97 protein-coding genes and 3 tRNA genes (1 of these 100 running past the window's edge) are annotated in these 115,343 nt (G+C 61.0%); 72 read left to right on the top strand and 28 right to left on the bottom strand.

Going from position 1 to position 115,343, the window contains the following annotated elements; genetic code table 11:
• Nucleotides 1-1,122: the 3' portion of an HlyD family efflux transporter periplasmic adaptor subunit gene (locus DBP26_RS12470; protein WP_108238213.1), read on the top strand. The gene continues 147 nt to the left of window position 1, outside the view; the window shows 1,122 of its 1,269 coding nt (coding positions 148-1,269); its start codon lies off the left edge, out of view; it ends in the stop codon at nt 1,120-1,122.
• 67 nt (nt 1,123-1,189) lie between these two features.
• On the top strand, nt 1,190-2,740 hold the full coding sequence (locus DBP26_RS12465) for a DHA2 family efflux MFS transporter permease subunit (protein WP_108238214.1): 1,551 nt from the start codon (nt 1,190-1,192) through the stop codon (nt 2,738-2,740).
• A gap of 133 nt (nt 2,741-2,873) precedes the next feature.
• On the opposite strand, the gene lpxH is transcribed toward DBP26_RS12465, so the two are convergent.
• Together lpxH and DBP26_RS12455 are read right to left on the bottom strand one after the other, a co-directional pair.
• Nucleotides 2,874-3,638, bottom strand: a complete 765-nt coding sequence (gene lpxH, locus DBP26_RS12460) for a UDP-2,3-diacylglucosamine diphosphatase (protein ID WP_108238215.1) — start codon at nt 3,636-3,638, stop codon at nt 2,874-2,876.
• A complete protein-coding gene (locus DBP26_RS12455) occupies nt 3,635-4,138 on the bottom strand; it encodes a peptidylprolyl isomerase (protein ID WP_108238216.1) in 504 nt (167 codons plus the stop codon). Before DBP26_RS12455 ends, lpxH begins: the two co-directional genes overlap by 4 nt.
• A gap of 282 nt (nt 4,139-4,420) precedes the next feature.
• On the opposite strand from DBP26_RS12455, the gene DBP26_RS12450 reads away from it, so the two are divergent.
• Both DBP26_RS12450 and cysS read left to right on the top strand, forming a co-directional pair.
• Entirely contained in the window at nt 4,421-6,118 is a 1,698-nt protein-coding gene (locus DBP26_RS12450) for a glutamine--tRNA ligase/YqeY domain fusion protein (RefSeq protein ID WP_108238305.1), read from the top strand.
• 9 nt (nt 6,119-6,127) lie between these two features.
• Nucleotides 6,128-7,510, top strand: a complete 1,383-nt coding sequence (gene cysS, locus DBP26_RS12445; RefSeq protein WP_108238217.1) for a cysteine--tRNA ligase — start codon at nt 6,128-6,130, stop codon at nt 7,508-7,510.
• Nucleotides 7,511-8,090: 580 nt separating this feature from the next.
• Here cysS and DBP26_RS12440 read toward each other — a convergent pair.
• A complete protein-coding gene (locus tag DBP26_RS12440) occupies nt 8,091-9,914 on the bottom strand; it encodes a sigma-54-dependent Fis family transcriptional regulator (RefSeq protein WP_108238218.1) in 1,824 nt (607 codons plus the stop codon).
• Nucleotides 9,915-10,250: 336 nt separating this feature from the next.
• On the opposite strand from DBP26_RS12440, the gene DBP26_RS12435 reads away from it, so the two are divergent.
• The 6 genes from DBP26_RS12435 (at nt 10,251) to DBP26_RS12410 (ending at nt 16,290) form a co-directional block, all read left to right on the top strand.
• A complete protein-coding gene (locus DBP26_RS12435; RefSeq protein WP_108238306.1) occupies nt 10,251-11,345 on the top strand; it encodes an ABC transporter ATP-binding protein in 1,095 nt (364 codons plus the stop codon).
• A complete protein-coding gene (locus DBP26_RS12430; RefSeq protein ID WP_108238219.1) occupies nt 11,345-12,475 on the top strand; it encodes an ABC transporter ATP-binding protein in 1,131 nt (376 codons plus the stop codon). Before DBP26_RS12435 ends, DBP26_RS12430 begins: the two co-directional genes overlap by 1 nt.
• A complete protein-coding gene (locus DBP26_RS12425) occupies nt 12,468-13,334 on the top strand; it encodes a sugar ABC transporter permease (protein WP_108238220.1) in 867 nt (288 codons plus the stop codon). Before DBP26_RS12430 ends, DBP26_RS12425 begins: the two co-directional genes overlap by 8 nt.
• A gap of 10 nt (nt 13,335-13,344) precedes the next feature.
• Nucleotides 13,345-14,145, top strand: a complete 801-nt coding sequence (locus DBP26_RS12420) for a carbohydrate ABC transporter permease (RefSeq protein ID WP_108238221.1) — start codon at nt 13,345-13,347, stop codon at nt 14,143-14,145.
• Between the two features lie 13 nt (nt 14,146-14,158).
• On the top strand, nt 14,159-14,431 hold the full coding sequence (locus DBP26_RS12415) for a DUF2160 domain-containing protein (protein ID WP_108238222.1): 273 nt from the start codon (nt 14,159-14,161) through the stop codon (nt 14,429-14,431).
• A gap of 86 nt (nt 14,432-14,517) precedes the next feature.
• Nucleotides 14,518-16,290: an ABC transporter substrate-binding protein gene (locus tag DBP26_RS12410; RefSeq protein WP_108238223.1), complete on the top strand. Its 1,773-nt coding sequence runs from the start codon at nt 14,518-14,520 to the stop codon at nt 16,288-16,290.
• A 92-nt stretch (nt 16,291-16,382) separates the two neighbouring features.
• Here the strand turns inward: DBP26_RS12410 and folD are convergent, their stop codons facing one another.
• Nucleotides 16,383-17,237: a bifunctional methylenetetrahydrofolate dehydrogenase/methenyltetrahydrofolate cyclohydrolase FolD gene (gene folD, locus DBP26_RS12405; RefSeq protein ID WP_108238224.1), complete on the bottom strand. Its 855-nt coding sequence runs from the start codon at nt 17,235-17,237 to the stop codon at nt 16,383-16,385.
• Between the two features lie 307 nt (nt 17,238-17,544).
• Between folD and DBP26_RS12400 the strand changes: the two genes are divergently transcribed.
• The 9 genes from DBP26_RS12400 (at nt 17,545) to DBP26_RS12360 (ending at nt 26,813) form a co-directional block, all read left to right on the top strand.
• A tRNA-Arg gene (locus DBP26_RS12400) sits at nt 17,545-17,621 on the top strand.
• 41 nt (nt 17,622-17,662) lie between these two features.
• A tRNA-His gene (locus DBP26_RS12395) sits at nt 17,663-17,738 on the top strand.
• A 60-nt stretch (nt 17,739-17,798) separates the two neighbouring features.
• Nucleotides 17,799-17,883 (top strand) — tRNA-Leu (locus tag DBP26_RS12390).
• Between the two features lie 374 nt (nt 17,884-18,257).
• Nucleotides 18,258-19,568: a trigger factor gene (tig, locus tag DBP26_RS12385; RefSeq protein ID WP_108238225.1), complete on the top strand. Its 1,311-nt coding sequence runs from the start codon at nt 18,258-18,260 to the stop codon at nt 19,566-19,568.
• Nucleotides 19,569-19,659: 91 nt separating this feature from the next.
• Entirely contained in the window at nt 19,660-20,301 is a 642-nt protein-coding gene (clpP, locus tag DBP26_RS12380; RefSeq protein ID WP_108238226.1) for an ATP-dependent Clp endopeptidase proteolytic subunit ClpP, read from the top strand.
• 115 nt (nt 20,302-20,416) lie between these two features.
• Entirely contained in the window at nt 20,417-21,700 is a 1,284-nt protein-coding gene (gene clpX, locus DBP26_RS12375; protein WP_108238227.1) for an ATP-dependent Clp protease ATP-binding subunit ClpX, read from the top strand.
• Between the two features lie 182 nt (nt 21,701-21,882).
• Nucleotides 21,883-24,279, top strand: a complete 2,397-nt coding sequence (gene lon / locus DBP26_RS12370; RefSeq protein ID WP_108238228.1) for an endopeptidase La — start codon at nt 21,883-21,885, stop codon at nt 24,277-24,279.
• Nucleotides 24,280-24,424: 145 nt separating this feature from the next.
• Entirely contained in the window at nt 24,425-24,697 is a 273-nt protein-coding gene (locus DBP26_RS12365; RefSeq protein WP_003183171.1) for an HU family DNA-binding protein, read from the top strand.
• A 241-nt stretch (nt 24,698-24,938) separates the two neighbouring features.
• A complete protein-coding gene (locus DBP26_RS12360; RefSeq protein WP_108238229.1) occupies nt 24,939-26,813 on the top strand; it encodes a SurA N-terminal domain-containing protein in 1,875 nt (624 codons plus the stop codon).
• A 137-nt stretch (nt 26,814-26,950) separates the two neighbouring features.
• Here the strand turns inward: DBP26_RS12360 and fabI are convergent, their stop codons facing one another.
• From fabI to gloB, 8 genes are all read right to left on the bottom strand, one after another.
• Nucleotides 26,951-27,745 (bottom strand): enoyl-ACP reductase FabI, encoded by a 795-nt coding sequence (gene fabI, locus DBP26_RS12355; protein WP_108238230.1) that lies wholly within the window; start codon nt 27,743-27,745, stop codon nt 26,951-26,953.
• Nucleotides 27,746-27,763: 18 nt separating this feature from the next.
• The gene (locus tag DBP26_RS12350; RefSeq protein WP_108238231.1) at nt 27,764-29,374 is read right to left on the bottom strand and encodes an ABC transporter ATP-binding protein; all 1,611 of its coding nucleotides are present in this window, start codon (nt 29,372-29,374) and stop codon (nt 27,764-27,766) included.
• A 1-nt stretch (nt 29,375) separates the two neighbouring features.
• On the bottom strand, nt 29,376-30,395 hold the full coding sequence (locus DBP26_RS12345; protein ID WP_108238232.1) for an ABC transporter permease: 1,020 nt from the start codon (nt 30,393-30,395) through the stop codon (nt 29,376-29,378).
• Nucleotide 30,396: 1 nt separating this feature from the next.
• Nucleotides 30,397-31,470, bottom strand: a complete 1,074-nt coding sequence (locus tag DBP26_RS12340) for a microcin C ABC transporter permease YejB (RefSeq protein WP_108238233.1) — start codon at nt 31,468-31,470, stop codon at nt 30,397-30,399.
• Between the two features lies 1 nt (nt 31,471).
• Nucleotides 31,472-33,340, bottom strand: coding sequence for an extracellular solute-binding protein (locus tag DBP26_RS12335; RefSeq protein WP_108238234.1), 1,869 nt, complete (start codon nt 33,338-33,340; stop codon nt 31,472-31,474).
• A complete protein-coding gene (locus DBP26_RS12330) occupies nt 33,337-35,166 on the bottom strand; it encodes an extracellular solute-binding protein (RefSeq protein ID WP_108238235.1) in 1,830 nt (609 codons plus the stop codon). The genes DBP26_RS12335 and DBP26_RS12330 overlap by 4 nt, the downstream gene beginning before the upstream one ends.
• Nucleotides 35,167-35,399: 233 nt before the next feature.
• A complete protein-coding gene (locus DBP26_RS12325; protein ID WP_108238236.1) occupies nt 35,400-37,007 on the bottom strand; it encodes a lytic transglycosylase domain-containing protein in 1,608 nt (535 codons plus the stop codon).
• A 98-nt stretch (nt 37,008-37,105) separates the two neighbouring features.
• Nucleotides 37,106-37,885, bottom strand: coding sequence for a hydroxyacylglutathione hydrolase (gene gloB / locus DBP26_RS12320; protein ID WP_108238237.1), 780 nt, complete (start codon nt 37,883-37,885; stop codon nt 37,106-37,108).
• A 95-nt stretch (nt 37,886-37,980) separates the two neighbouring features.
• Here gloB and DBP26_RS12315 point away from each other — a divergent pair, with 95 nt between their 5' ends.
• The 4 genes from DBP26_RS12315 (at nt 37,981) to DBP26_RS12300 (ending at nt 40,745) form a co-directional block, all read left to right on the top strand.
• A complete protein-coding gene (locus tag DBP26_RS12315; RefSeq protein WP_108238238.1) occupies nt 37,981-38,739 on the top strand; it encodes a methyltransferase domain-containing protein in 759 nt (252 codons plus the stop codon).
• A 33-nt stretch (nt 38,740-38,772) separates the two neighbouring features.
• The gene (gene rnhA / locus DBP26_RS12310) at nt 38,773-39,225 is read left to right on the top strand and encodes a ribonuclease HI (RefSeq protein ID WP_108238239.1); all 453 of its coding nucleotides are present in this window, start codon (nt 38,773-38,775) and stop codon (nt 39,223-39,225) included.
• Between the two features lie 161 nt (nt 39,226-39,386).
• Nucleotides 39,387-40,130, top strand: coding sequence for a DNA polymerase III subunit epsilon (gene dnaQ / locus DBP26_RS12305; RefSeq protein WP_108238307.1), 744 nt, complete (start codon nt 39,387-39,389; stop codon nt 40,128-40,130).
• A gap of 57 nt (nt 40,131-40,187) precedes the next feature.
• Nucleotides 40,188-40,745 carry a GNAT family N-acetyltransferase gene (locus DBP26_RS12300; protein ID WP_108238240.1) on the top strand — a complete coding sequence of 186 codons (558 nt, stop codon included), beginning with the start codon at nt 40,188-40,190 and terminating at the stop codon, nt 40,743-40,745.
• Between the two features lie 61 nt (nt 40,746-40,806).
• On the opposite strand, the gene DBP26_RS12295 is transcribed toward DBP26_RS12300, so the two are convergent.
• On the bottom strand, nt 40,807-41,022 hold the full coding sequence (locus DBP26_RS12295) for a hypothetical protein (protein ID WP_108238241.1): 216 nt from the start codon (nt 41,020-41,022) through the stop codon (nt 40,807-40,809).
• 301 nt (nt 41,023-41,323) lie between these two features.
• On the opposite strand from DBP26_RS12295, the gene DBP26_RS12290 reads away from it, so the two are divergent.
• Together DBP26_RS12290 and DBP26_RS12285 are read left to right on the top strand one after the other, a co-directional pair.
• Entirely contained in the window at nt 41,324-41,887 is a 564-nt protein-coding gene (locus tag DBP26_RS12290; protein ID WP_108238242.1) for an NAD(P)H-dependent oxidoreductase, read from the top strand.
• Nucleotides 41,888-42,121: 234 nt separating this feature from the next.
• Complete coding sequence (locus DBP26_RS12285) at nt 42,122-47,410, top strand: DUF6543 domain-containing protein (protein ID WP_108238243.1); 5,289 nt, start codon at nt 42,122-42,124, stop codon at nt 47,408-47,410.
• On the opposite strand, the gene DBP26_RS12280 is transcribed toward DBP26_RS12285, so the two are convergent.
• From DBP26_RS12280 to DBP26_RS12270, 3 genes are all read right to left on the bottom strand, one after another.
• Nucleotides 47,390-48,541 carry an acyl-CoA dehydrogenase family protein gene (locus DBP26_RS12280; protein WP_108238244.1) on the bottom strand — a complete coding sequence of 384 codons (1,152 nt, stop codon included), beginning with the start codon at nt 48,539-48,541 and terminating at the stop codon, nt 47,390-47,392. The two genes, DBP26_RS12285 and DBP26_RS12280, sit on opposite strands and share 21 nt — an antisense overlap.
• Nucleotides 48,542-48,544: 3 nt before the next feature.
• Nucleotides 48,545-49,642 carry an enoyl-CoA hydratase/isomerase family protein gene (locus tag DBP26_RS12275; RefSeq protein WP_108238245.1) on the bottom strand — a complete coding sequence of 366 codons (1,098 nt, stop codon included), beginning with the start codon at nt 49,640-49,642 and terminating at the stop codon, nt 48,545-48,547.
• Nucleotides 49,643-49,832: 190 nt separating this feature from the next.
• Nucleotides 49,833-50,759 (bottom strand): MurR/RpiR family transcriptional regulator, encoded by a 927-nt coding sequence (locus DBP26_RS12270; RefSeq protein WP_108238246.1) that lies wholly within the window; start codon nt 50,757-50,759, stop codon nt 49,833-49,835.
• 307 nt (nt 50,760-51,066) lie between these two features.
• Here DBP26_RS12270 and iolC point away from each other — a divergent pair, with 307 nt between their 5' ends.
• The 12 genes from iolC to DBP26_RS12215 all read left to right on the top strand — a co-directional run bounded on the left by iolC (nt 51,067) and on the right by DBP26_RS12215 (nt 66,468).
• A complete protein-coding gene (gene iolC / locus DBP26_RS12265) occupies nt 51,067-53,004 on the top strand; it encodes a 5-dehydro-2-deoxygluconokinase (protein ID WP_108238247.1) in 1,938 nt (645 codons plus the stop codon).
• A gap of 51 nt (nt 53,005-53,055) precedes the next feature.
• Nucleotides 53,056-53,991, top strand: coding sequence for a myo-inosose-2 dehydratase (gene iolE / locus DBP26_RS12260; protein ID WP_108238248.1), 936 nt, complete (start codon nt 53,056-53,058; stop codon nt 53,989-53,991).
• Nucleotides 53,992-53,993: 2 nt separating this feature from the next.
• The gene (iolB, locus tag DBP26_RS12255; RefSeq protein ID WP_108238249.1) at nt 53,994-54,803 is read left to right on the top strand and encodes a 5-deoxy-glucuronate isomerase; all 810 of its coding nucleotides are present in this window, start codon (nt 53,994-53,996) and stop codon (nt 54,801-54,803) included.
• A gap of 75 nt (nt 54,804-54,878) precedes the next feature.
• Nucleotides 54,879-56,810: a 3D-(3,5/4)-trihydroxycyclohexane-1,2-dione acylhydrolase (decyclizing) gene (gene iolD / locus DBP26_RS12250; protein WP_108238250.1), complete on the top strand. Its 1,932-nt coding sequence runs from the start codon at nt 54,879-54,881 to the stop codon at nt 56,808-56,810.
• Nucleotides 56,811-56,877: 67 nt separating this feature from the next.
• A complete protein-coding gene (locus tag DBP26_RS12245; RefSeq protein ID WP_108238251.1) occupies nt 56,878-57,897 on the top strand; it encodes a Gfo/Idh/MocA family oxidoreductase in 1,020 nt (339 codons plus the stop codon).
• 230 nt (nt 57,898-58,127) lie between these two features.
• Complete coding sequence (locus tag DBP26_RS26855; RefSeq protein ID WP_146749631.1) at nt 58,128-58,367, top strand: hypothetical protein; 240 nt, start codon at nt 58,128-58,130, stop codon at nt 58,365-58,367.
• A 58-nt stretch (nt 58,368-58,425) separates the two neighbouring features.
• Nucleotides 58,426-59,355 carry a sugar ABC transporter substrate-binding protein gene (locus DBP26_RS12240; RefSeq protein ID WP_108238252.1) on the top strand — a complete coding sequence of 310 codons (930 nt, stop codon included), beginning with the start codon at nt 58,426-58,428 and terminating at the stop codon, nt 59,353-59,355.
• A gap of 77 nt (nt 59,356-59,432) precedes the next feature.
• Nucleotides 59,433-61,001 carry a sugar ABC transporter ATP-binding protein gene (locus DBP26_RS12235; RefSeq protein WP_108238253.1) on the top strand — a complete coding sequence of 523 codons (1,569 nt, stop codon included), beginning with the start codon at nt 59,433-59,435 and terminating at the stop codon, nt 60,999-61,001.
• A 47-nt stretch (nt 61,002-61,048) separates the two neighbouring features.
• Nucleotides 61,049-62,071, top strand: coding sequence for an ABC transporter permease (locus DBP26_RS12230; protein ID WP_108238308.1), 1,023 nt, complete (start codon nt 61,049-61,051; stop codon nt 62,069-62,071).
• Between the two features lie 378 nt (nt 62,072-62,449).
• The gene (locus tag DBP26_RS12225) at nt 62,450-62,854 is read left to right on the top strand and encodes a TraR/DksA C4-type zinc finger protein (RefSeq protein ID WP_108238254.1); all 405 of its coding nucleotides are present in this window, start codon (nt 62,450-62,452) and stop codon (nt 62,852-62,854) included.
• Nucleotides 62,855-63,070: 216 nt separating this feature from the next.
• Complete coding sequence (locus tag DBP26_RS12220; RefSeq protein WP_256600561.1) at nt 63,071-64,681, top strand: methyl-accepting chemotaxis protein; 1,611 nt, start codon at nt 63,071-63,073, stop codon at nt 64,679-64,681.
• Between the two features lie 320 nt (nt 64,682-65,001).
• On the top strand, nt 65,002-66,468 hold the full coding sequence (locus tag DBP26_RS12215; RefSeq protein ID WP_108238256.1) for a DUF2235 domain-containing protein: 1,467 nt from the start codon (nt 65,002-65,004) through the stop codon (nt 66,466-66,468).
• 39 nt (nt 66,469-66,507) lie between these two features.
• Here the strand turns inward: DBP26_RS12215 and DBP26_RS12210 are convergent, their stop codons facing one another.
• Nucleotides 66,508-66,747 carry a DUF2789 domain-containing protein gene (locus tag DBP26_RS12210; RefSeq protein WP_108238257.1) on the bottom strand — a complete coding sequence of 80 codons (240 nt, stop codon included), beginning with the start codon at nt 66,745-66,747 and terminating at the stop codon, nt 66,508-66,510.
• A 324-nt stretch (nt 66,748-67,071) separates the two neighbouring features.
• On the opposite strand from DBP26_RS12210, the gene DBP26_RS12205 reads away from it, so the two are divergent.
• The 3 genes from DBP26_RS12205 (at nt 67,072) to DBP26_RS12195 (ending at nt 69,474) form a co-directional block, all read left to right on the top strand.
• Nucleotides 67,072-67,539 (top strand): hypothetical protein, encoded by a 468-nt coding sequence (locus DBP26_RS12205; protein WP_108238258.1) that lies wholly within the window; start codon nt 67,072-67,074, stop codon nt 67,537-67,539.
• A gap of 264 nt (nt 67,540-67,803) precedes the next feature.
• Entirely contained in the window at nt 67,804-68,598 is a 795-nt protein-coding gene (locus DBP26_RS12200) for a transporter substrate-binding domain-containing protein (protein ID WP_108238259.1), read from the top strand.
• A 60-nt stretch (nt 68,599-68,658) separates the two neighbouring features.
• Nucleotides 68,659-69,474, top strand: a complete 816-nt coding sequence (locus DBP26_RS12195; RefSeq protein WP_108238260.1) for a transporter substrate-binding domain-containing protein — start codon at nt 68,659-68,661, stop codon at nt 69,472-69,474.
• Between the two features lie 76 nt (nt 69,475-69,550).
• Here DBP26_RS12195 and DBP26_RS12190 read toward each other — a convergent pair whose 3' ends face one another.
• Nucleotides 69,551-70,579, bottom strand: a complete 1,029-nt coding sequence (locus tag DBP26_RS12190; RefSeq protein WP_108238261.1) for an AraC family transcriptional regulator — start codon at nt 70,577-70,579, stop codon at nt 69,551-69,553.
• 145 nt (nt 70,580-70,724) lie between these two features.
• Between DBP26_RS12190 and DBP26_RS12185 the strand changes: the two genes are divergently transcribed.
• The 4 genes from DBP26_RS12185 (at nt 70,725) to DBP26_RS27280 (ending at nt 74,173) form a co-directional block, all read left to right on the top strand.
• A complete protein-coding gene (locus tag DBP26_RS12185) occupies nt 70,725-71,663 on the top strand; it encodes a 3-keto-5-aminohexanoate cleavage protein (RefSeq protein ID WP_108238262.1) in 939 nt (312 codons plus the stop codon).
• Between the two features lie 37 nt (nt 71,664-71,700).
• Complete coding sequence (locus tag DBP26_RS12180) at nt 71,701-73,041, top strand: MFS transporter (RefSeq protein WP_108238263.1); 1,341 nt, start codon at nt 71,701-71,703, stop codon at nt 73,039-73,041.
• Nucleotides 73,038-73,829, top strand: coding sequence for an SDR family oxidoreductase (locus DBP26_RS12175; RefSeq protein WP_108238264.1), 792 nt, complete (start codon nt 73,038-73,040; stop codon nt 73,827-73,829). Before DBP26_RS12180 ends, DBP26_RS12175 begins: the two co-directional genes overlap by 4 nt.
• Before the next feature lie 221 nt (nt 73,830-74,050).
• Nucleotides 74,051-74,173: a hypothetical protein gene (locus DBP26_RS27280; protein WP_108238309.1), complete on the top strand. Its 123-nt coding sequence runs from the start codon at nt 74,051-74,053 to the stop codon at nt 74,171-74,173.
• 56 nt (nt 74,174-74,229) lie between these two features.
• Here the strand turns inward: DBP26_RS27280 and DBP26_RS12165 are convergent, their stop codons facing one another.
• Complete coding sequence (locus DBP26_RS12165) at nt 74,230-74,940, bottom strand: SDR family oxidoreductase (protein WP_108238265.1); 711 nt, start codon at nt 74,938-74,940, stop codon at nt 74,230-74,232.
• 79 nt (nt 74,941-75,019) lie between these two features.
• On the opposite strand from DBP26_RS12165, the gene DBP26_RS12160 reads away from it, so the two are divergent.
• Both DBP26_RS12160 and DBP26_RS12155 read left to right on the top strand, forming a co-directional pair.
• Nucleotides 75,020-75,904 (top strand): LysR family transcriptional regulator, encoded by an 885-nt coding sequence (locus tag DBP26_RS12160; protein ID WP_108238266.1) that lies wholly within the window; start codon nt 75,020-75,022, stop codon nt 75,902-75,904.
• 151 nt (nt 75,905-76,055) lie between these two features.
• The gene (locus tag DBP26_RS12155) at nt 76,056-77,402 is read left to right on the top strand and encodes an MFS transporter (protein ID WP_108238267.1); all 1,347 of its coding nucleotides are present in this window, start codon (nt 76,056-76,058) and stop codon (nt 77,400-77,402) included.
• Nucleotides 77,403-77,483: 81 nt separating this feature from the next.
• Here DBP26_RS12155 and DBP26_RS12150 read toward each other — a convergent pair whose 3' ends face one another.
• Nucleotides 77,484-78,389: a LysR family transcriptional regulator gene (locus DBP26_RS12150; RefSeq protein WP_256604723.1), complete on the bottom strand. Its 906-nt coding sequence runs from the start codon at nt 78,387-78,389 to the stop codon at nt 77,484-77,486.
• Between the two features lie 92 nt (nt 78,390-78,481).
• Between DBP26_RS12150 and DBP26_RS12145 the strand changes: the two genes are divergently transcribed.
• Both DBP26_RS12145 and DBP26_RS12140 read left to right on the top strand, forming a co-directional pair.
• The gene (locus DBP26_RS12145; RefSeq protein WP_108238269.1) at nt 78,482-79,108 is read left to right on the top strand and encodes an RraA family protein; all 627 of its coding nucleotides are present in this window, start codon (nt 78,482-78,484) and stop codon (nt 79,106-79,108) included.
• Nucleotides 79,109-79,124: 16 nt separating this feature from the next.
• Nucleotides 79,125-79,994, top strand: a complete 870-nt coding sequence (locus DBP26_RS12140; RefSeq protein ID WP_108238270.1) for an NAD(P)-dependent oxidoreductase — start codon at nt 79,125-79,127, stop codon at nt 79,992-79,994.
• A 394-nt stretch (nt 79,995-80,388) separates the two neighbouring features.
• Here DBP26_RS12140 and DBP26_RS12135 read toward each other — a convergent pair whose 3' ends face one another.
• Nucleotides 80,389-81,660 (bottom strand): alpha-hydroxy acid oxidase, encoded by a 1,272-nt coding sequence (locus DBP26_RS12135; RefSeq protein ID WP_108238271.1) that lies wholly within the window; start codon nt 81,658-81,660, stop codon nt 80,389-80,391.
• Nucleotides 81,661-81,761: 101 nt separating this feature from the next.
• Here DBP26_RS12135 and DBP26_RS12130 point away from each other — a divergent pair, with 101 nt between their 5' ends.
• The 3 genes from DBP26_RS12130 (at nt 81,762) to DBP26_RS27455 (ending at nt 85,087) form a co-directional block, all read left to right on the top strand.
• On the top strand, nt 81,762-82,628 hold the full coding sequence (locus DBP26_RS12130; RefSeq protein ID WP_108238272.1) for a LysR family transcriptional regulator: 867 nt from the start codon (nt 81,762-81,764) through the stop codon (nt 82,626-82,628).
• A gap of 101 nt (nt 82,629-82,729) precedes the next feature.
• The gene (locus tag DBP26_RS12125) at nt 82,730-83,542 is read left to right on the top strand and encodes a DUF1206 domain-containing protein (protein ID WP_108238273.1); all 813 of its coding nucleotides are present in this window, start codon (nt 82,730-82,732) and stop codon (nt 83,540-83,542) included.
• 231 nt (nt 83,543-83,773) lie between these two features.
• Nucleotides 83,774-85,087 carry a PAS domain-containing methyl-accepting chemotaxis protein gene (locus DBP26_RS27455; protein ID WP_108238274.1) on the top strand — a complete coding sequence of 438 codons (1,314 nt, stop codon included), beginning with the start codon at nt 83,774-83,776 and terminating at the stop codon, nt 85,085-85,087.
• A gap of 116 nt (nt 85,088-85,203) precedes the next feature.
• Here the strand turns inward: DBP26_RS27455 and DBP26_RS12115 are convergent, their stop codons facing one another.
• Nucleotides 85,204-87,114, bottom strand: coding sequence for an ATP-binding protein (locus DBP26_RS12115; protein WP_108238275.1), 1,911 nt, complete (start codon nt 87,112-87,114; stop codon nt 85,204-85,206).
• 261 nt (nt 87,115-87,375) lie between these two features.
• Between DBP26_RS12115 and DBP26_RS12110 the strand changes: the two genes are divergently transcribed.
• From DBP26_RS12110 to DBP26_RS12100, 3 genes are all read left to right on the top strand, one after another.
• Nucleotides 87,376-89,202, top strand: coding sequence for a GGDEF and EAL domain-containing protein (locus tag DBP26_RS12110; RefSeq protein ID WP_108238276.1), 1,827 nt, complete (start codon nt 87,376-87,378; stop codon nt 89,200-89,202).
• A 120-nt stretch (nt 89,203-89,322) separates the two neighbouring features.
• A complete protein-coding gene (gene hchA / locus DBP26_RS12105; protein WP_108238277.1) occupies nt 89,323-90,201 on the top strand; it encodes a glyoxalase III HchA in 879 nt (292 codons plus the stop codon).
• A gap of 23 nt (nt 90,202-90,224) precedes the next feature.
• Nucleotides 90,225-90,923: a PA1136 family autoinducer-binding transcriptional regulator gene (locus tag DBP26_RS12100; protein ID WP_256600510.1), complete on the top strand. Its 699-nt coding sequence runs from the start codon at nt 90,225-90,227 to the stop codon at nt 90,921-90,923.
• A gap of 107 nt (nt 90,924-91,030) precedes the next feature.
• Here the strand turns inward: DBP26_RS12100 and DBP26_RS12095 are convergent, their stop codons facing one another.
• Entirely contained in the window at nt 91,031-91,963 is a 933-nt protein-coding gene (locus DBP26_RS12095) for a helix-turn-helix domain-containing protein (RefSeq protein WP_108238279.1), read from the bottom strand.
• Between the two features lie 168 nt (nt 91,964-92,131).
• On the opposite strand from DBP26_RS12095, the gene DBP26_RS12090 reads away from it, so the two are divergent.
• On the top strand, nt 92,132-92,890 hold the full coding sequence (locus DBP26_RS12090) for an SDR family oxidoreductase (RefSeq protein ID WP_108238280.1): 759 nt from the start codon (nt 92,132-92,134) through the stop codon (nt 92,888-92,890).
• Nucleotides 92,891-93,116: 226 nt separating this feature from the next.
• Here DBP26_RS12090 and DBP26_RS12085 read toward each other — a convergent pair whose 3' ends face one another.
• Nucleotides 93,117-94,028, bottom strand: a complete 912-nt coding sequence (locus DBP26_RS12085) for a LysR substrate-binding domain-containing protein (RefSeq protein ID WP_108238281.1) — start codon at nt 94,026-94,028, stop codon at nt 93,117-93,119.
• A 219-nt stretch (nt 94,029-94,247) separates the two neighbouring features.
• Between DBP26_RS12085 and DBP26_RS12080 the strand changes: the two genes are divergently transcribed.
• From DBP26_RS12080 to DBP26_RS12040, 9 genes are all read left to right on the top strand, one after another.
• On the top strand, nt 94,248-95,321 hold the full coding sequence (locus DBP26_RS12080) for an extracellular solute-binding protein (RefSeq protein WP_256600511.1): 1,074 nt from the start codon (nt 94,248-94,250) through the stop codon (nt 95,319-95,321).
• A 74-nt stretch (nt 95,322-95,395) separates the two neighbouring features.
• The gene (locus tag DBP26_RS12075; protein WP_108238282.1) at nt 95,396-96,469 is read left to right on the top strand and encodes an ABC transporter ATP-binding protein; all 1,074 of its coding nucleotides are present in this window, start codon (nt 95,396-95,398) and stop codon (nt 96,467-96,469) included.
• Nucleotides 96,456-97,328 (top strand): ABC transporter permease, encoded by an 873-nt coding sequence (locus tag DBP26_RS12070; protein WP_108238283.1) that lies wholly within the window; start codon nt 96,456-96,458, stop codon nt 97,326-97,328. Before DBP26_RS12075 ends, DBP26_RS12070 begins: the two co-directional genes overlap by 14 nt.
• 5 nt (nt 97,329-97,333) lie before the next feature.
• Nucleotides 97,334-98,131, top strand: coding sequence for an ABC transporter permease (locus tag DBP26_RS12065; RefSeq protein WP_108238284.1), 798 nt, complete (start codon nt 97,334-97,336; stop codon nt 98,129-98,131).
• Nucleotides 98,128-99,270 (top strand): FAD-dependent oxidoreductase, encoded by a 1,143-nt coding sequence (locus DBP26_RS12060; RefSeq protein ID WP_108238285.1) that lies wholly within the window; start codon nt 98,128-98,130, stop codon nt 99,268-99,270. Before DBP26_RS12065 ends, DBP26_RS12060 begins: the two co-directional genes overlap by 4 nt.
• Entirely contained in the window at nt 99,260-99,613 is a 354-nt protein-coding gene (locus tag DBP26_RS12055; RefSeq protein ID WP_108238286.1) for a (2Fe-2S)-binding protein, read from the top strand. Before DBP26_RS12060 ends, DBP26_RS12055 begins: the two co-directional genes overlap by 11 nt.
• On the top strand, nt 99,610-100,986 hold the full coding sequence (locus DBP26_RS12050) for an FAD/NAD(P)-binding oxidoreductase (protein WP_108238287.1): 1,377 nt from the start codon (nt 99,610-99,612) through the stop codon (nt 100,984-100,986). Before DBP26_RS12055 ends, DBP26_RS12050 begins: the two co-directional genes overlap by 4 nt.
• Entirely contained in the window at nt 100,979-102,157 is a 1,179-nt protein-coding gene (locus tag DBP26_RS12045; RefSeq protein WP_108238288.1) for an FAD-binding oxidoreductase, read from the top strand. Before DBP26_RS12050 ends, DBP26_RS12045 begins: the two co-directional genes overlap by 8 nt.
• A gap of 9 nt (nt 102,158-102,166) precedes the next feature.
• Nucleotides 102,167-102,520 (top strand): RidA family protein, encoded by a 354-nt coding sequence (locus DBP26_RS12040; protein WP_108238289.1) that lies wholly within the window; start codon nt 102,167-102,169, stop codon nt 102,518-102,520.
• 100 nt (nt 102,521-102,620) lie between these two features.
• On the opposite strand, the gene DBP26_RS12035 is transcribed toward DBP26_RS12040, so the two are convergent.
• Complete coding sequence (locus tag DBP26_RS12035) at nt 102,621-102,875, bottom strand: hypothetical protein (protein ID WP_108238290.1); 255 nt, start codon at nt 102,873-102,875, stop codon at nt 102,621-102,623.
• Nucleotides 102,876-103,000: 125 nt separating this feature from the next.
• On the opposite strand from DBP26_RS12035, the gene DBP26_RS12030 reads away from it, so the two are divergent.
• The 5 genes from DBP26_RS12030 (at nt 103,001) to DBP26_RS12010 (ending at nt 110,067) form a co-directional block, all read left to right on the top strand.
• On the top strand, nt 103,001-103,441 hold the full coding sequence (locus DBP26_RS12030) for a DUF1810 domain-containing protein (RefSeq protein ID WP_108238291.1): 441 nt from the start codon (nt 103,001-103,003) through the stop codon (nt 103,439-103,441).
• Nucleotides 103,442-103,589: 148 nt separating this feature from the next.
• Complete coding sequence (locus tag DBP26_RS12025; protein ID WP_108238292.1) at nt 103,590-104,114, top strand: (2Fe-2S)-binding protein; 525 nt, start codon at nt 103,590-103,592, stop codon at nt 104,112-104,114.
• Nucleotides 104,111-105,100 carry a xanthine dehydrogenase family protein subunit M gene (locus DBP26_RS12020; RefSeq protein ID WP_108238293.1) on the top strand — a complete coding sequence of 330 codons (990 nt, stop codon included), beginning with the start codon at nt 104,111-104,113 and terminating at the stop codon, nt 105,098-105,100. The genes DBP26_RS12025 and DBP26_RS12020 overlap by 4 nt, the downstream gene beginning before the upstream one ends.
• The gene (locus DBP26_RS12015) at nt 105,097-107,298 is read left to right on the top strand and encodes a xanthine dehydrogenase family protein molybdopterin-binding subunit (RefSeq protein ID WP_108238294.1); all 2,202 of its coding nucleotides are present in this window, start codon (nt 105,097-105,099) and stop codon (nt 107,296-107,298) included. The genes DBP26_RS12020 and DBP26_RS12015 overlap by 4 nt, the downstream gene beginning before the upstream one ends.
• A 186-nt stretch (nt 107,299-107,484) precedes the next feature.
• Nucleotides 107,485-110,067, top strand: a complete 2,583-nt coding sequence (locus DBP26_RS12010; protein ID WP_108238295.1) for an EAL domain-containing protein — start codon at nt 107,485-107,487, stop codon at nt 110,065-110,067.
• Between the two features lie 80 nt (nt 110,068-110,147).
• On the opposite strand, the gene DBP26_RS12005 is transcribed toward DBP26_RS12010, so the two are convergent.
• Nucleotides 110,148-110,741: a TetR/AcrR family transcriptional regulator gene (locus DBP26_RS12005; protein WP_218565082.1), complete on the bottom strand. Its 594-nt coding sequence runs from the start codon at nt 110,739-110,741 to the stop codon at nt 110,148-110,150.
• Nucleotides 110,742-110,811: 70 nt separating this feature from the next.
• Between DBP26_RS12005 and bdcA the strand changes: the two genes are divergently transcribed.
• From bdcA to DBP26_RS27265, 3 genes are all read left to right on the top strand, one after another.
• On the top strand, nt 110,812-111,525 hold the full coding sequence (gene bdcA, locus DBP26_RS12000; RefSeq protein WP_108238297.1) for an SDR family oxidoreductase: 714 nt from the start codon (nt 110,812-110,814) through the stop codon (nt 111,523-111,525).
• A 330-nt stretch (nt 111,526-111,855) separates the two neighbouring features.
• Nucleotides 111,856-112,842, top strand: coding sequence for a ribonuclease Z (locus DBP26_RS11995; RefSeq protein WP_108238298.1), 987 nt, complete (start codon nt 111,856-111,858; stop codon nt 112,840-112,842).
• 72 nt (nt 112,843-112,914) lie between these two features.
• Entirely contained in the window at nt 112,915-113,043 is a 129-nt protein-coding gene (locus DBP26_RS27265) for a hypothetical protein (protein ID WP_256600512.1), read from the top strand.
• 80 nt (nt 113,044-113,123) lie between these two features.
• Here the strand turns inward: DBP26_RS27265 and DBP26_RS11990 are convergent, their stop codons facing one another.
• Both DBP26_RS11990 and DBP26_RS11985 read right to left on the bottom strand, forming a co-directional pair.
• Complete coding sequence (locus DBP26_RS11990) at nt 113,124-114,410, bottom strand: citrate:proton symporter (protein WP_108238299.1); 1,287 nt, start codon at nt 114,408-114,410, stop codon at nt 113,124-113,126.
• Nucleotides 114,411-114,513: 103 nt separating this feature from the next.
• Nucleotides 114,514-115,343, bottom strand: an 830-nt coding sequence (locus DBP26_RS11985) for an SMP-30/gluconolactonase/LRE family protein (protein ID WP_108238300.1), incomplete at its 5' end; no start/stop codon positions are given.

Raw genomic sequence — 115,343 nt, 5'->3', positions numbered from 1 at the left:
CTGGCGATTCTCGTCATCGTCGCTGGCCTCGGTGTGTGGGGCTGGTACGAGGTCTACGGCCAGTGGTACGAGAGCACCGATGACGCCTACGTCAACGGCAACGTGGTGGAGATCACGCCACAGGTGACCGGCACGGTGGTGAGCATTGGCGCCGATGATGGCGATCTGGTCCGTGAAGGCCAGACGCTGGTGCAATTCGATCCGAACGACGCCGAAGTCGCGCTGCAAAGCGCCGAAGCCAATCTGGGCAAGGTAGTGCGCCAGGTCCGCGGTCTGTACAGCAGCGTGGACGGCATCAAAGCGCAACTGGCCGCTCAGCGCGCCGAAGTGCAAAAGGCCCAGGACAACTACAACCGTCGGCGCAATCTGGCGGCGGGCGGGGCGATTTCCCAGGAAGAGCTGTCCCACGCCAAGGATGACCTGACCAGCGCTCAGAATGCCCTGGCCAACATCCAGCAGCAGTTGGCGACCAGCACGGCGCTGATCGACGACACGCAGGTCTCGTCGCACCCTGACGTGAAGGCCGCAGCGGCGCAATTGCGTCAGGCTTACCTGAACAGTGCGCGCAGCACGCTGATCGCGCCGGTCACCGGTTACGTCGCCAAACGCACGGTGCAGTTGGGGCAGCGCGTCCAGCCGGGCACCGCGTTGATGGCCGTGATCCCGCTGGATCAACTGTGGATCGATGCCAACTTCAAGGAAACCCAGTTAGGCAAGATGCGCATCGGCCAGCCAGTAGACATCGAAGCTGACCTGTACGGCAGCGACGTGAAATACAGCGGCACCGTAGACAGCGTCGGGGCCGGTACTGGCAGCGCATTCGCCTTGTTGCCCGCACAGAACGCGACCGGCAACTGGATCAAGATCGTGCAGCGGGTGCCCGTGCGGATTCACATCAACCCGGACGAACTGGCGAACCATCCGCTGCGCATCGGCCTGTCGACCGTGGTCGACGTGAACCTGCATGACCAGAGCGGCCCTGTGCTGGCGCAGCAGCCACCCAAGCAGGCGTCGTTCACTACCGACGTTTACGTCAAGCAATTGGCTGACGCGGACACGTTGATCGCCCGCCTTATCCACGAAAACAGCGCTTCCGCTCCGGGCAAGACAGCCCAGCGCTGATTCGTCAGTTTCCACGATAAGCCCCGACCGCTGGCCGGGGCGTTCTCCGAGTGTCAAAGGATTCGCGATGAGTAGCAGCAACAGCAGTGGAAACAATGCTCCCGCTTCTTTTACGCCGCCCAGCCTGTTGTTGACCACCATCGGCCTGTCGCTGGCGACCTTCATGCAGGTGCTCGACACCACGATCGCCAACGTCGCGTTGCCCACCATTTCGGGCAACCTTGGGGTCAGCTCCGAACAGGGTACGTGGGTCATCACTTCATTTGCGGTCAGTAACGCCATTGCGTTGCCGCTGACCGGCTGGCTGAGCCGCCGGTTCGGCGAAGTGAAACTGTTCATCTGGGCCACGTTGCTGTTCGTGATGGCCTCGTTTCTCTGCGGTATCTCTACCTCGATGCCGGAACTCGTCGGCTTTCGGGTGGTGCAGGGCGTGGTCGCAGGCCCGTTGTATCCGATGACCCAGACACTGCTGATTGCCGTCTACCCGCCGGCGAAACGCGGGATGGCGCTGGCGCTGCTGGCCATGGTCACGGTGGTGGCGCCGATTGCCGGACCGATCCTCGGCGGTTGGATCACCGACAGTTACACGTGGCCGTGGATTTTCTTCATCAACGTGCCGATCGGCCTGTTCGCCGCGTTCGTGGTGCGCACCCAGATGGCAGCGCGCCCGGTGACCACCAGCCGCCAGCCTATGGATTATGTGGGGTTGATCACCCTGATCATCGGCGTTGGGGCGTTGCAGATCGTGCTCGACAAGGGGAATGACCTGGACTGGTTCTCGTCGAATTTCATCATCATTGGCACGGTGATTTCGGTCATTGGACTGGCCGCGTTCGTGATCTGGGAGATGACCGACGAGCATCCTGTGGTCAATCTGCGGCTGTTCAGCTTTCGCAATTTCCGAGTTGGCACGATTTGCCTGGTGATGGGGTATGCCGGGTTCTTCGGTATCAACCTGATCCTGCCGCAATGGCTGCAGACACAGATGGGCTATACGCCGACCTATGCGGGCCTGGCGGTGGCGCCGATCGGCATCCTGCCGGTGATTCTTTCGCCTTTCGTCGGCAAATACGCGCCCAAATTCGACCTGCGCATGCTGGCCGGCCTCGCATTCCTGGGCATCGGCATGAGCTGTTTCATGCGCTCGAATTTCACCAGCGAGGTGGATTTCCAACACATTGCGCTGGTGCAGCTGTTCATGGGGGCAGGGATCGCGCTGTTTTTCATGCCCACACTGAGCATCCTGTTGTCCGACCTGCCGCCGTCGCAGATCGCCGACGGTTCGGGGTTGGCGACGTTTCTGCGTAATCTGGGCGGCAGCTTCGCGGCGTCACTCACGACCTGGATCTGGATTCGTCGCGCCGAAATGCACCATGCGTACCTCAGCGAGCACGTCAACAACTACGAACCGACCACGCGGCAGGCCTTGGAAACCCTCGGCGGGGCGAGCAATCAGGCGTATGCCCAACTCGACGGCATGGTCACCAGCCAGGCGTACATGATGTCGACGGTCGATTATTTTTACATGATGGGCTGGTTGTTCATGGCACTGATTCTGGTGATCTGGCTGGCCAAGCCGCCATTCGTGGCCAAGGCCGGGCCTGGGGCGGGGCATTGATCGCCGTTGGCTTAAGATTGTTGATGATTGTTCCCACGCTCCGCGTGGGAACACCGCCCAGGACGCTCCGCGTCCGCCTTCGATGTGACGCGGAGCGTCACGAGGTGCATTCCCACGCGGAGCGTGGGAACGATCAAGGCGTCTGAGGGCTGTGCGGCAACGCCAATGGCTGCTCCGGCACAAACCCGAAAGAGGTCAGTTGAAAGCCCTGCTCATCGACCTGCAAGGCCCAGCCTTCGCGGTCCCAATCTCCCAGCACGATGCGCTGCGCCGTGTCATTGCCGATCTGCAGTTTGTGGATGGCGGGACGGTGGGTGTGACCATGGATCAAGGTCTTTACCCCATGTGTCGCCATGACCCGCGGCACTTCGTCCGGGGTGACATCGACAATATCATTGGCTTTCATGCGCGTCTGAGCGCGGCTTTCGCTGCGCAGTTTGCGCGCCAGCTTGTGCCGGGTGCTTAGCGGAAGGTGACGCAATATCCACAATGTCAGCGGATTGCGCAGGTAGCGGCGCAGGCGCATGTAGCCTTCATCACGGGTGCACAGGCTATCGCCGTGCATCAATAACACCGGTTCGCCGTTGAAGTGCACCACGCTCGGGTCGCGCAGCAGTGTGCAACCTGCCGCTTTGCAAAACGCCTTGCCAATCAGGAAATCGCGGTTGCCGTGCATCAGGAAGACCTGCGTGCCGCTGTCGCTCAGGGCACGCAGCGCTTCGCAGATCGAGCGCTGGAAGGGCGACATGGCGTCGTCGCCAATCCAGACTTCGAAGAAGTCGCCGAGAATGTACAGCGACTCGGCACCGTGGGCGCGGTCGCTGAGCAGATCCAGAAACGCCCGGGTGATGTCCGGGCGTCCTTCTTCCAGATGCAGATCGGAGATCAGCAGTATCACTCAATGATCTCGGCTTTCTCGATGATCACGTCTTCTTGTGGTACGTCCTGATGGCCCGCTTTGGAGGTGGTGGCCACGCCCTTGATCTTGTCGACGGTGTCCGAACCTTCGATCACTTCACCGAATACGGCATAGCCCCAGCCCTGGACGGTCTTGGCGCTGTGGTTCAGGAAGCTGTTGTCTGCGACGTTGATGAAGAATTGCGCCGAGGCCGAATGCGGTTCCATGGTACGGGCCATGGCGATCGAGTACTTCTTATTCGGCAGGCCGTTGTCGGCTTCGTTCTGGATGCTTGGACGCTTGTCTTTCTTTTCCTTCATGCCGGGTTCGAAACCGCCGCCCTGGATCATGAAGTTGCCGATGACGCGGTGGAATACGGTGTTGCTGTAGTGACCAGCGTTTACGTATTCGATGAAGTTGGCGACAGTGATCGGCGCTTTTTCAGCGTTCAGTTGCAGGACGATGTCACCGTGGTTGGTGGTCAGCTTTACTTTGGACATGTGCTCAGTCGCTCTTTTGGAATGCGTGGTTGGACGTGTCGATCGCGGATTGCAACGCTGCTTCGAGGCTGCAAGTGTCGCGGATTTCACCCAGACGCGCAGTTTACAGAGGCCAGCCGTACAAACGAAAGTCACGATTGAAACGCTGGAGCACAGCATTGCGGCCCGGGTGCGGCAGTTTTGTCACGCCGCGCTGTCAGGGGCTTGACAGGTTCGGCTATGATAGGCGCTTTGATTTATTCGGCCTACCCTGGCCGCGACTGTCAGGTTTTCAAGGATCCTATGAGCAAGCCCACTCAAGACGCTGCTGCCAATACCAAGGCAGGCCCTGCCATTCCCACCAACTTCCTGCGCCCGATCGTGCAGGCAGACCTGGATTCGGGCAAGCACACCAAGATCGTGACCCGCTTTCCGCCGGAGCCCAACGGCTACCTGCACATTGGTCATGCCAAATCGATCTGCGTCAATTTTGGTCTGGCTCAGGAATTCGGCGGCGTCACGCACCTGCGCTTCGACGACACCAACCCGGCCAAGGAAGATCAGGAATACATCGACGCCATCGAGCGCGACGTCAAATGGCTGGGCTTCGAATGGGCCGGTGAAGTGCGCTATGCCTCGCAGTATTTCGACCAGCTTTACCTGTGGGCCATCGACCTGATCAAGGCCGGCAAGGCCTACGTCGACGACCTGACGCCCGAGCAGGCTCGGGAATACCGTGGCACCCTGACCGAACCCGGCAAGAACAGCCCGTTCCGCGATCGCAGCGTCGAGGAAAACCTGGACCTGTTCACCCGCATGAAAGACGGCGAATTCGAAGACGGCGCCCGCGTGCTGCGTGCGAAGATCGACATGGCGTCGCCTAACATGAACCTGCGTGACCCGATCCTGTACCGCATCCGCCACGCCCATCACCACCAGACCGGCGACAAGTGGTGCATCTATCCGATCTACGACTTCACCCACGGGCAGTCGGATGCCATCGAGGGCATCACTCACTCGATCTGCACCCTTGAATTCGAAAGCCACCGTCCGCTGTACGACTGGTTCCTCGACAACCTGCCGGTGCCCTGCAAACCGCGCCAGTACGAGTTCTCGCGCCTTAACCTGAACTACACCATCACCAGCAAGCGCAAGCTCAAGCAATTGGTGGACGAACAGCACGTCAGCGGCTGGGACGACCCGCGCATGTCGACCCTGTCGGGCTTCCGTCGCCGCGGCTACACCCCGGCGTCGATCCGCAACTTCTGCGAGATGATCGGCACCAACCGTTCCGACGGTGTCGTCGATTTCGGCATGCTCGAATTCAGCATCCGCCAGGATCTGGACCACAATGCGCCGCGCGCCATGTGCGTGCTGCGCCCCTTGAAGGTCGTCATCACCAACTACCCCGAGGGCAAGGTCGATCATTTGGAGCTGCCGCGGCATCCGCAGCAGGAAGCGCTGGGCGTTCGCAAGTTGCCGTTCTCTCGTGAGATCTACATCGATCGCGATGACTTCATGGAAGAACCGCCAAAAGGCTACAAGCGCCTGGAGCCGAACGGCGAAGTGCGCCTGCGGGGCAGCTACGTGATCCGTGCCGATGAGGCGATCAAGGACGCCGAGGGCAACATCGTCGAATTGCGTTGCTCCTATGACCCGGACACCTTGGGCAAGAACCCGGAGGGGCGGAAGGTCAAGGGCGTCATCCACTGGGTGCCTGCCGCTGAAAGCGTCGAGTGCGAAGTGCGTCTCTATGACCGCCTGTTCCTGTCCGCGAACCCTGAAAAGGCGGAGGAGGGCAAGACCTTCCTGGACAACATCAACCCGGGCTCACTGCAAGTGCTCACTGGTTGTCGGGCCGAGCCGTCGTTGGGCGAAGCTCAGCCGGAAGACCGTTTCCAGTTCGAACGCGAAGGGTATTTCTGCGCGGATCTGAAGGACTCGAAACCGGGCAAGCCGGTATTCAACCGCACAGTGACACTGCGCGATTCCTGGAGTTGAGGTAGGACAGTGCTTTCGATCTACAACACGCTCACCAAGAGCAAAGAAGTCTTCAAACCGCTAGATGGCAACAAGGTGCGCATGTACGTCTGCGGCATGACCGTCTACGACTACTGCCACCTGGGCCATGGCCGCAGCATGGTCGCGTTCGACCTGGTCACCCGCTGGCTGCGTTTCAGCGGCTACGACCTGACCTACGTGCGCAATATCACGGACATCGACGACAAGATCATCAACCGCGCCCGCGAGAACGGCGAACCGTTCGACGCGCTGACGGCACGCATGATCGACGCGATGCACGAAGACGAAGCGCGCCTGAACATTCTCAAGCCGGACCTGGAACCCCGCGCCACGGATTACATCGGTGGCATGCACGACATGATCCAGCGCTTGATCGACAAGGGTTATGCCTATGCGCCGGGCAATGGCGACGTGTATTACCGCGTCGGGAAATTCCTGGGCTACGGCAAGCTGTCGCGCAAGAAGATCGAAGACCTGCGCATCGGTGCGCGGATCGAGGTCGACGAAGCGAAAGACGATCCTCTGGATTTCGTGCTGTGGAAAGGCGTCAAGCCGGGCGAGCCGAGCTGGGAGTCGCCATGGGGGCCAGGGCGTCCGGGGTGGCACATTGAATGCTCGGTGATGTCGACCTGCTGCTTGGGTGAGACGTTCGACATTCATGGTGGCGGCTCCGATCTGGAATTCCCGCACCACGAGAACGAAATCGCCCAGAGCGAGGCCGCGACCGGCAAGACCTACGCCAATGCCTGGATGCATTGCGGCATGATCCGCATCAATGGCGAGAAGATGTCCAAATCCTTGAACAACTTCTTCACCATCCGCGATGTGCTGGATAAATACCATCCGGAAGTGGTGCGCTACCTGCTGGTGTCCAGCCATTACCGCAGTGCGATCAACTATTCCGAAGACAGCCTGAAAGAATCCAAAGGCGCGTTGGAGCGTTTCTATCACGCGCTTAAAGGGTTGCCCGTGGCGGAAGCTGCTGGCGGCGAGGCTTTCGTCGAGCGCTTTTCGGCGGCAATGGACGACGACTTCGGTACGCCGGAAGCCTGTGCAGTGCTGTTCGAGATGGTCCGGGAAATCAACCGTTTGCGCGATTCCGACGTGGCCGCCGCGGCCGGTCTGGCCGCCCGGCTCAAGCAATTGGCCAGTGTGTTGGGTGTGCTGCAACTGGAAGCGGACGATTTTCTGCGCGCCGGTGCAGAAGGGCGGGTGGATGCGGCCCAGGTCGAGGCGTTGATCGCTGCACGCCTCCAGGCGCGTGCGGATAAGAACTGGGGTGAATCCGACCGCATCCGTGACGAACTCACCGCCATGGGGGTGGTCGTGGAAGACAGCAAGGGCACAACGACCTGGCGTTTGGCGGATTGATCGCTAGCGCCTGATAAAACGTTATCGCGGTAGGTTCGCGCTTACCCGCCATGGCGGGGTGTCAGACGGATCTTCATCGCAGGCCCGACGCCGTCGCGGGCAAGCGCGCTCCTACGGGATTTGCGGCCGTCGCGGAACCGTCGTGCGCTACTGATCCGCTGTGGGATCGCGCTTGGCTGTCATGGGGTGTGTCAGGCGGATCTTCATCCCAGGCCCGACACTGTCGCGGGCAAGCGCGCTCCTACGGGATTCGTGGCCGCCGGGAACCGTCGTGCGCTACTGATCCCGCTGTGGGATTGCGGTTGCGCGAGATCGAGGGGTGTCAGACGGATCTTCATCGCAGGCCCGACACTGTCGCGGGCAAGCGCGCTCCTACGGGATTTGCGGCCGTCGCGGAACCGTCGTGCGCTGCTGATCCCGCTGTGGGATTGCGGTTGCCCGAGATCGAGGGGTGTCAGATGGATCTTCATCGCAGGCCCGACGCTGTCGCGGGCAAGCGCGCTCCTACAAGTGATCGCGTTCCACCTGTAGGAGCGCGCTTGCCCGCGACGGCGTCGGCTCTGGCGGCACTAATCCACAGTCAGAAACCCTGTTCGCGCAACCGCTTGTACAAGGTGTTGCGGCTCACTCCCAGCCGTTTGGCCAACTGCGAAATGTTGCCCCCGGCAGCTTGCAGCAACTCGTTCAGTTCCTTCGGCGTGTCCAGCGCCATTTTGCGCTTGAAAGCCGTTTCCGGCTGTGGACTAGCGATGCTCAATTCGAACAGCTCCAAATCCGCGAAGAAATCTTCCGGCAAATGCTCGGTTGAAATGGGCTGATCGTCCGCCAGCGCCAGCGCCACCTGGATCACGTTGCTCAGTTGGCGCAGATTGCCGGGCCATGGATGCCGCTCGAACAGCGCCAGGACCGACGGCTCGAAGCCTGCCCTCTGCTGCGGCTCACGGTGCTGCTCCCAGATGGCATGGACCAGAGCGGCCTTGTCGGTGCGGTCCCGCAGTGGCGGCAGTTCAAGGTTCAGCCCGCTGATGCGGTAATACAGGTCCTGCCGGAAGCGCCCGCTTTGCACCTGCTCGCGCAACGAACAGTGGGTCGCCGAAATGACGCGTATATCCACCGGGAACAGCTCGCTGCTGCCCAACGGCTGGACGCAACGCTCTTGCAGCACGCGCAGCAAACGGGCCTGGACGGGCAGCGGCATGTCGCCGATCTCGTCGAGAAACAGCGTGCCTTTGTCCGCCTTGCGAATCAGGCCGATGCTACCTTTAGGGTGAGCTCCGGTGAACGCGCCTTTTTCGTAGCCGAACAACTCGGCCTCCACCAGTTCCGAGGGAATGGCCGCGCAGTTCACCGCGATGAAGGGCTGGCTGGCCCGCGAACTGGCCTGATGCAGGTTTTTGACGAACACCTCCTTTCCCGCTCCGGTCTCGCCGAGGATCAGCAGCGGGACGTTCTTTTCCAACAGCCGCTGGGCCTGGCGAGCCGCCTTGGCGACCTTCTCGTCGCTGATGATTGCAGGCCGAGGCTGGGGCGCGCACGTGATGCTGCGCAACGTGGGCACCGGCGCGGTGGGGCGCCTGATCGAGCCATGGAAACGGTTGTGCCCTGCGGCCTGAAGCGCGAAGGGCTGGCCTTCCTGTTGGTCCAGCAGGTGCGCGACCGGCGTTTTGAACAGGTTCTCGATATTGGCGTGCAGCAGGCTGACACCCAGCAGGTTGTCGGCACGACGATTCGCGCACAGGATTCGGCCGCTTTCGTCGAACACCAGCAACCCAGCCCACTGACTGTCCAGGTTGTTCAGGCCGGTGTTGAAGGTCAATTGGAAATAGCCGTGCTGGAATTGGTCGAGGATCAGCCGATTCTCGATGGTCTGGCTCATCATCTTCACCATCCCCAGCGTGTGCGAGGGAGGCAGGAAGCTGTCGCTGGACACATCCAGCACCGCGATCATCCGTCTCGACGCGTCGAAGATGGGCGCCGCAGAACCGGTCATGAACCGGTTGGCCTTGAGAAAATGCTCGTCGTGTTCGATGTGCACGGCCTGTTCACAGGCCAGCGCGGTGCCGATTGCGTTTGTCCCGACGCCACGCTCCAGCCAGTTGGCGCCTGCGACGAACCCCTGCTGCTGGTCGGGTTCGACGAAGCGTTTGGTGCCCCACGAATTGAGCACTTGACCTTGCTGATCGGCCAGGAGAATCAGGCAATTCGAATTGCTGAGGATGTTCTCGTAGAAGGGCAGGACCTGCTGATGGGTCGTCTGCACCAAAGAATGGTGGCGTTCCAGCAGTTGAGCGATCTGCCGCTCAGGCAAGCGGTTGAAGGCGGGGCGGGATTGATGGTCCAGGCCGAACTCTCGGCAGCGGGCCCAAGAATCCAGAATGATCGTGTCGTGAGCTGTAGCGGCCATAGGCTGGCTCCGTCCTGATACTTTTATTGTTTTTTGGGGTACCGATTTGGCGGAGCATCCGTGCTCGAAACGTTCACCCATTGTTGTTCAGATGTGTTCAAAGTCAATGTTCATTTTGTTCAGCTGTTCAGTCTTTCCTGTTCATTTGTGTTCACCTACGAATGTTCATTCGCAGAGCAGGTGACGTTGAAGGCTCTGGAACGATGCTTCTGGCGTCGTGTTCACTTGCGAAGATGGTTTGGCACGATTGTCGCTATCCAACAAGCGGTCGACGAATGTCACCCGCAAGATTCAAAAACGCTTCACCCGAACAAGACAAATAACAAAGGGCACGTCATGTCTCTCACGCTTGAGCACGTCAGCCGCACGGTCGACGGTCAGATCTGGATCGACGACGCCTCGCTGAGCTTCGAACCTGGGTCATTCAACGTATTGCTGGGGCGCACCTTATCAGGCAAAACCAGCCTGATGCGCTTGATGGCCGGCCTGGACAAGCCGGACAGCGGCCGGGTACTGATGAATGGCAAAGATGTCACCCAGGTTGCGGTGCGGCACCGCAACGTTTCGATGGTCTATCAGCAGTTCATCAACTACCCCAGCATGACGGTGTTCGACAACATCGCCTCGCCGCTGCGTCAGGCAAAGATGCCTAAAGACGAAATCGAGCGCCGCGTCCGTGAAACCGCCGGGATGCTGCGGATCGAGAAGTTTCTCGGCCGTTACCCCCTTGAACTCTCCGGTGGCCAACAGCAGCGCACGGCCATGGCCCGCGCCCTGGTCAAGGACGCCGAGCTGATTCTGTTCGATGAACCGTTGGTCAACCTCGATTACAAGCTGCGTGAAGAGCTGCGTCAGGAAATGCGCCAGTTGTTCGAGACTCGCAACACCATTGCGGTCTATGCCACTACCGAGCCCAACGAAGCATTGGCCTTGGGCGGGACCACCACGATCCTTCACGAAGGTCGGGTGATTCAGAGCGGCAAGACGTCTGAGGTGTATCACCAGCCGAAAACCGTGCTGGCGGCCGAGCTGTTCTCCGAGCCTCCGATCAACCTGATGCCGGGGCGCATCGAGGGCAATGAAGTCAGCTTTGCCAATTTCGTGCACTTCCCGCTCAACGTTGACCTGCGCAAGATCGGCGATGGCGACTACCGTTTCGGCGTGCGCCCCAGTCACTTGAGCCTGGTGCCGTCCAACGATGACGATCTGGAACTGGCGGTTACCGTCGAGCTTGCAGAAATCAGCGGTTCAGAAACCTTCCTGCACGTGCGCAACGAGCACTTCTCATTGGTGCTGCACTTGCCAGGTGTTCATGAATACGACGTCGATACGCCGATTCGCGTGTACATCCCCACTCACAAACTGTTCGTTTTCGATCAGCAGGGCGGTCTGATTCAAGCGCCGGGCCTGCGCATGGCGAGGGTTGCCTGATGGCCGAGATCCGATTGCAACAACTCGCACACAGCTACAGCGCAAATCCCACAGGCCCTGAAGACTACGCGATCCGCGAGATGACTCATATCTGGGAGCAGGGCGGGGCGTACGCTTTGCTCGGGCCATCGGGGTGCGGGAAGTCCACGTTGCTCAACATCATTTCCGGTTTGCTCAGCCCGTCGGAAGGCAAGGTGCTGTTCGATTCGACCCTGGTCAACGAAATGTCCCCCGAGCAGCGCAACATCGCTCAGGTTTTCCAGTTTCCCGTGGTCTACGACACCATGACGGTGTACGACAACCTGGCATTTCCGCTGCGCAATCAGGGCATGCCAGAGCCGAGGATTCAGACCAAGGTGCAGGAAATCGCCGAGGTGCTGGACTTGCAACCGCTGCTGAAGAAAAAGGCCAGAAACCTCACCGCCGACGAGAAACAGAAGGTCTCCATGGGGCGCGGGCTGGTACGAGACGACGTGTCGGCGATTCTGTTCGACGAGCCGCTAACGGTCATCGACCCGCACCTGAAGTGGAAACTGCGACGTAAGCTCAAGCAGATTCACGAGCAATTCAACATCACCATGGTCTACGTCACCCACGATCAATTGGAGGCCTCGACCTTCGCCGACAAGATCGCGGTGATGTATGGCGGGCAAATCGTACAGTTCGGCACCCCGCGTGAGCTGTTCGAAAAGCCTCACCACACTTTCGTCGGTTACTTCATCGGCAGCCCGGGCATGAACCTGATCGAGGTCACTCCCGAGCCAGGCGGTGTGGGGTTCGGCGGCATTCACCTTCCGCTTCCGGAGGCCTTGCAGCAGCGGTTGGCTTCGACGCCCTGGAAAACCCTCAAGGTCGGTATCCGGCCCGAGTTCGTCCATGTTTGGGACGGCCCGTTCGACGATGCGATGTGCGCACAGGTGACTTACGTCGAAGATTTGGGGACCTACAAGATTCTCACGCTGAACCTGGCAGGCCAGGCATTGAAAGTCCGCTTGCAGGAAGACAAGCCGGTGCCTCAGGGCCAGGCCTGGATCAGCTTCCCAGCGCAGTGGTTGATGCTGTACGCCGATGAATTTCTGCTGGAGGCCGAGTCGAATCGCACGCCGGCCGGCGAGGTGCCGCATGAGTAAGGTGCAGAACAACAAGGCCTGGTGGCTGGTGCTGCCGGTGTTTCTCTTGGTGGCATTCAGCGCCATCATCCCGATGATGACCGTGGTCAACTACTCCGTGCAGGACATCTTTGACCAATCCAGCCGGTATTTCGTCGGGGCCGACTGGTTCAAACAGGTGCTGCAGGACCCGCGATTGCACGATTCTTTACTGCGCCAGTTCATTTATTCGGGCTGCGTGTTACTGATCGAAATTCCGTTGGGCATCGGCATTGCCCTGACCATGCCGACCAAGGGTCGCTGGTCCTCGGTGTGTCTGATCCTGATGACGATCCCGCTGCTGATCCCGTGGAACGTGGTGGGCACCATCTGGCAAATCTTCGGTCGGGGAGACATCGGTCTTTTGGGCTGGTTTCTGAACAACGTGCTGCACATCAACTACAACTATGCAGGCAACGCCTCGGATGCGTGGGTCACGGTGCTGGTGATCGATGTCTGGCACTGGACGTCCCTGGTGGCACTGCTCTGCTACTCGGGGCTGCGGGCGATTCCTGACGTGTATTACCAAGCGGCCCGGATCGATCGCGCATCCAAATGGGCCATCTTCCGACATATCCAGTTGCCGAAGATGAAGAGCGTGCTGCTCATCGCCGTGATGTTGCGATTCATGGACAGCTTCATGATCTACACCGAGCCCTTCGTCTTGACCGGGGGGGGGCCAGGCAACTCCACCACCTTCCTCAGTCAGACACTGACGACCATGGCGCTCGGCCAGTTCGACCTGGGGCCGGCGGCGGCATTCTCGCTGGTGTATTTCCTGATCATTCTGTTGGTGTCGTGGGTGTTCTACACCGCCATGACCCACGGCGAAAAGAACTGAGGAGCGACCCATGAGTCTGCGCAAGACACTGCCCTTGTGGATCTACCTGCTGTTTCTGCTGGTGCCGATCTATTGGCTCGTCAACATGTCCTTCAAGACCAACACCGAAATCCTCGGCGGCCTGACCCTGTGGCCGCAGGATTTCACGCTGGCCAACTACCGGGTGATCTTCACCGACGAGAGCTGGTACAGCGGCTATATCAACTCGCTGTATTACGTTTGCTTGAATACCGTGATCTCGCTGAGCGTGGCCTTGCCCGCCGCCTATGCGTTTTCCCGCTATCGTTTTCTGGGCGACAAGCATTTGTTCTTCTGGTTGCTGACCAACCGCATGGCGCCACCGGCTGTGTTCCTGTTGCCGTTCTTCCAGCTGTATTCGTCGATCGGCCTGTTCGACACCCACATCGCTGTCGCGCTCGCTCACTGCCTGTTCAACGTACCGTTGGCGGTGTGGATCCTGGAAGGCTTCATGTCCGGCGTGCCCAAGGAGATCGATGAAACCGCCTACATCGACGGATATAGCTTTCCCAAGTTCTTCGGCAAGATTTTCATCCCGCTGATCGGCTCGGGGATCGGTGTCACGGCGTTCTTCTGCTTCATGTTTTCCTGGGTCGAATTGTTGCTCGCGCGGACCTTGACGTCGGTCAATGCCAAGCCGATCGCGGCGGTCATGACCCGTACCGTATCGGCGTCAGGTATCGACTGGGGCGTGCTGGCGGCCGCCGGGGTGTTGACTATCCTGCCTGGCATGCTGGTGATCTGGTTCGTACGCAACCATGTGGTCAAGGGCTTCGCCCTTGGTCGGGTCTGAGGGAGGCAAAGAAATGGAGTGGATGTCCTGGACACTGCCGACTGCCCTGTTTTTCGGATCGATCGCTGCCTTGCTGGTGGCAATGACGGTCTGGGAATTGCGCTCGGCAAGCATCGAACGTCGTGGTTTTCTGCCAATGGCTACCACCCGTGGGGACCGGTTGTTCATCGGCCTTCTCGGCAGCGCCTACCTGCATTTGCTGGTGATCGGCGCCACCGACTGGAGCATCTGGGTGGCCTCGGGAGTGTCCCTGATCTGGCTGCTGGTGGTGATGCGTTGGGGGTAAACGGTTGAAAGGCGTTCTCGTTGTAGGCGGGTAATGCAAGCAGGTTGAAACGCGGGACTACATAAGAATCAACACTGGAGGTGTCTATGTTCAATAAGAAAAACAAGCTGCGACATAGTGTGACGGTAGCGACCATGGTAATGCTCAGCGGCTTGAGCGTGTCGGCATGGGCGGATCAGTACGAAGACGCCGCGAAGAAGTGGGCGGCCAGCGAATTCAAGCCGACCACCTTGTCCGACGCCGATCAGCTCAAGGAATTGGAGTGGTTCATCAAGGCGGCCGAGCCGTTCCGCGGCATGGACATCAAGGTGGTGTCCGAAACCCTGACCACCCACGAGTACGAATCGAAAACCCTGGCCAAGGCCTTCACCGAAATCACCGGTATCAAAGTGACCCACGACCTGCTTCAGGAAGGTGACGTCATCGAGAAGCTGCAGACCGCCATGCAGTCGGACAAGAGCATCTATGATGGCTGGGTCAATGACTCGGACCTGATCGGCACTCATTTCCGCTATGGTAAGGCGCTGTCTCTGACAGACCTGATGGCCAGCCCCGAAGGGGCGAAGGTCACGTCGCCGACGCTGGACATCAAGGACTTCATCGGCACCTCGTTCACCACAGCGCCGGACGGAAAGCTGTATCAGCTGCCTGACCAGCAGTTCGCCAACCTGTACTGGTTCCGAGCCGACTGGTTCGAGCGCGCGGACCTGAAGGAAAAGTTCAAAGCCAAATACGGTTATGAACTGGGGGTTCCGGTCAACTGGTCAGCCTATGAGGACATCGCCAAGTTCTTCAGTGAAGACGTGAAGGAAATCGACGGCAAGAAAGTCTATGGCCACATGGACTACGGCAAGAAAGACCCGTCCCTGGGCTGGCGCTTCACCGATGCCTGGTTCTCCATGGCGGGCAGCGGTGACAAAGGCTTGCCGAACGGGTTGCCTGTGGATGAGTGGGGCATTCGCGTCGAGGACTGCCATCCTGTCGGCTCCAGCATCACCCGAGGTGGCGACACCAACGGCCCTGCCGCGGTCTACGCGACCCAGAAATACATCGATTGGCTGAAAGCCTACGCGCCACCGGAAGCTGCGGGGATGACCTTCTCCGAATCGGGCCCGGTGCCTTCCCAGGGTAACGTCGCGCAGCAAATTTTCTGGTACACCGCGTTTACGGCCGATATGACCAAACCGGGGCTGCCGGTGATGAATGCCGATGGCACGCCAAAATGGCGAATGGCGCCTTCTCCGAAAGGTCCCTACTGGAAAGAGGGCATGAAACTAGGCTATCAGGACGTAGGGTCGTGGACGTTCCTGAAGTCGTCTGACGAGAAGAAACGCCTGGCAGCTTGGTTGTATGCGCAGTTCGTGACATCCAAGTCGGTCTCGCTGAAGAAAACCATCGTGGGTCTGACGCCGATTCGCGAATCGGACATCAACTCCAAGGAAATGACTGCCCTGGCACCGAAACTCGGTGGCCTGGTCGAGTTTTACCGCAGCCCGGCCCGTGTGCAATGGTCGCCAACCGGTACCAACGTCCCGGATTATCCGAAGCTGGCGCAGTTGTGGTGGAGTCACGTGGCAGAAGCAGTCACCGGCGAGAAAACCGCGCAAGCGGCGCTGGACGGGCTGGCCAAGGATCAGGATGCGATCATGACCCGGATCGAGCGCTCCAAGGTTCAGGAGGCGAGTGGCTGTGCGCCGAAAATGAACCCCGAAACTTCGGCGGAAGAGTGGTACAGCAAAGCCGAGAAGAGCGGTGGCAAGTTCCTGGCACCACAGCGCAAACTGGCGAACGAGAAGCCGAAGGGTGAAACCATCGCCTATTCGGACCTGCTCAAAAGCTGGGAAGCGGCCAAGAAGTGAGGAATGGCCAGCGGGTCTGACACTGACCCGAGGCTTCTAGGCAAAAAAAAAACGGCGCCCGCGAGGTGCCGTTTTCATTCACGCCGTGCTGCTCAACCGTGCAACGTTTCGGCTGCGTAGAGGGTATTCTCCAGCAGGCACGCGCGCGTCATCGGGCCGACGCCGCCGGGAACGGGGGTGATCCAGCCCGCGCGGGGCAGGGCGGTGTCGTAAACCACGTCGCCGACCAGCTTGCCGTCTTGCTGACGGTTGATGCCGACGTCGATCACGATCGCGCCTTCCTTGATCCACTCACCCTTGACCAGGCCGGGCTTGCCCGCTGCCACAACCACCAGGTCGGCGCGGCTCACGTGGCCCGCCAGGTCTTCGGTGAACCGATGAGTGACCGTGACGGTGCAACCGGCCAGGAGCAGTTCCATGGCCATTGGACGGCCCACGATATTGGAAGCGCCCACCACGACCGCGTCCTTGCCATAGAGATCGACCCCCGTGCTTTCCAGCAGGGTCATGATGCCTTTCGGCGTGCATGGCCGCAGCAGAGGGATGCGCTGCGCCAAACGGCCAACGTTATAAGGGTGGAAACCATCGACATCCTTGTCCGGGCGGATCCGCTCCAGCAGGGGTGAGGAATCCAGGTGCTCAGGTAGCGGGAGTTGCAGCAGGATGCCGTCGATGGCCGGATCTTCGTTGAGGCTGTCGATCAGATCGGTCAATTCGCTCTGAGTGGTCGCGGCCGGCAGGTCATAGGCCCGGGAAATGAAGCCGACCTCTTCACAGTCTTTGCGTTTGTGCGAGACGTAAACCTGAGAGGCGGGGTCGCTGCCGACCAGAATCACCGCGAGGCCCGGTGTGCGCAGCCCTTGCTCGCGACGTTCGGTGACTCGTTGGGCGATCTGCTGGCGCAGGTTGGCTGCGATCGCTTTGCCGTCTATTAGTTTTGCAGTCATTACGCGTGATTAACCATCGGAAGGGTGGGAAAAAGAGCGCGCATTCTCGCATGACAACGGCCAAGGGCAAAGGCGGTTGGTCCGCTTAATAAGCTAAGCCCTTTAATTAACTGAATTTTTTAGAAAAAAGTGTTGACGCCCCCGGAGGTCGTCTATAAGATTCGTCGCACTTGTCGGGCACAACCCCACACATGATAAGCCGGAAGCGGCAAATCAAGTCGAAGGGTTGGTAAAGTCAGGTGGAGTTTAAATCGACTCAGTGTGATTGAAAGCTCTAGTTTGCCTTCGAAAGAAAGCGAATTGACCAGCGCCCGTAGCTCAGCTGGATAGAGCATCCGCCTTCTAAGCGGATGGTCGCAGGTTCGAGTCCTGCCGGGTGCGCCACTTCAGGCAGCTTTGGCACAAGTAGGTTGTAACGCGATATGGTGGGCGTAGCTCAGTTGGTAGAGCACAGGATTGTGACTCCTGTTGTCGTGGGTTCGATCCCCATCGTCCACCCCATATTCGAAAAGGCGCCAGATTGATAGTCTGGCGCCTTTGCTTTAAGAAGCGCTTCAAAACGCGGACGTGGTGGAATTGGTAGACACACTGGATTTAGGTTCCAGCGCCGCGAGGCGTAAGAGTTCGAGTCTCTTCGTCCGCACCAGTTAAAAGCCCTGAACATCGCCAATGGCGATTCGAGGTTTGGAAAAAGCCGCCCCGTGCGGCTTTTTTTGTTTCGGCGTATCGGTTTCACGCTGGAGCGAGCCCGTCACGCTCTCGCACACGGGCTTTTCCGGAGTGTTTCCAGGGAATGGATCGACATTCGGTCGCGCTTCGCTTCCTTATATATAGAGGGCGCAAGCTGCGTTCCAGACCGCTCGCGAAGATTCGCATCTTCCTCCTTTTCCTTCTGGTTGCATTCCATCGTATTTACCCTTCTTCAGTAGGGTGACTTCTTGAGATTGACCCACTAGAATGCTTGCCCTTGATTCTGGGGTCGGAAACGGCCGGCTAACGTCTGTGCAACGAGGAATATCCATGCAAGTTTCTGTTGAAAACACTTCCGCTCTCGAGCGCCGCATGACCATTGGCGTGCCAGCTGAGCGCATCGAGACCGAAGTCAACAAGCGTCTGCAGCAGACCGCACGTAAAGCCAAGATCCCGGGCTTCCGCCCTGGCAAAGTGCCTATGAGCGTGATCCGCCAGCGTTATGAGGATGGCGCCCGTCAGGAAGCGCTGGGCGATCTGATCCAGGCGACCTTCTACGAAGCCGTCGTCGAGCAAAAACTGAACCCGGCCGGCGCGCCTTCTGTCGAGCCCAAAGCCTTCGAAAAAGGCAAGGATCTCGAGTACGTCGCCACCTTCGAAGTGTTCCCTGAGTTTTCCGTTGCGGGCTTCGAGTCGGTTTCGGTAGAGCGTCTGTCAGCTGATGTCGCGGATTCCGATCTGGACAACATGCTCGAAATCCTGCGCAAGCAGAACGTTCGTTACGAAGCTGTCGACCGCGCCGCTGCGAACGAAGATCAACTGACCATCGACTTCGTCGGCAAAATCGACGGCGAAGCCTTTTCCGGTGGCTCGGCAACCGGTACTCAACTGGTGCTTGGTTCGGGCCGCATGATTCCTGGCTTCGAAGACGGGCTGGTGGGTGCGAAGGCGGGCGAAGAGCGCGTTCTGAACCTCACGTTCCCCGAGGACTACCAGAACCTGGAGCTGGCTGGCAAAGCCGCCGAGTTCACCGTGACCGTGACTTCGGTTTCGGCACCTGTCCTGCCAGAGCTGAACGAAGCGTTCTTCACCCAGTTCGGTATCAAGGAGTCGAGCCTGGAAGGTTTCCGCGCCGAAGTTCGCAAGAACATGGAGCGCGAGCTGCGTCAGGCCATCAAGTCCAAGGTCAAGAACCAGGTCATGGACGGTCTGCTGGCGGCCAACCCGATCGAAGTCCCCAAAGCCTTGCTGGAAAACGAAGTGAACCGTCTGCGCGTGCAGGCCGTTCAACAGTTCGGCGGCAACATCAAGCCTGATCAACTGCCCGCCGAGCTGTTCGAAGAGCAGGCCAAGCGTCGTGTCGAGCTGGGTCTGATCGTCGCCGAAGTGGTCAAGCAGTTCGACCTCAAGCCTGATGAAGCCCGCGTTCGCGACCTGATCCAGGAAATGGCGTCCGCTTATCAGGAACCGGAGCAGGTGGTGGCCTGGTATTACAAGAACGAACAGCAGATGAACGAAGTGCGTTCGGTTGTGCTGGAAGAGCAAGTTGTGGATACTGTTTTGCAGAAAGCGAGCGTGACCGATAAAGCGGTCTCGTACGAAGAAGCCGTCAAGCCGGTGGAAGCTCCAAAAGCCGACTGATTTCTTTCTCTCGTTCGAAAACACCATAAGCCAGCCTTCGTGCTGGCTTATGCGTATTCAAGACATGACTATTTGGGAGTGAATGCGAGACATGTCCCGCAATTCTTATATTCAGCAGCACTCTGACATCCAGGCCGCTGGCGGCCTGGTCCCGATGGTTATCGAGCAGTCCGCCCGTGGCGAACGCGCCTATGACATCTACTCCCGTCTGCTCAAGGAACGTGTGATTTTCCTGGTCGGCCCGGTCGAAGACTACATGGCCAACCTGATCTCGGCGCAACTGCTCTTCCTTGAAGCGGAAAACCCGGACAAGGACATCCATCTGTACATCAACTCGCCAGGCGGTTCGGTGACGGCGGGCATGGCGATCTACGACACCATGCAGTTCATCAAGCCGGATGTGTCGACCACTGTGATGGGGCAAGCTTGCAGCATGGGCGCGTTCCTTTTGGCTGGCGGGGCCAAAGGCAAGCGTTTCGCATTGCCGAATTCCCGCGTGATGATTCACCAGCCGTTGGGCGGGTTCCAGGGGCAGGCGTCGGACATCGACATCCATGCCAAGGAAATCCTGTACATTCGCCAGCGCCTGAACGAGTTGCTGGCCCATCACACAGGCCAGTCGCTGGAAACCATCGAGCGCGACACCAACCGCGACAACTTCATGAGCGCCGAGCGTGCCGCCGAATATGGTCTGGTGGATTCGGTTCTCGATAAACGTCAGATGATCAAATGATCGGCTGACAGGCAGTAATCCCGGGTGGTCGGGGCTCCCGTACCACCTGCGGACTTGAAAAAGCCCGCAATTGCCTTCATCTTGTGTTGCAAGCCTACCGGATTGGATCGATCGAATGACTGACACCCGCAACGGCGAGGACAACGGCAAACTGCTTTATTGCTCCTTCTGCGGCAAAAGCCAACATGAAGTGCGCAAGTTGATTGCCGGCCCCTCGGTATTTATCTGTGACGAGTGCGTCGACCTGTGCAATGACATCATCCGCGAGGAGGTGCAGGAAGCACAGGCAGAAAGCAGCGCGCATAAATTGCCCTCGCCGAAAGAAATCAGCGGCATCCTTGACCAGTACGTCATTGGTCAGGAGCGTGCCAAGAAGGTTCTCGCAGTAGCGGTGTACAACCACTACAAGCGCTTGAACCAGCGCGACAAGAAAAACGACGACGTTGAATTGGGCAAGAGCAACATCCTGCTGATCGGCCCTACGGGCTCCGGCAAGACCTTGCTGGCGGAAACGCTGGCGCGTTTGCTCAACGTACCGTTCACCATCGCCGACGCCACCACCCTGACCGAAGCCGGTTATGTGGGTGAGGACGTGGAAAACATCATCCAGAAGCTGTTGCAGAAGTGCGATTACGATGTCGAAAAGGCCCAGATGGGCATCGTCTACATCGACGAAATCGACAAGATTTCCCGCAAGTCCGACAACCCTTCGATCACCCGCGACGTATCGGGTGAGGGTGTGCAGCAGGCCCTGCTCAAGCTGATCGAGGGCACCGTGGCTTCCGTTCCGCCACAAGGCGGTCGCAAGCACCCACAGCAGGAATTCCTGCAAGTGGACACGCGCAACATTCTGTTCATCTGCGGCGGTGCTTTCTCTGGCCTCGAGAAAGTCATCCAGAATCGCTCCACCAAAGGCGGCATCGGCTTCAATGCCGAGGTGCGCAGCAAGGAAGAGGGCAAGAAAGTCGGCGAGTCGCTGCGTGAAGTCGAGCCTGACGATCTGGTCAAGTTCGGTCTGATCCCCGAGTTCGTGGGTCGCCTGCCCGTCCTCGCGACGCTGGATGAGCTGGACGAAGCGGCGCTGATGCAGATCCTGACTGAGCCGAAGAACGCCTTGACCAAGCAGTACGGCAAGTTGTTCGAAATGGAAGGTGTGGACCTCGAATTCCGCACCGACGCACTCAAATCGGTGGCCCGTCGTGCGCTGGAGCGCAAGACAGGCGCCCGTGGGCTGCGCTCCATTCTTGAAGGCGTTTTGCTCGACACCATGTACGAAATCCCGTCGCAGCCTGACGTGAGCAAAGTGGTGATCGACGAGAGCGTCATCGAGGGTTCGTCCAAGCCGCTGTTGATCTACGAGAACAGCGAGCCACCCGCCAAGGCGGCTCCGGACGCATAACCCTTGCCACTGATGCACGGGCGACTGTAAGACAAAAGGGGCCCTCGGGCCCCTTTTGCATTTGAGCGGCGCCTTCGCATTAACTCGACGCGGCGCTTGTATTTTTGCAAGCCTACCCCCATCTTGGTTTTCAGCTCATTTTTATCTGTCCATGGCCTTAAGGCCGCCGTAGAGGCGAAATCATGAAGACGACCATTGAACTGCCTCTTTTGCCATTGCGCGATGTCGTGGTGTATCCGCATATGGTGATCCCACTGTTCGTGGGTCGCGAAAAATCCATCGAGGCCCTCGAGTCTGCGATGACGGGCGACAAGCAGATCCTGTTGCTTGCCCAACGCAACCCTGCAGACGATGACCCTGGCGAAGACGCCCTTTATAGCGTGGGTACCGTTGCAACCGTATTGCAGTTGCTGAAATTGCCCGACGGTACCGTCAAGGTCCTGGTGGAGGGCGAACAGCGAGGATCCGTCGAGCGTTTCATCGAAGTGGATGGCCACTGCCGCGCCGAAGTGGCGCTGATCGATGAGGTCGACGCACCGGATCGCGAGTCCGAAGTGTTCGTGCGCAGCCTGTTGTCGCAGTTCGAACAATATGTGCAGTTGGGCAAGAAAGTCCCGGCTGAAGTCCTGTCATCCCTCAACAGCATCGATGAGCCCGGGCGTCTGGTCGACACTATGGCTGCCCATATGGCGCTGAAGATCGAGCAGAAGCAGGAAATCCTCGAGATCATCGAGCTCGGCGCCCGTGTCGAGCACGTGCTGGCGCTGCTGGATGCCGAAATCGATCTGCTTCAGGTCGAGAAGCGCATTCGCGGCCGTGTGAAGAAGCAAATGGAGCGCAGCCAGCGCGAGTACTACCTGAATGAGCAGATGAAGGCCATTCAGAAGGAATTGGGCGACAGCGAAGAAGGCCACAACGAAATCGAAGAGCTGAAAAAGCGCATCGATGCCGCAGGCCTGCCGAAAGACGCCATGACCAAGGCCACGGCCGAGCTGAACAAACTCAAGCAGATGTCGCCGATGTCCGCTGAAGCCACCGTCGTGCGTTCCTACATCGATTGGCTGGTGCAGGTGCCGTGGAAGGCTCAGAGCAAGGTGCGGCTGGACCTGGCGCGCGCTGAGGACATCCTCGATGCCGACCACTACGGCCTTGAAGAAGTCAAAGAGCGGATCCTCGAATACCTCGCCGTGCAAAAGCGCGTGAAGAAAATTCGCGGGCCGGTCCTGTGCCTCGTCGGTCCGCCCGGCGTCGGCAAGACGTCGCTGGCCGAGTCGATCGCCAGTGCCACCAACCGCAAGTTCGTGCGCATGGCGTTGGGCGGTGTGCGTGACGAGGCCGAAATCCGCGGCCATCGCCGTACTTACATTGGCTCGATGCCTGGCCGTCTGATTCAGAAGATGACCAAGGTTGGGGTGCGCAACCCGCTGTTCCTGCTCGATGAAATCGACAAAATGGGCAGTGACATGCGCGGCGATCCCGCGTCGGCGCTGCTCGAAGTGCTCGATCCCGAGCAGAACCACAATTTCAACGATCACTATCTGGAAGTCGACTACGACCTGTCGGATGTGATGTTCCTGTGCACCGCCAACTCGATGAACATTCCGCCGGCCCTTCTGGACCGCATGGAAGTGATCCGTCTGCCGGGCTACACCGAAGACGAGAAGATCAACATCGCCACCAAGTACCTTTCGCCCAAGCAGATCGCTGCAAACGGCCTGAAGAAGGGCGAGATCGAGTTCGAAGAAGAGGCCATTCGCGACATTATCCGGTACTACACGCGTGAGGCCGGTGTCCGCAGCCTGGAGCGTCAAATCGCCAAGGTCTGCCGCAAGGCGGTCAAGGAACACTCGGGCGAGAAGCATTTCAAGGTGGTCGTGACGGCTGCAATGCTGGAAGGCTTCCTTGGCGTACGCAAGTTCCGCTACGGCTTGGCGGAGCAACAGGACCAGATCGGCCAGGTCACCGGGCTGGCATGGACTCAGGTGGGCGGCGAGTTGCTGACTATCGAAGCGGCCGTGGTGCCGGGCAAGGGGCAGTTGATCAAGACCGGCTCACTGGGGGACGTGATGGTCGAGTCCATCACCGCCGCGCAGACCGTGGTCCGCAGCCGAGCCAAGAGCCTGGGGATTCCCCTCGATTTCCATGAAAAACGCGACACGCACATCCACATGCCGGAAGGGGCGACGCCGAAGGACGGTCCGAGTGCGGGTGTGGGCATGTGCACCGCGCTGGTGTCGGCGCTGACGCAGATCCCGGTGCGGGCCGATGTGGCCATGACGGGCGAAATCACCTTGCGCGGGCAAGTGCTGGCGATTGGCGGTTTGAAGGAAAAATTGCTGGCCGCTCACCGCGGTGGAATTAAAACGGTGATCATTCCAGAAGAAAACGTGCGTGATTTGAAGGAAATTCCGGACAATATCAAGGCGGACCTGCAAATCAAACCCGTCAAATGGATTGACGAAGTCCTGCAAATTGCGCTGCAATACGCGCCGGAGCCCTTGCCGGATGTGGCTCCGGAGATGGTCGCAAAGGATGAAAAACGCGAGTCTGACTCTAAGGAAAGAATTAGCACGCATTAGTCTGGGGGGCCTTCCTTGACAGCTTTTTAGAGCCCTTGTTATAAAGCGGCTCTTTCCAGCGTCAGCAGGCCACTCAGCGTTTGTTTGGCTTCACAGAAAAACTTAGAAAATATACTCAATATAGATAGATATAAGGGGACTTAGAGTGAACAAGTCGGAACTGATTGATGCTATCGCCGCATCCGCTGACATCCCGAAAGCTGCTGCTGGCCGTGCGCTGGACGCAGTAATCGAATCCGTCACTGGCGCTCTGAAGGCTGGCGACTCCGTTGTACTGGTTGGCTTCGGCACGTTCTCCGTCACTGACCGTCCTGCCCGTACCGGCCGTAACCCACAGACCGGTAAGACTCTGGAAATCCCTGCGGCCAAGAAGCCAGGCTTCAAAGCCGGTAAAGCGCTGAAAGAAGCCGTCAACTGAGTTTCCTTTCACCTTTGCCTAGCGCCAGAACAGCGTCATCTCTGCTCTGGTCGTAAAGCGGCAGGTGCGGTTGGTCAAGCGCTGGCCTGTCACCTTGGGGAACGGACGTTCGAACCCTATCCGCTTTGCACGTTACGAGAAGGCGCATCCTCGGATGCGCCTTTCTTCTATCCGGAATACACCCACGCTCCGCTCCATGTGTCGCAGCTTGGTGAGTTGAGTAAAACCCTCTGGGGGACGCATGCTGCAGAATATCAGGGACAATTCACAAGGCTGGATTGCCAAGACCATCATCGGCGTTGTCATTGCGCTGATGGCCTTGACCGGCTTTGACGCCATTTTCAGGGCCACCAGCCACAGTCAGGACGCGGCGAAGGTCAACGGCGAGGAAATCACTCAAAACGAGCTCGGCCAGGCCGTTGAAACGCAACGTCGCCAGCTCATGCAGCAGTTGGGCAAGGATTTCGATCCTGCCATGCTCAACGAGAAGATGCTGCGCGATTCGGCGCTCAAGGGTCTGATCGACCGCAAGCTGCTTTTGCAGGGCGCTGCCGACTCCCATTTCGGCTTCTCCGAGGCAGCGCTGGATCAACAGATCCTGCTGACCCCTGAGTTCCAGGTGGACGGCAAATTCAACGCTGACCGTTTCGATCAGGTCGTTCGTCAACTGGGCTACAGTCGCCTGCAATTCCGCCAGATTCTGGGCCAGGAAATGCTGATCGGCCAACTGCGCGCGGGCATCGCCGGCAGCGCTTTCGTCACCGACGCTCAAGTCGATGCATTTGCCCGCCTGGAGAAGCAGACGCGGGATTTCGCCATACTTTCCCTGCCCGCTGACACCGCCAATGTGAAAGTCAGTGACGACGAGGTCAAGGCTCACTACGACGAGCACGCCAAGGAGTTCCTGAGCCCCGAGCAGGTGGTGCTGGATTACATCGAACTGAAGAAGTCCTCGTTCTTCGACAAGGTCTCGGTGAAAGATGAAGACCTCCAGGCCGCCTACCAGAAAGACATCGCCAATCTGTCCGAGCAGCGTCGTGCGGCTCACATCCTGATCGAGGTCAATGACAAGACCACCGATGCACAGGCCAAGGCGAAGATCGAAGAAATTCAGCAGCGTCTGGCCAAGGGCGAAGATTTCGCTGCGCTGGCCAAGGCCTACTCGCAGGATCCAGGGTCGGCCAGCAAGGGCGGTGACCTCGGTTACGCAGGCAAAGGCGTTTACGATCCAGCGTTCGAGGATGCGCTTTACGCGTTGAACAAGGATCAGGTCTCGGCCCCCGTCAAGTCCCAGTTTGGCTGGCACCTGATCAAGCTGCTGGGCGTCGAGGCGCCGTCGGTGCCGACCTTCGCCAGCCTGAAAGACAAATTGACCCATGACCTGAAGTCTCAGCAGGTCGAGCAGATGTACGTGGATGCGAGCAAGAAATTGCAGGACGCTGCATACGAAGCCTCTGACTTGACTCAGCCTGCACAGGATCTCGGCCTGAAGGTGCAGACCACCGCACCGTTTGGCCGCGAAGGCGGGGAAGGCGTTGCCGCCAACCGTTCCGTGGTTCAGGCCGCTTTCAGCACGGAAGTGATGGAAGAAGGTTCGAACAGCTCGGCGCTGGAGCTCGACCCCGACACGACCGTCGTCGTGCACATGAAAGAGCACCGCCAGCCGGAGCAATTGCCGCTGGAGGCGGTTGCCGATGCGATCCGTGCCCAACTGGTCAAGAACCATGCGTCCGAAGCGATCAAGGCCAAGGGCGAGGCGCTGCTGGCGGGGCTGCGTGACGGCAAGGTGCCGTATACCGCCACCAAGCAGGACGGTCAGAGCTGGAAAGTGGTGGAAGCGGCCTCCCGCGGCCAGGACGGCGTCGATCCTCAGGTCTTGCAGACCCTGTTCCGCATGCCGAAGCCCGAAGGCAAGGACAAGCCGGTCTATGCCAGCCTGACTGCAGCCGATGGCGGCTACGTGATCATACGTCTCAACGGCGTAAATCAGGCAGCGCCGGCCACCGACGCCGAGAAAACTCAGTACCGCCGCTTCCTGGCATCACGAGAAGGCCGTCAAGACTTCGAGTCGTATCAGGCGCAGTTGCAGTCAGCCGCGAAGATCGATAAGTACTGATCGGCAACAGGCGCTGAAAACGCAAAAGCCCCGCTCGCAAGAGACGGGGCTTTTTCGTATGCAGCGGATGGTGCGGGGGTGATCGTTGCCCTGTGGTGCGTGGGAACGATCAACCGATCAGCCGTGAAACGGGTGCATCAGTCCTGCAGGTCACCCATGGCGGTGGTGTTGAACCCACCGTCGACGTACATGATTTCACCGCTGACACCGGACGCCAGGTCCGAGCACAGGAAGGCGCCGGCGTTGCCGACTTCATCGATGGTCACGTTGCGACGCAGCGGGGTTTGGGCTTCGTTGGCGTCCAGCATTTTGCGGAAGTTCTTGATGCCCGAGGCGGCCAGGGTGCGGATCGGACCGGCCGAGACCGCATTGACGCGAGTACCTTCCGGGCCCAGGCTGCGGGCCAGGTAACGGACACCGGCTTCCAGGCTGGCTTTGGCCATGCCCATCACGTTGTAGTTCGGCATGGTGCGCTCGGCGCCCAGGTACGACAGGGTCAGCAGGCTGCCGTTGCGGCCTTTCATCATCTCGCGACCGGCTTTTGCCAGGGCCACGAAGCTGTAGGCGCTGATGTCGTGGGCGATGCGGAAACCGTCACGGGTGGTGGCGTCGGTGAAGTCGCCGTCCAGTTGGTCGCCCGGCGCGAAGCCCACGGAGTGCACGATGCAGTCCAGACCATCCCACTTTTTGCTCAGCTCCGCGAAGACCTTGGCGATTTCTTCGTCGCTGGCCACATCGCACGGGAAGCACAGCTCGGCACTCGAACCCCAGCCCGCTGCGAATTCTTCGACGCGACCCTTGAGTTTTTCGTTCTGGTAGGTGAAGGCCAGTTCGGCACCCTCACGGTGCATGGCGGCAGCGATACCGGATGCGATGGACAGTTTGCTGGCGACACCGACGATCAGGACGCGCTTACCGGCGAGAAAACCCATGGTTTTTTCCTCTTCAGGTTAATCGACAGTTGCGGGGGCCAGAAACGCGGCTTCCAGCAACTGCTGTGTATAAGGATGTTGCGGTGCGGCGAAGACAGCTTCTGCCACACCCTGTTCGACCACTTGGCCTTGCTTGACCACCATCAGCTGGTGGCTCAGCGCTTTGACTACCGCCAGGTCATGGCTGATAAACAAATACGTCAGGTTGTACTTGGCTTGCAGCGAGCGCAAAAGCTCCACTACTTGGCGCTGAACGGTCCGGTCGAGAGCCGAGGTCGGTTCGTCCAGCAAAATCAGCGCCGGTTTTAACACTAATGCCCGTGCGATGGCGATCCTTTGCCGCTGCCCACCGGAAAACTCATGGGGGTAGCGGTGCCGCGTGGCCGGGTCCAGGCCCACTTCCTTGAGCGCTTCCACCACCGCGGCTTCCTGTTCGACCGGCGTGCCGATCTTGTGGATGCGCAATCCTTCACCAACGATGTCGCACACCGACATCCGTGGGCTGAGGCTGCCGAATGGGTCTTGGAACACCACCTGCATCTGCCGCCTCAGTGGCCTGACCTGATCCTGTTTGAGGCAGGCCAGCGACTCGCCTTGAAAGCGTATCTCGCCCTCGCTGCGAATCAACCTCAGAATGGCCAGCCCCAACGTCGATTTGCCCGAGCCACTTTCGCCGACGATCCCCAGCGTCTGGCCCTTGGGCAGACTGAAATGGATGCCGTCCACCGCCTTGACGTGATCGACGGTGCGTTTGAACACGCCTTTCTTGATCGGAAACCAGACCCGCAGGTCGTTGACTTCCAGCATCGGCGCTCCGGGAACGTTGTTCGCCGGGCCTCCTTTGGGCTCCGCCGCGATCAATTCTTTGGTGTACGGATGCTGCGGCGCACGGAACAGTTCTTCGCACGACGCCTGTTCGACGATGCAACCGCGCTGCATGACACATACGCGGTTGGCAATTTGTCGAACGACGTTCAAATCGTGGCTGATCAGCAACAACGCCATGCCCAGCCGCCCCTGCAATTCCTTCAGCAGTTTGAGGATTTTCAGCTGTACGGTGACGTCCAGCGCCGTGGTCGGCTCATCGGCGATCAGCAGTTCGGGCTCGTTGGCCAGGGCCATGGCGATCATGACGCGCTGGCGCTGGCCGCCGGACAGCTCGTGTGGGAGGGCTTTTAGACGTTTGTGCGGCTCGGGTATGCCTACCAGCTCCAGCAACTCCAGGGTGCGACGGGTGGCGGCCTTGCCCGTCAGGCCCTTGTGCAAGCCGAGCACTTCGTTGATCTGCTTTTCCACGGACTGTAGCGGGTTCAGCGACGTCATCGGCTCCTGGAAAATCATCGCGATACGGTTGCCGCGAATCGCGCGCATGCGTTTCTCACTGGCCGTCAGCAGGTCATGCCCACGATAGGTAATGCTGCCCGTTGGGTGCTGCGCCAGAGGGTAGGGCAGCAGCCGCAGGATCGAATGGGCGGTCACCGATTTGCCAGAACCGCTCTCGCCGACCAGCGCCAGGGTTTCGCCCTTGCGGATGTCGAAACTGATGCCCTCGACGACGCGCTGCACCTGCTTGCCGTTGACGAACTCGACGGACAGGTCGCGGATTTCGATCAAGTTGTCCTGGTTCATCTCATTTCCTCGGGTCGAACGCGTCACGGGCGGATTCGCCGATGAACACCAACAGGCTCAGCATCAGCGCCAATACAGCGAAAGCGCTGATGCCCAGCCACGGCGCCTGCAGATTGGACTTGCCCTGCGCCACCAGCTCACCCAGCGAGGGCGACCCGGCGGGTAGGCCGAAGCCCAGGAAGTCCAGCGCTGTCAGGGTGCCGATCGCGCCAGTGAGGATGAACGGCATGAAGGTCATGGTCGAGACCATGGCGTTGGGCAGGATGTGACGGAACATGATCGCTCCGTTCTGCATGCCCAGCGCGCGGGCGGCACGCACGTATTCCAGATTGCGGCCACGCAGGAATTCGGCACGCACCACGTCCACCAGGCTCATCCACGAAAACAGCAGCATGATGCCCAACAACCACCAGAAATTGGGTTGCACGAAACTGGCGAGGATGATCAACAGATACAGCACTGGCAAGCCGGACCAGATTTCCAGAAACCGCTGACCGACCAGATCGACCCAGCCGCCATAAAAGCCCTGCAATGCCCCGGCGATGACCCCGATGATCGAACTGAGCACCGTGAGGGTCAGGGCGAACAGTACCGAAATGCGAAAGCCGTAGATGACCCGCGCCAGTACGTCACGCCCCTGATCGTCAGTGCCGAGCAGGTTCTCACGCGAGGGCGGAGCAGGGGCCGGGACTTTCAGGTCGTAATTGATGCTTTGGTAGCTGAACGGGATTGGCGCCCATAAGGTCCAGCCGTCTTTTGCCGCGATCAGCTCTTTGATATAGGGGCTCTTGTAGTTGGCTTCCAGCGGAAATTCCCCACCGAAAGTGGTCTCCGGGTAGCGCTCGAACACCGGGAAATACCAGTGCCCGTCATATTTGACGATCAGCGGCTTATCGTTGGCGATCAGTTCCGCGCCGAGGCTCAGGCAGAACAGCAGCAGAAACAGCCACAGCGACCACCAGCCGCGTTTATTGGCCTTGAACCGTTCGAAACGGCGTCGGTTGAGAGGGGACAAGGTCATGTCAATGGTCCCTGCGGTCGAAGTCGATACGGGGGTCAACCAGGGTGTAGGTCAGATCGCCTATCAGCTTCACCACCAATCCCAGCAAGGTGAAGATGAAGAGGGTGCCGAACACCACCGGGTAGTCGCGGTTGATCGCGGCTTCAAAGCTCATCAAGCCCAGGCCATCAAGGGAGAAGATCACCTCCACCAGCAGCGAACCGGTGAAGAAGATGCCAATGAATGCAGACGGGAACCCGGCGATCACCAACAGCATCGCGTTGCGGAACACATGGCCGTAGAGCACCCGGCGCTGGGTCAGGCCTTTGGCTTTGGCAGTAATCACGTATTGCTTGCCGATTTCATCGAGAAAGCTGTTCTTGGTCAGCAGCGTCATGGTGGCGAAGTTGCCGATGACCAGCGCCGTGATGGGCAGGACCAGGTGCCAGAAGTAGTCGCCGACCTTGCCGAGCCAATTCATTTCGTCGAAATTGCTGGACGTCAGGCCCCGCAGCGGGAACCAGTCGAAATAGCTGCCACCGGCAAATACCACGATCAGCAGGATGGCAAACAGAAAGGCCGGAATCGCGTAGCCGACGATGATGGCCGAACTGGTCCAGACGTCGAAGGCGCTGCCGTGTCGCGTGGCTTTGGCGATGCCCAGCGGGATCGACACCAGGTACATGATCAGCGTGCTCCACAGGCCCAGGGAGATGGAGACCGGCATTTTCTCGATGATGAGGTCGATGACCTTGGCATCGCGAAAGAAGCTGTCGCCGAAATCGAGGCGCGCGTAATTCTTGACCATGATCCACAAGCGTTCCGGCGCCGATTTATCGAAGCCGTACATGTGCTCGATTTCCTTGATCAGCGCCGGGTCCAGCCCTTGAGCACCGCGGTATGTCGATCCGGCGACCGAGACCTCCGCGCCGCCACCGGCGATGCGGCTGGTGGCGCCTTCGAAGCCTTCGAGCTTGGCGATCATTTGCTCCACCGGGCCACCGGGCGCGGCCTGGATGATCACGAAGTTGATGAGCAGGATGCCGAACAGGGTCGGCACGATAAGCAGCAAGCGCCGCAGAATATACGCCAGCATGTCAGTGCTCCGTATCCTTGGCCGGTGCTTGTTCGGGCTGCCCCGGATCGGACGCCGGTTGCACTGAAATGGCGGGCGGGGTATCGGGTTTCACCCACCAGGTCATGGTGCCGATGTCGTACAAAGGGGATGTTTTCGGATGACCCAGGTGGTTCCAGTACGCCAGGCGCCAGGTCTTGATGTGCCAGTTGGGGATCACGTAATAGCCCCAGAGCAAGGCGCGGTCCAGCGCACGGGTGTGGTCGATCAGGCTCTGCCGCGAATCGGCGTTGATCAAACCCCCGACCAATGCGTCGATGGCCGGGTCCTTCAACCCGATCAAGTTATAGCTGCCGGGTTTGTCGGCAGCCGAAGAGTCCCAGTATTCGCGCTGTTCGTTACCGGGCGAACTGGATTGTGGGAAGCTGCCCACGATCATGTCGTAATCCCGCGAGCGGCGGCGCGTGATGTATTGCGACACGTCGACCCGGCGAATCTCCAGATTGATGCCGATGTCCGCCAGATTGCGCTTGAACGGCAGCAAGACGCGTTCGAATTCGGTCTGGGCCAGCAAGAATTCGATGGTCACTGGCTTGCCTTCGGTATCGACCATTTTGTCGCCGACGATCTTCCAGCCTGCCTCTTTAAGCAGCGCAAAGGCCCTGCGCTGCTGGTCGCGAATGATGCCGCTGCCATCAGTGACGGGCAGGTTGAATGCTTCGGTGAAGAGGGCAGGCGGCAGTTTGTCGCGCAGCGGCTCGAGGATCTTCAACTCAGCCTCGGATGGCAGGCCCCGCGATGCCATGTCCGAGTTGTCGAAATAGCTTTTGGTGCGGGTGTAGCTGCCGAAGAACAGCTGCTTGTTGGTCCATTCGAAGTCCAGCAGCAGGCTCAGGGCCTGGCGCACGCGAACGTCCTGAAACATCGGTTTGCGCAGGTTGAAGATGAAACCTTGCATGCCCTGCGGGTTGCCGTTGGGGATTTCCTCCCTGATCAGCTTGCCTTCGCGCACGGCCGGTACGTCGTAGGCCGTTGCCCAATTCTTCGCGGTCATCTCTTGCCAGTAATCGAATGCGCCCGCTTTGAGGGCTTCGAGGGCCACCGTGTTGTCGCGGTAGTAGTCGGTGGATAGCCGGTCGAAGTTGTAAAAGCCCTTGTTCACGGGCAGGTCCTTGCCCCAGTAATCCTTGACCCGTTCATAGCGCACGGAACGGCCGGCCTTCACTTCGGCCACGCGGTAAGGGCCGCTGCCCAACGGAATTTCCAGGTTGCCTTTGTTGAAATCCCGGCTCGCCCACCAGTGTTTGGGCAAAACCGGCAATTGGCCAATGATCAACGGCAGTTCGCGATTGTTGGTGTGTTTGAACGTGAACAGGACCGTCAGCGGATCTTCGGCGACGACCTTGTCAACGTCCGCATAGTAACTGCGGTACAGCGGCGAGCCGTCCTTGATCAGCGTTTCGAAGCTGAACACCACGTCTTCGGCGCGTACCGGATGGCCATCGTTGAAGCGGGCTTCGGGGCGTAGGTAAAAACGCACCCAACTGTTGTCCGGGGCTTTTTCGATCGTGCTGGCGATCAAGCCATATTCGGTAAAGGGCTCGTCGAGGCCCTGACGCATCAGGGTGTCATAGATCAGGCCGATGTCATCGGCGGGGACGCCTTTGCTGATGAAAGGGTTCAGGCTGTCGAAACTGCCGAAACCGGCGCTGCGAAAGATCCCCCCCTTCGGCGCATCCGGGTTGACGTAGTCGAAGTGTTTGAAGTCGGCTGGGTACTTCGGTGGCTCGTTGTACAGCGTGATGGCGTGTTGTGGAGCGGCGTGGGCGGAACAGGCCAGACCGAACAGGAACAGGCCGCCAGCCCGCGTCAAAGAGCGGAGGGCAGTCATGGGGTTTTCTCCAGGGGCTTGAGCCACCACGCGCGCAGGCCCAGGGTGTAGGGCGGGGTGGTGACGAAGGCAAAGCGATTACGGTACGCCAGCCGATGATTGCTGAGGTACCAGTTGGGAATCATGTAGTGCTGCCAGAGCAGGACGCGGTCCAGTGCCTTGGTGGTGGCGACTTGTTCGTCGCGGGTTTTCGCCGACAGCAGTTGGCTGAGGAGGTTGTCCACCACAGGGTTGGCGACGCCCGCGTAGTTCTTGCTGCCTTTGGTCGTGGCCTGACTTGAGTGGAAGTACTGCCACTGTTCGAGGCCGGGGCTGAGAGTCTGGCTCAGGGTCATCAGAATCATGTCGAAATCGAACTGGTCCAGTCGCTGCTTGTACTGGGCGCGATCCACCGTGCGCAGCCGAGCGTCGATGCCGATGCGCGTGAGGTCTTCGATGTAGGGTTGCAGAATTCGTTCGAGGCTCGGATTGACCAGAAGTATCTCGAAACGCAACGGCTGCCCGGCGTCGTTGATCAGACCGCGCTCGGTGAACGTCCAGCCCGCTGCAGCGAGCAGACCAAGCGCCTTGCGCAGGGTATCGCGGGGCACGCCGCCGCCATCGGTTTTCGAAACGGTAAACGGCTGGGTGAACAGCTTGGGGGGGAGTTGATCCCGGTACGCGGACAGCAGCAGGAATTCGCGGCCTGACGGAACGTCATTGGCCGAGAATTCGCTGTTGGGGTAATAGCTGACCGAGCGCTGGTAGGCGTCATTGAAGAGCGTGCGGTTGGTCCATTCGAAATTGAACATCAGCCCTAGCGCTTCGCGTACGCGGATATCGGCGAAGGTGCTGCGCCGTGTGTTCATGAACAGACCCTGTGTCTGGGTCGGTATCCGGTGGGGGATCTGCGCCTTGATCACCTTCCCTTCGTTCACGGCAGGGAAATCGTATCCGGTCGACCAGTTCTTGGCCTGATGTTCGATGTAGATATCGAATTCTCCAGCCTTGAAGGCTTCGAATGCGACGTCGGCATCCCGGTAGAACTCGACTTGCACTCGGTTGAAATTGTACTTGCCACGGTTGACCGGCAAATCCTTGCCCCAGTAATCCTTGACCCGCTCGAAGACCAGGCTGCGGCCTGGGCGCACCTGGGTGATGCGGTACGGCCCGCTGCCCAATGGTGGGTCAAAGGTGGTGGCTTTGAAGTCGCGGTTCTTCCAGTAGTGTTGTGGCAGCACCGGTAACTCGCCGAGCCGCAGAATCAGTAATGGATTGCCGGAGCGCTTGAATACGAAGCGGATACGGTGGCGGTTGAGGATATCGACCCGTTGCACTTCCTGAAGCGCAGTGCGGTATTGCGGATGGCCGTCTTTTAACAGCGTCCTGTAGGAAAACGCCACGTCGTACGCAGTAATGGGTTTTCCGTCGTGAAAGTGGGCTTCGGGACGCAGATTGAACACCACCCAACTGCGGTCTTCGCTGTACTCAACGGTTTTGGCGATCAACCCGTAGCTGGAGGTGGGCTCATCGCCGGACGGGTCGTACTGGCCCGTGCCGACCATCAGCGGTTCGTTCAGCTCACTGACGCCGTATTGGCCGAAATTGGGGGTGGAAATCGGGCTGCTGCCCTTGAATGTGTAAGGATTGAGCGTATCGAACGTGCCGTTGGCCATGATTCGCAAGGTGCCCGCTTTCGGCGCCTCGGGATTGACCCAGTCGAAATGGGTGAAGCTGGCCGGATACTTGAGGACGCCGAACTGAGCGTAACCATGGCTCTCGCTGATGGTCGCGGCGGCTGTCGTGCTCAAGGCCAGGCTGATGGTCAGCAGCAGGGGGCGTATCAAGTCGGTGTTCGATCCAGGCAGCGGTCGGTCACAGTAACAGCTTGTATGGGCTGGAAAAAGGGTGGGGTAGAGGGGCAGCTGTGTTGGGCGTTGATCGTACCCACGCTCCGCGTGGGAATGCGTCTCCCGACGCTCCGCGTCGACCTGCTAACTGACGCAGAGCGTAAGCGGAGTTGTTCCCACGCGGAGCGTGGGAACAATCCTCTTCAACAGGTTAAGCGCTAGCTGAAGGATCAATGCGGCAAGTACACCGTCAACGTCTGCCCCGGCTTCAGCGCCTGGCCGCTGCGGGGGTTCCAGCGTTTGAGGTGCTGCATCTCGACGTTGAAACGTTTGGCGACCAGATACATCGAATCGCCTTTCTGGATCTTGTATTGCATCGGTTTGCCTTCGGCGCCTTTGCCGCTGCCGTCCGCCTTGGCCACTGCGCGTGCGCTGGCCTTGGCCGGAGCGCGGGTATCCTGCATGACCAGGGTCTGGCCGACTTTCAGGTTGTAGCCGGACAGTTTGTTCCAGTGCTGCAAGTCCTTGACTTCAACCTTGTTGATGCGCGCGATCTGCCCCAGGTTGTCGCCTTTCTTCACTTTATACGTGCGCGTGCGGGTTGGCTTTTCGTCCGCTTCGGCCACTTCTTCGAACACCGGCATGGCCATCTTCATGCCCGGCTGTACAGGAATCGTCAATGCCTGGCCACGTTTGAGGTGGTTGCTGGACAGCTTGTTGAGGTCTTTGAGGGTGCTGGTGGAGACTTTGTAGCGGCTGGCGATGCTGGCCAGGCTGTCACCCGGCCGAACGCGATACTGCTGCCAATCCACCAGTTCCTCGGGCTTCATGTTCGACAGGCTGGCGGCCAGCAATTGTGATTTGGACGTCGGCACCAGTAGATGCTGAGGGCCGTCGATCGTCAGCCGCTTCTTGAATGCCGGATTGAGCTGCATCAGTTCGTCTTCGTCGATATTGGCCATCTGCGCGACCTTGGAAAGGTCCATGCGCTGGTTCAACTCGACCACTTCGAAGTAAGGCTTGTTGTCGATGGGGCTGAGGTTGACGCCATAGGCCTCCGGCGACAGGACCACTTGCGACAGTGCCAGCAATTTGGGCACATAGTCGCGGGTCTCCTGCGGCAAGGGCAGGTTCCAGTAGTCAGTCGGGAGGTTGAGTTTCTCGTTGCGTTCGATGGCGCGGCTGACCGTACCTTCGCCGGCGTTATAGGCCGCCAGCGCCAGCAGCCAGTCCCCGTTGAACATATCGTGCAGCTTGGTCAGGTAGTCCAGTGCGGCAGTGGTGGAGGCGGTGATGTCACGCCGGCCGTCGTAGAAATTGGTCTGACGCAGGTTGAAGTAGCGCCCCGTGGACGGAATGAACTGCCAGATACCCGCCGCGTCACTGCGGGACAACGCCATCGGGTTGTAGGCGCTTTCGATCACCGGCAGCAGCGCCAGCTCCAGCGGCATGTTGCGTTCTTCCAGACGTTCGACGATGTAGTGCATGTAGAGACTGCCGCGCTCTCCCGCCGTTTCGAGGAACGAGGGGTTGTTGGCGAACCACAGGCGCTGCTGTTCGATACGAGGGTTCAGGTCGTTGCCGTCCTGCAATTGGAACCCCTGACGCATCCGTTCCCAGACATCATGGGGCGGGGCGAGAGGGCTTGGCTTGCGGGCCACGAAAGCGGACTTCGGCTTGACGGTGGCGGGAGGGTGCGCGACGTTTGCCGAGGCGCCGGCGTCCAGGCTGCTGGTCGTCTGACAGCCCGCCAAGGTTGCGCTCGCGACTACCGCGATTGCCTGGGCCAACCGAGTCAATGCGTCGGAATTAAAGGGATTGCGTGTGGATGACGACATTGGCTGGTGGGGTATCCAGTCGAAAATGTCGGGCGATTCTAGAAAGCGTCTCCGGAACGGTCAACCTTTCAGCATTTTCGTCGAGATTCCCCACCGGTTCAGAACGTGTTTTTCCATTCCCGCAGCGCGGCAAAAACCGCCACGGGCGAGGCATTGTCCGTGCCTGTCCGTTCGTCCGCTTTTTGTTTGACCAAGGGTTGTGAGACGCGCAGGAACGGGTTGGTCCGGTGCTCCAGTGCCAGGGTCGAGGGAAGGCTGATGCGATTTTGCGCGCGCCAGCGGGTGACCTCTTCGAGGCGGCCGGCGACGTCCGGGTTGTTCGGCTCCACTGCAACGGCGAACCGCAGGTTGCTCAAGGTGTATTCGTGCGTGCAATACACCAACGTGGCGTCGGGCAGGGCGCCGAGTCGGCTCAAGGACCGATGCATTTGCTCGGGCGTACCTTCGAAGAGACGACCACAGCCGGCGGCAAACAGCGTGTCGCCGCAGAACAGCAACGGCACCGATGCGTCGGCGTGATAATAGGCAATGTGGCCCAACGTGTGGCCCGGAACAGCGAACAGTTGAAAGTCCAACCCCAGCACCTCGATGCGTTGACCGTCGGTCAGGCCGACGTCACGGGCCGGTATGTTTTCGTCAGCGGGGCCGTAGACCCGGGCGTCGGTGACGTTTTTCAGTTCAGCGACGCCGCCGGTATGATCGGCGTGATGATGCGTGACCAGAATGTCGGTGAGGGTCCATCCCGGGTGGGCTTGCAGCCAACTGAGCACGGGGGCCGCGTCACCCGGATCGACCACGGCGCACCGTTTGTTGGTAGTGTCTTGTAACAACCAGATGTAGTTATCGGTGAAAGCGGGCAGGGCGTCGATCTGTATCATGGCGCGATTCACTTGGCTGGAAACAAAGTGCAATCTTAGAGTCTGAACAGGTTCCAGGCGAGCACCTCGCGCGGGACGTCTCATGGAGACCGAAAATGACCGATGAAGCGTTCGCTCAGGCCGACCCCGAATGGCTTGAGTTGATCAGCTCGGCCCGTGAGTGGTTGTCCGGGCCCGTAGGGCAATTGTTGCTGGAAGAAGAACGCCGCGTACTCGAAGAGGAACTGGAGCGTTTCTTTGGTGGCTACCTGGTGCATTACGGCCCCTCGGCGCAGACGCCGCCCGCCGCCACGCAGGTGCAACGCAATGTGCGCCTGGGCGCACCACTGCCGGGCGTCGAGATCGTCTGTGAAGAGCAGGCGTGGCCGTTGAGTGAGCATGCCGCCGACGTGGTCGTCATGCAGCACGGTCTGGACTTCTGTCTTTCACCCCACGGCCTGTTGCGCGAAGCGGCGAGCAGCGTTCGCCCCGGTGGGCACCTGGTGATCGTGGGCATCAACCCTTGGAGCGCCTGGGGCATTCGGCATTTTTTTGCCAACGATGCGCTGCGCCGGGCCCGGTGCATCTCCCCGTCACGTGTCGGCGACTGGTTGAATCTGCTGGGCTTCGCGCTGGAGAAACGCCGGTTCGGGTGCTATCGTCCGCCGCTGGCCTCGCCTGCCTGGCAGAGTCGCCTCTCAGGCCTGGAGCGTCTGGGCGGTGGCTGGCAAAGTCCGGGCGGCGGCTTTTACATTCTGGTGGCACGCAAGCTCGTATCGGGCCTTCGCCCGTTGCGCATGCCCCGTCGCGAGCCGATGGGCAAACTGTTGCCGCTGCCGATGGCCAAGGTCAATCGGCGCAGTCCCGAGCCTTGATGGCCGGGCTTCTTCATTTCTGGAACGAGCGCAATGAGCGATACCGTAGAACTCTTTTCCGATGGCGCCTGCAAAGGCAATCCCGGACCGGGCGGCTGGGGCGCGCTGTTAGTGTGCAAAGGCGTCGAAAAGGAACTCTGGGGCGGTGAAGCCAACACCACCAACAACCGCATGGAATTGCTGGCGGCGATTCGCGGGCTGGAAGAGCTCAAGCGGCCTTGCGATGTGACGCTGGTGACCGACTCGCAGTACGTGATGAAAGGCATCACCGAGTGGATGGCCAACTGGAAACAGCGTGGCTGGAAGACAGCGGCCAAGGAGCCGGTCAAGAACGCCGACCTGTGGATGCAACTGGATGAGCAGGTCAACCGCCACACGGTCACCTGGAAATGGGTGCGCGGGCATATCGGGCATTACGGCAACGAACGGGCGGATCAACTGGCCAACCGCGGTGTGGCTGAGGTCCGCGGGCTCAAGCACGGCTGAAGGGTGGCGCAGGGTACCGCGCTGTCGGGGTGTCCGTTGCGTGATCAGGTTGATCTTCAGGTATTGCGCTGTCCGATCGCGCAGGCCCACACGGCAAAATCCTTGCGTGTTAATATCCGCGCCTGAAACCGAGGCGCCAGGCAATGACTGTAGAAAACACCATCTCTGAACGTCGGGTCGTGCTCGACACCGAAACCACCGGTATGCCCGTCACCGACGGCCATCGGGTGATCGAAATCGGTTGCGTGGAGGTCATCGGCCGGCGTTTGACCGGGCGGCATTTTCACGTCTACCTGCAGCCGGATCGTGAAAGTGACGAGGGCGCTATCGGGGTCCACGGCATCACGGATCAGTTCCTCGTCGGCAAACCGCGTTTCGCCGAAGTGGCGGACGAGTTCTACGAGTTCATCAAAGGCGCGCAGCTGATCATCCACAACGCGCCGTTCGACGTGGGCTTTCTCAACAACGAATTTGCGCTGATCGGGCAACACGACCGCGCCGACCTGTCAGTCTATTGCACGGTACTCGACACGCTGGCCATGGCGCGCGAGCGTCATCCGGGGCAGCGCAACAGCCTCGATGCGTTGTGCAAACGCTACGACGTCGACAACTCCGGCCGCGAACTGCACGGCGCATTGCTTGACTCGGAAATCCTCGCCGACGTCTATCTGGCGATGACCGGTGGCCAGACGACGCTGTCGCTCGCCGCCAACAGTGATGGAGAAGGAGGCGGCGAGCGGCCTTCGGAAGTCCGCCGCATCCTCGACCGCACCCCAGGTCGAATCGTTCTCGCCAGCGAGGCCGAGCTCGCCGAGCACGAAGTGCGCCTGGCGATCATCGCCAAGGCCGCTGGTGCTCCGGCGCTGTGGACCCAGTTGCAGGGCGCGCAAACGCAGCAAGGCTGATCGGTCAGGGCTGCTTTAATGAAGGCAGCCCCTATCATCGATGGCGCAGGAGGCCCGATGACGACACTGCCGAGTCTGGCGCTGAATATTCGCGTCGCCGACGAATGTTTCGAAGATTACCTTCTCAACTGCGAATTCACCTTCACGGTCACCGGTTATGCACAGGTGGTGATGGGGTTGCCCGTGGCGCAATGGCCGGTCGATCCCGTCGAGCCCTACCTGAAGAACTACGGCATCGATTCGCAGGAGTTTTGCAACTACCGGGATGGCGGGGAGGGCACGGTGCTGGTGGCCTGGTCAGGCGAAGATCCGGTCGGTCACCTGGTGATCAGCAAGCACTGGAGCGGATTCGCGCACATCGATGAACTGGCAGTCGACGCAGTTGCACGTGGCAACGGGGTCGCGCGTCAACTGCTCGACGTTGCCCGGCACTGGAGCCGGGAACGCCAACTGCCAGGCATCATGCTGGAAACCCAGAACAATAACCTTGGGGCGTGCCGCCTGTATGAGCGTTACGGGTTCGTGGTAGGCGGCGTGGATCACCTGCGGTATCGCGCGATCGACCCGGGCACGCGGGAAGCTGCGATTTTCTGGTACCTCCTGTTCGACGAGTGAACAGCGCAGGTTTCAGGTCGCCGCCGCAACGTGAAGGGAGGGGCGGCGTCATGGCGGGCGTCTAGCTCACCCGGGTCAGCTTGATTCCGGATTGAACCAGTTCGAACTCGTCGCCGCCCAGATGGGTCACGCGGTCGCCGATGACCAGGCGATAGGTGACCACTTGTTTCATTTCGCCTGTTTCGTCTGGCTTGAAATCATGGAATTCCCGCACGGGATAGATGCGTCCCTCGGCATCTCGTGCATGGAACTGTGCGACATGATCATGTGAAGCCATTTGCTGTGTAACCTCTGAAAAAACCGCTGGTTTGCGCACAGCCTGACACTGCCCGCCGTAAATCCTTGTTCGTTTCAAGACTCGGCCGCCGAACCTTCGGGCGCCTCCCGCGCTCAAGCCCTTCAGACCGTGTTTTTTCAGGGTAGTTTGGGGCCAAGTAAAAAAATGTGTCGAGAAAGGGCAGGTGACATCCTGGTGGTAGATCGGATGGTTCGATCAAAGACAACGAAAAACAGCGCTGAATAAACGGCGTGTTTCATCTATAACTGTCACTTCTCCCATCACATAGAAGGTCAGGTTCATGAGCCAGGTTCATTCGATCGCAGTCATTGTCGGCAGCTTGAGAAAAGAGTCCATCAACCGCAAAGTCGCCCGCGCACTGGCCGAGTTGGCCCCTCCCAGCCTGAAACTGAACATCGTCGAAATTGGCGACCTGCCTCTGTACAACGAAGACATCGACCACGATTCGCCACCCGCCGCTTACACCGCCTTCCGTCAGGCGTTGCAGGGGGCTGACGGGTTTCTGTTCGTGACCCCCGAATACAACCGTTCCGTGCCAGGTGCGCTGAAAAACGCCATCGACGTGGGGTCGCGTCCCTACGGTCAGAGCGCGTGGGGCAAAGCCAAACCCGCAGCGGTGATCAGCGTGTCCCCAGGTGCCATCGGAGGATTCGGTGCCAACCAGCACCTGCGCCAGAGTTTCGTCTTCCTCGACGTGCTGTGCATGCAACAGCCCGAGGCGTATCTGGGAAATGCCGGTAGCTTCTTCGATGAGCAGGGCAAGCTGAGCGAGAAAACCCGTCCATTCCTGCAGAGCATCATTGATGCGTTTGCCGCGCATGTGGCGCGTACCTTGAAGGCGTGACGCCTAGCCCATCCGCAGCGGCGGCTTCGAGGGGGCGTGCTCGTCACGCCCATTCCGACATGGCGTCGCCTGCGGTTGAGTCGTCGTGCCCTGGGCCGAGTCAATCGGAATTTTCAGCGCCTTTGTACAGCATTATGTAGCGCAGTTGCCCTCACGCTTCCCCTTACGCTCCTTTCATGTAGCCCCTGCCGGGCCTTTTGCCAGGCAAGGCTTTTCCATGAAAAAGGAGCCTTCATGTTCACCCCCCTTTCACGTTTCTTCCACAGTGCATCGCTGCGCACGCGATATAGCGATGCCTTGGGCCGTGCCCTCGCGGGTCAGCGCATCGACACCTCCGAGCAGGCCTGGTTGCTGAGCATTGCCCAACCGACGCAATCTGAACCGGACCCGGTCAGGGTCGACAGGTTGCTATTGGCAGACGGCGCCGTCCAGACCTTTGATCTCGTTGCCGCCCTTGTGCTGAGCCACACCGACGTGGCTATTCCGAAGGTCTACCTTTATACCCTCGCCGATGGCCTTGAAGCCTTCGATGATCGAGCGGCGTTGCTGGACGTGCTGCTCAGCCGGTTTTCGCCAGCGCCCCAGGATGCTTTGTTCGAGGTCCAGCGAATCGAGGGCGACCCCTTCAAGGCGCAGATGCTGGCGGTCATCGATCATCAAGCCAGGCACGTCGAGCAGTTGAGCAGCGTTTTGCGTCAAACGCCCACGCTCATGGACGCCGCCAACGCTGCACTGGGCCTGCGCCTGCGCGAGACGCTACCGCAGATGAGCATCGACCCCAAGGCACACATCCTTCAGGTCGTGCCGATCACGCAGAGCGACGACCTGATCCCCTTCACGCAGACCCTCACACAGGCCGCATTCCAGGATTTCTGTGGCGTACCGCTGTCGGCAGTAGGTCGCCGGCAATTCCTCGACACCCGAGGCCGTGTGGCCGGCCCGTCCGATCACGCGTTGTTCACGACGGCGATCGCCAATGCGGTGGCCACCACCCCTCAGGTCTACGGTCAGATGCTCCGGGCATACTGGCGCGGAATCTGGCTCGACCGCCGTACCCGGCGCGACCTCGCCATCGAAAGCTTCAAGAACAGTGTGCACTTCGAAATGTACTCGCGGTTACATGACGGCTCAGTGGGTGCTGACCGATTCCGGGCACTTCTGCCGTTGCTTCACTCGACCGTCGGCGCGCCTCCCGCCGGCAGTCCGCTGCGCTGTCAGCGATTGAATATCAGCGTAGGAAACAGTGCACCCATGGCGCTGGCAGGCACGTTCATTCTCCAGCCCGACAAGAACGATGCATCGATTCTGTGGTTTTCACCGCAACACACGCTGGTGAATTTCCAGAGCCTGACCGCTTTGGTACAGCACTTGACCACCTCGGCCGGACGCCGGCAAATGCGCGCTGCGGTGGCATTGCAGGATCAACCCGTCCTGCTCAGCCCGGGGCCGCTGCAAGTCGAACTGCAGGATATCGGTGAGCCCCTGTTTATGGACCGCGTCGACTCGATTCTGGAGTTGCAGCATCGCAATCTCGCGTACGCCGCAGGCATTTTCAGCGCCTCGGACCAGCGCGTCCCGATGCTCGACGATGCGCTCGACATCCGTGCTTTACTCGACCCTCGGCAGTTACGGTTCAGCGAAGGGCGCTGGCGCGACGACGGTTCTGCCGCCTTCCGCGATCGATGGCTCGGGCCGTCCCTGTCGACGTCTCCGTCCTCGACCGATGCAAGCGGAGCCGACCCTGCGGCCACTCGCCCGCTGTCGTGGATAGAGCAAACACGGGAATTCGACGCCAAGGTCGAGCGTTTGAGGCAGATGGACCCTGTGCTGCCCCAGCATGCCGCGGATTTATTGCAACGCTACTTGTGCGTGTTGATCAACGAGCCGGTCGACCCGACCAAGGTTCAGGTCCATTGGCTGGTTCCTCGGTCGGACGCCGCAGTCGATGACGCCTCTCCGGGAGTGGCAGTCAGTGAAGCCCAGCAGGCCGTGACGATGGACCTGGTGACCTTCCTGCTCGAGTGTGTCAGCGGCCGCCGCGACGGCCGCCTGCCCCGCGGGGCTCAGGTGCGTTGGATGGCCGCGGCGTCGGGGGGAAGTCTCGAAGCCGAAGTGGTCAATCACGCGCTCGAAAAGGCCCGCGCGGAATTCGCCGAGCGCTACCTGCAACGGTTCACACAAGATCGGACGGGGCCGGTGCGACGGCAGGACAGTTGCGTGCTTCCCTTTGCCGAAGCGTTGAATCTGCGGGAAGACGCCATGCGCCTGGGCCTGGCATTGGCGACGCGTCAGGGCTGGATCGACAAGCCGTGCAGCGACATGGTCTGGCAACTGATGAATCGCCCTGCGCGCGCGCTTCGCCAGGCACTTGGCACACCGGTGACGGACGCTTTTTTCGTGTCCTTGACCTACGGCGACCACGCCCATGCCAGGTTGGGCGACACGCTGGCCTTGAGGCAAGGTGATGACGCCGATTCGCCGATCGTGCTGTGGTCCTGTACTTCAGGCTGGGTGCAATTCGAGTCGCTCCAGCGGCTGGAATCGGTATTGCTGGGCAAATTCTACGGCGCCCATCGTGAGCGCTGGCTGGATTTGCTGGGTGAGCTCGATGGCGCTCGGGTCCGCAATTACTTGCTCGATGCGGACCACGGCCCCCTAGCGCTCCGGCTGGATCGGATCGACGGGCATGTCGTCGAGGCGCTGCAACAACAGGCATTGGCCCATCAACAGGAGCGTGTGGGGCAATTGTGCCCCCGTGCGGCGCGCCAGGGGTTGCAAGGGGCGCTGATGGCCTCCCTGGCACCGGAAGCCGAGCTCGACTGGCTGCTGTCCGACATGCTCGACGAGTTGGCCGTGCGCATTCGCAACAGCTTGTTCGAGGCGCTGTTGCCAACCTGGCTGACGTCAGCGTCGGTGGCCGAGCAGCGACTGTACGAGGAGCTTCTTCATCGCTACTACCTCGATAGCGATGGTGGCAAGGACTTCCTGTTCGACATTCCTCCATTGGGTGCCTACACCCGCGAACGCCTGGCGACGGCGCTTAACCGGGACTTTCCTGGCCAGGCGCTCGATCCGGACCGGATCGGGGTCGTTTCCCAGCAGTATGTCAGCGCCCTTCCACCGGTCGGGCAGTTGCCGTCGTCGGTGCCTGCTGCGACCATCAGGCACCGCGAGACACTCACTGAGTACGCGATCAACCGCTTCATCGATTATCAGGACGCCGCGATCAGCGTAGCATCCGATGACCAGCCTCAGGCCGTCGCGCTGTTGACCCCCACCTACCTGCGCCGGCTGATCAGGACGCTTGACATCGGCACGGGCTATCGGACGTTGTTGAGCGAGGCATTGAATCCCGCGGATCCGCAATCCCCCAAGCGCAAACGATTGTTCATCGAACAGGTGCCCTCGGTCATCCAGGCGATCACCCTGTCGGAAAAGCTGCAAGGCAAACTCAGCCTCGTCGGTTATCAATTCGTCGCCAGTATCTTCGAGATGCCCGATGGTCTGGCGCGAGAGCCCGTCAGTGGCGTGCAGATCATCATCACTCCGCTGCAACTGGTGGCCGATGCGGGCATGACGCCTGACCGCGCAGCTGGGGTGTATCTTATTCGCCCGACATCGGCTGAAGCCGGGCCGATCGTTCTCTGCGCGCTTCATCATTCGCCGTTCATGTTTCGTGAGTACGCCAGCGAAGCAGCGCTGCTGGAGGATATTCGCCAAGACCGGCCGCTGCAGGCGCTACTGCTGGAGCGGCTCGATCCTAAGGTGCATCGACGCTATGCTCACGGAGGATTTGTCGAGCCGCATCTGCCTTTCCTGGACAACGGCCCGGGGGATGTACCGTTCGAAAGGCCGGGGCCGGTTACGCTGGCGGTGGCAGAGATCAAAGGCAATGCGCTGCAGGTGCTGTTCGATGACACCGTCAAGCTGTTGATCGATGCCAGCGTGGCCAATACCGTGACCAACGATGAGACGGACCGCGCAGGGCGGGTGTTTCTCGCCAAGCTGGGCTTCGAACAGGTCATGACACTGCTGCCGGACAAGCTCGTGGCACTGATCATGTTGTGGCAGAGCCAGGATCTGTTTCGCGCTTCTGCAGCCGCGGCTTCCCAACGTCGCTGGGGGGAAGCGCTGTCAGAGTTTTCCGCCGCCTTGGGCGTGATGGTCAGCGTGCGGGAAAAGCGCCTCGACGACAATCCGACCGAAGATGTCGACGTGACGGAATCGAATGCGAATCGAGAAACCCCGCCCGCGCCTGCATTCAGCTGGCGCACCGCTTCGCTGACCACTGCGCAGCGCGTTGCACTGAGCCGTCTGGAGGCCAGGGAGGTGACACTGCAATCCCTGCGTCATGACCCGTTGCTCAATCTTTATCGAGGCGAGCCGGGCGATACGTCTTATGCCGTGGTGGAGGGCAAGGTGTATCAGGTGCAGCAGCTCTCCGAGAACGGTGACTGGCGTATCGTGGGGGAAAATGGCCAGGCTGGGCCCCGTCTGCTTCTCGACGGGACCCAGCACTGGCAACTTGACCTGGACCTGCGTCTGCGCGGGGGAGGCGGCGCCTCTGGCCGTTATCACCAATCCAGGGTGGATCAGATGGCCGAAGACTTGATCGTCATCGAGGCCAGCGGTATGCCGCAGATCCGTCATTTGTACCGCGACCGCGCCAGGCGCATCGGGCAGGCGCATCTGAAAGCCAAGCGTTACTTGGAAGACGCCATGGATAATCTGCATGCCTATCGGCGCCAGCCCGGGCAGGCGTCCAAGGTGAAGGACATCATCGGGGATTTCTTCGGCACCGACGCCCCCGAGCCATGGTTGGTGGACAGCGTGGATCGTGCGGCAAGGGGGTTGTTCGCCGCGATCATGGATTCATCGCTGGCGCCGTTCACCTCTACCCGTTATGTCGTCGGCTCCACTCGGTCCGGGAGTGAAGGCGTCACGGCTTTTATCGTCACCGGCGACCCCAAGCAGCGTATTTTCCTCACTGAGCGCTTCTTTAACGTGCCCCATTTCGCCTTGAAACCGGCAGCAAGGGCGGAAGGTTTCGATCCGGCCGCCCACTATCGGGCCGCGAACCTGATCCACGAACTGTCGCATCAGGTGCTCGACACCTACGACATCGAGTACCTGGAATCCATGGCGCCGTACCCCGATCTGTTGGCAGACGACAGCGCTGATGCCCTCGCAACCCGTTTGATGGCAGCCCGGCTGCACGGCGAGCGATTGTCCCATCGCAGTGCCAGGGACATGTTGTTCACCGTGTACGAGGCAGGCAGACGTCGTGACCTTCAGCAGGCCGATGGGCGTGGCTATGAAGTGATCCTTCGGCTGACAGGGACGAAAACGGTCGACCAGGCACGGGACGTGTTTTTGGCCGACCTGAGGGTACGAAGCGAGATCATCCTCAGGAATGCCGATTCGCTGACCCTCTTGATTCTGAAACTGGGACGGCGCAACTTCACCGTGCCGACTCCACCGCCGATTCGACGAAACAGGGCGTTACAGGACGTAGTGGCGTAACTCCCGGGCGATCAGCAAACGTTGGATCTCGCTGGAGCCTTCGTAGATCTGGGTGATGCGCGCGTCCCGATAGAATTTTTCCACCGGGTAATCTTCCAGATAGCCATACCCGCCGTGGATCTGCACAGCCTTGGAGCAGACCCACTCGGCCATTTCCGAGGCAAACAGCTTGGCCTGGGAGGCCTCGGACAAACAGGGCCTGCCCGCCGTGCGCAAGCGCGCGGCGTGCAGGACCATCAGCCGAGCGGCATTGATGCGCGTGTGCATGTCGGCGAGCAGGTTGGAAACGCTTTGGTGGTCGATGATCGGCTTGTCGAATTGCACGCGCTCCCGGGCGTAGGCAAGGGCCGCTTCGAAGGCTGCACGGGCGATGCCCAAGGCCTGGGCGGCGATGCCTATCCGGCCGCCTTCCAGGTTGGACAAGGCAATTGCCAGACCCTTGCCCCGTTCGCCCAGCAGGCTGGTTTGGGGAAGACGGCAATCGCTCAAGGTCACCGCGCAGGTGTCCGATGCGCGGATGCCCATTTTGTGCTCCATGCGATCGACGTGGTAGCCGGGGTTGTCGGTGGGCACCAGAAACGCCGAAATACCTTTCTTGCCCAATTCCGGGTCGGTGACGGCGAAGACGATGGCCAACTGCGCGCGCTTGCCATTGCTGACGAACTGTTTCGCGCCGTTGAGCACCCATTCGCCGTTCTTGAGTTCGGCGCGGGTGCGCAGGTTGTGCGCCTCGGAGCCTGCTTGAGGTTCAGTCAGGCAAAAGCAGCCGATGGCCTTGCCGCTCGCAAGCTTCTCCAGCCATTGGCTCTTCTGGGCATCGGAGCCGTAATTGAGGATCGGCCCGCAGCCCACCGAGCTGTGCACACTCATCAACGTTCCGGTGGCCGCGTCCCCCGCCGAGATCTCCTCGACCGCCAGCGCGTAGGCGACGTAATCGATGTAGGTGCCGCCCCATTCTTCCGGGACGATCATCCCCAGCAAGCCCAGTTCGCCCAGTTTTTCGATCACCGCGTCGTCGATCCAGCCCTGCTGTTCCCAGGTACGGGCGTGGGGCGCGATCTCGTTGCGGGCGAACTCCCGGGCCATGTCGCGGATCATGATGTGTTCTTCGGTCAGTTCAAGGTCTTGCATGGCTCATGCCTCATGACCGCTGAAGAAGCTCGCCACCTGCTCGGCATCCAGTGCCTGCACCGTGGGCGGGTTCCAATGCGGTTTCTTGTCTTTGTCTACGATCAGGGCTCGAACGCCCTCGATCAGGTCGCCTCGTTCGAACCACTGACGATCGAGGTGCAGCTCCAGGTCGAAGCAGGTCTCCAGCGGCAAGTGACGGCCCCGGCGCAGCAGCTCCAGCGTCACGGCCATGGCCAGGGGAGAACGGGTGTTCATCAGGTTGGCCGTGTCCACGGCCCACTGATGGGTGTCGAAAACCGTCACCTCCTGTAACTGTTCGATGATGCTCGGGATATCCGGCAGGGCAAAGAAGTGGTCGATCGCCGGACGTAGTTTTTCCAGTGGCGCGTCGGGCAGGTGCTGTACGGCCATTCGAGCCAAGACGCCTTGCAGGGCCTTGAGCGGGGTCAGCGTCCATTTCAACGCGTCGAGTTGGCGGTCCAGCTCCGCCAGACGTGCGCTTTGCAGGTACCAGTCCGCCAGCCCGCAGTACAGCGCATCGGCGGCCTGGATTTGCACGCCGGTCACCCCCAGGTACACGCCGAGCTCTCCGGGAACCCGCGGCAGAAAATAACTGCCACCGACGTCCGGGAAATAGCCGATAGCCACCTCCGGCATCGCCAGGCGGCTGCGCTCGGTGACCACCCTCAGGTCGACCCCTTGGGCCAGGCCCATGCCGCCGCCCAGTACGAAGCCGTCCATCAGGGCGACGACGGGTTTGCGGTAGTGATGCAAGGTGAGGTCCAGCGCATATTCTTCGACGAAGAAGCGCTGATGCAGCGTCTGGTGATTTTTGAAACTGTCGTACAGCGCGCGGATATCGCCCCCGGCACAGAAGGCTTTTTCCCCGGCGCCCCGCAGCACGACGGCATAGACCTTGTCGTCCTGAGCCCAAAGGTCCAGTTGCCGTTGAAGCTGGCGAACCATGGGCAAATCGATCGCGTTCAGCCCTTGCGGACGATTGAGGGTAATGTGGCCAATGTGATTGCGTACTTCGGTCAGAACGGTGTCGCAGGCCGGTTCCTGGCCTGGGGACCTTGCCGGTACTACCTGTGCCGTCATGGTTGCCTCCCTGTGGCTTTTGTTTTTTTGCTCATTCAGACGACCGCAAGCGGGCCGCCTTCCGTGAGATGCACTCGGATGCTAACAGCGCAATTTTGCAAATGACAATGAAGAATCCTGCACCTCGGCCCTGCAAGTTTGCATGGGCTTGATGGCTGTCCGCAGGCACGCCGGTTTGACGTGCCGGCGCTCAGTCATCGAAACCGACGTGCTCGGACATTTCGTCGACTTTCAGCTCCAGACGGTACGCCACTGCGATGAACAGGGCCTGACACAGGCACAGCGTGGCACTCAGGGAGCGGAACGCGAACGAGCTGCCCTCATTGACCAACAGCACGGCATTCGCGCGTTTGGCCAGTGGCGACAGGTTGCTATCGGTAATGATCAACGTCTTCGCCTGATGATGCTGAGCGATGCGCAAACAGTGCTGGGTTTCCTTGGCGTAGGGGGTAAAGCTGATGGCGATCACCAGGTCATTGGCCCGCACGCTGCGCATCTGTTCGCGGTAGCTGCCGCCCAGCCCCGAAATCAGGTGAATGCGCTTGTTGGTGTGCTGCAGGTTGTAGACCAGGTAGTCGGCCACGGCGAAGGAACGGCGCACGCCCACCACGTAGATGTTGTCGGCATTGACCACCAGATCGACCGCCTTTTCGAAGGCTTCATCGTCCAGCTCCAGGGCCAGCCGCTCGAGCCCGGACAGGGTGGCATTGACGCACTCTCGAGCCAGGTCCCCGCCACTGGCCTTCTGCGTTTTGTTGGCGATCATGTTGCGGATGCGTTGCTGATAGTTCTGTACCGGCGTCGCTTTGTGGGTGTACGCCTCTCGGAACAGCGCCTGCATTTCGCTGAAGCCGCTGAAGCCGAACCGCTGGGAGAAGCGCACGATCGCGGAGGGGTGCACCTCGCATTCACGGGCAATGTCGCTGATGCGGTCAACCATGATCCGATCGCTCTGCTGGCTCATGTAACTGGCGATGCGCTTGAGCTGGCGCGGCAAACCGTCGTATTCGGCTGTGATCAGCTTGAGCAGGGCATCCGCCGTCTCGGGCGCGGCGGCGATGGTCGGTGCGGTACTGTCATCGGTGTCAGGCATGGACGGCTGATCGGTGCTGGACATGCGTACAAAATCCTCAAGCTTTTTCCTGTAGGGCGCGCTGGTTCGCCATTCACCTTGCCGTGGTCGGGCAGCGGTACTGCCAGCGAAGCGTCGATGCCCGCGAGGGCGGTTGCCGAAGTTTACAGGGCTTGCCCCATAACTTGCCTGTTTACCACGATTCAATGCTGCTCGCGCGTGAATGGAAAAAAATTTCCACATGAAAATAATTTAGAAAAAATCGTTGATCCCGTCATCTCAGCGTTCTAGTCTGCATTCACCAACAGGGCTTGCCGAAAAGCCCGGGCTTATAACAACAAGAGGAGCCAGCATGGGCCAGAGTCGTTTTGCCGGTGGGCGTCCGCTGGACGTGGTGTGTATCGGGCGCCTGGGCGTCGATCTGTATGCCCAGCAAGTGGGCGCGCGGCTCGAAGACGTCAGCAGCTTCGCCAAATACCTGGGCGGCTCCTCCGCCAACATTGCGTTCGGCACGGCCCGCCTTGGCGTCAAGTCGGCCATGCTGACCCGCGTCGGTGACGATCACATGGGCCGTTTTCTCGTCGAATCTCTGGCTCGGGAAGGTTGCGATGTGAGCGGCATTAAGGTCGACGCCGAGCGCCTGACCGCGATGGTGCTGTTGGGGATCAAGGATCGCGAAACCTTTCCGTTGGTGTTTTATCGGGAAAACTGCGCCGACATGGCGTTGAGCGCCGAGGACATCGACGAAGCGCAGATTGCATCGAGCAAGGCACTGTTGATTACAGGCACTCATTTCTCCACCGATCAGGTGTTCAAGGCCAGCAGTCAGGCGCTGGATCACGCCGAAAAGCATGACGTGCGACGGGTGCTCGACATCGATTACCGCCCTGTGCTGTGGGGACTGACCGGTAAGGCCGATGGCCAGACGCGGTTTGTCGCCGATCAGGGCGTCAGCGAGCATGTGCAGCGCATCCTGCCGCGCTTCGATCTGATTGTCGGCACCGAGGAAGAATTCCTCATTGCGGGCGGCTCGACCGACCTGCTCGACGCTTTGCGCAATGTACGCGAACTGACCACCGCGACGCTGGTGGTCAAGCTGGGGCCGCAAGGTTGTACGGTGATTCACGGCGCCATTCCGGCACGCCTGGAAGACGGTGCCATCTACCCTGGCGTACAGGTCCAGGTGCTCAACGTGCTCGGCGCGGGCGATGCCTTTCTGTCGGGGTTCCTCAAAGGCTGGCTCAACGATGAAAGCGACGAGCGTTGCTGTCAGTTGGCCAATGCCTGCGGCGGCCTGGTCGTGTCGCGCCATGCCTGCGCGCCCGCCATGCCCACCCTGGCCGAGTTGGCTTACTTGTTCGACAGCCCGTTGCCGATCACCCGGCCCGATCAGGATCCGGTGTTGCAACGCCTGCATCAGGTGAGTGTGCCGCGCAAGGCATGGAAACAACTGTTCATCTTTGCCTTCGATCATCGTGGGCAACTGGTGGAACTGGCCCAGCGGGCAGGGCGGGATCTGGCGTGCATCAGTCAGCTCAAGCGCCTCTTCGTTCACGCGGTGGAGCGGGTCGAGGCGGACCTGCTCAAGCGCGGCATCGAGGCCGACGTCGGGGTGCTGGCCGACCACCGCTTCGGCCAGGACGCGCTGAACGCCGCCACGGGGCGCGGCTGGTGGATCGCGCGTCCGGTCGAAGTGCAGGGGTCGCGGCCACTGGCGTTCGAACTGGGCCGCTCCATGGGCAGCCATCTGGCGAGCTGGCCGAAAGAGCAGATCGTCAAGTGTCTGGTGCAGTACCACCCTGACGACGAGCCGCTGTTGCGCCTGGAACAGGAGGCTCAATTGATGGGGTTATACGAAGCGACCCAGGCCAGCGGTCACGAATTACTGCTGGAGATCATCCCACCCAAGGATCATCCGTCGACCTATCCGGATGTGATCTACCGTTCGCTCAAGCGCCTTTACAATCTGGGGATTTACCCCGCGTGGTGGAAGATCGAAGTCCAGCCTGCCCAGGTTTGGGAGCAACTCGATGCGCTGATCCGAGAGCGTGATCCCTATTGCCGAGGTGTGGTGCTGCTGGGGCTCAACGCTCCCGCTGAAAGCCTCGCCGCCGGTTTCCGCGAGGCAGGCAGAAGCACAAGCTGCCGCGGCTTCGCTGTGGGCCGCACGATCTTTCATGAGCCCAGTCGAGCCTGGCTGGAAGGCGAGATTGATGACGCCGGGCTGATCAGCCGCGTGCAAAGCACGTTCGGTTTCCTGATCGAATCCTGGCGTGATGCCCGGCCCTGACGTCGGCACCTGTCGGCGCTCGGTAACGTGATTCAAACAAAAGGTGCAGCCATGCCCGCTTCCGCAATCCGAATTGGCATCAACCCGATTTCCTGGAGTAACGACGACCTGCCTGCACTGGGCGGTGAGACACCGCTGAGCACCGCGCTGAGTGAGGGCAAGGCCATCGGTTACGCGGGGTTCGAGCTCAATGGCAAATTTCCCAAGGACGCTCGTGGCGTGGCCGATGCCCTGCGGCCCTATGACTTGGCGCTGGTCTCCGGCTGGTATTCCAGCGGCCTGGCCCGGCGCTCGGTCGCCGAAGAGATCGACGCCATTGCCGGCCCTCTCGAACTGCTCAAGCATAACGGCGCCAAGGTGCTCGTCTACGGCGAAGTGGCCGATTCGATTCAAGGCCAGCGGGTCCGGCTGGTCGAGCGTCCGCGGTGGTACAGCGACCGGGCCTGGCAGATTTATGCCGACAAGCTCACGGAGCTGGCGCGTTTCACCCTGTCCCAGGGCGTGCGCCTGGCGTATCACCACCACATGGGGGCGTATGTGGAGGCCCCGGAAGACATCGACAGGTTGATGGCGCTGACCGGCAGCGAGGTGGGGCTGCTGTTCGATTCGGGCCACTGTTACATGGGGGGCGGCGACCCGTTGCAGGTGCTGCGCAAACACGTCGATCGTGTCTGCCATGTGCATTTCAAGGATGTGCGCAAAGCCGTGGTGCAACTGGCGCGCAACCAGCTCTGGAGTTTTCCGGACTGCATCGTTAACGGCACTTTCACTGTGCCGGGTGACGGAGACATCGACTTCGCGGCATTGCTGGACGTGCTGTTGCAGGCAGGCTACGAAGGCTGGCTGGTGGTCGAGGCCGAGCAGGATCCGGCGGTGGCCCCCAGCTACGTCTACGCAAAAAAGGGTTACGACACGGTGCGCGCACTATTGTCCGCCGCGCAGGAACGCAACGCGGGTCTTCACCCGCCTTCCCACAGGAGCTTGTGAGCATGAACCTTCTGGTTAAAAGCAAGGCCGACGGCCGCGTCGTGGTGGCGTTGGGCGAGGGTGTTTTGCAGTACGTGGGTTTCTCGGCGTATCGCCTGAGCGTCGGCGAGCGCCTCCCTGTCAGCGCCGGCGACAAGGAACTGTGCCTGGTGTTGCTAAGCGGTCGCATCAGTGTCAGCGGCGAAGCGGCGGGGCAGGGCGCATTCCATTGGGAAAACCTCGGTGACCGGCAATCGGTGTTCGAAGACAAGTCGCCCTATGCCGTCTATCTGCCTCCCGGCAGTCAGGGCCAGGTCACTGCCTTGAGCGCGGTGCAGCTTGCGGTGTGCGCGGCGCCGGGCGACGCATCGAAGGCCCTGCCTGCGCGGCTGATCAAACCCGACAGCATGAAGCGCAGCGTGCGCGGCAAGGCGGCGAACACCCGTTATGTCTGCGACATCTTGCCGGATTCCGAGCCCGCCCATTCGCTGCTGGTGGTGGAAGTGCGCACGCCCTCCGGGCATTCGTCCAGCTACCCGCCCCATAAGCACGACAAGGACGACCTGCCGCACGAGAGCGCGCTGGAAGAAACCTATTACCACCAGATCAATCCCCCGCAGGGCTTCGTCTTTCAGCGGGTCTACACCGACGACCGCAGCATCGATCAGGCCATGGCGGTGGAAAACCACGACGTGGTGACCGTGCCCAAGGGGTATCACCCGGTCACAGTGCCTTATGGCTACGAATCCTATTATCTGAACGTCATGGCCGGGCCCAAGCGCGCCTGGCAATTTCACAATGATCCGCAGCACGCGTGGTTATTGGATCTCTAGGCCAGGCTCATTGCCGAAAGTCGCGCTGTCAGGACTCGGAACGCGTCATCGCTCCAATAACAACAAGGTGCAAGCATGACCACCACACGATTGACCATGGCCCAGGCCTTGGTGAAGTTTCTCGACAACCAGTACGTCGAAGTCGACGGCGTGCAGAGCAAGTTCGTCGCCGGGGTGTTCACGATCTTCGGTCACGGCAACGTGCTGGGGCTGGGCCAGGCGCTGGAGCAGGATCGTGGCGAGCTGACTGTCCACCAAGGCCGTAACGAGCAGGGCATGTGCCACGCCGCCATGGGCTTCGCCAAGCAGCACCTGCGGCGCAAGATCTACGCCTGCACCTCCTCGGTAGGGCCGGGAGCCGCGAACATGATCACCGCGGCGGCCACGGCCACTGCCAACCGGATCCCGCTGTTGCTGCTGCCCGGTGATGTCTATGCCAGCCGCCAGCCGGACCCCGTGCTGCAACAGATCGAGCAATTCCATGACCTGAGCATCAGCACCAACGATGCCTTCAAGGCTGTGAGCAAATACTGGGACCGGATCAATCGCCCCGAGCAACTGATGAGTGCGGCGCTCAATGCCATGCGCGTGCTCACCGACCCTGCCGAGACCGGCGCCGTCACTCTGGCCTTGCCGCAAGATGTACAAGGCGAGGCCTACGACTACCCCGACACGTTCCTGCACAAACGGGTCCACCGCATCGACCGTCGTCCGCCCACCCAAGCGATGCTCGAAGATGCCTTGATGCTGATCAAAGGCAAGCGCCGCCCCTTGTTGATCTGTGGTGGTGGCGTGCGCTACTCAGGCGCAGCGGCTGAACTGCAGGCACTGGCCGAGCGTTTCGAGATCCCCTTCAGTGAAACCCAGGCGGGCAAGAGTGCCATCGTCTCGGCCCACCCGCTGAACATGGGCGGCATCGGCGAGACCGGCTCGCTGGCGGCCAACACGCTGGCACAGGAGGCGGACCTGATCATCGGCGTCGGCACCCGGTACAGCGATTTCACCACCGGATCGAAATCGCTGTTTCAGCACCCGCAGGTGCAGTTCCTCAACCTCAACGTCGGCGGATTCGACGTGCAGAAATTGGACGGCGTGCAGGTGCTGGCCGATGCGCGACTCGCGTTGCAGGCGCTGACGCAGGGGCTTGGCGACTACCGCACACAGTGGGGCGATGTGCCGCGCCAGGCGCGTGTGGCGCTGGACGCGGAAGTGGACCGGCTGCACGCCGTCGAGTACCGGCCACAGCATTTCGAGCCTGAAGTGGCGGGGCATCTTGACCCACAGGTGCTGCGCGATTTCATCGAAACCACGGGGTCATGCCTGACCCAAAGTCAGGTACTGGGGCTGCTCAATCGGCAGTTGCCGAACGACGCGGTGATCGTCGCCGCTGCGGGCAGCCTGCCGGGCGACTTGCAGCGGGCCTGGCGCAGTACCAGCGTCGACAGCTACCACGTCGAATACGGCTACTCATGCATGGGGTACGAGGTAAACGCGGCGCTGGGTGTGAAAATGGCCGCGCCCGATCGTGAGGTCTATGCATTGGTGGGGGACGGTTCCTATCTGATGCTGCACTCGGAGCTGGCCACCTCGATTCAGGAACGGCGCAAGGTCAACGTGATCTTGCTGGACAACATGGCCTTTGGCTGCATCAACAACCTGCAGATGGGCAACGGCATGGGCAGCTTTGGCACCGAGTTTCGCTTTCGCAACCCCGACAGCGGGGCGCTGGATGGCGATTTCGTACCGGTGGATTTCGCCATGAGCGCCGCCGCCTACGGCTGCAAGACCTACACCGTGAAGACGATTGAGGCGCTTGAAGCGGCCCTGGCCGATGCGCGCAGGCAAACCGTCTCGACATTGATTGACATCAAGGTGCTGCCGAAAACCATGATCCATGGCTATCTGTCATGGTGGCGCGTGGGCGTGGCTGAAGTCTCCACCCGCGGGAAAACGGCCGAGGCGTATCAGCGTCAAATGACGATGCTGGCCAAGGCCAGGAAATATTGAAACGCCTGTAACGTCTCGCAGCCGCCTTTGGGGCGGCTGCGAGACGTTCGGCCAAGGAGGATCGCGTATGAAAATCGGACTGATTGGTTACGGCAAGGGCGGGCGTTTCTTCCATGCCCCGCTGCTGGCCAGTCTGCCTGGCGCCACGTTTGCGGGTGTGGTGACCGCATCTGCCGAGCGTCGTCAGCAACTGAGCCAGGATTACCCCAACGTGCCCGCTTTCGACTCCTTGGCCGACATGGTGGCCGCTGGCATCGATGCCGTGGTGATTTCCACGCCATTGGCCTCCCGTTGCGCTCTGATCCTTGAGGCGATCGAGCTTGGCGTTGCGGTGGTCAGCGACAAACCGTTCGCCCCGAGCGCCTCGGAGGCGCAGGCCTTGGTGGACGCGGCTGAGCGCCGAGGTGTTTTGCTCAGCGTCTATCAGAACCGTCGCTGGGATTCGGATTTCCTCACCGTGCGCAAGTTGATCGATCAAGGGGTGCTCGGCGATATCGTCCGGTTCGAATCCCGTGTGGAGCGGTACTCGCCCGCGTCCGTGGGCAAGCTAAGCGGCGGCGGAATCCTCCGTGATCTGGGCAGTCATTTGGTGGATCAGGCAGTGTTGCTGTTCGGCCCGGTGCAGCGCGTGTATGCCGAACTGGCCTTCGCTACGCCCAACCAGGAAGTCGACCACGGCTTTTTCATGGCGTTGTGCCACGCCAACGGGGTGACCTCCCACTTGTGGGGCCACTGTCTGCAAAATGCGCAGGGACCTCGATTCCGGGTCAATGGTACTAAGGGCTGCTATACCGTTGAGGGCCTCGATGGGCAGGAGGCTCAAGTGCTGGCGGGGCGCTCGCCCGCGTCCGAAGGCGAACGCTGGGGTGTGGAAGAGCACAGGCGCTGGGGCTGGTTCGAGCAGGGCGAGCACCGCGAACGCGTGCCATCCGAACGCGGTTGCTGGCCGATGTTCTATCGCCAGTTTCAGGATGCCGTGATGAAAGACGGGAACAATCCCGTTGCACCCAGAGAAGCGGTGGCCACCGCTATCGTGCTAGATGCCGCGCGAACCAGCGCGCTGGAAGGGCGCGTAGTCGTGCTGTAAGCCTTGAGCCCCCAGCCCTGTCGCCCGCTCCGACGTTCGAAAAAAAGAAAACGGCGCGGGCAGAAATGAAATGGAAATAAATTCTAAAGCTTGTTGAATTAGAAATTATTTTCCAATAGAGTCGGTTTCAGGTTGCCGTTACTCGACGTCCGGACCTGATGTCGGAGCTTCACTGACACCCGGCCTGGCGAACGAAACAAAACAAGAAAGCCAAAAGACAGGTACCGTCGATGAATATTTTCCACTCTGCCGCCAAGGCCTGCCGGGTCGCCTTCCGAGCTCTGCTCGCCGCCTCTTCTCATGCCCTGTCTCGACTGACGCTTGACCGCTGCCTTGACCTGGCCGCCCGCACGCTGTGCGTTCAGAGCGGTGGGGTGATGGTCTGCGGTGCGTCCAGCGCTTCGGTGGCCCATTTCGCTTCGCCTTGTTTTTCCAAGCCCCGTTTTTCCCGTCCGCCCAACAGCCGCTGAACATTCGCCGTCGTTAGCCAATTCACTACAACAACAAGAATCTGGAGAAAGACCGCTCATGAACACCAAAGCCCGTTTGACCGCTCTGGCCCTTGCGTTGATGCTCGGCAGCGGCGCCACCCTGGCCGCCGACGTGAAAATCGGTGTGTCCATGTCGCAGTTTGACGATACCTACCTGACCTATATGCGCGAAGACATGAGCAAGAAGGCCAAGGCCATGGGCGACGTCGACCTGCAATATGTGGATGCGCGCAACGATGTGAATAAACAGCTCGACCAGATTCAGGAATTGATCGGCAAGAAAGTCGATGCGCTGATCGTCAATCCCGTCGACACCGCGGCGACGGCCCGCATCACCAAGGCCGCGACGGCGGCGGGCATTCCGCTGGTCTATGTCAACCGTCGTCCGGACGATCCTCAACTGCCGCAAGGCGTGGCTTCGGTGACATCCGATGACAAGGAAGCCGGTCGGATGCAGATGCAATACATCGCCGACAAATTGGGCGGCAAAGGCACGGTGGTGATCCTGCTGGGCGAGTTGGCGAACAACTCGACCCGCGACCGCACCGAAGGCGTCAAGGAAGTCCTGAAAAAATACCCGGACATCAAAATCGCCGAAGAACAGGAGGGTGCCTGGGGACGGCAGAAGGGTATGGACATCACCAACAACTGGCTGACCCAGGGCCGTGACTTCAGTGCAGTCCTTTCCAACAATGACGAAATGGCCATCGGTGCGTCCATGGCGTTGAAGCAAGCGGGCAAAAAGCCGGGCGAGGTGCTGGTTGCGGGCGTCGACGGTACGCCGGATGGCTTGGCCGCCGTCAAGAAGGGCGACTTGACGGTGTCGGTGTTTCAGGACGCCAAGGGCCAGGGTGAAGGGTCCATCGATGCGGCGGTGAAAATGGTGAAAAAGGAAGCGCTGCCGCAGCAGGCCATCATCATTCCTTTCAGGCTGATCACCCCGGATAACGTCAGTACCTTCAAGTAAGCCCGACCTCTCGATCACTGACAGGGCGCAGGGCATGCAGCGCACGCTGCTGCCTGGTGCCCCAGGAGTCTGCGACCATGTTCGCTTCCGCTACTGCTGCGACTGCCACCGGCCCTGCTGCGAATTCCGAACACGCTGTGGGCAACGTCGAGTACCCCTATCTGCTGGAAATCACCCACATCAGCAAAGCCTTTCCCGGCGTGGTGGCGTTGGACGACGTGCAACTGCGCGTGCGGCCAGGCAGCGTGCTGGCCCTCATGGGTGAGAACGGTGCGGGCAAATCCACGCTGATGAAAATCATCGCCGGCATCTACGCGCCCGACGCGGGCGAGATTCGTCTGCGGGGCAAGCCGGTCGTCTTCGAAAGCCCGCTGTCGGCGCTGCAATCGGGCATTGCGATGATTCATCAAGAACTGAACCTGATGCCGCACATGACCATCGCTGAAAACATCTGGATCGGCCGGGAACAGCTTAACGGGCTGCACATGGTCGACCACCGTGCCATGCACCGGTGTACACAGTCGCTGCTGGATCGCCTGCGTATCGACCTCGATCCACAGGAACAGGTCGGCAACCTGAGCATTGCCGAACGGCAGATGGTCGAGATCGCCAAGGCGGTGTCTTACGATTCCGATGTGCTGATCATGGATGAGCCCACTTCGGCCATTACCGAAAAGGAAGTGGCCCACCTGTTTTCGATCATTGCCGACCTTCGCGCGCAGGGTAAGGGCATCATCTACATCACGCACAAGATGAACGAAGTGTTCGCCATCGCCGATGAAGTGGCGGTGTTTCGTGACGGCGCCTACATCGGCCTGCAGCGCGCTGACAGCATGGACGGCGACAGCCTGATTTCGATGATGGTCGGTCGCGAGTTGACGCAATTGTTTCCCGAAAGGACCTCGCCAGTGGGCGAACGCATGCTGTCGGTGCGCAACCTCGGGTTGGAGGGGGTGTTCGAAGGCGTTTCGTTCGACCTGCACGCTGGCGAAGTGCTGGGCATCGCCGGGTTGATGGGCGCAGGGCGGACCAACGTGGCGGAAACCCTGTTTGGCATCACCCCTTGCACCGAGGGCGACATTCTTCTCGATGGCGTGCCGATCAAGGTGGTCGATCCGCATTTTGCTATCGAAAAAGGCTTTGCGCTGCTGACCGAGGACCGCAAGCTCAGCGGGCTGTTTCCCTGCCTGTCCGTGCTGGAGAACATGGAGATGGCCGTGCTTCCCCATTACGCCGGCAATGGCTTCGTGCACCAGAAGGCGCTGCGAGCGTTGTGCGAAGACATGTGCAAGAAGCTGCGGGTCAAGACACCTTCACTGGAGCAATGTATCGACACCTTGTCCGGTGGTAACCAGCAAAAGGCCCTGCTTGCGCGCTGGCTGATGACCCACCCCCGGGTGTTGATCCTCGATGAGCCGACACGAGGCATCGACGTCGGCGCCAAGGCCGAGATTTACCGGTTGATTTCACTGCTCGCCAGCGAAGGCATGGCGGTGATCATGATTTCGTCTGAATTGCCCGAAGTGCTGGGCATGAGCGATCGGGTGATGGTCATGCATGAAGGTCAGATGATGGGCACCCTCGACCGTGCTGAGGCGACGCAGGAGCGTGTGATGCACCTGGCGTCGGGCAATTCGATTCATTAAAGGCCGATGGCCGGGCATTGGGCGAAGAACAAGAGGCACGTATGAAGATGAATGCGATTCTGGACAATAAGCCCGCAGTGGCCCCGAGCCGCCGCAAACGCCGCATGCCGACGGAATTGAGCATCTTCCTGGTGCTGATCGGCATTGGCCTGATCTTCGAAGTCTTCGGCTGGGCCGTGCGCGACCAGAGCTTTTTGCTCAACTCCCAACGGCTCGTCTTGATGATCCTGCAAGTCTCCATCATCGGGCTGATCGCCATTGGTGTGACTCAGGTGATCATCACCACGGGCATCGACTTGTCATCGGGCTCGGTACTGGCATTGACGGCCATGATCGCCGCCAGCCTGGCGCAGTCATCCGATTACACGCGCGCCGTTTTTCCCTCCTTGACCGACCTGCCGGTCTGGGTACCGGTCATCGCAGGGCTGGGCGTCGGCCTGCTGGCGGGGGCGATCAACGGCAGCATCATTGCCATCACGGGCATTCCGCCGTTCATTGCCACCCTGGGCATGATGGTTTCCGCTCGCGGGCTGGCGCGTTTTTACACCGGCGGTCAGCCGGTAAGCATGCTTAACGACGCCTACACTGCGATCGGTCAGGGGGCGATGCCGGTCATCATCTTTTTGGTGGTGGCGGTCATCTTCCATATCGCGCTGCGCTACACCAAGTACGGCAAATACACCTATGCCATCGGCGGCAACATGCAGGCCGCGCGTACCTCGGGCATCAACGTCAAGCGTCATCTGATCATCGTCTACAGCATCGCCGGGCTGCTGGCCGGCCTGGCGGGTGTGGTGGCCTCGGCGCGGGCCGCGACCGGTCAGGCCGGCATGGGCGTGTCCTACGAGCTGGACGCCATCGCGGCAGCCGTGATCGGTGGGACCAGCCTGGCCGGGGGTGTGGGCCGCATCACGGGTACGGTGATCGGCGCGCTCATCCTGGGTGTGATGGCCAGCGGCTTCACGTTCGTGGGCGTCGATGCCTACGTGCAGGACATCATCAAAGGCCTGATCATCGTCGTTGCGGTGGTGATCGACCAGTACCGCAACAAGCGCAAGCTCAAGCGCTGATCCGAATGTCGTGCGAAAAGGGCCTGCTATCAGGCCCTTTCGGTTTGTTGAAGGGTTGAACCGAACGCCGGGCCCTCGGTCTGAAAGCCTCCATGATTGCAGTCCGATGCCATGCTGCAGCTTCCGATCAGAACATCGGGCGCGTCGAGATGAGCCGAAACAGGGATTTGGCCCAATGCCACCGGGATTTGGGGGCTTGTTGAGCGAATCCTGTTCAATTATGTTGCCGAGTACGGCACCCGGCCTTAGACTGCCGCCCCTCGTAAATTGAGTGCCAGATGGCGCCTGGAGACGCCGGCGCTGGCGAGCTCGTATTTACAACCGGGCCAAGGCGCTCCCTTGATTCGCCTTAATGCACGTTTTTTTATAGAGAAATCAATGACCAAGGAAAAGTTGCTGGCGATGCCGGCCGATGACTACATGAACGCCGAGCAGCACGCCTTTTTCCGGGCCCTGCTGCAGTCCATGAAGGTGGAAACCCACGAGCGCATCGAGCAGAGCCGTATCGCAATCGAAAGCCTGGACACGCCGGCGGACCCGGCCGACGCTGCCTCTGTAGAAGAAGAGCGTCACTGGCTGGTGAATGCGATCGAGCGCGACCAGCGTCTGTTGCCGCAGTTGGAGATGGCGCTGGCCCGCATTGCAGACGACACATTCGGGTGGTGCGACGACAGCGGTGAGCCTATCGGCCTGATGCGTCTGCTGATCAGCCCGACCACCAAGTACTGCATTGAAGCCCAGGAACGTCACGAACAGATCGACCGCCACCAGCGTCAGGCCTGATTCGTCGAAAGGTTTCGAAAGCCCGGCTGCCGTGAATCGACAGTCGGGCTTTTTGTCGCCCGGGATTTGCCGGGGATTTCCTGTCCGCCATCCAAAATCCGACCGACTACCACCAACGGCTCATGGCGCATGGCCGCCATCTGACGTTTAATGCTTTCAAAATAATGATAAGCAGGGTGGGGCACGGATATGGCGATCAATGGCAGTCACACAGGGATGCTTTCTTCGCAGGCGCAACCGACACGCGCTCAATCCCCTAACGCTTCTCCTGGCTGGCAGGTGCCTGTCCTGCAAAGTCTCGCGCTGGCTGTGCTGTTCGCGGCGATGATCTGGGCCGCAGTTTCAGCCTATGTCGGGTTGCCGCTGGCACTGCTGATTCTCTGGCTGCCCCGCGTGCTCCTCCGCCCTGCCGCGTCATTGCCGGTGGTCACCTCGGACGATGCCCTCGGCCGGCTGACGCGCGATTTGTCCCGCAGCACCAGCCACAATGCGCTGTCAGCAGCAGCGGTGGCGTTTTCCGTGAAGCAGTTGGCGGCACGGCTGCAGTCTCAGGTCAGCGCCGCGGAGCAGATCGTCAGCAGCGCTGACGTCATGATCACCACCGAACGCGCGACCTCGTCGTTGAGTCAGCAAGCGCTCGGGGCGGCCAGCGAGGTCCGTCACAGCAGCGATTCGGGGCTGACGGTGCTCAACGAATCCATTGCCTTGATGCACCAGCTCAGCGAACGCGCGGACAACAGCCGTCAACTGATCGAAGCCCTCAGCCAGCGCAGCGAAGACATTCAGCGGGTGACGGCGGTCATTCAGTCCATTGCCAGCCAGACCAACCTGTTGGCGCTCAACGCCGCCATCGAAGCCGCCCGGGCTGGCGAACATGGGCGCGGTTTTGCCGTCGTGGCCGATGAGGTGCGCGGGCTGGCCGGGCGCACGGCAACGGCCACCGGCGAAGTCGGGGAAATGGTGGCCGACATTCAGCAACGCACCGCGCAAGTGGTCGAGCAGATTCGTCAGCTTTCCGCTGACCTTGGCAGCGGCGTCGAGCAGGTCGAGATGACCGGGCGGCAATTGGCAGGCATTGCGCAACTGGCAGCCGGGGTAGAGGGGCAAGTCAGCGAGATCGCGACCGGGGCCGAGAATAACCAGGCACAATTGAGCAGTCTGTTCGTCGCGGTCGAACAGATGCGCGGCGACTTGGCCATCAGCGATGACCAGACCCGCCACCTGGCGCAATCGGCGGTGCAGATGGAAGGGCAGGCGGAAACCATCAGCGAGCGCCTGGCGCAAGTGGGGCTGGACGATTATCACCAGCGGATATACGACTTGGCGCGAGAAGGGGCCGCCCAGATCGCCCGGCAGTTCGAGCAGGACATCGACCAGCGTCGTGTCAGCCTGGAGGATTTGTTCGACCGCAGTTATCAGCCGATCCCCAATACCTCGCCCACCCGGTATCAGACCCGCTTCGATCGATACACCGATCAGGTACTGCCCGCCCTTCAAGAACCGTTGCTCAAGCGTCATGAAGGCCTGGTGTTCGCCATCGCCTGCACACCTCAAGGTTACGTGCCAACCCACAATCAGGCCTTCAACCAGCCCCTGACCGGCGATGTCAGTGTCGATACGGTGCGCAACCGCAGCAAGCGCAAGTTCGACGACCGCACCGGCATTCGCTGTGGCAGCCATCAACAACCGGTGCTGTTGCAGACCTACACCCGCGACACCGGCGAGCTGATGCACGATCTGTCCGTGCCTATCATGGTCAAAGGCCGACACTGGGGCGGCTTGCGGCTGGGGTACAAACCGGAGAACAAGAACGAGCCGGCCGCCTGAACCGTTTGCCAAATGTGACGAAGAGCAGCGGAGGTCGCTGTTCTTTCGTTATTTCGAGTTACGAATAATGGAGCGAAACAATATTTAATTATTGTGGTTGTGCCTGTTTTTCGTTTAGTTGCGTGGGCCGTTTGGTGCTCTTTCAAGCGCACACTGTAGGATTTAGTTGTCGCGCTTGCTTAACGGTCTGATATTTAAGTAGGGCTTTTCTGAAAGCTTTCTTACTGTATTGACGGAGTCTCTAGGACTCGCATTCTGTGGGTTATATGACCAGATATTAACCATCTGGCTTTTAATCGTTACTCACAGGTGATTGAGTTATGACAGCTTTGCATTCAGGTACTGGGCCCAGCGGCTCCACCGGAGCCCTGGATGTCACTGTACGTATCGGCGTGTTCTTTGACGGCACGGGCAACAACCGCATCAACAGCCAGATTGGCGCCGACTGTCAGGCCATGGCTGAAATCTACAACGGTGCGCATATCAAAGAGTGCGGGGGACGGCATTCCGACCCCGGCAGCAGCTACAGCAACGACCTGACCAACATCGCCCGACTGGCTGATCTGTACCGCGACCAGCCCGTCGCGCGTAACGACGGAAAAGGGCTCAGAGCCTATCGATCGGTGTACGTCAGTGGCATTGGCACGTCTTCCGGCGGCCGCGACTCCCGGGTGTCGGGCTTGGGGTTCGGGCGCGGAAATACGGGGGTGCTCGCAAAAGTGTCCCGCAGCATCAAAAAGATCGACGAGGCGCTGCAGGCTTTTTCCGCCAGCAATCCGCATTGCGTGATTGCCGCACTCGAGCTGGATCTGTTCGGCTTTAGTCGTGGCGCCGCAGCGGCGCGCCATCTGGCCAATGAAGTGCTCAAACAATCGCGTGGGGAAGTGGACCTGCTGCTGCGGTCCGGGAGGCTGGCATTGGCGCCAGGCTTTTCCTGGGGAGCCAATTGCATCCAACTGAAGGTGATCGGCTTGTTCGACACCGTGGCGGCCGTGGGCGGGCTGTCGGATCTGGGGAACGTAAGGGACGGGGTGAATGCCCGCGTCAACCTGTTTCTGCCTCCAGGGTGCGCGCAGCAGGTGATTCATCTGGTGGCGGGGGATGAGCATCGTCGCAACTTCGCCTTGAACCACATCACGCCCGGTTGGTCGCGTGAAATCGTGCTCCCGGGCAGCCATTCCGATATTGGCGGTGGGTATCAGCCGCAAAGTGTGGAGAGGGTGTCCTTGACGCGCCCTCGGCGCAGCCTGGTCAGTGCCAGTACGCCCTACGATGCCACTGACGCCTGGCTACAGACTCACGACGAGTTAGGCAGGCTCGACGCGCACCGATGGATCGACCCGCTGGACAGTACAGCTTCCGTGGGCATCGAATGTTTCGAGCGCATGGTTCACCGCGGTCATGGCATGAAGACTGTGGTGGCGAGTGTCAAGCTCGAGCGTCGCGTGTTCGGGCATTTGTCTCGGGTGTATCTGCGCGTGATGCACGCATTGGCCTGTGATGAAGGCGTTCCCTTCCTGCCCGTTCCCGACACCGCCGACTTGAGTCTGCCGCCAGAGTTGAAGGGCATCGCCGAAAAGTTAATGGCGTATGCGCGCGGAGAGGGCGATCCGCTCAGCCCGAAGGACACGCAAATGTTGTATTGGCGTTATATTCACTGCTCCGCTCATTGGAATGCGTCCATTGGACGACGTGGTGCGTTGGTGGACAGCCTGTTCGTTCATGCGCCGGCGCTGAATGGCCGTCAAGGCTTCCTGAACCTGAGCCAGCCAGGCTACCCACGATAAAGGCGAGGCGACATGTTCATGTCGCCCCGCGCTGTGGTATCACCTGTTTTCGTTGCTATGCAAACGGACATTGAGTTCATCCACTGCCAAAGCCCAGTCGGCGTCTTCAATCAGTTCCTCTTTCAAGAAACGCGCTTGCTGTGGCGTCCAGAAGTCGGCATCCACCAGCTTGACGTTCTCGGGCAGTGGGTGTGCGCCGATGAATGCATCGATACTGGCTTCATCCGACGCCAGTCCCAGTTGGTCGAAGAGGTTTTCGAGAGTAAGGGTGGTTTCCATGGCAGCTCCGGTTGATGGGGTCGTTGGTCAGCATTACGTTGCATGTGAGTGCATTCACCGAACGAGAGTTCGAGGTAATTGCGTGAACGTTTCAGCCGTTGCACAAACGGGCGATGCCCGATTGCACACAGCTTCGGACCGGCGTTCGTGTACAGAAAATGCGACATTACGGACGAAAGGCCTGTATCCCGTATAGACTCTCAGCCGGTAGAATCCCGGGTCACGCCAGCGCCCGTCCGCAGGGGGCGCACCGTTTTCGTTCTTGTCTACATCCTTGCCTGGCCAGTTGCCGGGCGAGTTCATATCTGGTTGGGAGTTGGTACATTGGCCGTCAGTAATCTGGAAACCCATGCGTTATTCGTGCTTGGAGATTTGCGCGCGCAGTTGGTGAAGCAGTTCCAGGCACGTTTCGTTTATGTCATTGAGCAGTCTCCCGAAGGGATCTACATGTCGGAAATCGACACCGAAACCGCCATGGTGGTCGATGACAAGCCCCGTCTGGAACTCAAGGTCGGCGACCATTTTCGCGCAGCCGTGCTGCCGAGCCGTGAAGGCGGCAAGTTCGAAATCCGCTTTCGTGAAATCAAGATGACCATCTATGGCTTGGGCGAATACGCGTTCGTCGATGTGCCGGAAGGTCATGGCATCGTCTTCAAGGAATCCAATACGGTGTTCATGGTGTTCGCGGCCCATGAGCAGATTCAGTTGGGCTTGAGCAAGGTACTCAAGGCTGCCACCGCCAAGGCGGCGAAATGGCGCAAGGGCGAACTGGTTTTCAAGGCCAGCGAGTGATCCCCCTTGGCACGCGGAGTGGGCAGTAGCAGTGCTTTCGTCTGGTTCTGCTTCGCCTGAGGGCGTTCGACCGGGGCCGAGCCAAGGCGATGATCAACGTGCACGCCGCTGTGCCTTCCGGTGCATTCGATGGAACCTGGGCGTTTCCGGATTTCTAACCTGTGATGAAGCGCAACTTGGCCTCTTCGGCGCTGGACAGGCTGAGCAAGGTACTTGCGCTGTGAGCACCCAATGACCTCTCGACGTCGTGATGAGACCTGGTCCATGCCCCGGCTGAAGTGCGTAAAAGGTTTGTTTTTCCTGTTGGGACTGAGCGTCCTGGGAGCCACGCTCGCCGCGGATTCATCGACGGCACCCCTTCGGGTCGTCACCGAAAACCTTGCGCCGTACAACATGCTGGAGCATGGCAAGGTCACCGGGTTGAGCACCGAGATCGTGCAAGCGGTCATGGACACCGTGGGGACTTCCCCTCGCATCGAAGTCCTGCCTTGGGCTCGCGCTTACGACCTCGCTCTGCATGCCGATAACGTGCTGATCTACTCCATCGCCCGAACCCCGCAGCGCGAGCATTTGTTCAAGTGGGTCGGTGCGATAGCCCCCACTTCATGGTTCCTGTTCAGCCTGGCCGAACGACCGATCGTGCTCGGCTCGCTGGAGGAGGCCAAGCGTTATCAGATTGCGACCGTCAACCAGGATGTTGGCGAGCAGTATCTGCTGGCCCATGGCTTTGAACTGGGCAAGCAGTTGCAGTCGAGCAGCATGTACGAGCACAACTACCACAAGCTCAAAGTGGACCATGTCGAATTGTGGATTTCCAATGAGCTGAATGCCATCAGCTTGATGCGCAAGAATGGCGACGATCCCCGCACCATGGTGCGCTCGCTCGCGTTACCGGATCTGTCCAATCCCGAAGGGCTCTACATGGCGTTCAGTCTCGGCACGCCTGATGCAGTGGTTGAGCGCTACAGGCGGGCGTTGGAGCAGGTTCGGGCCAACGGCACGTATGACGCGGTGGTGAAGAAGTGGCTCGATGGCGGAGCGGGATCGATCACCGATTGAGCCACCGCGCAACAGGTACGGGCGGAGCGCCCGGATACGAGTTTTCCTCGGAGGTTCGCTATGGTCAGGCGTGGTCTGTGCAGCGTGGGTTCCCTGGCGATCCTGTTACTGTTCCCCGGCGTCGCGTCCAGTCAATCGGGGTGCGATCACCTGACGGCCACCGGCAATGCCGAGTACCCTCCCTACTTGTGGCGCGACCCTGATCGCCCCGAGCGACTCATCGGTGCCAATGCCGACCTGATCCAGCAACTGGGCACCCGGCTCGGCCTGCAGATCGACGTGGTTTACGTTGGGCCTTGGTCGCGGGCGCAGGAGGAGGTCAAGGCAGGGCGGGTTGACATGCTTGCCGGCTACTTCCTGACAAAGGAGCGCGAACGGACGCTCGACTTCATCGATCCTCCCTTTCTCTTCACCCCGAGCATGGTTTGGGTGAGGAAGGACGGTGCGTTCGCCTACCATCAATGGGCCGATCTGATCGGCCACAGCGGCGGCACGTTGGTGAACAATAGCTACGGTCAGGCCTTCGACGACTACGCCAGCGAACATCTGTCGCTCGAGGCTGTGCCTACCGCCAGTCAGGCTTTCCAGAAACTCATGCTCAAGCGCAATGACTTCGTGATCTTCGAACAGTACCCCGGTATCGCGTTGGCGAAGACGCTCGGAATCGACAGCCTGGTCAAGGCGTTGGAACCACCGGTCAGCAGCGAGGGGCTTTACTTGGCGCTTTCACCCGCTTCGCGCTGCCTGCCCCGCAGCCTGCGCGACCGCATCAGCGATGAGATGAGCAAGATCGTCGCCAGCCCCTTGCCGCAGGCCCTCGTGGATTCGAATCTCGCGCGATGGAGTGCGCAACAACAGGCCGGGCTGAACCCCTGAGCAGCGGCGGTGAGGTTGGTTTCCAGACAGACTTCCATGCGGGACAGCCTCTGCGGCCGTGACCGCCGCGGGCGGGTCAGGTCTGCCGATAGGCTTTGGTCGTCTGTCCCGTCCATCGCTTGAAGGCTCTTCGGAAGTTGGTCGGTTCGGTAAAGCCGAGCAGCAACGCGATGTCATCGGTGCTCATCATGGTGGTCTTCAAGTACTCGGTCGCCAGCGAGCAGCGCACGTCGTCGACGATCGCCGCGAAGGACGTCTGCTCATCGAGCAGCTTTCGGCGCAGGCTGCGGGTGGTCATGTGCAGTGCTTCGGCCACGTCCTCCATGCTGGGGAAAGACCCCGGTGTCTGCATCATCATCTGATACACCTCACCCGAAATGCCGGTGGACACCTTGGCTTGGCCAATCAGGCGTTCACAAGTCTCCTGCAGCACGGCGGCGGTGAGGGGATGCGCGAGATGGGGCTTCTGATCGAGGATGGAGCTGTCGTAACGCAACTCGCAGCGATCATGATCGAAAACGCATGGGCAACCGAGGTATTCCGAGTACAGGTGGGAATGAGCCGGAGCAGGGTAGGCAAAGCAGGCTTGGGTCGGGGGGCAACTCTGGCCGAACACATCCTGCAGGTGGGTGACGTGCTGGGTGAATTGCTGTTCGATCCAAAACTGTTTGATGGCTTTCGAAGGGCTGGGCGTGGACGCGTCGGGAAACGTCCACACCGCCTCGTGTTCGTACTCCTGCCATTCGATGGTCAGGGTGGGGGTGGCCAGTGCGTGATACTTGACGCCTAACCGGAAATAATCCCGCAGTGACAGGCATGACATCAGCGCATAGCCGTACATGCCATAGGCCGACAGGTGAAGACGCGCGCCGGTCTTGAAGGGGGTGGCCGGGTCCCGCGAGAGCGACACGGCATTGCCGCACACGACGGCGTACTGGCGTACCGAAGTGAGCACCGAGGCATCGGCGATCTGATGTTCTTCCAGCCCGCTACCTTGCAGGCTGGCGCTGGGGGCAATGCCCTGTTCGCTCAAGACCTCCACCAACGCCGCAATCTTGTAGGGCGCGTAAATGCGCTCATTGAACAGCGGCAGTTTTCGCGTCATCGACCGGACTCCTTCGAATGTCCCTTCGGGATTCATTGCTGTCCGGTAATGATCTTACTGTGATCCCGAAAACTCAATAAGCTGGGCTCATCGCCCGCCGGCGCCAAGCCGGTTGGGCCTCTACCATAAGAACAAGGTCGTCCCCATGAGCCAGCCCAGCCGCAAGGTCATCATTTCCTGTGCCGTCACCGGTGCGACGCACACGCCGTCCATGTCCGAGTACCTTCCGCTCACCCCCGCACAAATCGAAGAACAATCCATCGAAGCGGCCCAGGCCGGTGCCGCGATCTTGCACCTGCATGCGCGCGATCCCGTTGACGGCCGACCGACGCCGGATCCGGAAGTGTTCGGCCAGTTTGTCCCAGGCATCGCCCGTGCGACGGATGCGATCATCAACATCACCACCGGCGGCAGCACCCGAATGACGCTGGCCGAGCGGCTGGCGTTTCCGCGCGTTGCCAGGCCCGAACTCTGTTCGCTGAACATGGGCTCCATGAACTTCTCGATCCATCCGATGGCCGGAAAGATCACGTCCTGGACCCATGCGTGGGAACGGGAACACGTCGAAGGGATGGAGGATGTGGTGTTCAAGAACACCTTCAAGGACATCAAGCAGATCATGCAAGGACTGGGTGAACACGGCACCCGATTCGAGTTCGAGTGCTATGACGTGGGGCACCTCTACAACCTGGCGCACTTCGTGGCCCAAGGCCTGATGAAGCCGCCGCTGTTCATCCAGTGCTGCTTTGGCATTCTCGGCGGCTTGGGGGCAGATCCGGAGAACCTGTTGCTCATGCGAACGACCGCCGATCGGTTGTTCGGCCGGGAGAATTACGTCTTTTCCGTCCTGGGCGCCGGGCGGCATCAGCTCCCCTTTGTCACGATGAGCGCCATCATGGGCGGTAATGTACGGGTCGGCCTGGAAGACAGCATTTATCTGGCCAAGGGCGTCAAGGCAAAAACCAATGCGGAGCAAGTCCGTAAGGTGCGCCACATTCTGGAAGCACTGTCCTTCGAGATCGCAACTCCGGACGAGGCCCGGCAAATGCTCGGCCTCAAGGGCGGCCACGCCACCCATCGGTAAGCTCAGCTCCATCACGCCAACAACAAGAGGTTTGACCATGACGGCTTCTCTGCCTGCCGCACAGACCCATGCCCTCGCGACCCGTCGGGCGATGGTCCGGCTGATCCCCCTGATGTGTGCGATTTATTTCATGTCCTACCTGGACAGAACCAACGTCGCGCTGGCCAAAGCCGCGCTGGATGCCGATCTGGGGATCAGTGCCGCGGCCTTCGGGCTGGGGGCGGGGATCTTCTTCATCGGTTACGCCTTGCTTGAAGTGCCAAGCAATCTGCTAGCCCACCGAATCGGGCCGCGGCGCTGGATCGCCCGAATCGCGGTGACGTGGGGGGCGTTGTCATCGGCGATGATGTGGGTTCAGGGTGAGGCGTCGTTTTACGTGCTGCGTGTGCTTCTGGGTATCGCCGAAGCGGGCCTGTTTCCGGCATTGATGTACATGGTGACGCTGTGGTTCGCACCCAAGGACCGGGGCATCGTCATCGGCTGGATCTACCTTGCGCCCGCCCTGGCGCTGGTCATCGGCAATCCCATCGGCGGTGCGTTGATGCGCATGGATGGTATCGGCGGCCTGCATGGCTGGCAGTGGATGTTCCTGCTGGAAGGGCTGCCGAGTATCGCGGTCGGTGTGCTGCTCTGGTTCAAATTGCCCGAACGGCCAAGCGATGCGCGCTGGCTGACGGCAGCACAGGCCGAGTCGTTGCAGGCGCATGCCTTGCTCCCTGGGCACGCCGCGCCCCATCAATATGCCGGGCATTGGGTCAGTGCGCTGACCCGGCCCACCACGGTGCTGATCGGTCTGATTTACTTTTTGAACCAGGTGGCATTCGTCGGGCTTGTGTTCTTCACCCCCTCCATCATTCAACAGATGCACATCACCTCGCCGCTGACGGTCGGCTTGCTGTCCAGCAGTGTCGGCTTCGGTTTTCTGGCCGGGGTGTTGAGCCTGCCCAGAATCCACCGCAAGCTTGACCGGGACGCTGACTGCCTGGCGCTGTTCACGCTCGGCCTGATCGCAAGTGCGGTGGCCTTTACGCTGATCGGCGATGCGGCCTTGCGCATCGCACTCTTCACTGCGACGTCGTTTTTCGCGGGGGGCGTGCTGCCCATCTACTGGGCCATTGCGATGAAGCGGCTCCAGGGTATCGAAGCGGCAGCGGGGCTGGCCTTCATCAACACGCTCGGGCTGCTCGGCGGCTTTGTGGGGCCTTTTCTGTTCGGCCTTGCGGAAAAAGCATCGGGGCTCAGTTCTTCCGGTTTCATGGTCATCGTCGCCGCTGCCGTGCTCGGGCTGGGGCTGGTGCCGCTGTTGAACAGGGCGATGACTGCAGAAGGGCGCCGGTCGCCGACCGACGCGGTCATTGAAGGAGGGGAAGCATCGTGAAGATTATCGATTTACTCAAGCCCGTTGCACAGTTGAAGGTCGTGATCACCGGCGGCGCAGCCGGGATCGGTGCGGTGATTGCCCAGGCGTTTCATGAGGTCCAGGCGCGGGTCTACATCTGCGACATCGATGCCCAGGCCGTCGAGCGCATGAAGCTCGAATTTCCGGGTATGCAGGGGGGTGTGGCGGACGTTGCCAGCACCGTGCAAGTGGACCGGATGATGGAGGAGGCCACTGCGCTGCTGGGGGGGCTGGACGTCTTGGTGAATAACGCAGGGATCGCCGGTCCCACGGGCAACATCGAAACGCTCGCACCGCACGAGTGGGAGGCCACGATCGCCACCAACCTCAACAGCCAGTATTACGTCCTGCGTAAGGCAATTCCCTTTCTCAGGCAGTCCACGCTCGACCCGCATATCATCGCGATGTCCCCCGTGGCGGGGCGTTTAGGGTATCCGTTCAGGACGCCGTACGCCTCGACCAAATGGGCGATCATCGGGTTGATGAAATCCCTTGCCAGCGAACTGGGCCCAGACAATATCCGCGTCAATGCCATCCTGCCCGGTGTGGTGGCCGGCGAGCGGATGAACCGGGTCATCGATGCCCGAGCGCAAACGCTGGGCATCGCCTTCGACGCCATGCGTGATCGGTACCTCGAGAAAATCTCACTGCGCCGGATGGTGACCATGGAAGAGGTGGCGGCCATGGCGCTGTTCCTGTCGTCCAGGGCAGCGGCGAACATCAGCGGCCAAGCCATCAGCGTCGACGGCAATGTCGAATACCTCTGAACCCGAGGGCCTGGCGTGAGCACAGGTCCTCGCGCCGTTGGGGCTTGGGACGTCAGATGAAGGTCGCCGATACCGAGAAAGATCACCGCTTTCATGAGAGCGTCCAGAATCGAACGTGCATGTCCTGAGCAATCTCCGGATAGGACGGACGGTGACGCGGATCTTTTCTGAACCGCCGGATGCCGAAGCTGCCCAACAGGTATCCAGAGGAGGGCCCGCAGATGGCTGAAGAAAAGAAAGAGACACCGAAACCCAACGAGGACGTTCCCGCCCATTCCACGGAAAAGGAAAAGGAACGCCTCAAGGACTTCAACAAAGACGGAATCCCACCGGGATCGAGCTGACGCGGGGTGGGTCACCTCGCCCGATTCCTGTTTCTGCGTGGTAAGACGCGCTGTTCCTAACGGCCGGCAATCAGACCGCCATCGACGTGCAGGATCTCGCCGGTCGAGAACGCAGCGTCTTCCAGGTACAGGACAGCCCGCACGATGTCTTCTACCTCTCCCAATGTCTTCATCGGGTGGAAGCCGGCCAGTTGCTCGATGACGGCCGGGTCATGCATCGGGGTGCGGATGATGCCCGGTGCCACAGCATTCACGCGGATACCGCGCGTGGCATATTCCATCGCCAGGCTCTTGGTGGCGGCGTTCATCCCTCCTTTCGTCAACATGGCGATGAAGGCGGGGGAGAGCGAACTGGCGAACTCCGCCGTCGAAGCGGTGATTTGCACCACATGGCCGCTGCCTTGAGCCAGCATCACCGGTATCACCGCCTGTGTGGCAAAGAAGAAGCCGTCGAGGTTGGTGTGCAACTTCAAGCGATAATCGGCTTCCGTGTAGTCGGTGAAGGCCTTCCCGATAAAGATGCCCGCGTTGTTCACCAGCGTATCGATCCGGCCGAACCGTTCGAGCGCTGCGGCGACCAGACGCTTGCCGGTGTCGGGATCTCCGATATCACCCGCCACGGTAATGAGGTGCGGATCTTCGGACGGCTGTATGGATCGGGACGTGGCGATCACGCCATAGCCTCTGGCGCGAAAGGCCTGGACGATGGCCTCGCCCATGCCTTGGGAGGCGCCGGTGACGATTGCGACTTTCTGAATCTCTGACATGGCTGCATTCCTTCATGCTCGGGGGATGAGCGGAAGATAAGGCGTTGTCGGTTGATCGAATATTCTCTATCTTCGCCCAATGACTGATCAAAAACGCACAGCCCTCGATTGGCAGGACGTCAGGGTGTTCCTGGCCTTGGCTCGCCAAGGCAGTCTGTCCGCTGCAGCCCGCATGTTGTCGGTCAACCACGCCACCGTGGCGCGTCGGTTGCGCGCGCTGGAAGACAGCCTTGGCGAGACACTCGTCGAGCGACGACCGGACGGCTACATTCTGACGGCAGCGGGCATGCAGGCGCTGGAAGCCGCCAGTGAAATGGAGCAGGCGGCTCAAGTGCTCAGTCGCGGCCTGCAGGCGGGGGCGCCGTCGGGCCTGGTCAGGATCAGCTCGTCGCCGGGTCTGTGCGGCGGTTTCCTCATTTCGCGACTTCCCGCGCTGGCAGCGCGTTATCCGCGCCTGGATATTGACCTTGCCCCGACGCTGAGATCCGTCAGTCTTGAACGGCATGAGGCCGACATCGCTCTCCGTTTTGACGTGCCTCAGGATGGCGATATCGTCGCGCGTCGCCTGGCAACGGTGGGCTACGGCTTCTACGGGACTCAAGCCGTGTGCGATGCGGTCGAGGCCGGGCGCGAGGTGGCGTTCATCGGCTTCAACGAGGCCGATGCTCATCTGTCTCAGGAAATCTGGATGACGCGCCATCACCCTCGCGCCCGCGTCGCCTTTCGCGCCAATGACCAGTACCTCCAATCCATTGCCGCGCGCTCGGGCATCGGGCTTGCGCTACTTCCTCACTACATCGGGCGAGTCGATCCGGCGCTGCAACCCTGCGATCTGGGCGCCGTCCCGCCGAGCAGGGAGGTCTTTCTTCTGACCCGAGGACGGGATCGAAAGCATGCCTCGATCCGGGCGGTTGCCGAGGAGGTGGCGCACATGTTCGATCAGGAGCGGGATGTGTTCCGCTGAAGCGCGTGCTGCACCTGGTGCACATCGCGCCCGACGCGATCTTTCCTCGTATTCCGTTAGGGAATCGTTGAGGTTTCTTATTTATCGCTTTTTCTCTTCCTGCGGAATGCCGACGATGGCGACTCCAATAAGCATAAAAAAAGGAGGGGCCATGACTGCAATCGCCACCACTGACACCGCTGTCCAGGCGGCACGGTCAAGGTATCGCTGGGTCGTTCTGTCGGTCATCGTCGTGGTCTACATGCTGGCTGCAGCGGACCGCGCCAACATCGGCATCGCACTGCCGTACGTCCAAAAAGAGTTCGGTGCCACCAACGCACAGGCCGGGCTGCTGGTCAGCGCCTTCTTCCTGTTCTATTCCTTGGGGCAGATTCCGGCGGGCTTTCTGCTCAGCCGTGTCGGCGTGCGCGTGGTCGCACCGGTGTCGATTGCGATGACTTCCGTTGTCACGCTGCTGATCGGCACGGCGCACAATTTCGGCCTGATGAAAATCTACCGGTCAGCCTTGGGGGTGGCCGAAGCCGCGCTGCCCCTGTCGATGCTCAGCACGATCAACCGCTGGTTCCCGGCGCGCGAGAAAGGGCTGGCCACGGGGGCTTTTCTGTCGGCCGCCAAGATGGGCGCGGTGATCGCGCCGCCCATCGGGGCTGCGCTGATCCTGCTCGATGGCTGGCGCACGATGTTTTTTGCGTTCGCCATTCCGGGGCTGCTGATGGCGGTGATCTGGTGGTGGCTGGTGCCTAACGATCCACGCTCGGGCCGCCGGGTCAATGACGCCGAGGCCACTTACACCGAGGACACGGCCAAGGCTGGCGATGTCGCCGTACGAGCCCATAAAAGCTTCGGTGTGCTGGACACGCTGCTGCGCTACAAGCATACCCCGCCCTTGGCGACGTCGCGGTCGGTGTTCGCGTCGTGGAATGTCTGGGGCTGTGGCCTGGGCTATTTGCTGATGACCGGCGTGGTCAACGTGCTGCTCGCCTGGCTGCCGAAGTATTTGGGAGAGGTGAAGCATTTCGAGCTAATGCAGGTCGGTTTCATTGCCTCGCTGCCGTTCGCGGGGGGTGTGCTGGGCAATATCGTGGGCGGCTGGTTGTCCGACACGGTGCTGGACCGTCGTAGAAAGCCCACCATGATGATCAGCGCCGTGGCGACCTGTGTGATGATGATCGCGCTGGTGTACGCGCCGAACGACCTGCTTTCGGTGGGTGCGCTGCTGTTCGGTACCGGCTTTCTGCTGAACATCGGCTACTCCTCGTTCTCGGTGTATTCGATGGGATTGACTACGCGGACCACCTATCCGGTAGCCGCCTCGCTGGTCAACAGCGCAGGTCAGGCGGGTGGGGCCATGGCGCCGCTGATCACTGGCATGCTGCTGGACAGCTACAGCTGGACGGCCGTCTTTGTCTTCCTGGGCGTCTGCTCATTGGCGGCACTGATTTTCGTGCTGTCCATTCAAGAACCTGCCGACCCTCTCGAACAACAGGCTGGCGGGTAAACGCTCGCCTGGAGCCCGTCGGGCGGCGGCTTGACGGGCCAGACCGAAAGCGGCGCGCCCAGGGCGTTGCATCCGGTCAGCTCAGCTCTGCAATTGCCGAGTGAAGTCGCACAGCTCGACCGCACGGGAGGCGACTTCGGTGACGAAGGCCGAGGGCCGGTCGTTTCGATACATGGCCATGTACGGCACCGGCGGCAATTCAGGGTCGGTCTTGATGATGGTCAGCTTCCCTTCGTCGATCAACGGACGAAAGCATTCCAGCGGCAGGTAGGTCACGCCCAGCCCGGCGGCCGTGAGGCCGAGCATGGCGGTGAGGCTGTCGGAGGACAGGGTCTTGGGCAGTTCGATGCCCAGCGCCCCCAGCCATTTGTTCACGAACAGGCCCGATCCGGAACGCTTGCCCTGCACCAGCATCGGGTACTTGGCGAGTTCGGCCAGGCCCACCACGCCTGACTGGGCAATCAGCCCGGGAGCGGCCATCCAGGCGTTTTCCACGATCGCCAGCGGCACTGAGGTCACCTCCGGCGCGGTGAACGTGTCGGGAATGATGATCAGGTCGACCAAATCATCCATGAGTTTTTCATGCAGGTTGCGGCTCATGTCGACTTCAGGCTCGACCGTCAGCCCTGGAAAGTCTTCCACCAGCCGCGCGATCAGACGCGGCAGCCAGGTCAAGGCCGTCAGCTCCGTGACCCCAAGCCTGAGGCGTCGCGTCACCACGTGATTGCCATCTTTCAACGCCGCGATGCGGTCCGCCAGGGCGAGCATTTCCCGTGCGATGACCAGCACCTCTTCGCCCGTCGCAGTCAGCCGTGCCCCGCGTTGCGAACGATCGAACAGTTGCAGGCCGGTGATCGATTCCAATTCCTGGACACGCTTGGAGATCGCCGATTGCGTGGTATGCAAATGCTCGGCAGCGCGCTCGAACGTGCCGAGGCGTTCGATCCAATGCAAGGCGGTGAGTTGCCTCAACGTAATCACACTCATTCCTTATTTGCATGTAAGTTCATAGAATAATATCGCTTTTTCTATTTAACACGCTCTTTATGCTCTGGGTATCTGCCATCTGAGGATTCCCCATGAACGCTATCGCCATTCCACCGGACGTCCACGCGCTGCTGGCGGCCTATACCCGCACGTCGACCTCCATCATCAGCGATTGCCTGGACCGCCTGCCCGGGGCGCGCCTCATGCCGTTTCATCGCATCGAAGGCACCATGGCGGGCATCGCGCTGACCGTGAAAGTCCCCTGTGGGGACAACCGGGCCATTCATCAGGCCCTGGACATCCTGGGGCCCGGCCAAGTCCTGGTGGTGGATGGCGGGGGCGACCTCAGCCGTGCGTTGATGGGCGACATCATGGCGGCGATTGCCGAGAAGCGCGGCGCTGCCGGTGTGGTAGTAGACGGTGCCATTCGTGACCTGGCAACCATCGGCCAGGGGGCATTTCCGATGTTCGCCCGTGCGGGCTTTCATCGCGGGCCGTACAAGAACGGCCCAGGCGAAATCAACGTGCCGGTGAGCATTGACGGCATGGTCGTGTCGCCAGGCGATATCGTCGTCGGCGATCATGATGGTGTCGTGGCCTTCCCGATGTCGCAGGCCGAAAGCCTGTTGCAGCGGTGCCATGCCACCGAACTGAAAGAGGCAGAGATGCTGGCGCAAATTGCGGCCGGGACTTACAAAGGCGCCTACGCGGCCCACTGAAGCGGATATCAGAACAATGAAAATAGGCATTATCGGAGCCGGTGAAGTCGGCCTGACTTACGCACGGCCATGGTCGGCCGCAGGGCACGACATTCTTCTGTGCGACCTGAAACCTTCACCCAACGCCCAGGCGTTCGCGGCCGATCTCGGCACGCAGGTAATGACGTCCGTTGCCGAGCTCGCCCCTCAGTGCGACGTGGTGGTGTCCTGCGTGTTTGGCACCGTTTCTCTTTCGGTTGCCCAGCAGGCGCTTGGCGGGATGGGCGAGGGTGCGTTGTTCGTTGACATGACCACGGCCGACCCCGCTCAGATCAGAACCGCCGCTGCGCATGCGGCGCAGCTCGGTGTCGCTTACGTCGACGTGGCGATCCTGGGCGCGATTGCCCTGACCCATGAGAAAACCAACCTGCTGGGGGCCGGCGAGGGGCTTGAACGCGCCATTGCCCTGTTCGCTTCGGCGGGTGCGCCGCTCAAGCCGGTAGAAGGCGGCGCGGCAGGCGATGCGGCCGCGCTGAAAATCCTGCGAAGCGTGTTCACCAAGGGCCTCGAAGCGCTGACGATCGAGTGCTTCATGGCGGCCGAAAAGCAGGGCGTCACTCATCAGTTGCACGAGGCGTTGAGCGACATCGACCAGGCCAGCCTGCGCGATTTTCTCGGCGCACTCATCCGCACCCATGTCGTCCATGCGCCACGGCGCCTCAAAGAGGTCGAGGAAGCCGAGCGCCAACTGCGCGCCGCTGACCTGCCGGTGTCAGTGCTGCCGGGTGTGAAAGACCTGTTCGAGCGCACCACGCGACAGATCGGCTCAAGCCCGGTGCCGACGGCGTCGCCCACCGTCCGGGAAGCGTTCGATTGGCTGTTCGAAGCGAACGGGCTCTCCCGCTGATCCATTGGCCCGGCGTTCACGCTTGTCACGGGGCGGGCCCGTTTCCAGAAGAACTGGCCCGAAGCGCCTATGCCGGGCAAACGCGAATACTCGGTCGCCCGATCGCTCGACGTCATCGGTGATCGCTGGTCATCGCTGAGGCGCCATGATTGCGATGGAGGGTGACAGGCGATCGCGGGAGCGGGGCGGGTCCCAGCGCTTTCGCCGCCGCGTGCCCGATCGTGGCGCCTGGCTGGTTTTACCCGGCCATCGTCGGGACCATCGGCTCGCTGTCCCTGGTTTAACACATCGGCATTACGCTGATCTTTGGCTCCGATGCCTGGCGCAGGCGCTATTTGCGCATCGAGCGGTGAACCAACGGGGTTGCCGGTCTGGCGTTGATTGGCTTGAGGCTTCAGCGGTTGCTTGCCAGCTGAATGCCCGGGACGCATTCAGGTAGCGCAGCCCGACGAATCCGCAGCCGGTCACGGTCGACTTCAGTTGGCCGCGAAATGCCGAGCAGGGCCATGTTCCTCGACAGCTCGGTAGCCAGAATGCCTATCGCATGTTTGATTCCAGGTTGCCCCGCCACCGCGCCGGCGTAATTCATGGGCCGCCCCACGAACACGAATTTGGCGCCAAGGGCAAGGGCGGCCAGCATGTCGGTGCCTCGGCGAAAGCCGCTGTCGATCATGACGGGGTAGTGATCGCCGCAGGCCGCGACGATCTCAGGCAACACGGTCATAGGGGAGACGCTGCCATCCAGTTGGCGACCGCCATGATTGGACACGATGATGCCGTCGGCACCCGCTTCCCGGGCCTTGAGCGCATCGAGCGGGTCAAGAATGCCTTTAACCACCAAGGTGCCTTTCCACTGTTCTCGCATCAGGTTCAAATGTTTCCAGCTCAAGTGATCACGGGCGCCGAAATCGCGCATCACGTTGGCTGACAGGATCGGTGCGCCACGCTTGACCCCGGAGTTTTCGAAATGTGGCATTCCATGCTGCAGGAGGGTCCGCAGTGCGGTGCCTATCAGCCATCGGGGATGCGTGAGGCCTTGCCAGGCCAAATGCAGATCGGGTTTCAACGGAGTGGAAAATCGGGCTCGAATGAGGTTTTCCCGGTTGGCGGACACCGGCACATCCGCAGTGACCACCAGTGTCTTGAAGCCTGCCCGGCGCACGCGATCCAGAAGCGCCACGATCTTCTCTTCCTCGCCGGGAACGTAGGCCTGGAACCAGGCGTTCGGGTTGGCTTGAACGATCTTTTCCATGGGCATCAGCGAGGAGCCACTCATGATGGCGGGGAGGTTGGCTTCGGCAGCCGCACGTGTCTGAATCAAGTCCCCTTCGAAAGCGGTGAGCCCGCTGATGCCCATCGGGGCAATGCCGAAGGGCGCGCTGTAGCGGTGCCCGAACAACGACGTTTCCAGGCTCCGCGCTGAGGTGTCGGTAAACGCGCGCCCCACCCATTGGTAAGCGTCGAAGTCGGAACTGTTGGCGCGAAGGGAGCGTTCGTTCTCCGCGCCACCGCTGACGTAGGCGAAGATGGGTTTGGGGAGATGTCGGCGCGCCGCGACCTCGAAGTCATCCAGGGAGAGGATGGGTTTGAGGCGTTTGGGTATCCGATAGGTCGCACTGCCATGCGGCACGGTATGGGATGCCAGCGGGTAATCTTGAAGTCGCATCGGAGTGGTCCCCCCTTCATTGCTTTCTTGTCGCCGCCATCATAGGGGACTGATCCACCCAGAAAAGTTATTCTTTGTCGATCCAAAGACGAGGATTTCTCATGAAAATCGAGGCCCTGGTAACGCTGCAGGCGACGCTTGAACGAGGGTCCTTCGCGGCCGCCGCAGAGGCGGTGAACCTCTCACCCAGCGCCGTCAGCCTGCAGATCAAGCAGCTAGAGGCGTATTTCGGCCAGTCGCTGTTTGACCGGTCCGGCCGCAGCGTGCGTCCGACGCGATTCGCCTCACTGCTGGTCAACACCGTGGCGCGCACGCTCGCCGATCTCGACAACCTGCGTGCCCAGCGCTACCCCTCGATGTCGGGCAGAGTGAGGCTGGGCGTCACGGGTTCGGTCCAGACCACCCTGTTGCCCAGAGCCGTCGCGGAACTGCAAAAACGGGCACCCGGCCTGACCCTGCAATTGGAGCGTGCCAATACCCCGGAAATGCTTTCATCGTTGAAGGCGGATCGCTTGGACGCCGCCATTCTCGTCCGACCGCCGGGGGGCGGATCTGCACGCCTGCATTGGAAGGATCTACTGTGTGAGCCCATGGTGCTGGTGGTGCCCGCGCAACTGGAAAGTCACGCGCCTGCGGAGTACCTGAAGCGGTATCCGTGGATTCGTCTGGATCGCAAGCTGGTGGTCGGCAGAATGGCCGCCCGGTTCGTTGACCACCTCATCCCCCACTGCGAGGCCCTGCTCGATGTGCCCAGTGCGGACGCCATCATCGCGATGGTGGGTATGGGGCTGGGCGTTTCGGTGCTGCCGCGTCTGCGCAAGGAGCATCTGGTTGCTCATGCCGTGCGGGAGGTCTCGTTCGGCCCTTCGGCGCCGACGCGTCAGTTGTCGATGGTGCGCCGCAAACAGGATTCAGAGAATGCATTGCTCAACACCATCGAACAGGCGTTCGAGCTCGCTTGTCACTAGCGCCCCGCGCGTTGCAACGCGCATGCTGGGCGCGGCCTCACGGATAGAACCCCTGCATCCCAGACGAGTCTGTTCCTCTATCACTTACGGGAAAGCAGCCAATGTCACCGCACCAAAGCCTGATTGTTCTAGCACGGGGAGGGTACGCCGCTCGGGGCGTGCTGTACCTGATCATCGGCATCTTCGCGCTGTTGGCGGCACAGGATTCGACGAAGCCCAAAGACAGTCACAAAAGCCTGGAAGCCCTGCTAGGTCAGCCGTTTGGCTACTTTCTGGTCGGGCTCGTGGTCGCAGGCTTGCTCGCGTTTGCCGGGTGGCGTGTCTTGCAGGCAACGCGTGATGTCGACCATCACGGCAAGGACTTCAAAGGGTTGATCATCCGCGCCGGTTTACTGGCCGGTGGCCTGGTCAACGGGGCACTGGCCTTTTTTGCGCTAGGCCTGCTCTTGAGCGGCATTGGAAGCTCGGACGATTCCGGCGGGCAAACCAAAGACTGGCTGGCACATCTGCTGTCCTGGAAACATTCGAATCTGCTGGTCTACCTGATCGCGCTCGTCCCGTTCGGTGTCGGCGTCGCGCACATCATCAAGGGCTGGAAGGCGTCATTCGAGAAGTATTTCGAGGCCGACGAAGACGTGATGCGGTACGTGCGTCCGGTTTCCAGGGTCGGGCTGATCGCCCGTGGCGCGGTTTTCATCGAAATCGCCGTGCTCTTGGCCGTCAGCGGCTCCGCTTACCAAGCCGTGGACCCGCCTGGGATGAAGGAAGCCCTCGACGCCTTGCAGAACCTCCCCGCCGGCTGGCTGATTCTGATCGTGATGGCGCTGGGGCTCATCGCCTTTTCGGTCTACAGCTTCGCTGAGGCGTTCTGGCGCAAGATCAATATGGAAGTGCCAGGGATGAAAAGGGCGTAGCGCTGCCAGAGAATCCCGGAGGATGACCCGCCCGGCGGCGCGCTTGAATCGCCGCCTTGCGCTCGTGATGTCTGGATGAGCGAGGTCCGCTGTGCGTGCGATGCCGCCCGCGGACGCGGCTTGAGCCGATCATCCGATCAACGCTGCATACCCAGTACTGCCCGTCGAACAGCCCTCAATTTGCGGCCTGACACGCCGATAGCCTGAGACTGACCCCTGAGACGGCTTCCCATGTTCAACACAAAAATCAAGCAGCAGCTTCACGCACAGGCCACCGAACTGTCGGAGCTGCGCCAACTGCGCGATGGCCTGAACCGTGAAATGCTGACGCTGACCCTTGACTCGGCGTTTCATATCATCGCCTGCAACGACAGATTTGCGACCACGTTGGGCTACAAGCCGGATCAGTTGATAGGGCGTGCCATGGCTGACATCGTTCCGCAGTACGTGTCCAAGCTGCCGTGTTTTCATAATTTCCGAGCGGCAGTCGCCGCGGGCACGTCCATCAGCGACGACTACCGGTATTTGCATGCTGACGGTTCGCTGATGTGGCTGCATGCCCACTGGCAGCCCATCACGGACGCGGCCGGCCAATTGCGTCATGTGACCGGTTATGCGACGGACATCACTGCCCGCGTTGAAAAGGCATCGGAGAACAGCTCTTTCATCGCGGCGCTGCTCCGCTCGACGGCCGTGATCGAATTCGACCTCTCAGGGCAGGTGCTGGCGGCGAACGATCAGTTCCTTCAAGCCATGGGTTACAACCTGGGGCAGGTCAAAGGCAATCACCACCGTATGTTCTGCAAGCCGCAGGAGACGTCGTCCCAGTCGTACAAGGATTTCTGGCTGAAGCTGAACAAGGGCGAGTTCGTCGGTGGCCGGTTCGAACGCGTCGACAGCCGCGGGCAGACCGTGTGGCTGGAGGCGACCTATAACCCGGTCTATGACACGGAAGGCACGTTGTGCAAGGTCGTGAAGTTCGCGACCGTGGTGTCGGACCAGATCGCCCGTGAGCAGGAGGTCAGCGGGGCAGCCCAGACCGCCTTCGAAATTTCCCGGCAGACCGATGTCAGCGCTCAGCGGGGAGCCGTGGTGGTCAACGATACGATGCACACCATGCGAAAAATCGCGTCGGACATGCAGGCCGCCTCGGGCGGGGTCGAAGCGCTGGGCAAACAATCGTTGCTCATCAGTTCGATCATTCAAACGATCAGCAGCATTGCCCAACAAACCAACTTGCTGGCATTGAATGCTGCCATCGAAGCGGCGCGTGCAGGTGAGCAAGGACGGGGGTTCGCGGTCGTGGCGGACGAGGTACGGCAACTGGCGGGGCGCACCAGTACCGCGACCGAAGAAATCGCATCGGTGGTCTTGCAGAACCAGAAACTGGTGGATGAGACCGTGGCCGAGATGGCAAACAGCAAGTCTCAGGCGGAGCAGGGCCTGGACCTTGCCACCCAGGCAGGGCAGGTCATCGTGGAGATTCAGGACGGCGCCAAGCGGGTGGTCGATGCAGTCGGCAGGTTTGCCAATCAAGTGAGCTAACCTGCTTCATCAAGCGTTGGCGTCGGGTGGCTCGGAGGTCATCGCATGGGCATTCGAGCCCGGCGCCACGTCGGCCTGTGGTTTCGATGGGCGGACTTCTGCGGTACCCAGCCCGCTCAGCGCGGGGCGAGCAGGCGATGAACCGTTGCGTTCAGCTCATTCACCGCGAACGGCTTCAGCAGCAGTTCGGTCTGGCCGCTTTTCAGGGCGATCGCGGGGATGACATTTTCCACGAAGCCGGAAATGAACAGGACCTTGAGCGAGGGCCGCAACGCCAATGCGGCCACGGCCAGCTCATCGCCACTCATGCTGCCGGGCAGTCCGACGTCCGTAATGAGCAGGCGGGTCTGTGGCTCGCTTTCCAGCGCTCGCAACGCTTGCGCGGCGGTCCCGACCTTGGTGACCCGATAACCGATGCCTTCCAGGGACTCGCCCACCAGATCGCGGATGGCGACCTCATCGTCGACGATGAGCAAAGCGGCGTCATTGGCCTGCCCATCGTCTGGGTCAAAGGTGGCCGGACCGACCCCACTGGGGGTGGCGGGGCCATCATGCAGCGGCAGCAGAAGACTGACGGTCGTACCTTCACCCATCACCGATTCGATTCGGGCACCTCCAGCAGACTGCTGGGCAAAGCCATACACCATCGACAGGCCCAGGCCAGTGCCTGAGCCTAGAGGTTTGGTGGTGAAGAAGGGGTCGAAGGCGCGCTCGAGCACACTTTGGGGCATGCCCGTACCGGTATCCGATACCCGCACCCGCGCAAATGGCCCAGTCTCCGGGTTTGCAGCATCTTCCTGAAGAGTCCGGCTGATTTCGATCTGCAACCGTCCCCCCTGAGGCATGGCGTCCCGTGCGTTGATGCACAGGTTCACGATCGCGTTTTCCAGTTGGTGAGCGTCGCAATAGCACAGCACGGCCTCTTCCGGCGTCAGCAGGGTAAGCTCGATGCGCGGCGTGAGGGTCCTGCTGATAAGTTCTTCCATGTCGTGAACCAGCAACCCCAGGTCCACGACGGAACTGGCGAGTGGTTGACGCCGGGCGTAGGCCAGCAATCGGTGCGTCAGCGAGGCCGCGCGGCCGGACGCATTGCGGGCCAGCCCGACGTAGCGAGTCAGATCCTTTCGGCCCTCCTGAGCGATAAGCTGCTCCAGCATGTCGAGGCTGCCCGTGATGACCGTCAGCAGGTTGTTGAAATCGTGGGCCAAGCCGCCGGTCAGTTGGCCGACCGCTTCCATCTTCTGGCTTTGCTGCAATTGCGAGCGGACTTGATCGAGTGCTTCCTGCCGCTCTTTGTAGAGGGTGATGTCCCTTGCAACCGCGAAGTACAAGCCTTGGCGGCGCGCAATGCGCCAGTTCAAGTGCAAGGGTTGACCATTGGCGCGCACGCCTTGGGTATCGAGTTCTGCAATCGGCCCGCTGCTCAGGTCGCGCAGCGCATCGGACAGTTGCGACGGGGAAATGAAGCTGAAAAAGGCCCCGCCCTTGAGCGCCTGGTGGGTGTGCCCCGTTTCGGTTTGCCAGGCGGGATTCATCGCCACCACAGTGCCCGTATCGGAAAGGGTACAGATCAGGTCGGGGGAGACGTTCCAGATGCCATCTCGCTCCAGCGTGCGGCGTTCGACCTCGTGTTCCAGGCGGTCGTTGACATCGGAAAGGGCATTCAACGTCTTTCGGAACAATGCGCACACCACCGCCATGACGAGGGTGACCAAGGCAAAGCTTGCGCTGCTGAGCCAGGCGGTCCAGCCATCGTTGAAGCCGATTTCACCAATGAAGAAGTAGTGCGCCGTCAGGACAGCCAGCACGCAGCCCAGGGTGGACGGCCCAACGCCGAAGCAGAAGCCGATGAACATCAGGCCAGGGATGAAAAACAAGTACGGCAGGGCGGTGAAGGGAAGCTGAACGCGTAATGCGGCACACAGCATGATGACCAGAACGGTACCCGCGTAGCGTACCAGTGTGTTGGGCTGGGACCGAGCCAGTCGGCGCACCACGTCCGGGGTCCGCGAGAGAATACTGATCAAATGGGGCTCCGTTGGGGCCGGGTCGGAAAGTTCGGAAGCGAGATCGCTGCCGGTCGCTGGCGCCACGCTGTGCAACCCTTGACGTTTAGCGGCAGAGCAACCCTCAGCTTTAAGCGGCCCAACCACCCTGGGCGATAGCTTTTCGCTAACCCGATGATGGCAAAGTGCGATTGTATGAAAGGGCGTGTAACGGTAAGCTCACGCTTCAACTGAACCCCTAAGTCCGGTGTTTCCAGCCGTCGTCGCATAGTAGTCACCCTCATGACCCAGTGGAACCTTTCGTCCGAACAAGAACGCGTGCGGCTGGTCGATGTGGACCGTTTGACGGCCGACTTGCAAAGCGGTTCAGACCCGGTGCTCAACGGCATCGTGACGATGGTCGCCGAGCACTTCGGGGTGCCCACCTCTCTGGTCAGTATCATCGAGCGTGACTACCAGGTGTTCAAAGCGCGAGTCGGCATGGAGGCTGAACGGACCTCCCGCGAAGTGTCCTTTTGCGCCCATGGCCTGGGCGAAGAAGCGGTGCTGGAAATATGCGACCCCACCCAAGACCCTCGTTTTGCGCTCAATCCGTTGGTGACAGGCGCTCCCTACATTCGGTACTACGCCGGCGCTCCGCTGAGAGTCAAGTCGGGTCAGACTCTGGGCAGGTTGTGCGTCATTGACCATCAGGCTCACCCTCCGATGGACGAGCAAGGGCGAACCTTGTTGCGCAACGCGGCCAGTGTCGTGGTTGCGAGACTGGAATCCATTCACCGCGCCCACTACATCGACGCGGTGACGGGTTTACCCAATCGGCAACGTTTCGAATCCGACATCAAGGACACATTCGGCCAGGCCGACCGCATCGCCATGATGATCGAGCCGCTTTCCGCGTCCGGGATGGACAGCCTGGCCAAGGCGCTGGGTGGCGAGTTTTTCACCCGCTTCATGCTGGCGGTCAAAGAGCTGCTGGTTCAGCTATTGCCCGAGGGCGCGCGGCTGTACCGCTCCGGTACGCTGGGCTTTGTCGCATTGCTCGAGGGATCCCCGGCATTGTCTATTTCCCGGTTGAGCGCCGACTTGGTCCAGGCCTTCGCGTGCCCACTGTATAGCGGAAACATCCCGATCTTTTCGGACGTGGGCATCAGCGTACTGGAGCTTGAGCGTGAAATAGACGGGACGACGGATATCCTGCGGCTGATGGCCAGTGTCACCGACGCGGCACGACGCAGCGAACAGCGCTGGCTCAATTACGACCCGTTGATCGACGCCGGTCTGCGCCGCAGCACAGCCCTGCTCAACGCCATTGAAGCAGCGCTCGTTTCTCCCGATCAGTTCAGGTTGGTGTACCAGCCGCGCATCGACCTGGCCAGTGGCCGATGCGTCGCCGTCGAGGCACTTCTGCGATGGACGCATCCCACGTTGGGTGAAGTCAGCCCCGCTGAATTCATTCCGCTGGCTGAATCCACGGCGTCGATTCGTCATATCACCCGCTGGGTCATGCGGCGGGTCTGTGAGCAATTGGCCGCATGGCGGGCTCAAGGCATTGAAATGACGGCATCGCTCAACGTTTCGGCGCTGGACCTGACCGATGGGCGTCTGTTCGATCTATTGGTCGAAGCGCTCCAGGCATTCGACGTGGCACCTCGTTTCATCGAACTGGAGTTCACTGAAAGTGTACTGGTGACCGATTTCCAGGCCGTCCGCGCGCAATTGCAGCGATTCCGCGATCTCGGCGTGGCCATCGGCATCGATGATTTTGGCAGCGGCTACAGCAACTGGGCGTACCTGCGGCAGATTCCCGCGACCAGCGTCAAACTGGACCGCTCGCTGCTGGCGGATCTGCAGCCAGGTAACAGCGAGTGGCACATCATCCGAGGGCTGATCAGCCTGGTGCGGGAGTTGAGCCTGACGGTGGTGGCTGAAGGGGTGGAGACCGAGCTGCACTACCACCTTCTGCGGGGTTGGGGCTGTCAGCAAGGCCAGGGTTACCATTTCGCCAAGCCCTTGTCCCCGACTGACCTTCTTGCCTGGTGGAACGCGGGGCAGTGCGGTCTGGCCCCGCAACGACAGCGCGCGGGCGAGTGTTTGCTCGATAACCTTTGATTTTCTCTTGCTGCCGGTACGCAGTGGAAGGTGCAGGGATTGGGGGATAACCCTCATTGCGAGGCCAGGATCGCGGGACTAGCATGGTTTCGTCCCCCCTGAACTTCGAAGGAGAAGCACATGGTCACCCCTCCAAGCGATGACAAACGGCCGACCCCGGACCGCGCAGAACACAATGCCTTTTTCCCTTCGCCCTATTCGCTGAGCCAGTTCACATCGCCGAAGTCCGATCTCGCTGACGCCAACTACGCTACCCCGTATGCGGGTGGCCGGTGGAAGATCTTGCTCATCGGTGCTGACGAGCGTTACCTGCCGACAGACAACGGGACACTGTTTTCCACGGGTAACCACCCGGTCGAAACCTTGCTTCCGATGTACCACCTCGATAAAGCGGGCTTCGCGTTCGACGTGGCGACGCTGTCTGGCAATCCGGTGAAGTTCGAGTATTGGGCCATGCCCTCCGAAGACACTGAGGTCAAGGATTTCTACACCCGATACAGCGCCCAGTTCAGAACGCCGTTGAAACTGGCGGATGTGATCCAGACGGCCTTGGGCGACGATTCGGATTACATCGGCGTGTTCATCCCTGGCGGTCACGGTGCGCTGATTGGGTTGCCCGCCAGTGAGGATGTGAAGTCCGTTCTGCAGTGGGCGGTGGCCCATGACAAATTCGTGATTTCGCTGTGCCATGGTCCGGCGGCGCTGCTGGCGGCGGGCCTCGGCGAATCGAAGGATTCCTACCCGTTCAGTGGCTACAGGATTTGCGCTTTCCCCGATGCGCTGGACGCAAAAACACCGGATATCGGCTACATGCCTGGGCATCTGACCTGGAAGTTCGGCGAGCGGCTGCAGGCGCTTGGGGTTGAGATCGTCAATCAGGACATCTCCGGGGCCACCCTTAAAGACCGCAAACTATTGACCGGCGACAGCCCCCTGGCTGGAAACAACTTGGGCAAGCTCGCCGCAGACACGTTGTTGAAAGCGGTCGCAGGGGAGTGACTGGCGGACTGGCTGATGCCGCGATGCGCGCTGCACTCGAGATCGAAGCGGCGCGCAACCTGGAGACGATTCAAAAGGCGGTCCGGGGCTTCGCGCAACCGTATGGCTACGACCGCTTCGTGCTGTTTTCCGCCTCCTCAACCGGTGAAGAAGTGATCGAGCGCATCTACTGGGTCGAAGGGGACTGGTTCGACGACGATCAGCCTGTTGATGCTGCGACCTATATCCGCCGTTGCCCTGTCAGCCGCCACATGTTGAATACGCGTGAGGCGTTCTTCTGGAAAAAGGCGCACCGCCAAAGCCCGGCAGACGCACGCTATCAGTTGATCCGTTCCCCATCCGGCCCAGGCGTTCAAGGGCTTCAAGTTCCCGTATTCGGCCCGCAGGGCCTGGAGGGTGCGATGAGTCTGGGGGGTGAGCGAGTGGTCGGGTCGGCGCAAGTGCGCCTGGGTTTGACGAGCGTGGCCACCTCCGCCTTTTTCTCTGCACGACGAATACTGGAAGCCCCCGTCGGAGACTTCGTCACAAGCCTTACGCGACGAGAGCGTGAAGTGTTGGCCTGGATTGCCGCAGGGCGGCGGCAAGCGGACATTGCCGTGACGCTCGGCTTGTCGGATCGGACGGTAGAGAACCACTTGCGTTCGGCTCGGCGCCGACTGGGCGTCAAGACGACAGCACAAGCCGTCAGCATGGCGATTCGTCACGGAGAGATCGAGAACTAGGAACGACAGGCCGGAGCGATGGCCGGCAGTGTCGCTGTGATGACGGCCCTCTGGACGGCCCATGGCGTTGGAGGGAGACGTCGGCTGACCCACTCACCGCACTGAACCTAGACGCCCTGGCGGTATTCACGCGGCGTGAGGCCGGTGTGGCGTTTGAACACTTGCGCAAAGTGGCTCGGGCTGGCGTAGCCGACGTTGAGTGCAATGTCGAGGATGCTCAGGTCGGATGCCAGGAGTTGCTGGCGCGCCGCGTCCATCCGCAAATGGATGAAATACCGGGAAGGGCTTTGGCCGGTTGCCTTGCTGAACATGCGGCTGAAGTGAGAAACACTCATGCCGGCTTCCGTGGCCAACCTGTCCAGGCTGAATGCGCTGTCCAAACCCGCTTGCATTGTCGCGACCGCTCTGTGGAGCTTGTAGGCCGGCAAAGCGTTCGTGGGGTCGAGCGGCTGGTCCGTGGTCCGGTAACGGCGGACGAGGTGGACCGCCAAGGCTTGGGCGACACTGTGCAGATACAGCCCGCTGGCGGGCCTGGCGGAGGTCATTTCGCGATGGATGCTCGTCACACATCTGGACACTTCCGGATCTCGTTCGCCCGATACCTCCCGCAGCTTCGTCGCCCTGCCATGACTCGCGCCCAGGTCTCGCGCGGCGAGTTCCAGCAGGTCCTGACCGAGATAGAGATGGATCACTTCAAAGCCCTCTGCACTGCCGGTCTGCCAACGCATTTCATAGGGAACGGGCGACATGGTGAGGAAAAAGTCGTCAGCGGCCACCGCGTTGGCAGTCCATGGTTCATTGCCGACGCGCTCTTCGACGACCGCCGTCCCTGAAAGGACCAGCACCAGCAGGGGTTCTGCGACAGCAGGCACCGTCAGACTCTGACGGGTGCTCAAGTGCCTGAACAGTTGCACCTGCACCTGCGGGCTCACGCTTTGGCCGATCGGCAGGTGAACGGAGGCGGGAAAATAGTCGGGCACTTGGTGGGCCGGCACTCGCTCAGGAGGACTCGAGCTCGGACGCTGCCTGCGCGTGTTCATAGGGTGCTTCCGTAGCCACGAATGAAGGAGCAGCGTAACGGGAGCGAGCGATAAAAAGCAAAATCGCGACAGTCTGGCAAAACCGCGCCAGACGCGAGGTGGAGAAGGGAAGAAAGTGCGCCTGTCGACAGTGGCAACCCGCTGCTGGGCCTCTAACAGGAGATGATTATGGCTGCTGATAAGCGTGGTGAGTTTGAAGACCAAGTGGTTCTGGTCACCGGTGCAGCGAGCGGAATCGGTCGCGCCGTGGCGCTGATGCTGCATGAACGTGGCGCCAGGGTAGTGGCCGAAGACAAAAACCCAATGGTCGAAGCATTGGCCAGGCCTGGCCTCATACCGCTGGTTGCGGACATCTCCCTCGATGGCGCTGCGCAGAAGGCAGTGGCAACGGCGATCGCTCATTTCGGGCGTCTGGAAATACTGGTCAACAACGCTGGGATCATCATCAATAAGCGGGTAGTGGACATGACGCGCGATGACTGGGAGCGCATCCAGGCGGTCAACGTCACCGCTGCGTTTCTTCATGCTCGTGAAGCCGTCCACGCCATGATCCCGAATCGCAAGGGCGCTATCGTCAACGTCGCATCCTACGCGGCTTATCAGGCGTTCCCGACGATCGCGGCCTACGCCGCGTCCAAGGGCGCGTTGGCGCAGCTCACCCGAGCGCTCGCGTTGGAGGCCATCGACCATGGCATACGGGTCAACGCGGTCGGGTCGGGAGACGTGGTCACCAATATCCTCAACGATGTGGTCGAGGACGGTCCGGATTTCCTTGCCCGGCATGGGGAAAAAACGCCCATCAAGCGCGCCGCGCAACCCGAGGAAATCGCCGAGGTGGTCGCTTTTCTCGCCTCCGATCGGGCTTCTTATATCGTGGGGTCTGTGGTCATGGCCGATGGCGGCATGAGCGTTCCCGCCGGGGCGTGAGCAGGGGTCCCTTGCGTCGGAAAGCGGCGAGAGGGCAAGGGCTCGGGGTGCGGTGAAAACGGGTGAGACCGCACCCACAGCTTTTGGACAGAGGAATAGCGTTGCTTGACCGAGCCGCGCTACTGAGAGCCGCCAGGGCGATTTCATCATCGCGCACGGGCGTGTCGGCGTTATCGCAGCGCTGGCAGGTGATCGAAGCCTGGGACGGCCGAGGAAGCACCGTGAGTCAGGCGTTACCCAATGGATAGTGTTGCGAAACCCCTTCGTAGAACGCCTTCAACGTCTCGACAAATTCTTCCGCGAGACGCGTCCTGGCGTGCGCCGCTGGCCAGATCACGTAGGTGGGGAAGAGGATGTCCGGTTTGAAGGGCAGGATCGCGATTTCCCGGTGCCGGTAGTCCTCAGCCACCAGCGGGTGGGCGAGGGTGACGCCCATGCCCAGCGCGACCATTTCACAGTTGATGGCGCTGTACTGCGCTTCCACGGCCATGACCCGTTCCACTCGGGCCTCGTCGAACAATTCGTCGACCAACGATCGCGTCCCGTCGCCATGGCAGAGCGAGACGAAGGTTTCGCCCTCGAGGTCGGAAAAGGTGATGTGGGGCTGGCTCGCCAGGCGGTGCGCCGCGGGCACCACGCACACGGCCGGGATCCTTGCCAGCAGTTCGGCCTGTTGGCTGCCGCCGTCTCCGGGGTGAACCACGATGCCGATGTCGCAGAACTGGGATTTGACCCATTGCTCCACTGTCTGGGATGAGTTGACGTGCAGCGAAACGGTGAGTTCGGGGCGCGAGTCGGTGAAGGATTTCAGCACGCGAGGGATGACGCTCAGCCCGGTGGAGGGAACGGCCGCTACACGCAGACGCCCGGTGCCCAGATTGCGAATGTTTTTCGCAGACAGCTTGAGCGAATCCAGTCCCACATACGCCCGCTCGACTTCATGGAAAAAGGCCTGGCCCTCTTGAGTGGGGATCAGGCGCACGCCTGCACGTTTGAACAGGGTCAGGCCCGCGCTGATTTCCAGTTGCGAAATCAGGCGGCTGACATTGGGTTGGGAGGTGTACAGGACCTCCGCCGCCGCTGTCATGGAACCCAGCCTCATGACGCTGCGGAACGCTTCGATCTGCCTCAGGTTCATGCTGTCTCCCATATCAAATATGAATAACTCGCCCGGATATCCGTATTTGACCATATGGAGAGGCTGTCGCAATACTCGAACCCGCAACCCATAGCGCACATGAAGATGCGCCGCCCCGCGATGGATTGGCGGGGAGCATGCGCCGTGCATGCACAGCTTCGGCCCCCTGAAGCGACTGACGCATTGTTCGATCTGCCCCACGCACTTCGGAGATAGTCTGTGAATAGCCTCAATTCGTTCCCCGCTGCACGTCCTCGCCCGCTACCGACCCTGACCTTCGCCGCCGCGCTGGCGCTTACCGCTTCGATGGCTGCGCCTGCGTTCGCCGAGACCACGCTCTATGTGGCCGGCGTGGGTGGCTCCACCGAGCAGATGTACAAGACCCAGGTCATTCCCGCCTTCGAAAAGCAGCACAACGTCAAGGTGGTCTACGTGGCGGGCAATTCGACGGAAACGTTGGCCAAGCTGCAAGCACAGAAGGGGCGTCAGCAGATCAACGTGGCCATGATGGACGACGGTCCGATGTACCAGGCGTTGCAGATGGGCCTGTGTGAAAAGCTCACCAGCGCGCCGGTCTACAACGACCTGTATCCCCTGGCACGGCTGAGCCCCGAAGCGACGGGCATTGGCGTTGTCGCCACCGGTATCGGCTACAACGAGGAGGCGTTCAAGAAGCGCGGCTGGGCGGCCCCCGATTCGTGGGAGAACCTGACCGATCCTCGCTACAAGCAACTGCTGGGCATGCCGCCGGTAACCAACACCTATGGCCTGCATACGCTGGTGGAGATGGCGCGCCTGCGCGGCGGCGGCGAGAAGAATATCGACCCTGGCTTCAAGGCGTTGAAGGATGAGATCGGGCCGAACGTGCTGGCTTGGGTCTCCGCGCCCGGCGAGATGGACGGCATGATGCAGAACGGCGATATCGTCATGGCCGTGTATGGCAGTGGTCGGGCGGTCGCCCTGCAGGGCACCGGCTTTCCGTTGAAGTTCATCTACCCGAAGGAGGGCGGCATCGCGCTTCAAGTCGCCGCGTGCAGTATCACGCCGAACAGCCAGTCCGAACTGGCCCAGGCGTTCATCCAGTACGTGCTGTCGCCCGAAGTCCAGGCGATTCAGGCCAAGGCCAACGGCTTCGCGCCGGTCAACCAGACGGTGCAGTTGTCGCCGGAGGTCGCTGCTCGCATGCCGTACGGACCGGAGAAGGTCAACGCTCTGATCAAAGTGGACTGGGACACCATCAACCAGCAGCGGGCCGAATGGACCACGCGCTGGAACCGTACCGTCGAGCGCTGAGTTCGCTGCCCCAGCGATCTCCCGTTTCTTCCTGAACCCTTTTCTGGAGGCGCAGGTTCGCCTGCGGTACGCCCATGGCATTTCTCACACTGGAAGGCATCGTCAAAACCTACGGCAACTTCAAGGCGATTGACGGCTTGAACCTCGACGTCCGGAAAGGCGAGTTCATCTCGTTGCTGGGCCCCTCCGGTTGCGGCAAGACCACGACCTTGCAATCGATTGCCGGTTTCGTCCAGCCCACCGAGGGGCGAATTGTGCTCGAGGGGCGCGACATCACTCACGTGCGTCCCGAGCAGCGCGGGCTCGGTATCGTGTTTCAGAGTTACGCGCTGTTTCCCCACATGACCGTGGCGCAGAACATCAGCTTCGGTCTGGAAATGCGAGGCGTCGGCAAGGCCGAGCGCAAGACGCGCATCACCGAGGCACTCGAGCTGGTGCGTCTCGGCGGGTTGGGTGAGCGTTATCCCAAGGCGTTGTCGGGCGGCCAGCGTCAGCGCGTGGCGATCGCAAGGGCCCTGGCGATTAGGCCCAATCTGCTGTTGCTCGATGAGCCGATGTCGAACCTGGATGCCAAACTCCGCGAGGAAATGCACATCGAGCTTCGGGCGATCCAGCGCGATCTGGGCATCACCACGATATTGGTGACCCATGATCAGGTCGAAGCCATGACCATGAGCGACCGGATCGCGGTCATGCAGAAGGGGCGGATCGTACAGATCGATACCCCGTTCGAAGCCTACGAGCGACCGCACTCACCCTTCGCTTCGGCTTTCCTGGGCAAGACCAACGCCTTCCCCGGCGCGGTGCAATTGCGCAATGCCCGCTGCTGTCATGTGCAAGTGCAGGACACGCTGCTGCACGTCCCTCACGAAGACCGAGCGCTGGGCAACGAGGTGAACGTGTATATCCGCCCGGAAAAAATCCGTCTGGTGCCGCTGGGAAGCGGGCGCCTGGAGGGCCGCATCCGCCTGCGGGTGTTCCTCGGCAACCTCTGGCTGATTGCCGTGGAAAGCCGCCTGGGCCTGGTCCACATGACTCAGCCCAACCTGGGCGGCCCGCCGCCGGAGGAGGGCAGTGACGTCAGCCTGGACTGGTCGGATGATGACCTGCGACTGCTGGACCGGGAGGTTGCCCATGGCCAGGTATGACGCGGAACGTATCGGTGCCGCGCCGTGGATGCTCAGTGGCCCGGCGCTGCTGGTGTTCATCGTGCTGCTGCTGGCACCGTTGCTGCTGACCGCGGTGCTGTCCTTCAACCTGTTCAGCGACACCGGCGGCGTGATGCCCGCCTACAGCCTGGGCAATTACCTGGAGGTGTTCAAGGACGACTATTTCCACGACATCTTCCTGCGCACGGGAAGCATGGCGTTGGCGGTCACGGTGCTGTGCGTCCTGCTGGGCATTCCGGAGACCATCATTATCGCGCGCATGGCGCCGCGCTGGCGTTCACTGTTTCTGCTGGTGGTGTTGGGGCCGTTGTTGATTTCGGTGGTGGTGCGCACCCTGGGCTGGGCCATCCTGCTGGGCAACAACGGCTTGATCAACGACGCCCTGCAGGCCCTGGGCATTACTGATCAACCAGTGAAGATGCTCTTCACCCAGATGGGCGTGATCATCGCGCTGACCCACGTTCTGGTGCCGTTCATGGTCATTGCCGTGTGGGCAACCCTGCAGCGGCTGGACGTTCAGGTTGAATGGGCCGGGCTGTCGCTGGGCGCCTCGCGGCTGACCGTGTTCCGCCGCATCATCTTGCCGCAAATCATGCCGGGGGTGCTGTCAGGCTCGATCATTGTCTTCGCACTGGCGGCCTCGGCATTCGCCACCCCCGCGATCATCGGCGGCAGGCGCTTGAAGGTGGTCGCCACGGCAGCCTACGACGAATTTCTGGGCACCCTCAATTGGCCCCTGGGCGCTGCGATCGCCATGCTGCTTCTGGTGGCCAACCTGGTGATCATCCTGGGATGCAGCAAGCTGGCCGAGCGCCGCTTCAAGCACGTATTCGAGTAGACGCCATGCACAAGAACGGATGTTTTTCCCTGCTGTTCCATGTCGCGTTCGTGACATTCATTGTGGCGCCTCTGGTGGTGGTGATGGCGATGGCCTTCACCAGCAAAGGCTACCTGTCACTTCCCACGGATGGCCTTTCGCTGCGCTGGTTCAAGGCGTTGTGGGAGAACCAGGAAATGATCGACGCCTTCGTGCTCTCGATCAAACTGGGGCTGGTGTCGGCGACCCTTGCAGCCCTTTTGGCGATTCCAGCCGCATTGGCGATCAGTCGTTATGACTTTCCCGGGCGCGGCGCGGTGACCGGCTTCCTGCTTTCGCCCCTGATGATCCCCTCGGTGGTGCTGGGCATCGCTTTTCTGCGGTTTTTTTCCCTGGCGCAGATCGGCGGCTCGTTCTGGGCCCTGGCGTTCACCCATGTGGTGGTCGTGCTGCCTTACGCTCTGCGCCTGACCCTGGCTTCCACCATCGGCCTTGAACGTGACATCGAAAGGGCCGCGCTGTCGCTGGGTGCCAGCCGTTGGACAGCCTTCTACCGGGTGATCTTCCCGCGCATCCGTACCGGGGTGGTGGGTGGCTGGATGCTTGCGTTCATTCAGAGTTTCGACGAACTGACCATGACGGTGTTCGTCGCGACACCAGGCACCACGACCTTACCTGTGGCGATGTACAACCAGATTTCCCAGACCATCGACCCGCTGATCACCGCTGTCTCCACGGTGCTGATCGTCGGCACCCTGTTGTTGATGCTGGTCCTCGATCGGCTGGTGGGCCTGGATCGGGTTTTGATCGGAGAAGGCAAATGAGTCATCACGCGAACAAGGTCATTCAGTCTGACGTGGTCGTGATCGGCGGTGGCCTGGTGGGCACCGCGGTCGCGTACGGGTTGGCGCTCAAAGGCGCCGACACGGTGTTGCTGGATCAGGGCGACGTGGCCTTTCGGGCGTCGCGCGGCAACTTCGGACTGGTCTGGGTACAAGGGAAGGGGCACAACCTCGTCGACTACGCCCGCTGGACCCGCTCCTCCGCGGTTCGTTGGCCGGGCCTTGCCGACGCGTTGCTGGCCGACAGTGGTGTGGATGTCCAACTCAAGCAACCCGGCGGCTTTCACATGTGCTTCAGCGATGAGGAGTTGAGCGAGCGGCAGGCGCGTTTGCAAACGCTGCAGGACGCGCTGGGCGACTACCCCTTCGAAATGCTCGATGCCGCCGAACTGAAAGCGCGCTTGCCGCTGATCGGGCCGGCGGTCGTCGGCGCCAGTTACACCCCACAGGACGGCCACGTCAACCCGTTGAAACTGCTGCGTGCGCTGCACGGAGCCGCGCAGACGCGAGGCGTTCGCTATCACAGTGACGTTGCGGTCGGCAGAATCGAATACGGGGCCGGGGAATTCCGCGTGACGGCAGGCGAGCGCCGCTACGTGGCGGGGAAAGTCGTACTCGCCGCCGGGCTGGGCAATTCGCACCTTGCCCGCCAAGTGGGGCTGCATGCGCCGGTGGCGCCCAACCGTGGGCAGGTGCTGATCAGCGAGCGGGTCCGGCCCTTCCTCGACTATCCCACGATCAACGTCAGGCAGACCGACGAGGGCACCGTCCAGTTGGGCGACTCGATGGAAGAGGCCGGTTTCGACGACCTGACGTCGACCGAAGTCTTGGCGACGATCGCTCGACGCGGCGTCTCCACCTTTCCGCTGCTGCGCGACGTCCGGTTGATCCGGGCCTGGGGTGCTCTGCGGGTGATGAGTCCGGATGGCTTTCCGATCTATCAGCAATCCCCCACCCAGCCAGGCGCGTTCGTGGTGACTTGTCACAGCGGCGTGACGCTGGCGGCCGCTCACGCGCTGCGCATCGCGCCCTGGATTCTCGGCGCCAGCATGCCCGATGAACTGGGTGTGTTTGCCGGCGAGCGCTTCTTGACTGACAAGGTGTTTACCCATGCGCACTGAACCATTGTTTCAACCGATAAAAAGCGAGGTCGGGGTCGCCCGGACAGTGGGCCTGACGTTCAATGACCAACCGCTGAACGTGCCCGCAGGCCTGTCGGTCGCTGCGGCTCTGTTGATGTCCGGCATCGAGCGTTTTCGCGCGACACCGGTGAGCGAGTCGCCCCGCGCGCCTTACTGCATGATGGGTGTGTGCTTCGAATGTCTGGTGGAAATCGACGGCGTGCCGAACCGTCAGAGCTGCCTGGTGGAAGTGGCCGAGGGCATGCGCATTCGCTCGCAGGAAGGCGCCCGCGATCTGGTTTACCCATTTGCCAGCGTCCAGAGCGTCGAGGTGCACTCATGAATCACCGAACTGTCGATGTCATCGTCATCGGGGCCGGGCCTGCCGGTATGTCGGGATCGGTTGCCCTGGCCAAGGCCGGCTTGCAAGTGTTGTTGCTCGACGAGCAGACCAGCCCCGGCGGACAGATCTACCGAGGCATCTCGCTGGCACCCCTGGCGCGTCGCGACCTGCTCGGCCCGGATTATGCGCGAGGCAATGAGCTGGCCCAGGCGCTGGCTGCCTCGAGCGTGCAATACGAAACAGGCGCCTCGGTGTGGCAGGTCACGCGGGAGCACGAGGTCAGCTACCTGCGCGACGGACGATTGCACACGGTGAAGGGTAAAGCGGTGCTGTTGGCCACCGGCGCGATGGAGCGACCGTTTCCGATCCCAGGCTGGACGCTTCCCGGCGTGATGACCGCCGGCGCTGCGCAGATCCTCCTCAAGAGCGCTGGGCTGGCCCCGAACGAGCCTGTGGTGCTCGCAGGCTGCGGCCCGCTTCTGTACCTGCTGGGCTGGCAGTACCTGCGGGCCGGGGTGCCGATCAAAGCGATCATCGATACCACCCGGCGCGAAGATTATTGGCACGCGCGCCGCCATCTGTTCGCCGCGCTGCGGGCCTGGCCTTATCTGCGCAAGGGGTTGGAACTGATGCGCAGCTTGCATGCCGCGGGCATCGCTCACCATACCGGCGCCACCCAGTTGGCCGTGGAGGGCGAAGAGGCCGCCTGCGCGGTGACGTTCACCGTCTCCGGCACGGCGCTGCGCATTCCGACGCGTTGCGTTCTGCTTCACCAGGGCGTGGTTCCGAACATTCAATTCAGCCAGTCGCTTCGCGCACGCCATGACTGGAATGCCGCCCAACTCTGCTTCACACCGGTTGCCGACGAATGGGGCGAGCTGGACGTGCCGGGTGTGTACGTCGCAGGCGATGGTGCGGGCATCGGTGGCGCCCAGGTCGCAGCGCTGCAAGGGGAGTGGGTGGCGCTGGGCATCGCCAACCGGCTGGGGATCCTGGGCAAACAGGCGCGGGATGAGAAGGCTGCCCCGTTGCGGTCCAGGCTGGAAGCGAACCTGAGGATCAGGCCATTCCTCGATGCGCTGTATCGTCCCAAGGATGAAAACCGCATTCCTGCCGACAACGTCGTGGTGTGCCGCTGCGAGGAACTGACCGCCGGGGAGATCCGTCAGTTTGTCGCCTTAGGGTGCACGGGCCCGAACCAGGCCAAATCCTTTGGGCGTTGCGGGATGGGGCCGTGCCAGGGCCGCCTGTGCGGGCTGACCGTTACTGAAGTGATCGCCAAAGCCCGCGGCGTTTCGGCGTTCGAAGTCGGTTACTACCGCATTCGCCCGCCCATCAAACCCATTACGCTGGGGGAGCTGGCCGGTGAATGAGTCCAGGCAACTGCACAGCGAGGTGCTGATCATCGGGGGCGGCATCCATGGGTTGAGCACGGCCTTCCATCTGGCGAAAAGTGGCGTGCGGGTGACGGTGCTGGAAGCTGAGTATTGCGCCCGCCACGCGTCGGGCGTGAATGCCGGGGGCGTACGAACACTGGGGCGGCACACGGCAGAGATCCCCTTGGCACTCGCATCCCGCGCGCTGTGGCATGAGCTGCCCAGCGTATTGGGCGATGACGGCGGTTTCGTGCCCAGCGGTCAGTTGAAGCTCGCTGAAACCCCGGCCGAGTTGCAGGAGTGCCGGGAGCGTGTGCAGCACTTGCAGAGCCTGGGCTTCGATCATGAGGTGCTGATTGGCGCCGACGACGTATTCGAGCTTGTGCCTTCCGTGGCGCGGCATGTGGTCGGAGGGATCTGGGTCAAGGATGACGGGTACGCGACACCGTTCAGGACCGTCACCGCCTTTCATCATGCCGCAGAGCGCCTCGGCGTGATCATCCACGAGGCCACCCCGGCTCGGACCATTGAGCAGCGGGCAGGGCGGTGGCAGGTCACGACCCCTCGGGGCACGTTCGCCGCCGATCATCTGGTGATCGCCGCAGGCGCCTGGGGGCGTGAGTTGGCAGAGCAGGTGGGTGAGACGGTGCCGGGTCGTCCCGAGGGGCTGATGCTGATGGTCACTCACCGGGTCGCGCCGTTTTGCGCACCGGTGCTGGGGGCGACGGGACGAGCCCTGTCGTTCAAGCAATTTGCCAATGGCACTGTCGTGATCGGCGGGAAGCTCATCGGAACACTGGATTTTTCAGCGCGGCACGGGGAAGTCGACATGACGCGCCTTGGCACCAGTGCTCGCACCGTGACCGACCTGTTTCCCCACCTCAGACACCTGGGTGTCAACCGAGTCTGGGCGGGGGTGGAAGCCTTCACCCAGGATGACCTGCCCGTGATCGGTGCCAGCCGCAAAGCCAGCAACCTGAGCTATTCGTTCGGCTTCTGCGGCAGCGGTTTCCAAATGGGGCCAGGGGTCGGCAAGCGCCTGGCGCAACAGATTCTGGGCGAGCATTCGCCTCTCTCTCTTGATGCATTCGCCATCGACCGGTTTCACCCGACTGCCGACGCCGCTGCGTCGCACCTACTACCACCCTCCAACGTTCTGCACCATTAAGGAGTTCACATGCTGGAAATTACCCGCGTCGAGACCAACCAACGCATGAGCCGTGTCGTGCAATGCAACGGCTTCACATTCGTCGGCGGCCAGACGGCCAACGATCGCAGCCTCGATATCAAAGGGCAAACGGCCCAAGTGCTCGAAAAGATCGATGGCTACCTGGCCAAGGTCGGTCTGGACAAGACCCGTATTCTCAGTGCCCAGGTCTGGCTTTCGGACATTCAGGCCAACTTCGCCGGCATGAATGAAGTCTGGGACGCCTGGGCGCCGGAAGGCCAGGCACCTGCCCGGGCCACGGTGGAGTCACGGCTGGCGGCACCTGAATTGCTGGTCGAGATCACCGTCATCGCGGCAGGCTGAAAGGTTGCAGGGGGCGAATGGTCCAGCCCCGCGTGTCCGCCCGTCGACGGGTTGCAGAAACAAGGTTTTTGCGCCTGTCGATGGGTCAAGGGACGCCTGATTAACTGTTCACTTCATCGCCCGGAGATTGGGGAATGACCCGGATATGGGTCAGCCCCAGCACCGCTGCCTGGCCCAGGATTTCGTCTGGGGTCGCATCGGCATTGGGCATCACCAGGCTGTTTTCAGCATCCCCAAAGTGAAGTTCCAACAGATGCATCGCGGCTTCGTGAGGTGCCAGTCGTGGCGCCTTCAGCTCAAGTCGATGATTGTGTGGAATACCGTTACAGTCGTATTCGAGGGTGTAGGTGTACATGGCGAAGTCCTCGGTAAGTGTCAGCGTGAGTGATCATCCTGACCTGCTGGTCAGCTTTTGGTTCGCCCAAACTGCTCTTCCGAAGCCAGACCTTTTGTGCGGCCCCCCTTCGCTTGAGGTGAATCATGCACGATCCATTCGAACTCACCCGCTTCGTCGACGCCCAGCAGCCCGTCTTCGACCGGGTCATGGTCGAGCTGCACGCAGGGCGCAAGACCAGCCACTGGATGTGGTTCATCTTTCCTCAATTACAGGGCTTGGGCCGCAGCGAAATCGCGCAACGGTTTTCGATTTCCGGCGCCGATGAAGCTCAGGCATACCTGCGTCACCCTTGCCTGGGGCCGCGCCTTGAGCGCTGTGTCAAAGCGCTGCTTGAGCACCGCGACAGGACCGCACGACAGATATTGGGAGCGCCGGACGACCTCAAGCTTCACTCCAGCCTGACCTTGTTCGCCTGGGTCAGCGACGAAGCGCCTCTGTACAAACAGGCCCTCGACCAGTTTTTTGCAGGCAAGCCCGACGATAAAACCCTGGCCATGCTCGGGCAGCCGTTCCGCTCCCGCTGATCGGGCGCTCAGGTCGATCAGCCAACCCGGAAAATGGACAGAAACGGGCTCGCTTGTCCAAATCGCTGAACGTTTCAGAGAACCTCCAAGTCGTACCAGCAAGATGCAGCTCACTGCGCACATTGTCTGATTACCGTGAGGTCACCCCATGAACGCCAATGCTCCCCGTCCCATCGAGCGACATACCCTTTCGTTTACCCTGAACGGCGATTCGAAGCAGTTGAACATTCCGCCATGGCTGACGCTGCTCGACGTGCTCAGGGACGAGTTGAATCTGACCGGCACGAAAAAAGGCTGTGACCACGGCCAATGCGGCGCCTGTACGGTGCTGCGGGATGGCAAGCGGGTCAACGCTTGCCTGACCTTGGCAGTGATGTGCGACGGTGCCGAAATCACCACGGTGGAAGGGCTCGCGACGGGCGACGAGTTGCACCCCATGCAGCGGGCCTTCATCAAACACGACGCTTTTCAATGTGGCTATTGCACCCCGGGTCAGCTGTGCTCGGCCGTGGGGCTGGCCCGTGAGGGGCGCGGCACTGATCGTGACCAGATCAAAGAATTGATGAGCGGCAACCTGTGTCGCTGTGGCGCCTACAGCAACATCATCGCCGCCGTCGAGGAAGGCTTGATGGCGAGCCGTGACGAGCAAGTCGAAGGAGGGACACAGCCATGATGCCTTTCAGCTATTCACGGCCGCAGAATGTCAGTGAGGCCGTCAAGCTGGCCGATGCCAGCAGCCGATACATCGCGGGCGGGACCAACCTCGTCGACCTGATGAAAGAGAACGTCGTTCGCCCAGAGCGGTTGATCGACATCACTGGGCTGGACCTGAACGAGGTCGAGCCGCTTCCCGACGGTGGGCTCAGAATTGGCGCACTGGTCAGCAATGCGGATCTGGCGTGGCACCCGTTGATCGAACAGCGCTATCCGCTGTTGTCCAAGGCGATTCTCGCCGGAGCATCTGCACAGCTTCGGAACATGGCTAGCACCGGCGGCAACCTGCTGCAACGCACTCGCTGCTACTACTTCTACGACACCGGCACGCCCTGCAACAAGCGGGAGCCGGGCAGCGGTTGTCCGGCGCGTTCGGGGCTCAATCGTATTCACGCAATCCTGGGGGCCAGCGATGCGTGTGTCGCCACTCACCCGTCCGACATGTGCGTGGCGCTTGCCGCGCTGGAAGCGGTGGTGCATGTGCAAGGCAAGGCCGGTGAGCGGCGCATCGAGTTCGCCGACTTCCACCGTCTGCCTGCAGATGCGCCGCAGCGTGACAATCAGTTGGCGGACGATGAACTGGTGACCCACATCGAATTGCCTGCGCCGCGGTTCGACGCCCATTACCAATACCTGAAAATCCGCGACCGTGCGTCCTATGCCTTTGCGCTGGTGTCGGTGGCAGCGGGGCTGGAGCTCAAGGGCGACGTCATCAGCGACGCCAGGCTTGCATTAGGGGGCGTTGCCCACAAACCCTGGCGCGACAAAGCCGTGGAAGCGCTGCTCATCGGCAAGCCGGTCTCCCATGAAACCTTTACGGCCGCGGCCGACCTGCTGCTGCGCGACGCACAGCCGCTGACCCACAACGCGTTCAAGATCAAGCTGGCCCATCGCGCAGTGATCAGGGCCCTGAGCGACGCAGCCATTGGAGGACATGCCGGATGAATACTTTCAAGGCGGTGACAGGCCAACCGATGGATCGGGTCGACGGCGTGGCCAAGGTCACGGGTCAAGCTCGCTATGCCGGCGAGTACCCTGAACAGGGCCTGCTGTATGGCAGCGTGGTGTCCAGCACCATCGCCAGCGGCCGTGTGGTTCAGATCGACACCGACGAGGCGCTGAGCGTGCCAGGTGTGCTGCTGGTGCTGGACCATCGCAATCGGCCGCGGCTTTCCAGTTACGACGATGACTACAGCGACGCCGACTCGGCGGAGGGTTCGCCCTTTCGCCCGCTGTACAACGACCGCGTGCTCTACAGCGGCCAGCCCTTGGCGTTGGTGGTGGCGCAGACGCAGGAAATCGCCCGGTACGCCGGATCACTGGTGCATATCCGCTATGAGGAGGACGCCCACCAGACCGATCTGGGCGCAGCGTTGGACGCGTCCCATGAGGCGCCGGCCGAAACGCCAGAACCGCGTGGCGACTTCGCGCAGGGTTACGCCGAGTCGGCCACTCAAGTGGATGTCACCTACACCACCCCGGTCGAGCACCATAACCCGATGGAACCTCACGCCTCGACGGTGTTTTACCGGCCGGACGGCAGCTTGGAGATTCACGACAAGACCCAAGGCACGCAAAATTGCCAGGACTACCTGCATAAGATCTTTGACGTGCCCAAGGACAAGATCCGAATCCTCGCGGCATTTGTCGGCGGGGCTTTCGGTTCCGGCTTGCGTCCGCAGTACCAGTTACCGCTGGCCGTCATGGCAGCGCTGACCCTCAAACGCTCAGTGCGCGTGACCTTGACCCGGCAGCAAATGTTCACCTTTGGCTACCGGCCGCGCACGTCCCAGCGGTTGCGTTTGGGCGCGGACGGTGAGGGCCGACTGCTTGCCATCGGGCACGACGCTATTGGCCAGACGTCGCGCTTCGAGGATTTCACCGAACACCTCGTCGAGTGGAGTGGCATGCTCTACCGCTGTGACAACGTTGCGTTGAGCTACCGACTGGTGCCGCTGGACGTCTACACCCCATTGGACATGCGTGCGCCGGGGGCGGCGTCAGGGGTGATTGCGCTGGAAGGTGCGTTGGACGAATTGGCGTGTGCGGCGGGTATTGACCCGGTGGCGCTGCGACGCATCAATTTCGCCGACAGCAACGGTAATGAAGGCAAGCCGTATTCGAGCAAGGCGTTGTTGGAGTGCTACGACCAAGGCGCCGAGCGTTTTGGCTGGAGCAAACGCAACCCGGTGCCGCGCAGCATGCGCGAAGGCAAGGAACTGGTCGGGTGGGGCATGGCCGGTGGCGTGTGGGAAGCGATGCAGATGAAGGCCAGTGCGAAGGCCAGCATCGACGCTTCCGGCAAGCTGACCGTCAGCAGTGCCACCACCGATATCGGCACTGGCACCTACACCGTCATGACGCAGATTGCCGCTGACGCGGTGGGTGTCCTGCCTTCCGACGTGACGTTCCTGCTGGGCGACTCTTCATTGCCCACCGCGCCATTGCAAGGCGGGTCGTTTACGGTCTCGTCGGTCGGTTCGGCTGTCAGGCAAGCTTGTCTCATCCTGCGCACCCAAATACTGGAAGCGTTGCGCAAGTCCCATCCGGACGTTGCCGATGTGCCTGTGGAAAGGGTTCGTTTCGGTGACGGGCACGTGCTGGTTGAGGATCGGCGATTCTCCATTGCCGAGGTGGTTGCCGGATGCGAAGGCGCTGCATTGCAAGCGCAGGTCGACGCTGAGCCCAGCGCCAAACGCAGCAGTTTCTCCACGGCGACCCATTCGGCGGTGTTCGTCGAGGTCCGGGTGGACGAAGCCCTGGGCACGGTCAGGGTCAGCCGGGTGGTCAGTGCGGTAGCGGCCGGTCGAGTCATCAACCCGAAAACCGCCCGCAGCCAATTGCTCGGCGGGGTGGTGTGGGGACTGGGCATGGCGCTCCAGGAGGAGACGCTGACGGACCACGGCTTGGGGCGTTTCATGAACCACAGCCTGGCGGAATACCACGTGCCGGTTCACGCTGACATCGGCGACATCGACGCATTCTTCGTCGAGGAACACGACGATGTGGTCAATGAATTGGGCTCCAAAGGCGTCGGGGAGATCGGCATCGTCGGCGTCGCAGCGGCGGTGTCCAATGCGGTCTATCACGCCACCGGCAAGCGCGTGCGTGACTTCCCCATCACCCTCGACAAACTCCTCTGATTGAACAGCGGGACGCGCCGTAGCCCGCTCTGATCTCAACGTTCGCCTGGGTTCTCCAGGCGAACGTCGTTTTGTCTGCCCCGCTCCCGGCCTCGGCCCGCTTTGCGCGTCATGGCTCAAATACCCCGTCGCCCGGCCGATACCCTGACATTACCCTTTCGCGCGCCTGCCCAGTGATGTCACCCCATGCCTGATAATGCCCCTCCTGCCCCCGAACCGGTGCGCCGCTCCAGCGTGTCGGTCATCCGTGCCTCACTGTTCAAATTTGTCGGTTTGCTGACCGTGGTGTTTTTTCTCGCGGGTTATCTGCTTTTGTACCTGGCACATGACCTCAATCGCACAGAGGAGTCCGAGAGCGCCTTCTACACCCAGAAAGCGATGCAAGCGCTGGAAAAGTCCATCGGTACTGTCGTCAAGGATTACGCATTCTGGGGCGATACTTACAAGCACCTGCACCTTTCCATCGATACGGATTGGGCTTTCGTGCGGCAGAACCTGGGGCCGACCCTTTATACCGACTACGGCTATCAGGGCATATTTGTCGTCGACGCAGCGGACCGCACCGCCTATTCGGTAGTCGATGGCGAAATGAAGGCTACCGATGCTTCGCTTTGGCTCAAGGAGGCGTTGCCTGACCTCTTGGCTCAGGCCCGGGCCGGTGCAGAAACGGAAACGCCCACGACACGCTACGTTGGCATCGACGGACGCCCCGCGGTGGTGGCGGCTGCCGCGATCACCCCCGGCACGGACCCGACGGTGACGGCCGATGACGGGTTGGCGTCGGTATTGATCTTTGTCGAAGTCCTCGAAGACCCCCGGCTGGAAACGCTGGGCAAGGATTACGGTGTCGATGCACTGCGCCTCGCGACCCCTGACGAGGTCAGCGGCCGCTCCGTTCTGGCACTAGGCGAGAACGGAACGGCGGGCAGCTTGCACTGGGAACCGCCCAAACCCGGCGAACGGCTGCTGAGCATGGGCTTGCCCTTGATCGGTATCGCCGCGTTGCTGGTGTGCCTGATGGCTTGGGCCATCTTGCGCCGAACCACCGTCAGTGCCCGCGCGCTCGATGCCAGTTACGACTCTCTGCAGCGCAGTCAATCGGCGCTGGCAATCAGCGAAGCGCGCTTTCGCGACGTCGTCGAAGCCAGTTCCGATTGGGTCTGGGAGATAGACCGGCAGGGGCGATTCACCTATTTGTCCGAGCGGTTCGAGGGGGTTATGGGCCTGTCCAGGCAAGACTGGCTCGGCGCCCCGATGGACCAATTGCTGTGCACCGAGCTGGGAACGGTGACGCAATGGCTGAGCCTTCCCAATCGTCGCCCGGACATCAGCGTCCAGTGCCGGGGCGTCGATCCCGCGGGGCAGCAGCGGATCACGCGCCTGTCGGCCCGCGCCATGTCTGACCTGGGCTTCCGCGGCACCGCAACCGATGTCACCGAAGAAGTCGAATCGCGTCGGCGCATCGAGTTTCTGTCCCAGCACGATGCCCTGACAGGGCTGCCCAACAGGACGCGACTCAGGGAATACCTCGACGGCAAGCTCAAGAGTCAGCCAACGGTCGAGCGGCCGCTGGTCATGCTCAGCCTGGACCTGGATCGTTTCAAACCGGTCAATGACCTGCTGGGCCATGCCGCGGGTGACGCCGTGCTTCACGAAATCTCCAGCCGTCTGGCCCAGCGAGTGCGCCATGGAGATCTGGTAGCACGGATCGGAGGGGATGAGTTTGTGCTGATCCTGAGCGACTTGAAGGGCCAGGAGGAGGTGGAAAGCTTGTGCCAGCGCCTGATCGAGTCCATCGAGAGCCCGATTCAGGTTGGCGAGCAGGAAGTGTTCGTCAGTGCCAGCATCGGCATTGCCATGGCACCCGCTGACGCCAGCGAGGCGACCGAGCTGTTGCGTTACGCCGACATTGCGCTGTACGAGGCCAAGTCCGGAGGCCGTAATACGTGGCGGTTCTACGCAGGCGACATGAACTCGAAAATCGTCGAACGCCGCCGCCTGGAAAGTGACCTGCGCTTCGCGATCAAGCATGGCGAACTGCGCTTGCATTTTCAGCCGCGCTTCCGCATCGCTGACGGGAAAATGGTCGGGGCTGAGGCCTTGGTGCGCTGGCAGCATCCGGAGCGGGGATTGATTTCCCCCGACACCTTCATTCCTATTGCCGAAGAGTCCGGCTTGATTCTTGCGCTGAGCAACTGGGTCATGGAGAGCGCTTTTCGATATGCCGCCCGTTGGCCCGAGCCCCTGTTCGTATCGGTCAACCTTTCGACCACCGAATTCAAACGCGGCCATCTGGTGGAGCGCGTGCAACAGGCGCTACAGCTCTCGGGCATCGAACCCGGTCGCGTGGAGCTCGAAATCACCGAAAGCGTCATGCTGGAAGATGCGCAGGGTGCGTTGGACATCATGCGGACCCTGAAACGCCTGGGCATTCGCATCGCCATGGACGATTTCGGGACCGGCTATTCCTCACTGAGTTACCTGCGCACATTCCCGTTCGACGGCTTGAAGATCGACCGCAGTTTCCTCTCGCGACTGGGCGCGACCGAGGATGACCGTGCGGTGATCGAGGCGATCGTCGGGTTGGGTCACGCCTTGTCGCTCACCGTCACCGCCGAAGGCATCGAAACCCAGGAGCACCTGGCGTTGCTCAAGTCGGTGCTCTGCGACGAAGGCCAAGGCTATTTCCTCAGCCGACCCCTGGACGTCGAAGGCTTCAGCGCTCTGGTTCGCGTCACCGAGGGCATCGCAGGCACCGAGCCGCTCTGATGCCGGCGTGTGGCGTGCCATCAAATGGTCGGAAGCCCAGCGCGGGCATGCTGATCCATCGCTGCGCGCCCGACGCATGTTCAGCCTGGGATGATGTGCCCAAGCGCCAGGCTGGCGATCTGCGCGGTCGCCAGTAGACGCGCCAGGCTCTGTCCATGGCGGGCGCTGGCAGAAAGCCCGGCCATGGTGGTGGCGACGAAGTCCGTGACGCGGTCGGCTTCTTCGGGGAACTGCTGGGCGATGCGCTCGCGAATGAAGGCGAGTGCCGAGACATGAAAACCGCAGGCGGCTTCGCGCGCTTCCGGATCGATGCAATGTGTCCCTTGAAGTACCAGGCAGCCGGCGGCCGTGGAATCAGCGGCATAGCCGCGGGCGGCCTCCTCCAGAAGCAGCCCGAGCGATACCGCCAATGGTCGATCGGCGCCGAGAATCTCCGACAGCGGTAGCGCACCGGTCAGTGCGTAACGGTCCAGAACCCGCTCGTATAACTTCGCCTTGCTGCCGAAAGCCGCATAAAAGCTGGGCGGGTTGATGCCCAGCGCCTGGGTCAGGTCGGCGACGCTGACCGCATCGTACCCCATGGCATGGAACAGACGCTGCGCAGTGACGATGGCGTCGTCCGGGTCGAAGCGCCTGGGACGTCCGCGAGCGCGAGGATTATTTGTAGTCGACATTACATAATTCCTTGACAGCTGAAATATTGATAATTGTATCATCCCCTACATTAATCAGGAGGTGAGAAACATGTCAGCGTTCAAAGGCAAGTCAGTGTTGGTTCTGGGTGGCAGCCGGGGAATCGGGGCGGCCATCGTGCGGCGTTTCGTCGAAGAAGGCGCCAATGTGGTGTTTACCTACTCGGGTTCTCCGGAGGCGGCGCATCGGCTGGCCTCCGAAACCGGCAGCAAGGCCTACGTCGCAGACAGCGCTGACCGCGATGCAGTCATCGCTCGGGTCCGGGACAGCGGTCCGCTGGACGTGCTGGTCGTCAATTCCGGCATCGCCATCTTTGGCGATGCGCTGGAACAGGACCCAGATGCCATTGACCGGCTGCTGCGCATCAACGTCCATGCGCCGTATCACGCGTCGGTCGAAGCAGCGCGGAGCATGCCCGACGGTGGGCGGATCATCGTGATCGGATCGGTGAATGGAGATCGCATGCCCATCCCCGGCATGGCGTCCTATGCAGTGAGCAAATCAGCCTTGCAAGGGTTGGCACGAGGGCTGGCGCGGGACTTCGGCCCACGGGGTATCACAATCAACATCGTGCAACCGGGGCCCATCGACACCGATGCAAACCCCGCTGACGGCCCGATGAAAGACCTGATGCACAGCTTCATGGCAATCAAACGGCATGGCCGCCCCGAAGAGGTTGCCGGGATGGTCGCCTGGTTGGCCGGCCCCGAAGCCAGCTTCGTCACGGGCGCCATGCACACGATCGACGGTGCCTTTGGCGCCTGACTCATCCACCCGGCACACTGTGCGCACGACATCTTTGGCGCCTTGGCACCGCGAAAACGCAGGGCTCGGGCTCACCCGCGAGGCATTGAGTACGCGGGACGGGTCATGCCGTGGCAGCTTGGTTTGAGGGCGCGGGGCGTGCCGCCAACGAACAAGCGGCAAACGTTTTGATTCATCCCTGCAACACCGATGGAATTGCCGTCAACCCCACGCGGTCTATTCGCAGTAAGCCAACTGCGAGCAGGCCGCGGCGTCAGGAGGTGCCTGAGAGGGTGCGCCACGCTTCGCCGCGCTCTGCTCGCCCAATCAGCATCGTACAAGGGGAAGAACGTGGACTTGCTCTTTCTGGGAACCAGCGCGGGCGTGCCGACCCGTGTGCGAAACGTCAGCGGTACAGCGGTCATCGAATCGACGGGCAAGAATTGGTGCCTGGTCGATTGCGGCGAGGCCACCCAGCACCGCTTGCTGCGCACGTCGCTATCGCTCAATTCGCTGCGCGGGATCTTCATCACGCATGTCCATGGCGATCATTGCTTTGGCCTCCACGGCCTGCTGACCACCGCCAGCATGTCGGGGCGCACCGAGGCGCTGGATGTGGTGTTGCCGCAGGCGCTGCACGACTGGGTGCGTCAAGGGCTCGACGTCACGGGCTCGCATCTGGGTTTCGAACTTCGCTTGCAAGCGGCGGAGACCTTCGAAGGCTGCCAGGCGGGTAACCTCCAGGTGACCGCGGTGGCGCTGTCTCACCGGGTCCCGTGCCATGGCTATGTCTTCGATGAGGTCAACCACGGCGTACGCCTGGACACACAGCGCTTGGAAAATGAGGCCGTTCCACGCGGCGAGCTGTGGGGAGAGCTCGCCCATGGTCGTGATGTCGAGCATGAAGGGCGGACATTGTTCGCCAAGGATTACGCCCAGGATACCTCACCCGCACGTCGCGTCATCGTGTGTGGAGATAATGACACCCCTGAGTTGCTCGAGGATGTGGCGCAGGGCGCTGACGTGCTCGTGCACGAGGCCACCTTCACTGAAGCCTTGGCCAGGGGGCGAGAAAACTACGGGCACAGCACCGCGGCCTCCGTGGCACGCTTCGCCGAAGAGGCCGGGGTCAAGAACCTGGTCTTGACGCACTTCAGCGCACGCTATCAGGACAACCCAGACCGCAGCCCCTCGATCGAGGACATCCATGCCGAAGCGCAGCAGCGTTTCAATGGCGAGCTCATTCTGGCCCGGGACCTCAGGCGTTATCACCTGGCACGGGAGGGGAGGCTCACGTGGCTTCCGGATTCCGTTCGCACCACGCCCAACGACGTCTAGACGATTTGACCCCACGAGCCCCGATGAACAGCGTTCGGCGGGGAACTTCGAATGTGTAACGGAGGATTGATCATGCAGCCCGAAACCGAAGGCCTGGAAGAGCAGGGCCCGAGCCGTGTCCCTTTCATCAACGACCCCGAAAAGCCCACCTCGAAATCGACCAATGAAAACGATGAGCCGGTCGATGACAGCGAGGAATAGGCGGGATACGCCAGGCAGAGCCGCTGCTTTATTTTTCGGCATGAGGAAGCGCGAATCGTGCTTCCCTTGCCGTGAGCGACTCAGTTGATCAGGGTAATCGAGCCGAGAAGGATCGCGGTGACCAGCATCACGAAGACAGTACCGATTGTCCACTTCAGCGATACTCGCTGGTTGTCGCCGTAGTCGATATCGAGCAGACCGCACAGCAGGTAGGTCGAGGCGACCAGTGGGCTGAGCAGGTGCACCGGTTGGCCGATCAGCGAGGCGATGGCCATCTCGTGAGGGCCGATGCCATAGTGCGCAGCCGTTTCGGCCAGGATCGGCAGCACGCCGAAGTAGAACGCGTCATTGGTCAGCACGTAGGTGAACGGCATGCTCAAGAGCGCAGTGATCACAGACATGTAATGGCCTGCCTCCTGCGGCAGGAGGGTGATCAGGTTGTCCGAAATCGCTTTGATCATGCCTGTGCCGCCCATGATGCCGACGAAGATACCGGCCGCGAAGATCAACAGCGTCACGGCCATGACATTGTCGGCGTGGCGGGCAATGACTTCCTTCTGCTGTTTGAGGCTGGGAAAGTTCACCAGGCAAGCCAGACCGAACGCCACCATGAACAGGATCGGCAAAGGCATCAGGCTGACCATCATGCAACTGATCAGCGCCAAGGTGAGGATCACGTTGAACAGAAAGCGCGGGTCGTTCAGGCGGATATGGGCATAGCCCTTCAGCACTTCATCCTCGCTGACGCTGATGATGCCCAGGCGACGATATTCCATGCGACCGAGCCACCAGGCGGCGAAAAGCACCCACACGCCTCCGGCGATCATGACCGGCACCATCTCCAGGAAAAGCTCCGTAATGTCCACATGCATTGCGCTGGCCGCGCGCGAGAAGGGGCCCGCCCACGGCAGGATGTTCATCACACCGATAGCCATCAACAAGACGGTGGCCATCACTTGCAGACGCAACCCGGTCAGGCGGTACAGCGGCAGGAAAGCGGCCGTGGCGATGATGTACGTCGTGGCGCCGTCACCGTCCAGGCCCACGCACAAACCCAGTACCGCAGTGCCCACCACGATCTTGCGCGGGTCTCCTTTGACCAGGCGCAACAGCACTTTGATCAGCGGATTGAACAGCCCTGCATCCGTCATCATGCAGAAGTACAAGATGGCAAACGTCAGCATGATGCCGGTGGGAGCGAGCATCTTCACGCCGTCGTACATCATGGTGCCGAGCTGGGGGGCGAAGCCGGCCAGGCTACCGAAGACGATCGGCACCAGCAGGAGTGCAACCAGGGGTGAAAGGCGCTTGCTCATGATGAGGTACATGAAGCTGGCGATCATGGCGTAGCTGAGGAAGATCAGCATGGTTTTCCCTTTTCTTGGTCTTGTCGGGCGGACGCAGGTGTCGGTTTTGTCAGGGCGAACGAAGCCTGTGTGTCACGCACACCAGCGTCGGGTGTCCTGGGGGTCAGCTGTGGGAGTACATCGGTCGCCCGGCATGGGGCAGATCGGCGACGAGCACCGTGCTGGTGGATGAATCCGTGATGAACAGTTGCCGGCCGTCCTGGCCGCCAAATGCCAGGTTGGTCAGGGTGCGGCCCTCCGTGCAGGAGCGGATGCGGTACAGCGGCACGCCATGGGGGTCGAACACCCACACGCAGGCATTACCGGCATCACACACGTAGAGATTGCCTTCGGCATCGAGGGCCATGCCGTCGGCGCCGCTGACGCCACCGGCCATTGCGACGAAAATGCCGACCTTGCTGGTTCCGCCATCCTTCTGGATCGGTAACCGCCAGACCGCGTTGCCACGCGTCATGGCCACGAATAAGGCGTGCTGCGACAGGTCCATCACCAGCCCGTTGGGGCTTGGCCCATTGTCGATCAAGCGTGTCAGGGTTTCGCTGCCAAAGTCGTAGGCGTAAACGCGGCCGGTGGGGTCTTGCTGGCCGGTCTGGCCTTGGTCGGTGAAATACAGTGTGCCGTCCGCAGCGAAGAACAGGTCATTCACCCCTTTGAAGCCCTCGCTGCGACAGTGCGTCAGAAACGGGCGCACTTCATTGCGATGGGGGTCGAGCAGCAGGATGCCGTGCTTGTAATCGGCAATGAAAATCCGCCCGTCCCGGTGAATCTTCAGGCCGTTGGGCCAGCCGTCGTATTCGATGACGAGGGACCAGTGACCCTGCGGATCAATCCGGAAAATCCGTCCATACGGAATGTCCGTCACATAGAGGTTGCCCTGGAGGTCGAAGGACGGTCCTTCCAGGAAACTCTTTACGCGTTGTCCGGGTTTGTTGG

This window comes from Pseudomonas sp. RIT409, assembly GCF_003052515.2.
Lineage (GTDB): Bacteria > Pseudomonadota > Gammaproteobacteria > Pseudomonadales > Pseudomonadaceae > Aquipseudomonas.
The sequence above is the reverse complement of the archived record's forward strand: the minus strand, read 5'-3'. Positions and strand labels throughout refer to the sequence as shown.

Coding starts and splice junctions, on each gene's coding strand:
- DBP26_RS12415 (WP_108238222.1), top strand. CDS start 14,159: ATGGAGTGGATGTCCTGGACACTGCCGACTGCCCTGTTTTTCGGATCG.
- clpP (WP_108238226.1), top strand. CDS start 19,660: ATGTCCCGCAATTCTTATATTCAGCAGCACTCTGACATCCAGGCCGCT.
- DBP26_RS12195 (WP_108238260.1), top strand. CDS start 68,659: ATGGTCAGGCGTGGTCTGTGCAGCGTGGGTTCCCTGGCGATCCTGTTA.
- DBP26_RS12440 (WP_108238218.1), bottom strand. CDS start 9,914: ATGGCCGCTACAGCTCACGACACGATCATTCTGGATTCTTGGGCCCGC.
- hchA (WP_108238277.1), top strand. CDS start 89,323: ATGGTCACCCCTCCAAGCGATGACAAACGGCCGACCCCGGACCGCGCA.
- DBP26_RS12095 (WP_108238279.1), bottom strand. CDS start 91,963: ATGAACACGCGCAGGCAGCGTCCGAGCTCGAGTCCTCCTGAGCGAGTG.
- DBP26_RS12150 (WP_256604723.1), bottom strand. CDS start 78,389: ATGAGTGTGATTACGTTGAGGCAACTCACCGCCTTGCATTGGATCGAA.
- DBP26_RS12050 (WP_108238287.1), top strand. CDS start 99,610: ATGAATCACCGAACTGTCGATGTCATCGTCATCGGGGCCGGGCCTGCC.
- DBP26_RS12155 (WP_108238267.1), top strand. CDS start 76,056: ATGACTGCAATCGCCACCACTGACACCGCTGTCCAGGCGGCACGGTCA.
- DBP26_RS12465 (WP_108238214.1), top strand. CDS start 1,190: ATGAGTAGCAGCAACAGCAGTGGAAACAATGCTCCCGCTTCTTTTACG.
- iolB (WP_108238249.1), top strand. CDS start 53,994: ATGAACCTTCTGGTTAAAAGCAAGGCCGACGGCCGCGTCGTGGTGGCG.
- DBP26_RS11990 (WP_108238299.1), bottom strand. CDS start 114,410: ATGCTGATCTTCCTCAGCTACGCCATGATCGCCAGCTTCATGTACCTC.
- DBP26_RS12180 (WP_108238263.1), top strand. CDS start 71,701: ATGACGGCTTCTCTGCCTGCCGCACAGACCCATGCCCTCGCGACCCGT.
- DBP26_RS12140 (WP_108238270.1), top strand. CDS start 79,125: ATGAAAATAGGCATTATCGGAGCCGGTGAAGTCGGCCTGACTTACGCA.
- iolE (WP_108238248.1), top strand. CDS start 53,056: ATGCCCGCTTCCGCAATCCGAATTGGCATCAACCCGATTTCCTGGAGT.
- tig (WP_108238225.1), top strand. CDS start 18,258: ATGCAAGTTTCTGTTGAAAACACTTCCGCTCTCGAGCGCCGCATGACC.
- DBP26_RS12240 (WP_108238252.1), top strand. CDS start 58,426: ATGAACACCAAAGCCCGTTTGACCGCTCTGGCCCTTGCGTTGATGCTC.
- DBP26_RS12285 (WP_108238243.1), top strand. CDS start 42,122: ATGTTCACCCCCCTTTCACGTTTCTTCCACAGTGCATCGCTGCGCACG.
- DBP26_RS12455 (WP_108238216.1), bottom strand. CDS start 4,138: ATGTCCAAAGTAAAGCTGACCACCAACCACGGTGACATCGTCCTGCAA.
- DBP26_RS12425 (WP_108238220.1), top strand. CDS start 12,468: ATGAGTAAGGTGCAGAACAACAAGGCCTGGTGGCTGGTGCTGCCGGTG.
- DBP26_RS12185 (WP_108238262.1), top strand. CDS start 70,725: ATGAGCCAGCCCAGCCGCAAGGTCATCATTTCCTGTGCCGTCACCGGT.
- DBP26_RS12215 (WP_108238256.1), top strand. CDS start 65,002: ATGACAGCTTTGCATTCAGGTACTGGGCCCAGCGGCTCCACCGGAGCC.
- DBP26_RS12145 (WP_108238269.1), top strand. CDS start 78,482: ATGAACGCTATCGCCATTCCACCGGACGTCCACGCGCTGCTGGCGGCC.
- DBP26_RS12075 (WP_108238282.1), top strand. CDS start 95,396: ATGGCATTTCTCACACTGGAAGGCATCGTCAAAACCTACGGCAACTTC.
- bdcA (WP_108238297.1), top strand. CDS start 110,812: ATGTCAGCGTTCAAAGGCAAGTCAGTGTTGGTTCTGGGTGGCAGCCGG.
- DBP26_RS27280 (WP_108238309.1), top strand. CDS start 74,051: ATGGCTGAAGAAAAGAAAGAGACACCGAAACCCAACGAGGACGTTCCC.
- DBP26_RS12235 (WP_108238253.1), top strand. CDS start 59,433: ATGTTCGCTTCCGCTACTGCTGCGACTGCCACCGGCCCTGCTGCGAAT.
- gloB (WP_108238237.1), bottom strand. CDS start 37,885: ATGATACAGATCGACGCCCTGCCCGCTTTCACCGATAACTACATCTGG.
- DBP26_RS12315 (WP_108238238.1), top strand. CDS start 37,981: ATGACCGATGAAGCGTTCGCTCAGGCCGACCCCGAATGGCTTGAGTTG.
- DBP26_RS12030 (WP_108238291.1), top strand. CDS start 103,001: ATGCACGATCCATTCGAACTCACCCGCTTCGTCGACGCCCAGCAGCCC.
- DBP26_RS12010 (WP_108238295.1), top strand. CDS start 107,485: ATGCCTGATAATGCCCCTCCTGCCCCCGAACCGGTGCGCCGCTCCAGC.
- DBP26_RS12085 (WP_108238281.1), bottom strand. CDS start 94,028: ATGAACCTGAGGCAGATCGAAGCGTTCCGCAGCGTCATGAGGCTGGGT.
- DBP26_RS12295 (WP_108238241.1), bottom strand. CDS start 41,022: ATGGCTTCACATGATCATGTCGCACAGTTCCATGCACGAGATGCCGAG.
- DBP26_RS12110 (WP_108238276.1), top strand. CDS start 87,376: ATGACCCAGTGGAACCTTTCGTCCGAACAAGAACGCGTGCGGCTGGTC.
- DBP26_RS12435 (WP_108238306.1), top strand. CDS start 10,251: ATGTCTCTCACGCTTGAGCACGTCAGCCGCACGGTCGACGGTCAGATC.
- fabI (WP_108238230.1), bottom strand. CDS start 27,745: ATGGGTTTTCTCGCCGGTAAGCGCGTCCTGATCGTCGGTGTCGCCAGC.
- DBP26_RS27455 (WP_108238274.1), top strand. CDS start 83,774: ATGTTCAACACAAAAATCAAGCAGCAGCTTCACGCACAGGCCACCGAA.
- DBP26_RS12200 (WP_108238259.1), top strand. CDS start 67,804: ATGCCCCGGCTGAAGTGCGTAAAAGGTTTGTTTTTCCTGTTGGGACTG.
- DBP26_RS12070 (WP_108238283.1), top strand. CDS start 96,456: ATGGCCAGGTATGACGCGGAACGTATCGGTGCCGCGCCGTGGATGCTC.
- iolD (WP_108238250.1), top strand. CDS start 54,879: ATGACCACCACACGATTGACCATGGCCCAGGCCTTGGTGAAGTTTCTC.
- DBP26_RS12360 (WP_108238229.1), top strand. CDS start 24,939: ATGCTGCAGAATATCAGGGACAATTCACAAGGCTGGATTGCCAAGACC.
- DBP26_RS12135 (WP_108238271.1), bottom strand. CDS start 81,660: ATGCGACTTCAAGATTACCCGCTGGCATCCCATACCGTGCCGCATGGC.
- DBP26_RS12430 (WP_108238219.1), top strand. CDS start 11,345: ATGGCCGAGATCCGATTGCAACAACTCGCACACAGCTACAGCGCAAAT.
- DBP26_RS12225 (WP_108238254.1), top strand. CDS start 62,450: ATGACCAAGGAAAAGTTGCTGGCGATGCCGGCCGATGACTACATGAAC.
- DBP26_RS12345 (WP_108238232.1), bottom strand. CDS start 30,395: ATGACCTTGTCCCCTCTCAACCGACGCCGTTTCGAACGGTTCAAGGCC.
- lon (WP_108238228.1), top strand. CDS start 21,883: ATGAAGACGACCATTGAACTGCCTCTTTTGCCATTGCGCGATGTCGTG.
- DBP26_RS12340 (WP_108238233.1), bottom strand. CDS start 31,470: ATGCTGGCGTATATTCTGCGGCGCTTGCTGCTTATCGTGCCGACCCTG.
- DBP26_RS12210 (WP_108238257.1), bottom strand. CDS start 66,747: ATGGAAACCACCCTTACTCTCGAAAACCTCTTCGACCAACTGGGACTG.
- DBP26_RS12035 (WP_108238290.1), bottom strand. CDS start 102,875: ATGTACACCTACACCCTCGAATACGACTGTAACGGTATTCCACACAAT.
- DBP26_RS12410 (WP_108238223.1), top strand. CDS start 14,518: ATGTTCAATAAGAAAAACAAGCTGCGACATAGTGTGACGGTAGCGACC.
- DBP26_RS12015 (WP_108238294.1), top strand. CDS start 105,097: ATGAATACTTTCAAGGCGGTGACAGGCCAACCGATGGATCGGGTCGAC.
- DBP26_RS12165 (WP_108238265.1), bottom strand. CDS start 74,940: ATGTCAGAGATTCAGAAAGTCGCAATCGTCACCGGCGCCTCCCAAGGC.
- DBP26_RS12020 (WP_108238293.1), top strand. CDS start 104,111: ATGATGCCTTTCAGCTATTCACGGCCGCAGAATGTCAGTGAGGCCGTC.
- DBP26_RS12100 (WP_256600510.1), top strand. CDS start 90,225: ATGCGCGCTGCACTCGAGATCGAAGCGGCGCGCAACCTGGAGACGATT.
- DBP26_RS12125 (WP_108238273.1), top strand. CDS start 82,730: ATGTCACCGCACCAAAGCCTGATTGTTCTAGCACGGGGAGGGTACGCC.
- DBP26_RS12300 (WP_108238240.1), top strand. CDS start 40,188: ATGACGACACTGCCGAGTCTGGCGCTGAATATTCGCGTCGCCGACGAA.
- clpX (WP_108238227.1), top strand. CDS start 20,417: ATGACTGACACCCGCAACGGCGAGGACAACGGCAAACTGCTTTATTGC.
- DBP26_RS12040 (WP_108238289.1), top strand. CDS start 102,167: ATGCTGGAAATTACCCGCGTCGAGACCAACCAACGCATGAGCCGTGTC.
- iolC (WP_108238247.1), top strand. CDS start 51,067: ATGGGCCAGAGTCGTTTTGCCGGTGGGCGTCCGCTGGACGTGGTGTGT.
- DBP26_RS12005 (WP_218565082.1), bottom strand. CDS start 110,741: ATGTCGACTACAAATAATCCTCGCGCTCGCGGACGTCCCAGGCGCTTC.
- DBP26_RS12160 (WP_108238266.1), top strand. CDS start 75,020: ATGACTGATCAAAAACGCACAGCCCTCGATTGGCAGGACGTCAGGGTG.
- DBP26_RS12335 (WP_108238234.1), bottom strand. CDS start 33,340: ATGACTGCCCTCCGCTCTTTGACGCGGGCTGGCGGCCTGTTCCTGTTC.
- DBP26_RS12270 (WP_108238246.1), bottom strand. CDS start 50,759: ATGTCCAGCACCGATCAGCCGTCCATGCCTGACACCGATGACAGTACC.
- DBP26_RS12065 (WP_108238284.1), top strand. CDS start 97,334: ATGCACAAGAACGGATGTTTTTCCCTGCTGTTCCATGTCGCGTTCGTG.
- DBP26_RS12090 (WP_108238280.1), top strand. CDS start 92,132: ATGGCTGCTGATAAGCGTGGTGAGTTTGAAGACCAAGTGGTTCTGGTC.
- DBP26_RS12350 (WP_108238231.1), bottom strand. CDS start 29,374: ATGAACCAGGACAACTTGATCGAAATCCGCGACCTGTCCGTCGAGTTC.
- DBP26_RS12025 (WP_108238292.1), top strand. CDS start 103,590: ATGAACGCCAATGCTCCCCGTCCCATCGAGCGACATACCCTTTCGTTT.
- DBP26_RS12055 (WP_108238286.1), top strand. CDS start 99,260: ATGCGCACTGAACCATTGTTTCAACCGATAAAAAGCGAGGTCGGGGTC.
- DBP26_RS12060 (WP_108238285.1), top strand. CDS start 98,128: ATGAGTCATCACGCGAACAAGGTCATTCAGTCTGACGTGGTCGTGATC.
- DBP26_RS12420 (WP_108238221.1), top strand. CDS start 13,345: ATGAGTCTGCGCAAGACACTGCCCTTGTGGATCTACCTGCTGTTTCTG.
- DBP26_RS12190 (WP_108238261.1), bottom strand. CDS start 70,579: ATGACGCGAAAACTGCCGCTGTTCAATGAGCGCATTTACGCGCCCTAC.
- DBP26_RS12290 (WP_108238242.1), top strand. CDS start 41,324: ATGAGCCAGGTTCATTCGATCGCAGTCATTGTCGGCAGCTTGAGAAAA.
- DBP26_RS27265 (WP_256600512.1), top strand. CDS start 112,915: ATGCAGCCCGAAACCGAAGGCCTGGAAGAGCAGGGCCCGAGCCGTGTC.
- DBP26_RS12245 (WP_108238251.1), top strand. CDS start 56,878: ATGAAAATCGGACTGATTGGTTACGGCAAGGGCGGGCGTTTCTTCCAT.
- rnhA (WP_108238239.1), top strand. CDS start 38,773: ATGAGCGATACCGTAGAACTCTTTTCCGATGGCGCCTGCAAAGGCAAT.
- DBP26_RS12220 (WP_256600561.1), top strand. CDS start 63,071: ATGCTTTCTTCGCAGGCGCAACCGACACGCGCTCAATCCCCTAACGCT.
- DBP26_RS12325 (WP_108238236.1), bottom strand. CDS start 37,007: ATGTCGTCATCCACACGCAATCCCTTTAATTCCGACGCATTGACTCGG.
- DBP26_RS26855 (WP_146749631.1), top strand. CDS start 58,128: ATGAATATTTTCCACTCTGCCGCCAAGGCCTGCCGGGTCGCCTTCCGA.
- DBP26_RS12230 (WP_108238308.1), top strand. CDS start 61,049: ATGAATGCGATTCTGGACAATAAGCCCGCAGTGGCCCCGAGCCGCCGC.
- DBP26_RS12130 (WP_108238272.1), top strand. CDS start 81,762: ATGAAAATCGAGGCCCTGGTAACGCTGCAGGCGACGCTTGAACGAGGG.
- folD (WP_108238224.1), bottom strand. CDS start 17,237: ATGACTGCAAAACTAATAGACGGCAAAGCGATCGCAGCCAACCTGCGC.
- DBP26_RS12450 (WP_108238305.1), top strand. CDS start 4,421: ATGAGCAAGCCCACTCAAGACGCTGCTGCCAATACCAAGGCAGGCCCT.
- DBP26_RS12280 (WP_108238244.1), bottom strand. CDS start 48,541: ATGCAAGACCTTGAACTGACCGAAGAACACATCATGATCCGCGACATG.
- DBP26_RS12275 (WP_108238245.1), bottom strand. CDS start 49,642: ATGACGGCACAGGTAGTACCGGCAAGGTCCCCAGGCCAGGAACCGGCC.